This is a genomic window from Vibrio sp. Y176 (assembly GCF_033438945.1).
Genome location: NZ_JAWOQS010000004.1, coordinates 115,344 through 230,686, shown reverse-complemented (window position 1 = coordinate 230,686; position 115,343 = coordinate 115,344). Strand labels below are relative to the sequence as shown.

The window sequence follows — 115,343 nt, the reverse complement described above, 5'->3', positions numbered from 1 at the left end:
TGGTCTTGCGGTTCCAGGGCTGTTATTCTATCGCCGCAGACCAATTGTATAAGGACCTAACATGATCATTAGTATGATTGCCGCGATGGCCGACAATCGCATCATTGGCAAAGACAATCAAATGCCTTGGCATCTTCCCGCCGATTTCGCTTGGTTTAAGCGTTGTACCATGGGAAAACCGGTTGTGATGGGACGCAAAACCTATGAGTCTATTGGTCGCCCTTTACCAGGTCGCTTGAATATTGTTATTAGCCGTGATGAGACACTAAAGATCGAAGGCGTCACTACCGTAACATCGATTGAGCAAGCTTTGGACGTGGCTGGTGATGTGGAAGAAGTGATGATCATTGGTGGTGGTGCGATTTACACCACTTGTCTGCCTATGGCCAATAAACTGTATGTAACACACATTGAAGCGGCCATTGATGGTGATACTCAGTTCCCAGATTGGGGAGACGAGTTTAAGGAAACTTACTCAGAAATGTATCAAGCCGATGAGAAGAACGCCTACAACATGCGTTTTACGGTGTTAGAGAAGTAATTCGAGATTAAAACGGGGTAATGCCGTTCGTATAGCAGCGAGCGGCCATCCCAACCTACCGTCATCCTGAAAAGCGACGAAAGAGCGAGATTCAGGAGCCTCTATACGAGTACTTTGTTGTCAAAGGTATTTCTATCTATTCGCAGCGCGAGGATATTAGATTCCTAGTCTCGTTAAGGCTCGTTGGAATGACCCTACAGGAGGTGTTAAGTGACAGGTATTCTTCCTACTATGGATTATCGACTGTTATTCAGTGTTTAACTTAACGCATCCTGAGTAAAAATTTTCTTATCTTCCCAACGGATCATGGTCAGGCTTCCTCCCCAAACGCAGCCAGTATCTAGCCCGATGACTTCGTTGTTCATATAGCCTTGTAGTGCAGCCCAGTGCCCAAAGAGCACCGCTTTGTTTAAGTGGATACGTTTAGGCACATCAAACCATGGAATAAGTTCGTTACCGGAAACTTGTTGCGGTGGCAATTTACAATCCATATCCAAACGACCATCAGGGAAACAAAAGCGCATCCGCGTAAAAGCATTGATAATATAACGGTATCGGTCCAAACCCTGTAGAGAGTCATCCCAGGAATCAGGTTGATTGCTGTACATGTTTTTTAATAGCCAAGGCAGCTCTTCACTTTGGATGATGCGCTCAACTTCACGGGCACACTTTCTCGCTGTTTTTAGATTCCATTGCGGTGATATGCCAGCGTGACACATCACGAACTCGTCATGCTCGGTCAATAGAGGTTGCTGAGCTAGCCATGTCAGTAGTTCCTCTTTGTCAGGGGCCGTGAAAATAGGTGCGGTTTTATCTTTGTCTTTGACCTTTTTTATCCCGTGAGCCACTGCGAGAAGGTGAAGGTCGTGATTACCAAGCACCACGATTGCGTTTGCGCCAAGTGACTTCACAAAGCGTAACGTTTCTAGTGATTTAGGCCCTCTGGCGACCAAATCACCAGCAAGCCAAAGTTGGTCTTTTTTCGCAGAGAAAGATACTTTTTCTAGTAGTCGCTGCAATTCATCAAAACAGCCTTGGATGTCACCAACAATATAGGTAGCCACTGAATCTCCAATTTACTAATTTAAAACATTTGGAACAGCCAAGCGAAATGGTTCAATTTCGGTGATGAACTCCTGCCCTTTCTCATCCAGCATTTTGTAGTGTCCTTGCATAACGCCGACAGGGGTTTCTAACGCGGTCCCGCTACTGTACGTGTATTCATCATTGCTTGGAATAAAGGGCTGCTGGCCTACCACTCCGTCACCTTCAACCGTCATTTGCTTGCCATTCGAGTCTGTGATTAGCCAGCGGCGGCTCACTAACTGTACGGTTTGTTGGCTAAGGTTTTTGATGGTGATGATATAAGCGAAAACGTAGCGTTGTAGCTCTGGGTTGGACTGTTCTTCGATGTATTTGGTGTGAACTTGAATTTTGATGCAAGGTTGAATGACGTCCATGTGCACTCCTCAGAAACGTAATATCCCAATAATAATAAGCCAAACCTACAAGGGTTTGGCTCATTGTTTGAGTTCTTAGTGCTGCGGGTTATCCGCAAGCCAGTTCGCCATTGCGACGAATTGTTCTAGCGTCAGGTTCTCTGGACGCATGCTTGGATTAACACCTAGCTCTTCTAGTACTTCTGTGCTTAACAACGATTTGTAGCAGTTACGAACTGTTTTACGACGTTGGTTAAAGCCTTCACGACAAACGCGATCGAGCAAACGCAGATCTTTCGCCGGGCATGGCAGCTCTTCGTAAGGCACTAAACGAACAACGGCAGAATCCACTTTCGGTGGTGGAACGAATGCCGTTGGCGGTACTTCCAGTACCGGTACCACTTTACAGTAGTACTGAGCCATTACCGTTAAACGGCCGTAAGCTTTGCTGCCAGGGCCGGCGGCTAAGCGGTTTACCACTTCTTTTTGCAACATAAAGTGCATGTCTTGAATGTCTTTATGGAACTCGAAAAGGTGGAACATCAATGGTGTAGAAATGTTGTACGGCAAGTTACCAAAAATGCGCAGCTTGTTGTTTGGCTTCACTAGTTGAGTGAAGTCAAAACGCATAGCGTCACCCTCATGGATGGTCAACTTATCTGCCAGTTCAGGGTGAGTACGTAGGCGTTCCGCCAGATCGCGGTCTAATTCGATAACTGTGAACTTATCTACTTCACGACCTACTGGCTCAGTGATTGCACCAAGACCAGGACCGATTTCAACCAGGTTTTGACCTGGTTTTGGGTTAATCGCTGATACGATTCCATCAATAATGTATGGATCGTTCAGGAAGTTTTGACCAAAACGTTTACGCGCTTTGTGTCCTAAATGGACATCATTTCTCATTGTTTCTTCTCTACCAAATCTATCGCATGCGTGAGCGCTGTTCGGAAACTCCCTGTATCCGCTTGACCTGTCCCTGCCAGATCTAATGCAGTACCGTGGTCCACCGATGTTCTAATAAAAGGTAGACCAAGAGTAATGTTTACTGAACGACCAAAGCCTTTGTATTTTAATACTGGCAACACTTGATCATGGTACATGCCTAAAACAGCATCAGCATCATTTAAATATTTTTCATTGAAAATGGTATCAGCCGGCAGAGGGCCGATCAGGTTGATACCTTTTTCTTGTCGAATTTTTTCCAGTGTCGGAGTGATGGTTTCGATCTCTTCACGACCTAAGCAGCCATCTTCGCCAGCATGAGGGTTAAGCCCGCAAACGTAGATGTTTGGTTGTGCGATAGCAAACTTTTCTACAAGGTCTTTATGAAGAATATCGATGATTTTTTCTAATCGCTCTTCGGTGACAGCTTTGGACACATAAGCTAAAGGAATATGTGTTGTAACCAGCGCCACGCGTAGTCCTTCCGTTGCTAGCATCATTACGACTAGCGGCGTTTGTGACTTCTCGGCGAAAAATTCAGTATGACCACTGAATGCAACACCTGCGCGATTAATCACCCCCTTATGAACAGGGCCGGTGACAATAGCATCAAATTCATCATTCATACAGCCTAAAGCCGCTCTTTCTAGCGTTTTTAGTACATAGTGGCCATTCGCTTCATTGAGCTCGCCTGCGACCGCAGGTTCCGATATTTGGATATGGTCAACGATAAGCGTGCCCGCTTTTTGTGCTTTAGGTGCTTCTTCTGGATTGTAATCAGACAGTTGGACTTCGATGCCAAGCTGCTTGGCTCGCTCCGTCAGCATATTCTTATCGGCACAGACGACAATTTGGTGCGCCCAATCTTCTTTCGATAGGGCAAGCACTAAGTCTGGGCCGATACCCGCAGGTTCCCCTGCGGTTACGACAATTCTACGAATTGTATTAGTTGTCATTGTTGTCATCCACGATTTCAACAAACGCACTTGCGCGTAGCTCTTGCATCCATGCGCCCGCTTCTTCATTAAATTTACGGTTAAATAGAATACGGTAAGCTTTGTTCTTCATCGCTGAGTCAGTACGGTCCACTTGGCGACGATCCAACACTTCAACGATATGCCAGCCGTGAACGGTTTTGAACGGTTCGCTGATTGAGCCAACTGGCAGAGTTTCTACTTGGTGCTTGAATTCTGGCACGTAAAGATCTGGTGTTTGATAACCTAGTTCACCGTCTTGTGCTGCCGAGCCAGGATCTTGACTGTATTGTGTTGCCAATTGAGCGAACGTTGCTTCACCGGCTTTGATGCGGCGTACAAATTCATTCAGTTGCTTCTTCGCCCCTTCGTCGCTCAGAATCACGGTTGGTTTAATCAAGATATGACGCGCATTTACTTCCGTTACCGCAACCGTTTCTAGGCCTTTGACATCCTCTATTTTTAGGATGTGGAAACCAACGCCACTACGGAAAGGACCAATAATGCTGCCTTTGTTTTGCATCTTGATCTGATCAGCAAAGATGGTCGGCATCTCTTCTTTACGCATCCAGCCCCAGTCACCACCTTGTAAAGCTTTAGGACCTTTTGAGTAGGTGTAGGCCATCTCCGTAAAGTCTGCACCTTCGTTTAGCTTTTTCGCGAGCGCTTTAGCTTCTGCTTCTACAGCAGATTTTTCTTTATCGTCAGAGAAGCGCAGTTGAATGTGTCCAATTTTGTATTGAACAGTCGCATTGGTTTCTTGTGATAGTTGTTCCGCAAGGCTATCGACCTCTGCTGGAAGGATATTAATACGGCGACGAACCAGTGCATTGCGGGCTTCTGATGCGGCGATTTCCTTACGAATTTGTTCGCGGAATTCTGGGTAACTTAAACCTTCACTTTCTACAGAAGCAGCGAGTTGTTCTACCGATTGCTCATTATTACGTGCGATCTCTGCAATCGCTTGGTTTAAACGGTTGTCGTCAATACGCACACCAATACGGTCTGCTTCTTGGCCTTGCAACGTATCAATGATAAGTTTTTCAACGACTTGTTCTTTTAACACGCTGGTAGAAGGTAAGCTCTTTCCACTTTGACGTGCGTTGGCTTGCAGCGTTTTCATCGCTGTTTCGATGTCGCTTTGTAGAACTACACCGTCGTTCACGATGACCGCAACCTTATCGATCTCTACTGGTGCTGCAACCGCTCCGCAAGAGAGTAGGGTCGTGAATAAGATTGATTTCCAAATTTTCATTTAAAATTCCGTCAGTATTTTTGAATAGGCGTCTTATTCATTTAAGACGCCTATTTTGATTAATTGTTCAGATAGAATGGGCGGCCGTACTTAATTGCGTTGTCAGAACCATCCAGTTCTTTGACAGCAGTGTCTTCACGCTGGTTGGTCGCAAAGCCTTGAATACCGAAGTTAACGCTGAAGTTATTTTCGTATTCTGGTGATGCCCCGGTGCTGCCGATAGCTTGGTCTTCCCAACCAAGCAATTGGTTTGAGTAAGTGACGCCAATGTACCAACAGTCAGATTGGTAACGTAGGCTCGCTAACCATTCTAGGTCCGCATTTTCATTGAGGTCGTAGTAGTATTGACCACTCGCAGACCAGTTCGGGTTGAACTCGTAGGCCGCTACAATACCTGCTTGAGAAATACCTTTACGAGTAATTGTGTCTAGGTTTTCGAGAATGATCGTATCTTCGATGTATTCACGCGTAACGTAGCGATAGTTACCCTGAATAAAGCCGCCGTTGAATTGGTATTCCAAGGTACTGTTTGCCAACTGCATGGAGCTCAAATCAATATCGTATTGAATTCCACCGTGATAGAACAAGTAATCGTTGTAGTTGAAATCAGCTTCAATCGCCCATGATGAGTAATTGGTGGTCTCATCTGGAAGATTTGGGCTGTTGCTCAGTTTGGTCTTTTTATCGAAGTAGTAAATCTGACCAAATGAAACGTTAAGACGCTCTTTATAGTCATCATCAAAGAAGCGAGTACTCGCACCGTAGCTTAACTGGTTTGCCGAGGCGATTTTATCAATGCCACTGTACTTACGACTGCGGAATAGCCCGTAGTAGTCGGTTTGTAGCAAGGTGGTATCGTAGTTGTAGATGTTGGTTTGATCTTCTTCAGGTACGTACAAGTACTGCAGCTGAGGCTCCAGTGTTTGTGTGTAGCCCTTGATCCAGCTTGTATCTCGCTCTAAGTAAAGTTGCGCATGCGTACGGAACTCAGGAATAACACGAGAAACTTCATCATCCAACTGGTTTTGCAAGTTTACATCAGTCAAACCCGTTAAGTCTTGAGAGTAATACGTAGAGAGCACACGCGCTTCTGTTGTCCACGTTGCCCATGAGTTTGAGAGTGGTAATGTAAGCCCTGGTTCAATGTGAACACGGGTCGCATTTGGTCGCGCAGCATCGCTGGTATCGAAGCGGCTCACTTGGCTCTTCACGTCAAAGTTAAGGTAGTCTCCCCACAACGGCGTGTAGTAGTTCAAGTCTAACTGAGGAAGCAGGCGATAAGGGCGGTTCTCTTCTTTCAATAAGATTTGGAAGTCACGAACGGTTAACGAGGCATCCCAGAAGTCAGAACGGTATTGTACTTGTCCTTCTTGAACCAGTTGACCATCTTCACGGTTACCAATGTCGGAGTCGAGATCGAGGAAGTAATCAATATCACTCACTTTTGAGTAATCGACTTTGACTATCCACTGTTTATTGATGATACCGTCGTGTTTAACTTGGTAGCCCCAACGAGACTCGTCCTGGTATTTGCGATCACTATTGAGGTATTCGCCTTTGATTTCTCCATTTCCCCAACCATCTGTTAGGTAGCGGAAGTCAGTATCGAGTTTTGTACCACGTTGCTGCATATAGAGCGTGGTGAGTGTCATGTCATATTGAGGCGCGATGTTCCAATAGAATGGCACCTCGACTTCCATACCATCACTAGAACCGTACGATAAAGAAGGGAAGAGGAAACCCGTTTTACGCGTATCTCCAATTGGCATGGTTAGATACGGCACATAGAAAACAGGCACATCTAACACTTCAAATCGAGGATGGTGCAGCGTCGCTGTCTCTTCATCTTGGTCAACATCGATGCCTGACGCAACCAATCGCCATGAATTATCGCCTTGAGGGCACGATGTGATAGAGCCATCTTCGAGTTCATAAACCGACTGACCTGTGCGAGCGATATAGGTTGCAGTGCCTCGGCCTTGTTGGCAAAGGAACTGATAATCGGTGTTCTCAAGTGAAAACGTATCTTGATTAATGTCGTTAGTAACACGATCAGATCGAGCTTTGACTTGGCCGTCATTGAAAGTCACGTTGCCTTCGGCAACCACGACGTTGTCTTGTTGGTGCAGCGTTACGCTATCTGCGGTAATTTTCTTCTGGCCTTGGGTGACTTGTACATTACCTGAGTACTGAGCTTTGTCACCATTGATGGCTTGCAGGGTGTCAGCTTCTACCACTACTGGGGTATTAAGAGCGTCCTCCTCGCCACTTGTATCGACCAAACATTGATCTGTGGCGGGCATTTCCTGCACACTATCATGGATATTCGCTTCAGCTTGAGTGGTGGGTACAAACAAGGCGGTGCTGATAGAGGCCGCTAAAAATGTGCGGGAGAAATGTTGCATTGAATTGAACTTTCCTGTGTCACTACTACTCGATGGCTATAGGGCTTGTTGTACCCTAGCGTAATAGCCAAATGAATCAACTATAGTCGCATTTATCCCAGCGTATTGATTCACTGTGGCATAATGACGACAAAATAGCTGCAAAGATAAGCAGGCGAAATGGCCTAGCCGAAATAAAACTAATTCCATTATCATAAAGGAAATCGTTGCATCCGGCACTATAAGACCGCCGTCGTCGATAAAAATTCATTGATAGAGAACACATAATGCATATTTTTGGCAAAATTCTGGGTGCCTTTTTTGGCTTGTTACTTGGCGGGCCGCTAGGTTTACTCTTTGGCTTATTTATTGGCCATCAATTCGATAAAGCACGTCGCTTGAGTCAAGCCGGGTTCTCTACTGGCGGCTTTGGAAAAGGGCCAAGTCAAGCTCAGCGCCAAGAAGAGTTTTTTAAAGCGGCGTTTGCGGTAATGGGACATGTGGCAAAAGCGAAAGGCCAAGTCACCAAAGAGGAAATCCAACTGGCTTCTGCCATGATGGACCGCATGAATTTGCATGGCGAACAGCGTCGCGCAGCGCAAGACGCGTTTCGTGAAGGTAAAGACAGCGACTTTCCGTTAGAAGATGTTCTTGTTCGTGTGAAAATTTCGACAGCTGGTCGCTTTGACTTGTTGCAATTTTTCTTAGAGCTGCAAATCTCGGCGGCCTTTGCAGATGGCTCGATTCATCCTAGTGAACGAAATGTGTTACACAAAATAGCACGTGGTTTGGGTTTCTCTTCTGAGCAGCTAGAGCGTCGCTTGCAAATGCAAGAAGCCGCATTCCGTTTCCAAAGCCAGGGTGGTTTTCATGGTCAGCATCAAGGCCAATCTTCTGGTGGTAGCTGGCAACAAGCTTCACAAGCGGATCAGTTGGCCGACGCGTACAAAATTCTGGATGTGTCTTCAGATGCCGACAGTAAAACCGTTAAGCGTGCTTATCGTAAACTGATGAACGAGCATCACCCGGACAAATTGATGGCTAAAGGTTTACCACCAGAGATGATGAACGTCGCGAAAGAGAAATCTCAAGAGATTCAAAACGCTTACGATCTGATTAAGAAAGTCAAAGGCTTCAAGTAGTCGGACGTTTTCTATCAAGTATTGGATTTAAAAAGGGCACTCAGTGCCCTTTTTTATGTCTTAGTTTTTGAGTTGCCGGTGTCTTTAGCTTTTGGCCTATCATGATCCTAACGCTAATTGACCTCAAATCTCTCCAGTTTAGTTGGCTTGATTCAAGTCCCAATCGTATTCGTATTTCACTTTACCAGAGAAATTTTTGTATTGCGGTGCGTACTTTGCGATGTGGTTGAAGACTTGTTTTTCTCCACCAAAGTCCGTTGCAAACCAATCATAAATAGAAGACAGCTGTGCCGTGTTACCTTGGATAGATACGCCTTTGCTGCTGTTAATAAATGTTTTGGCGGCACTATCCAGTAGAACTTGCGTGTTGTCAGCAGTGAATGCTTGAGACTGCAGATTAGGGCATCCCAAGCTGGCACAGTTAACCGCGTAATGTGTTCTCGGGTCATTCCAAATTGGACGTAAAATGCGATGTTCAATATCGTTTAAAGTTAGATCCTTCCCGTTGACTACGACCACATCGTCTCCCCAAGGACCAAAGCTAAATAAGCCACCTAGCTTGGTGATTGATTCGACTGGATAGTTATCCAAAATAAGATCTACCGTGATGGCGTTGTAAAGGTTTACCCAATAGGCATATTGCTCTGCTTGGCTGTATTGTAGAGGGTCTAGTTTTGCCAAACGCTGGATGTATTGTTTCAGCTTGGTTTTATCGACAGAGGAGACTTGGCTGTAACGAAACAAGGTATTCTCGCCTTGTTCAACTAAATAAGTATCGAGTAGTTGTTGCCATTCTTGATGAGAAATTTGGGTTTGGTTGGCTTGATTCGATTGTTTCCAATATGGCCATAAGTCGGATTTTGGAGCGGAAAATGTCGAGAAAGAAACCAGAGTACACAACAGCAATAACAGACGCTTCATAGAGATACCTTTGAATGAGATATTGTTGATAGTGTAGACCAGTTTAGTGCTTGTTTTCTTTCAGTAATCAGTGGCCTTTATTCGCCGTCATTCCGAGGAGCATAAGCGATATCAGGAACCTAATACCCACAAACTCTTGAGTAAAGACAGTATGAATCTGCACAGTGCGCTCTGGCAGTAGATCCTGAATTACACTCCTTCGTCGCTGTTCAGGATGACGAATTTCAACAGAGGCGTTCGGTATTCTGTAAGCAAAGCGATATGAGAACGGTTACCCAAAACATTAAAAGGGCCGACAATTGCCAGCCCTTGATTTGTGTATTTACTAACGCGTCTTAACGCAAGAAGCTTGGAATATTCGCTTCGTACTCGGCAATCTTATCTTCGTGCTGAAGGGTTAGACCAATGTTGTCCAAACCGTTTAGCAAGCAATGACGACGGAACGAATCGATTTCAAAGCTGTACTCTTTGCCGTTGGCACGAACGACATTCGCTTCTAGGTCGACCTCGACTTCTGCACTTTCATTTGCCTCAACAAACTGGAAGATTTCATCCACTTCTTGTTCAGTCAAACGAACTGGCACCATTTGGTTGTTGATCGAGTTGCCGTAAAAAATATCGGCAAAGCTTGGTGCGATCATCGCTTTGATGCCGTAATCCGCTAGTGCCCACGGTGCGTGCTCACGAGATGAGCCACAGCCGAAGTTTTCACGAGCCAGCAAGATAGAAGCGCCTTGGTAGCGAGGTGCGTTCATCACGAACTCTGGGTTCGGTTGTTCGCCAGCATCGTCTAGGAAGCGCCAGTCATGGAATAGGTGCTTACCGAAGCCTAGGCGAGAGACCTTTTGTAGGAACTGCTTTGGAATGATGGCATCAGTATCAACGTTCGCTGCATCTAGAGGAACAACTAAGCCTGTGTGTTGTTTAAAGCCTGACATTGGTTTGCTCCTTAGTCTAGTTCACGAATATCTACAAAGTGACCAGCAATTGCTGCTGCCGCTGCCATCGCAGGGCTCACTAGGTGGGTACGGCCATCACGACCTTGGCGGCCTTCAAAGTTACGGTTTGAAGTAGACGCACAACGTTCATGTGGACCCAAACGGTCATTGTTCATTGCTAGACACATCGAGCAACCTGGTAGGCGCCACTCAAAGCCCGCTTCTTTAAAGATAACGTCCAAGCCTTCCGCTTCTGCTTGCGCTTTTACTTGCTCAGAGCCAGGAACGATTAGCGCTTGAACGTGAGGCGCGACTTTGCGACCTTTCGCTACTTCAGCGGCTGCGCGCATGTCTTCGATACGTGAGTTAGTACAAGAACCAACGAAGACTTTATCGACGTTGTAGTTAGATAATGACTTGCCTGCCTCTAGGCCCATGTAAGCCAATGCTTTTTCTGCCGATGCTTTTTCTACTGGGTCGGCAAAGCTTTCTGGTGCTGGGATAGGTTGATCTACCGCGATCACTTGGCCTGGGTTAGTGCCCCAAGTGACTTGTGGTTTAATGTCTGCTGCGTTGAGTGTCACGACTGCATCAAACTGAGCATCATCGTCCGTTTTTAATGTCTTCCAGTACTCTACTGCTGCATCAAAATCTGCACCTTGAGGTGAGAATTTACGGCCTTTGATGTATTCGAACGTGGTTTCATCTGGTGCAATCAAACCGGCTTTCGCTCCTAGCTCAATCGCCATGTTACATACGGTCATGCGGCCTTCCATTGAAAGGTCAGTGATCGCTTCACCACAGAATTCAACCACGTAACCTGTACCGCCAGCAGCTGTGGTTTCACCGATGATGGCTAGCACGATATCTTTAGCCGTGATACCCGGAGCCACTTTGCCTTTTACTTCGATCCTCATCGTTTTAGCGCGCGCTTGTTTTAGCGTTTGAGTTGCTAATACGTGCTCAACTTCTGATGTACCAATACCAAAAGCGAGAGAGCCGAACGCACCGTGTGTAGCAGTGTGCGAGTCACCACAAACAATGGTCATGCCTGGTAGGGTAATACCAAGCTCTGGGCCCATAACGTGCACAATACCTTGGTATTTATGGTTGATGTCGTAAAGCGTAACGCCAAATTCTTCACAGTTTTTCGATAGCGTTTCCATCTGGATACGTGCCATCTCACCGGATGCGTTGATGTCTTTGGTTGTTGTGGAGACGTTGTGGTCCATGGTGGCAAAAGTTTTGCTGACCTGACGCACTTTGCGACCTTTTTCACGCAAGCCGTCAAATGCTTGCGGAGACGTCACTTCATGTACCAAGTGACGGTCGATGTACAAGATTGGGTTTTCCCCTTCTGCTGCGACGGCAACGTGTGCGTCGTAGACTTTTTCGTATAATGTTTTGCCCATTGTTTGCTTCCTTTCCTCGTTATCCTTGTTGCTTTGTTTTAGCACCAATGACTTAGAGGTAAGTCATTGGTGGATAGAGGATTTAGTATTTATTATGAATCTGTTCTGTATTAAGAGTTTAAGATGTACTCAGCGATCTTATCGCCCATCTCAGACGTCGAAAGTGCTGGGTTGTCACCAGCAAGGTCACCCGTTAGCTCACCCGCTGATAGTGCTTTTGAAACGGCTGTTTCGATGTCTTGTGCCGCAGTTTCTTCACCTAGGCTATAACGCAGCATCAGTGCAGCTGATAGGATTTGTGCCACTGGGTTAGCGATGTTCTTACCTGCGATATCTGGAGCACTGCCGCCTGCTGGCTCGTACAGACCGAATTTGCTTTCGTTTAGGCTTGCTGATGGCAACATGCCCATAGAGCCAGTGATCATCGCGCACTCATCAGAAATGATGTCGCCGAAGATGTTTGAACATAGCATTACGTCGAACTGAGCTGGGTCTTTGATAAGCTGCATAGTCGCGTTATCAATGTACATGTGTGATAGCTCGACATCTGGGTAGTCTTTTGCGATTTCTTCGACTACTTCACGCCATAGGATAGAGCTTTGTAGAACGTTCGCTTTGTCGATAGAGCACACTTTCTTACGACGTAGGCGAGCAGACTCAAAAGCGATTTTTGCAATACGTTCGATTTCGTAACGGTGGTACACCTCAGTATCGAACGCTTTCTCTGTTGGGCCTTCACCTTCACGACCTTTTGGTTGGCCGAAGTAGATGCCGCCCGTCAGTTCACGGACAACAACGATATCAAAACCACGACCGGAGATGTCTGCGCGTAGTGGTGAGAAAGCTTCAAGACCTGAGTGGATTTGCGCTGGGCGTAGGTTACAGAACAGTTGGAAGTGTTTACGTAGCGGCAGTAGGGCACCGCGCTCAGGTTGGTCGTTTGGTGGTAAGTGTTCCCACTTAGGGCCGCCAACTGAGCCGAATAGGACTGCATCAGACTCTTCACATGCTTTTATTGTGCTCTCTGGAAGTGGGCAACCGTGATTGTCGATCGCGATACCACCGACATCATGCTCGTCACGCTCAAACGCAATACCATGTTTCTTTTCGATTGCATCCAATACTTTATGTGCCTGCGCCATTACTTCCGGGCCAATGCCGTCACCGGGTAGGACGGCAATTTTGTACGATTTGTCTGTCATGTTAATCCTTTAAGTTTTCTAATTTTGAGCTTAATTATTTCAACGAGCGTGTTCTTTCCTGAGCCGTGTAGCCCGGTTGTTATTACACAGTCGCAATCTTTTTCTGCTTCATTTCTTCGATTTTATCTGCACGATGAATGCTGTTAATAACGTGCAATAATGCTTGGCCGGAAGCCTCAACGATGTCGGTGGAAACACCCGTACCGTGGTATTTGCGACCTTTGTAGTTGGCAATGATGTCTGCTTGACCCAAACCATCTTCACCTTCACCTTTCGCGGTTAGGTCGAATTTATCCAGAACGATGTCGTAGCCTGTCACGCGGTAGATACATTGGTACAGCGCATCAACTGGGCCATTACCGACCGCTGCTTCACACATTTCTTCATCACCGCATTGCATTTTGATGCTGGTGGTAGCCATTACGCTGCCAGACTGCACGCTTAGGTAGCTCAATTTGTAGAAGTCATCTTCTTCACGCAAGTTCGAGAAGTGCATTAGGGCTTCTAGGTCGTAATCGAACACTTGGCCTTTGCGGTCAGCAAGTTTCAAGAAATCCGCATACAGTGCGTCTAGGTTGTACTCGTCTTCGTTGTAACCCATGGTGTCCATATGGCTCTTCACGGCAGCGCGACCGCTGCGGCTGGTTAGGTTCAGAGCTTGGTTTTTTAGGCCAATAGACTCAGGGGTCATGATTTCGTAGGTATTCTTATTCTTCAACATGCCATCTTGGTGGATGCCTGAAGAGTGGCTAAACGCATTTGCACCCACAATTGCTTTGTTGCTTTGAATAGGCATATTGCATAGCTGGCTAACCAACTTACTGGTGCGGTGAATTTCATCATGCTTAATGCCAGTGTGAACGCCCAAAAACTCTTGACGCGTCTTGATGATCATTGCGATCTCTTCAAGTGAACAGTTACCCGCTCGCTCTCCAATGCCATTGATCGTGCCTTCTATCTGACGTGCGCCAGCTTGAACGGCGGCAATAGAGTTGGCAACTGACATCCCCAAATCGTCGTGACAGTGAACGGAGATGATCGCTTTATCAATGTTCGGAACGCGGTTAAATAGGGTTTCAATAATCCCACCAAACTCACTTGGTACGGTGTAGCCAACGGTATCTGGAATGTTGATTGTACTCGCACCTGCATTGATGGCGGCTTCTACCATGCGACATAGGTTGTCGATTGGAGTACGACCAGCATCTTCACAAGAAAACTCGACATCATCAGTGTAGTTACGTGCATGTTTAACGGCGTTGACTGCCATTTCTAGTACATCGTCGTAGCTGCGGCGTAGTTTGTCTTCTACGTGAATGGTGGAAGTGGCTAAAAATGTGTGGATACGGAATTGGTCGGCCACTTTTAAGGCTTCAGCGGCAGCATCAATGTCTTTCGCAACGGCACGCGAAAGGGCACAAACTCGACTGTTTTTTATGTTTTTTGCGATGGTTTGTACAGACTCGAAATCACCTGGTGAAGAGATTGGGAAGCCAGCTTCGATAACATCAACGCCGAGTCTTTCCAGCGCATAGGCAATCTGCAGTTTTTCTTTAACCGTCAAGCTTGCTGACAACGCTTGCTCGCCATCACGCAATGTGGTGTCGAATATAATGACCTGATCGTTCATGTTTGCTTCCTTCCTGATTTCTGCACTTTCGCGCAAGTGAATCGTTTACTTCCAGTATTTAGATATAAAAAAACCCGCATTCTCATGCGGGTTCTTAGAAATTGGTGTGGTTATTTTTCTTCCACAGCCTACCCGCGCGAACTGGTCACGATCAGGAGGAGGCTAAGCAGGATAGAAAAATGAGCTGACATAGTTGTTAAGCTTTCCACATAATTAAGTTAACAAATTAGTACCGCACTCCATGAAGCGCGTCAACCCTAAAGTCGATTTTTTATTCATATCGGATGAGTCTTTTCGTTTGCTTGAAAAAAATGATGCACTAAGTGAAACGACATGATGCGATAGAAACGTGCTAGAAGAAGTAAGTTCTCATCAAGTTTGCGACGTTTCATTACCAAAACAAGCATCGGGATTGCGACTTGTCACACAAAGGTTCGAATTGTTTGGCAAAAGTTTTGAATGACCATTTATAGTAGTGCAGTTGCACTAGGTAAAAGAAATATAAGGGTTAGGGAAAGAATGAGGTTAACAAAACAATTTGGACGTTCAGCCATAGTATTTACTCTGGTCAGCTTGTCGGGTTGTCAGCTGTTTCAATCGCAGACCTATGTGGAAGTGGCTTCCCCCGTTGTTATGAATGATCACTCACAGAGCGTCATGGTCATCAATGATCAAATGGACCGATTTTTGAGTTATGAAGGACGCGAATCGTTCTTGAATCAGATGCTTGTTGCCCTTGAGTCTGACAGCCGAAATAAGTTTAAAGGTAAAGATCCGGAAACGTATTCTTGGTGGAAGATCCGTGTCCAGCCTAGTGAGAAACAGCAAGCGGAAGTTTTCCGACCAACCACTGAAGGTGTCGATACCTCAAACCCAGTAGAGTTTATGGATGTCTCTTACCGCTCTAAGACCACATTAAACCTACGCTCCAAACCGAGTCTTGAAGGGGCAAAGCTTGGCGTATTATCGAAAGGGGAAGTCTTTAATGTGCTAGCAAAAGTGGTTGATCAACCTTGGTTTCTCGTTGAACAGAAAGGAGTGATAAAAGGTTATGTCCATAAGGATTATGCGCGCAGCAATGTGATAAATCGTGACATTTTATCTACTCAGCCTAACCCTCTACTAGAGCCTAACTCGAGTAAAACGGAGCAAACGAGTATAGAGCATGAACTGTCGGGAAACTATACTTGCCGCTCACTGAGCTATGAGCTTACAAAAGATGGCGACATGACGACGGGCTCTTTGCGCGCCTGCCGCAAGAAGAGAAAAGTCTGGTATATAGACACCCCTCAACCGCAACTATCAAACCCTTCTTAATGTTCTATTTTTATGGTTATGCCCAATAGATAAATTGTTGGGCGCACCTTAATTTGGCCTTTGTCATTAATTGTCCAAACTCCCGTCATGCTGTTGTCACCTAAACCTCCTACTTTTCACACAAAGGCGTTGTCAAAGTAAGGAAAGGTCACATGCGAACCATAGAGACAATTACACAGCCAATTGCAACCATTGCTAAGTTTGATTTAGCGCTCTCTAGTGTTTGTCTTAAGCACCGTTTTAATCAACAAGTCGCCAATATCAGTAAAGGAGTTTCCCACAGTGGTGACGGGCATCTTTACTTGGTGTTGGGGTTATTAGCTTGGTATTTAGATAAGGAGCAAGGAGTCTGGTTTTTACTGGCGGGTTTACTTGCTTTTGCTATCGAGCTACCAATTTATTGGACGCTGAAAAATAGTTTTAAGCGTCGTCGCCCTGAAGAGCTTAATGCACTCCTTCCTGCTTTTATTACCCCCTCTGATCGCTACAGTCTTCCTTCAGGACACACTGCCGCTGCGTTTGTCATGGCGACGCTGATTGACCATTTCTATCCGAGCCTAGGCGTTGCTGCATTCTTTTGGGCAAGTTTAATTGGAACCGCGCGAATCTTATTGGGTGTGCACTTTTTTACCGATGTCATCATTGGTGCACTGCTTGGCAGTCTTTGTGGTGGATTAGCGATTGCGATGTTAGGAGGCTAATTGATGAAAATCTTGTACGGTGTTCAAGGGACAGGAAACGGACATATTGCACGCGCAAGGGCGATGAGTCATGCGTTTAAAGAGCACGATGTTGAGGTCGACTTTTTGTTTTCTGGGCGAGCGCCGGAAAAATACTTTTCAATGGAAGCATTTGGCGATTACCAGACTCGCCGAGGCTTCACCTTTATTACCGAAAAAGGCTCTGTAAACTACGCGAAAACAGCATTGAATAACAATTTGGTGCAGTTTTTCAAAGAAGTTAAGCAACTCGATCTGTCGTCCTACGATCTTATCATTAATGATTTCGAACCTGTGACTGCGTGGGCAGCGAGACAACAAAATAAGCCTTCTATTGGTATCAGCCACCAAAATGCTTTCCGTTATCCAGTGCCACTAAAGGGAGCAAGTTGGTTAGATAAATCCGTCATTGAATACTTTGCGCCTTCTCAACATCACCTTGGTTTGCATTGGCATCATTTTGATCAACCTTTGTTACCACCGATAGTGCATACCGTCGATAGCCAAGCAGAAAACGACGACTTCGTGTTGGTGTATCTACCGTTCGAATCGATTGAAGATATCTCGGACTTATTGTTCCACTTTAATCAACAAGCGTTTATCTGTTATCACCCGGATGTGATCGAATGTGAGCAGGTAGAAAACATAGAACTGCGCCCTTTATGCCACAGCAACTTCCAGCATCATTTGCATCGCTGTAGTGGTGTCATTGCTAATGGTGGGTTTGAGCTTCCTTCAGAAGCCTTGTCTTTGGGGAAAAAATTGTTACTAAAGCCACTCGCGGGTCAATTCGAGCAGCAGAGCAATGTTGCTACCTTAGAAGATTTAGGGCTTGCGATGTCGATGGAGAGCTTAGACATTTCCGCAGTACGCCAGTGGCTAAAGGAGCAACAAGCCGAAAGTGTGAAATACCCAGATGTTGCTCAGGCTATTGTTCATTGGGTACTGCAAGGTGCATGGGATTCAAAAGCAGAGTTATCCAGACAGCTGTGGGAGCAGGTTGATTTTCCAAGTTACGTGTCGAACATTTAAGTACGTTGTTCTAAGTACATTGTTCCTTCCATTTTTGACACGATTTTGTTGCAGCCTTTCTGTTTGGAAGGCTGCATTTTTATTCTTCCTCTCTCATTTCTATTCAGTGTGTATTTGCTGATAATTTGACTGATAAGTGCAAAATTCAATCAGAGATATAGCTGCTATATGTTGTTCCTATCCCAACCAATAACCGAGCTAAATGCATGCTTGTGTTAACCGCCTGTCCTATCAATTTGCTAAATACGTCCTCAAAGAATGCATTTTTACGTGTTTTATAGTTTTTTATGTTTTTATCAAGCTTTTGTTATTTAACGAATAAATACCTAATTGGCTAAAATTTACTGATTAAATATCAATCTAGTTGCGAAACCGCAATCGATTAGTTGATAGTACAGTTCGAGCCGGAAGTATCCGGACGATAAATATAATAAAAAGTTAGGTTATCTATTCGTAAAATGATTCGAATCCAGCCGCCGTCTTTTGTGCGAGATGGGATTCTATTCGTTATGAATTTAATGAACAAAGTTGACGATTACAAAAGAGGCGCACTCAATGTTAGAGAAGAAAGACGCGATGAGCGCAATTGCTAGCTACCGTATGGAAAGCACTTTGCGTGGTGTAGATTTAAACCTACTGACTGTATTTGATGCTGTAATGCAAGAGCAAAATATTACTCGTGCAGCACATAACCTAGGCATGTCTCAACCGGCGGTAAGTAACGCCGTGGCACGCTTAAAAGTGATGTTTAACGACGAGCTATTCATGCGCCAAGGTCGTGGTATTCAGCCTACGCAACGAGCACGTCAACTGTTTGGCCCTATTCGCCAAGCACTACAGCTGATTCGCAATGAACTTCCTAGCTCTGTATTCCAACCAGAATCTTCGACTCGCTTATTCAAGCTTGCGATTTGCAGCCCTTGTGACATGCGTTTTGCTCCGAAGATCATGGCAAAAGTGAATCAACAAGCACCAAACGTTCAGCTTCACCTAGATGCAGAATTTGACCGTTTGTTGTCTGAGCGTATGCGCTACCAAGAAATTGATTTCGTGATCGACTACGCTCGTTTTGATGAGCAAGGTTTCTCAAGCACTGAAATCTTCAAAGATGAATTAGTGGTTATCGCATCAAAAACACACCCACGCATTCAAGGTGGTGTGACGGCTGAGCAACTGCTTAACGAAAAGCATGCGAAGTTATCGAAAGTGCATGGCCAACGTAGTTTCTCAGAGCAAGCGTACCGTGAACTGGATTGCCAAGCGGCGTATGAAGGTTCTAGTTTAAGCAACCTACTATACGTGGTGGGTCAATCTGAGCTTGTGACTATTGCACCACGTTGGATGGCGGAAAATGCGGTAAACAGCGATCAACTGCAAATTCTTGATTTCCCATTTGCGAACAAAGAAATCAGCGGATTCTTAAGCTGGCATGAATCAAGTGAAAAAGATAAAGGCCACATTTGGCTACGCGATCAACTGATGATCACTTGTGGTGAAGTCGTTGCCGCAAAATAAGATGACGTTTGGTCTTCTCGATTAGACCATATTGGTAATCATCAATTTTTACAATTCATTGGTCCCCGAGCGATTTTTGTCTCTCGGGGCTTTTTGTTTTCGTAATCAACAATCGAAACAGTAAGTTAAATAGAGTAATCATTCAGCAATTTGAGGTACGTTCGCGACGTATAAGTGATAGTTGTCTCTTATTAGTGATAAGTTTGATACTGGTCAGTTGCGTTTTAGCAAGCCGTGAGTACACTTGTTCGCTCAATTAGCTTACGCCTGTAAGCCAAAAGGTAAGTAAAAGAATGGCCAAGTTAGATTTTCATATCGTTAAACGTATTCGTGAACAAATTGCGAACGGTGGTACACGCGTTGCACTCAAGCATAAAGTGGGTGAGGAGTGGCAAGGTATTACGTGGACGCAATTTGGTCAGCAAGTTGATGCTTTATCACTTGCACTTTTGGCTCAGGGATTAGGAGTCCAAGATAAGATCGGCATTTTCTCGAACAACATGCCGCAATGGACGATTGCTGATATCGCAGCACTGCAATTACGCAGCGTGACAGTACCTATTTACCCAACCAATACTGCCGCTCAGTCGGCGTACATCATCAACAATGCAGACGTCAAAGTTCTGTTTGTTGGTGAACAGCCTCAATTTGATGCAGCAGTGAGCATTTTTGACCAGTGCGAACAGTTAGAGCTCATTGTTGCGATGTCTGATGATATAGAACTTGGCGATCATGATTTCGTTATCTCTTGGCAAGCATTTGTTGCCAAAGGCGACACTACATATCAAGTTGAATTGGATGCGCGTTTAGATCAGGCAAAAGAAGATGATCTACTCACGCTCATCTACACCTCGGGTACAACAGGCCAGCCAAAAGGCGTTATGTTGGACTACGCAAACATTGCGGCGCAATTGGAAGGGCACGATCAGCGCTTGAGCCTTTCTCAAAGTGACGTGTCATTATGTTTCCTTCCGTTGTCACACGTATTTGAGCGCGCTTGGACCTTTTATGTATTGTACAAAGGGGCGACCAACTGCTATTTGCAAGACACCATGCAAGTACGTGATGCACTGAGCCAGGTGCGACCTACCGTGATGTGTGCCGTACCGCGTTTCTATGAGAAGATCTTCTCTGCGATTCACGAGAAAGTGTCTCGCGCGCCGATTCATCGTAAGATCATGTTTACTTGGGCAGTCAACATGGGCGCAAAAATGGCCGCTTGTCATCAAGAAAAACGTCAGCCATCGCTCTTGCTGCGTAAGTCATACGCTTTGGCGGATAAGTTGGTTCTGAGCAAACTGCGTGCGCTACTTGGCGGGCAAATCAACTTTATGCCTTGTGGTGGTGCAAAGCTGGATGAAACCATCGGTCGATTCTTCCATGCGATTGGTATCAACGTTAAGTTGGGCTACGGCATGACTGAAACCACGGCGACAGTATCGTGTTGGGATGATAAATGTTTTAACCCCGACTCTATTGGTATGTCGATGCCTGGCGCACAGGTTAAGATCGGCGAAAACAACGAGATTCTGGTTCGTGGTCCAATGGTGATGCGTGGCTATTACAAAATGCCAGAAGAGACGGAAAAGACCTTTGATGAGCACGGTTTTCTAAAAACGGGCGACGCTGGTTACATTGATGAAAATGGCAACTTGTTCATCACCGATCGTATCAAAGAGTTGATGAAAACTTCAGGTGGTAAATACATCGCTCCACAAATGATTGAAGGTGCGATTGGTAAAGACCACTTCATCGAGCAAATCGCAGTCATTGCGGATACTCGTAAGTTTGTTTCTGCGCTTATCGTGCCTTGTTATGACTCGCTAGAAGAGTACGCGAAAGAGCTGAATATCAAATATCACGATCGCGTTGAGTTGATTAAGCACCACCAGGTGGTCGAAATGCTTGAGAAGCGTGTGAACGATCTTCAAAAAGAGTTGGCAAAGTTTGAACAAGTGAAGAAGTTTAAATTGTTACCAAGAGCTTTCTCTATGGATGATGGTGAGTTAACGCCAACTCAAAAACTTCGTCGTAAAGTCATCAATGACAAATACCAAGATGAAATTGAAGAAATGTATAAGGAAAAGTCGGATAAAAAGTAACTTAAGCTGACTTAGGTTTTATATTGATGAAAAAATCCCCAGTGATGTGATCGCGCATTGCTGGGGATTTTTGTTTGCATTGATTTTTTCTGCTTTGCTCGTCAAATAACGCTATTTCGCACCCTATAGCTAAAAGCTTATGAAATAATGTTCTTTTTTTAAGCGTTAATTTTTTAGGTTGTACTGTGAAATAGGAGATGTGTGGCTGCTATTCCTACTAACATTCTAATTACTAGTATCTTGTTTAAAAAGTAGACCAATCTCTCATTAGACCCTTTGATAATAAAACGTTACATTTGTTGGGTAACCTTGCGGGATGTTATGACGAACGCAAGACATAGCCGAAAACGTGGAAGTATTTCGATTAGGCTACGAATAAGACCTAGACTATGTAAAACCAGACCAATCCGTTGACCTTACGGTGAGGAAACTGGCTAAGGAGAGCAATTATGACAGCAATGTTGTCAGGCGCAGAGATGGTGGTTCAATCTCTGATAGAAGAGCACGTAGAGCAGATCTTTGGCTACCCAGGTGGCTCTGTTTTGGATATCTACGATGCACTGCATGCCAAAACCGATCAAATCAAACACGTACTTGTAAGGCATGAGCAAGCCGCCACTCATATGGCAGATGGTTACGCTCGAGCTACCGGTAAACCGGGTGTCGTACTTGTGTGCTCGGGGCCGGGCGCGACCAATACCATTACGGGTATTGCAACAGCGTATATGGACTCTATCCCAATGATCGTTATCTCGGGTAACGTACCGAATAGCCTAATTGGTAATGATGCTTTCCAAGAGTGTGACATCGTCGGTGTCTCCCGCCCAGTGGTCAAACACAGCTTTTTAGTAAAAAAAGCGGAAGATATTCCTGAAACAATCAAAAAAGCGTTTTATATCGCGACTACAGGTCGACCTGGTCCAGTTGTGATCGATTTGCCAAAAGATGTAATGAACCCGCAAATCAAACTGCCTTATCAATATCCAGAAACGCTTTCTATGCGCTCTTACAAGCCGACAACTTCGGGCCATAAAGGCCAGATTAAAAAAGCGCTTAAATCGCTATTAGAAGCGAAAAAACCAGTGCTTTATATCGGTGGTGGTGCGGTGATTTCTGGCGCCCATGAACATATTTTAGAGCTTTCCGACAAACTGAACCTACCAGTAGTGAGTACTTTGATGGGCTTGGGGGCATTCCCGGGTACACATAAAAACTCACTGGGCATGTTGGGTATGCACGGCACTTACGAAGCTAATATGGCAATGCATGAAGCGGATCTTATTTTTGGTATCGGTGTGCGTTTTGATGACCGTACAACCAACAATCTTGAAAAGTACTGCCCAAACGCAAAAGTGATGCATATTGATATCGATCCGTCATCGATCTCGAAAAACGTGAAAGTGGATTTGCCGATCGTAGGTTCTGCGGAAAAAGTGCTGACAACCATGCTCGGGCTGCTTGCAGAGCAAGGTAGTGGAAATGATCAAGATGCTATCACCGCATGGTGGGATGACATTCAAGTATGGCGTGACCGCAACTGCTTGTCTTATGAAACGTCTCCAGAACGAATCAAGCCACAGCAAGTAATTGAAACGCTGCACAAGCTAACTAATGGCGACGCATATGTGGCGTCTGATGTGGGCCAGCATCAGATGTTTGCGGCGCTGTACTACCCATTCAATAAGCCGCGCCGTTGGATAAACTCTGGTGGTCTTGGCACCATGGGATTTGGTCTTCCGGCTGGCATGGGCGTGAAGTTTGCCATGCCACAAGAAGAGGTCGTGGTTGTGACTGGTGACGGCAGTATTCAGATGAATATTCAAGAATTGTCGACAGCCATGCAATACGACATTCCAGTGAAGATCATCAACCTGAACAACCGATTTTTAGGCATGGTAAAACAGTGGCAAGACATTATTTATCAAGGTCGTCACTCTAATTCTTACATGAGTTCTGTTCCTGACTTTGCAGCGATTGCAGAAGCTTATGGTCACGTCGGTATTCGTATCGAAACGCCTGATCAGCTCGAAGAAGGGCTACAAAAAGCGTTGGATATGAAAGATCGTCTGGTGTTTGTGGACATCAACGTAGACGAAACCGAACACGTATACCCGATGCAAATCAAAGGTGAGGGTATGGATAAAATGTGGCTAAGCAAAACGGAGAGAACTTAATATGAGACACATTATTTCATTGCTATTGGAAAACCAACCGGGTGCGTTGTCTCGTGTTGTTGGTTTGTTCTCTCAACGTGGTTACAACATTGAATCTTTGACGGTATCACCGACTGATGATGAAACCCTGTCGCGAATGAACATTACCACGACATCTGATGAGATGCAGTTGGAACAAATTCAGAAGCAGTTACACAAACTGATCGATGTGCTGAAAGTACAAGAAGTCACCGAGTATGAGCACATTGAGCGTGAACTGATGATGGTGAAAGTGAAAGCCAGTGGTTTTGCGCGAGCAGAAGTGAAGCGGACGGCAGACATCTTCCGTGGCCAGATCGTGGATGTCACGGCTTCCCAATACACCGTACAACTTGCGGGTACGAGTGAAAAGCTAGATGCCTTCATTCAAGCGATATCCGAAGTGACCGAAGTTGTCGAAGTTGCTCGTAGTGGTGTCGTTGGCATTGCGCGAGGAGAGCGAGCCCTCAAACCTTAACTCTCTGATTGCATATAGAAAAGCCACTTAATCTAAGTGGCTTTTTTGTTTAGAAAATAACAATTAATGATATAATTGTCGTTTTAGTAAGCATGATAGGCATTAGACGTGTGAAAGTACCTAAGCGAGTCGGCACCTTATTGGCGACAGCACTATTTTTTAGTGCACTCACTGCCGCTTACTACTATCAGAAATATCTGACGTTGTTAGAAAACAATGTTGAGAACACCGCTCAAGAAGCGTTACATCAATTGGCCTATACTGGCCGTGAATACAGCAATATTCAGGATCAAATCGAAACGATCAGTGACCTACTTGGTCACAGCCAAAGTCTGTATGAATATCTGCGCCAACCTAACCGGGTGAACCGTTCCATCTTAGAAGACATGTGGAGCTCGGTCGCAATCAATCAAAAGTTGTATAAGCAAATTCGCTTTCTTGATGTTTCTGGTCGAGAAAAAGTGAGGATTAATTATGATATTGAAACAGGCGCTGCGTTGCCCGCGATCAAATTGCAAAATAAGTCAGAGCGAGATTACTTTCAATTCGCTAAGAACTTAGACGATGGCGAAATCGCTTCGTGGGGGATAGGTTTAGAACGAGAGTATGGCGAGTTAGTCTATCCCTATAGTCCGTCACTGCGTATTTTGATGCCTATTTCGCTTAACGGAAAGCGCGAAGGGTATCTTGTGCTTAATGTTGATATTGACTATTTATCCTCTCGACTCAACTATTCGTCAGTGCTTGATTTCCATATTGAGCTGATTAAGAGTGACGGATTTTACATTGATAGCCCTAAATCAGCTCGTTTGTATGGCCATATAATTCCCGCTCGCTCTCAATTTAATTTTGGCCGGATGTACCCAAACATTTGGCGTAGTTTAAATTAAAAAGAATCGGGCTATGCTTACAATGGTTCGAATTTGGTCGCGTATCGCACCATCCAGTTTGTTTCTAGCGAACCTCTTCATCTGGTTATTGATCTTACCAATGAGCAGTTATTATCCCGAGCTCAGAGGGACATTGATGACTTAATCCAAGAAGCATTTTTTGTTCTAAGTTTGGTGCTCGGCTTCACTTTGCCGACGGCAGCCCTTGCTCTGCATTATCGGCGTCATAGTATGGAATCGAAGTTGGCTCGAGCTGCTCTTGATGGTATGACTGCGGTGATGATCTCGGATGCTTCACATAGAATCATCATGGTTAATCAAGAGTTTGAAAACATGATGGGTTACTCAACCAAGCATGCCCAAGGTTGGAGTGCACATCATTTAATTCTCTTACCTGAAGATCTCGAAGCAAACCTGAGTATCTGGAAAACACTGAAGAGTGAACACGTATGGGAAGGGGAGATTCGTTGTCGAACTAAGTTTAATCAAGTCTTTACTGCAATAATGCGTATTCAGGCGAATTTAACCAAATCAGGTAAAGTGAGTTATTACATTACGTCGCTGGTGGATATCTCTGGGCAAAAAGAGTTAGAAGAAAAATTACGAAACCTAAGCGAAAAAGATGGCTTGACGGGGTTGTGGAACCGCCGAAAATTTGAAGAGCAATTGGCGCAATATGCGGGGATTATTGAACGCTATCCTGATAGCCCTCCTGCTTGTTTGGCGTTGTTTGATATTGACCACTTTAAACGTATTAATGACGAGCTTGGCCACGACGAAGGAGACAAGGTGATTTGTAGTGTCGCAGAAACCCTCCTAGAAGAAGTCCGCAGCACAGACTTTGTATCTCGTGTCGGTGGTGAGGAATTTGCAGTGATTATGCCGCATACAACACTAGAAGAGGCTGAAATTGTATTGAACAGGCTACGTGTCGCGGTTCAAATGCGTAGTGATAGAGGCATTACTGTCAGTGCTGGGTATAGTGATTTAACCTCTGATCGTACAAGAACGTATAAATGTGCTGATATTGCTTTGTATGAGTCAAAAAGTGCAGGGCGTAACTGCGTATCGCTATGTCATAGTTATGATGATATTGCTTAGTGCTTTTACAAAAACGAAAAAACGGGGATAGACCCCCGCTTTTTAGTCTCAGCGTTATTCGTTAGCCAGTATGCGACATTGGCTGTCGATGGCGGCTTCGATACACTGTATTGACTGTCTCAAATAACGCTCTAGATAACCTAAAGCATCCTGACTCTTTTTGTCTAGCGATGCCTTCATCAGTATTTCTTGCTCATCGAGATTACAGTGCCCAGGGTTCCCTGTGCCTAAAATCTGCATCGCGAAGTATTGGTAGCGTTTAATTTGCGTGAGTAGATCGCGGAAAAAACCAAACATATTGACAGAGCCAGCACCTTCAAACAGCGCAGTAAGAAACTGATTTTGGCGCTCTTCCCATTCCCTCCAACAAAAGCTTTCGCCAGGTTTTACTCGGGATAACTTGTGATAAGCAGTTAGTACATCCAGTTCCCATTTTTCATCGCCAATCATAATTGCCTTACTGAGTAAGCATGCGGAGACCATTTGCAGGCTTTCGTACAAGTCATGTAACTCATCTTTACATACAGGTGCAACCCAGCAGCCTTTTTGCGGCTCGAGTTTGACGTATTTGCTCCAAGATAATTGCACCAATGCTTCTCGAATGGGTGACGCTCCTACGTTGTACTTCTCTTTGAGTTCGGCAACCACGAGTTTTTGACCTGGTTTAAGCTCGCCATCGAGAATATCCTGACGGATCATTCTTAATACTTTGTCGGTAAGAGTGGGACTAGACACATACACCTCATAGAAACTTTAATCGTGACGATAAAATTAAACAGTACGAAATTCTGATAGAGGTAAATAATACAATTAGCCTATTATGAGAGCAAGAAAGCCATATAAAAAAGGAGGGCATAAGCCCTCCTTCTCAAGAAACTGAAGTGTTAAAAGTTCAGTCTTATAGCACGTGTACAGAAGCTGTGTTCGTAGTACCTGAAGCAACTAGAGCGCCAGAAACCATAACAACGATATCGCCTTTGTTACCTAGACCTGATTCTAGAGCAAGTTCTTTACCCGCTACGTAGAATGCGTCAGTGCTTTCGATTGAATCAACAACTACAGGAGTAACACCTTTAGTTAGAACTAGCTGTGCAGCAGTTTTCTTGTTAGTTGTTAGCGCTAGAATGTTTGCAGTTGGGAAGTACTTACGTACTGAACGTGCAGACTTACCGCCTTCAGTTGCAACAACGATAAGTGGAGCAGCTAGTTTCTCAGCTGTGTCTACAGCGCCTTTACATACTGCTTCAGTGATGCGAAGACGTGGGCTGTCTAGACGAGAACCTAGTTCAGCTTTTAACGCTGAGTCAGTACGGTTCGCGATTTGAGCCATGATAGTTACCGCTTCAACAGGGTATTTACCTTTCGCCGTTTCACCAGAAAGCATTACTGCGTCAGTACCGTCCATTACTGCGTTAGCAACGTCGCCTGCTTCCGCACGAGTAGGACGTGGGTTGTTGATCATAGAATCAAGCATTTGAGTTGCAGTGATAACCATCTTACGTGCACGGTTACACTTCTCGATCATCATTTTCTGAGCGAAGATTACTTCTTCAGCTGGGATTTCAACACCTAGGTCACCACGAGCAACCATGATGCCGTCAGAAAGCTCTAGGATCTCGTCGAAGTTATCAACACCTTCTTGGTTTTCGATCTTAGAGATGATGTGGATGTTCTCGCCGCCGTTTGCAGCAAGTACTTCACGGATTTCTTGAACGTCAGACGCTTTACGGATGAAAGAAGCTGCTACGAAGTCAACGCCTTGCTCACAACCAAATTTAAGGTCGTTCTTATCTTTTTCAGATAGTGCAGGTAGGTTTACAGAAACGCCAGGAAGGTTAACACCTTTGTTTTCGCCTAGTGCACCGTTGTTAAGAACTTTACATTTAACTTCAGTTTCAGTCTTAGAGATAACTTCCATCTCGATTAGACCGTCGTCTACTAGGATAGTGTTACCTACGTTTAGGTCTGCTGCGAAACCAGCGTAAGTTACTGCAACTTTATCTTTGTTACCTACAACTGAAGTGTCAGTTGTGAAAGTGAATTCTTGACCTGCTACTAGATCAACATCGTTACCGCCTTCTAGCTTGATAGTGCGGATTTCTGGACCTTTAGTATCTAGAAGAATTGCTAGTGGTTTGCCAGTAGCTTCCATTACTTTACGGAAGTTCGCGATACGAGTGCCGTGTTCTTCGTAGTCACCGTGAGAGAAGTTAAGGCGCATTACGTTCATGCCTGCGTTAACTAGTTCAGTTAGCTTCTCTACAGATTCTGTTTTAGGGCCAATCGTACATACGATTTTGGTCTTTTTCATGGAAGATACTCTCCGGTAAGTATAGTTACAATTTGAAAGTCGGTTATTTACTCTGAAGTCAGGACGTTTTTGATGACATTTAGTACCTGTCACCCACCGATTTTTCGTCTCATTATTAGAACTTCAGATTCTGAAAGTCTTTCACCAAGTTTAGTCATTTTATGACTAAAAGATCGGCGATTTTGGTTACCTTTTTGTGACTAATCCCACTTTATATGCAGAAAGTTGCAAAAAAATAGCCTTCAATTCTGTAATTTTTTTTCTTTTCGGTGGCGAATTCTACCACTGAATGAATCCAATATCACTGTTTAAGAATTGTCTTAGGACAAGGTTTTATCGAGAAATATTAATTTTCTGGATCGAAATAAATGGACTTAAAAGTTTCGGTTTGACTATAATAAGTTTCACATCGAAACTTAAAATCAAAACTTAAATGTCGAAACGAAATACTCAATTAAGAAGACACGCCATTTCTAACTTGGTTTCTGAACTAGGAGAAGTCAGCGTTGATGAACTTGCTCAGAAATTCGAAACCTCAGAGGTCACGATTAGAAAGGATTTAGCTTCTTTAGAGAAAAACGGCCAACTTCTACGCCGCTATGGCGGTGCGATTGCTATCCCAAAGGAAGTCATTCACGAAGAATTGGGCGCTAATGTTTCGACTCGAAAGTTAAGCTTAGCAAAAGCAGCAGCATCATTGATTCGCGATCATAATCGCATCGTGATCGACAGTGGCAGCACGACTGCCGCGCTGATTCAACAGTTGAATGATAAACGTGGCTTAGTGGTCATGACCAACTCGTTGCATGTTGCTAACGCCCTAAATGAATTAGAGAGCGAACCGACACTGCTGATGACTGGCGGTACTTGGGATACGCACTCAGAGTCCTTTCAAGGCAAAGTAGCCGAATCTGTATTACGAGCTTACGATTTTGACCAACTATTCATCGGTGCGGATGGCATCGATCTCGAGCGTGGAACCACGACATTTAATGAGTTGGTTGGCTTAAGTAAGGTAATGGCAGAAGCGTCACGTGAAGTGATCGTAATGATCGAGTCCGAAAAAATCGGCCGTAAGATCCCAAACTTAGAGCTCGCTTGGCATCAAGTTGATGTGTTGGTGACCGATGCAGATATCCAAGCAGAGCATAAAGTACAGATTGAACAACATGGCGTGAAAGTCATTTGCGCCTAATAATGTAATCAGTTTCATATTTCACTTCCCTCTGGATAAAGGCCTTTGCTTGCTGCCTCTATTTGAAATCATGGCTAGGGAAGAACAAAACTACAAACGGAGATAAACATATGTGTGGAATCGTAGGTGCAGTAGCACAACGAGATGTTGCAGAAATTTTGGTTGAAGGTCTACGCCGCTTAGAGTACCGCGGTTACGACTCTGCTGGCGTTGCGGTTGTTGATGGCGAATCAAACCTAACGCGCGTTCGTCGCTTGGGTAAAGTACAAGAATTGGCTGATGCAGTAGAAGAAGCAAAAGTGATCGGCGGAACTGGTATTGCGCACACTCGTTGGGCGACGCACGGTGAACCTTCTGAAATCAATGCTCACCCACACATGTCTGGTGATATCGCAGTTGTCCATAACGGCATCATCGAAAACCATGAAGAGCTGCGTGAGCTGCTTCAATCTCGTGGCTACGTGTTTGAATCGCAAACGGATACAGAAGTTATCGCACACATGGTTGAGTGGGAACTTCGTACTTCAGAAACGCTATTAGAAGCGGTACAAAAAACAGCAAAACAACTTGAAGGCGCATACGGCACGGTAGCGTTGGATCGCAAAGACCCATCTCGCATCGTAGTAGCACGTTCAGGCAGCCCGATCGTGATCGGTTTTGGTGTAGGTGAAAACTTCCTAGCGTCTGACCAACTTGCATTACTTAACGTTACGCGCCGTTTCATGTACTTAGAAGAAGGTGACGTAGCAGAAATTACTCGCCGTGAAGTCACTGTGTTTGATGCAACGGGTGAGCCAGTTGAGCGTGAAATAGTTGAATCTAATGCAGAGCATGATGCAGGTGATAAAGGTCAATACCGTCACTTCATGCAAAAAGAAATCTATGAGCAACCTAAAGCGTTGATCAACACAATGGAAGGTCGTATCACGTCAGATTCTGTTGTGACAGACGCGATCGGTGTGCACGCGGCAGACATTCTAAGCAAAGTAGAACACGTACAAATCGTCGCGTGTGGTACGTCTTACAACGCAGGTATGACGGCACGTTACTGGTTTGAAGACATTGCTGGCGTTAGCTGTGATGTAGAAATCGCGTCTGAGTTCCGTTACCGCAAGTTTGTGACTCGTCCAAACAGCCTATTGATCACGTTGTCTCAGTCTGGTGAAACCGCTGATACCCTAGCAGCACTTCGCCTAGCAAAAGAGAAAGGTTACATGGCGGCGATGACCATCTGTAACGTAGCGGGTTCCTCTTTGGTTCGTGAATCAGATTTTGCATTCATGACTCGCGCTGGTGTTGAAATCGGTGTGGCTTCAACCAAAGCGTTCACGACTCAACTTTCTGCACTACTTATGTTGGTAACGGCACTGGGTAAAGAGCAAGGTCGCATCAGCAAAGAGAAAGAAAAAGAGATTGTTGAAGCGCTACACGCACTTCCTAAGCAAATCAACGCGGCACTTTCTTTCGAGAAAGAAATTGAAGCACTAGCAACGGATTTTGCAGACAAGCACCACACATTGTTCCTAGGCCGTGGCGAGTTCTACCCAATCGCGATGGAAGCGTCTCTAAAACTGAAAGAGATCTCGTACATCCACGCAGAAGCGTACGCGGCGGGTGAACTGAAACACGGTCCTCTGGCCCTAATTGATGCTGACATGCCAGTTGTTGTGGTTGCACCAAGCAACGACCTACTTGAAAAGCTAAAATCAAACGTTGAAGAAGTGCGTGCGCGTGGCGGCCTTCTATACGTATTCGCAGATGCAGACGCAGGCTTCGAAGGCGATGAGACAATGAAGATCATCACAATGCCTCACGTTAGTGAAATCACGGCGGCGATCTACTACACCATCCCTATGCAGTTGCTGTCTTACTACGTAGCACTGATCAAAGGTACGGACGTAGACCAACCACGTAACCTGGCGAAAGCGGTAACGGTTGAGTAATTACGCTTAACAGCAAAAATCCAAGCGGCACATGCGAGAGTATGTGCCGCTTTTTTATTTAAGCCCACTTTAAGGGGGTGAGTTATTGACCCAACTGGTGAGCGGTTAGAATTGCAGAGTAGACATTTTCTGCCGTCACTGGGAATGGCATATTGTGGATGGTTTCTCCCTCGGCCGTTGAGGCTTCGGCGACCTCGCGCAACTTAGCGTGGTTAAGATCTTTAACGCCCATATCAAATAAGTTGGTTGGTAGACCTACAGAGCGGCAGAATGCAAGAACCGTATTAATCTCTTGCATCGCTGCGTTTTCTAGTACCAGCTGAACAAGTGTGCCGAACGCGACTTTCTCACCATGATAGAGATGATGACACTCTTCAAGCTTAGTTAGGCCGTTATGAATAGCGTGAGCACCCGCTAGACCACTGCTTTCAAAACCGATACCGCTTAGGTATGTATTGGCTTCAATAATGTTTTCTACCGCTTTGGTGCTCACACCATTTTCTACCGCAGCTTTTGCTTTTACACCATCTTCAAGCAAGGTTTCATAGCAAAGTTTCGCAAGCGCTTGTGCTGAACGCGTCGCTAACCCACCAGCCATTGTTGCCTTACCAGAAGTCATGTTGGCACGAGCTTCAAAGTAGGTGGAAAGCGCGTCGCCCATCCCCGATACAAGTAAGCGAACAGGGGCTTTGGCGATGACTGACGTATCCATGATGACCATGTCTGGGTTTTTAGGGATCATCAAATATTCTGCAAATTCACCTTCAGGTGTGTATATCACCGCAAGCGCTGAGGTTGGCGCATCAGTCGAGGCAATCGTAGGAACCACCACGACAGGAATTTTGGTGTAAAACGCAACAGCCTTTGCTGTATCTAACGTTTTACCACCACCAATACCGACAATGACATCATGTTTTTGAGTCGCACAAATGTCCGTGATGCGTTCAATCTCAACGCGCGAACATTCGCCACCAAAAATGTTCATAGTGAGTGGAAGCTTCTCGTCAGCAAAGCTTTGTTTGACGTCATCACCAACCAGGTTAGTCACGAACTCATCAGCAATTACTAACGGACGTTCACCTAATGTTTTCACATAGTGAGCGATAGATGTAAGTACTTGTTCACCTTGGACGTATTTGCTTGGGCTGATAATAATTTTATCCATAATTCAAACCTTTAACCTTTTTTATGTGTGTTTTTGACTGCAATGAAAATCCATTGTAGCGATAAGGTTTATATTAGGTTTGGTGTGGTAAGTGGTTAAGGATATCTCTGATTTTGTTCCATGCTTTTATGACCTCTGTGTCAAACCGACTGTCAGAAGTAATAAGCATCAGCATGCTTTATGGCGACGATCACTATTCAGGAAAATTTGTCGTTTTTTGTTTCATATTGAAACGAGAATGTCGAAGATTTTGTTTCAATATGAAACAGATTGATTTTTGTTGAGTACGCTTTTTCTCTGTTTAAGATGAATTCATACCCTACATAAAAATATAAATGGAATGAGATAGAACGATGAAAAAGTTAATTAACCAAGTCGATGATGTTGTATTGCAGCAAATGGAAGGCCTGGCATTGTCCCGCCCTGAGCTAAAAGCTAACTACGAACCTCGTTACATGTGGCATGAGGAAACGCCGGGGCAAGTGGCATTGGTTTCTGGTGGTGGCTGTGGTCATGAACCTTTACACGCAGGTTTTATTGGTAAAGGCATGCTGACAGGCGCCTGCCCAGGAGAGGTATTTACTTCACCTACGCCAGATCAAATGTACGAATGTGGTAACCAAGTGAATACTGGTGAAGGCGTGCTGTTTATCATTAAAAACTACACCGGTGATGTGTTGAACTTTGAAACGGCCGTGGAGCTGCTTCATACCGATGGTATCAAAGTTGGGGCGGTGTTGGTGGATGACGATGTTGCGGTCAAAGACAGCCTGTACACCGCTGGTCGTCGTGGTGTTGCTGGAACGGTATTAGTTGAGAAGTTAGTTGGTGCTGCCGCGAACAAAGGTTATTCGCTGGAGCAATGTGAAGCACTGGCTCGTCGCGTTAATAACCACTGTCGTTCATTTGGCGTGGCGCTTAATGCTTGTGTTGTGCCAGCTGCGGGTAAACCATCTTTTGTTCTGGAAGATGATGAAGTGGAGTTTGGTGTTGGTATCCATGGTGAACCAGGTATCAAGCGAGTGAAATACACCGACGCCGATACGTTAGTGGATGAGATGTTTGCTGAAGTTGCTGAAAACACGCCTTATCAGCGCACATTGCGTATTTGGAATCGTGACGAAGGTGAATGGGATGAAGTGGAATCCAGCATTGAGCCTTTCGCCGCTGAACACGACTATATTGTGATGGTGAATGGTATGGGCGGAACGCCAATTTCTGAGCTTTACGGAGTGTACCGCCGTCTTGCCCATAACTGCGAGCAAGCGGGGTTCCGTATCGTGCGTAATATGGTCGGTAACTTTTGTACGTCACTTGATATGGAAGGCGTTTCAATTACGTTGCTGAAAGCAGATAAAGAGATGTTGGAGCTGTTTGATGCTCCTGTCGATACGGCTGCGATCAAGTGGTAACAGGGGGGAGCAAACATGCAAATTGAAAAACAACATATCGTTCACTGGTTAGAGTTATGTGCAAAAACGTATCAAGAGAATCAAGATTTTCTGACCGACCTTGATCGTGATATTGGTGACGCAGACCATGGTCTCAATATGAACCGAGGCTTTAAAAAAGTTGCTGAAAAACTGCCGCAATTTGCGGACCAAAATATCGGCAGCATTCTCAAGAATACGGGCATGACCTTGCTTTCTAGTGTCGGTGGGGCAAGTGGCCCGCTGTATGGCACGCTGTTTATTCGCACGGCTGCCGCTGTCGGAACTCGAGAGCAATTAACGTTTGAAGAGTTAGTGGATGCACTAAAAAGCGGTGTGGATGGCGTGGTGTCTCGTGGTAAAGCAGAGCTGGGTGATAAAACCATGTGTGATGTTTGGTTACCCGTCTTAGTTAGCGTGAAGGCGTCGTTAGAAAATGGCATGAGCGCCGATCACTTACTGAATGAAATGGTTGAGCTAGCAGAAACGAACGCGGTTGCCACGATTGAAATGTTGGCGAAAAAAGGGCGAGCAAGCTATCTGGGGGAACGTAGTATTGGTCACCAAGATCCCGGTGCAACCTCTTCTTTGTTAATGATTAAAGGACTCCAGCAGGCAATAGCAGGTAATTAAGATGGTGGGAATTGTAGTTGTATCTCATAGTCGTCGACTTGCAGAAGGGGTGGCAGAACTTGCCACCCAAATGACGCAAGGCAAAGCCAAGCTTGCGATTGCTGCTGGGATTGATGATCCAGAGAACCCGATCGGAACCGATGCCATTGCCGTGATGGAAGCGATTGAGCAGGTACAAGATCAACAAGGGGTTGTTGTGTTGATGGATCTTGGCAGCGCGTTGCTTAGCACGGAAATGGCTCTGGACCTGATTGATGATCATGTGAGGGAAAATGTCACCCTTATCTCGGCACCTATTGTTGAAGGAACCATGGCGGCGTCGGTGGCTGCTGCTGCCGGACTACCTTTATCGACGGTAGTCGAAGAGGCACAGAATGCGTTAAGCGTAAAACAAGAGCATCTTGGTGATCAGCCACTAACATCCGCTGAGATAGCGCCAGTATCAGAAAACTTTGAGCAAGAACGGACATTTGATTGGGTAGTGCAAAATCCGCATGGATTACATGCTCGTCCCGCTGCGGCCATTGTTGGTGCACTCGCGCCTTTCGACTGCCAATTATGGTTGAAAAAAGGCGAGCGCCGTGTGAACGCGAAAAGCTTGAACAGCATTGCGAAACTTGGCGTTCGTAGTCAAGAGACGATCACCTTATGCGCACTTGGACCTCAATCCAGTGAAGCAATCAAGGCATTTGAAGCCTTAGCTAGTGAGCACTTCGGAGAAAAAGAGGCGGTTGAGCAAGGCATTATCGAACCTGAAGAAAGCTCGGATACTCTGCTCGATGGCATGGCCTCAAATCAGATTGAAGGTGCTGTTGTTGGTATTCGAGTCAATGACGGTATCGCTACTGCTCCTGCTGTCCTTTTTACTCATGAAATGCCAGCAGTGCCTGAACGTAATTTCCAAAGTGAACAAGATGAAATTGAACGGGTTAAGCGTGCGATAGGCGTGGTTGTTCAACATTTGCAGGAGCAAGCGAAGCAGCCGAAAGGGGAAATATTTTCTGCTCATAGCATGATGCTCAGTGACCCAGAATTATGGGCATCGGTCGAGTCGCGAATTCAAACGGGCATGATAGCCGAGCAAGCTTGGGTAGAATCACTGCAAACGTTGGCCGAAGAGTTTCGCCAGGCAGAAAGTCAGTACATGCGGGAACGCGAAGCAGATGTACATGATATCGCACGCCAAGTTATGGTCGAAATGACAGGCGTAACGCCTAATGCCATCGACATTCAGGAACCGAGTATTTTGTTGGCCCGCGACCTGATGCCTTCTGATGTGGCCGGGCTTGATAAATCGAAAGTGCTTGGTATCTGTTTGAGTGAGGGAGGGAAAACCTCTCACAGTGCGATTCTTGCTCGTGCGATGGGGATTCCTGCCATCGTTAAAGCTCAGGGCTGCCTTGATGCTGTGCGTGCTGGTCAAGTGGTGACTATTGATGGCCTCCGAGGGCATTTATGGTTCTCTCCTTCAGATGCCGTACAGCAGGAATTAGAAGCTCAGCAAATTGAGTGGCAAAGCATCCGACAACGTGCATTAGCGAGTGCTCAGCAAGCCGCAGTCACCTGTGATGGTGTCCATATTCAAGTATTCGCCAATATTGGTGGACCGAAAGATATTGATGATGCACTAACATCGGGGGCTGAGGGCGTTGGTCTATTTCGGACTGAGTTTCTATTTCAAAACAGTGATGAGTTGCCGACTGAGGAAGCGCAATATCAAGTGTATCGTGATATTGCTGCCGCACTTGGTGATAAGCCACTTACGATTCGTAGTCTAGATGTTGGCGGTGACAAGCCTTTAGCCGCTTATCCTATGCCAGCAGAAGATAATCCATTTTTAGGTTTGAGAGGGGTGCGGTTGTGTCTTCAGCATGAGTCATTGTTTACCGCTCAACTTCGAGCCATTCTGAGAGCCTTTCACGAGCAACCGAATATTCAATTGATGATACCGATGGTGGCTCAGGTTGAAGAAGTGAGAAAAGTAAAAGCGCTGTTGGCGCATCAAGCAAACCAACTCGGCTTGGATGCGACTCATTTGCCCGTTGGTATTATGATTGAGGTGCCAGCCGCGGTATTAAATGCTGATGCGTTAGCCCAAGAAGTCGACTTTTTCTCTATCGGCACCAATGATTTGACTCAATATGTTATGGCCGCCGATCGAGGTAACGCCGCTGTTGCTGAATTGGTGAACTACTTTGAACCATCGGTACTAAAAGCCATTGAGCTCACGTGTGCAGCAGGCGATCGCGCGGGTATACCGGTTAGTATGTGTGGTGAGATGGCTGGCGATCCAAATGCCACAGAAACATTGCTTCGCGTGGGGTTGCGAAAATTCAGCGCCAGTGCGAGTCTGCTACCGGGACTAAAAGCGCAGATTCGTCAGTTGTCTGTCGATGTTTAGTTGATATCTTATCGTTAGTACATCTGTACCGGCGTGCTTACGCCGGTTTTACTTTTTGTAGGAACGCCACTTCTTGGCTTAATACAGCTTCATTTGCTCCTGCAGCCCAAACTTATTAATTTTTCTCCATAAGGTAGTGCGGCCAATTTGCAATGCTTTCGCCATATCATGCATTTTGCCATCACACTGATTCCAAGCCTGAACGATAGCTCTTCTCTCGGCTTCTTCTAACGTGATTACTGGCGTATTTTCTGCGGTATGGCAAGAATTCAGTTTAATGTCTTCAGGAATATCGTTCAGCTTGATTAAGTTGGAACTGCGGTTAAGCAAAATTCGCTCAGTTCGATTTCTTAATTCAGAGTTGTTGCCTGACCAACGAAAATTCATCAACGCTTCCAGTGCGACTGGCTCTATCGAGATCGTCACATTGTGGCGGCGTTCATAATGGCTGATAAGCTGCTGGACGAGAAATTCAATGTCTTCTTTACGCTTTCGTAGTGGCGGAATATGCAGCTCGTTCGAGGAGATTTCATAATAAAGTTGCCGACCAAATGAGCGTTGAGTGACATACTCGCTGATCTCTGAAGCGGTGCTCGTGATAAGTTGAAAGTCTACGGGGATCAATCGCAAACTGTCGCTGCGGCTGACGAGCCCAGTTTTTAACAACTTAAGTAGCACGGCTTGTAAATCGGGCGACAGATATTCCACCTTTTCTAAAAAGAGCGTACCGCCATGGGCGAGCTCAAACTTTGAAGGCATGCCTTGCCCTTCGTCATACCCCAGGGTTTCTTTGACCAGTTGCTCTGTATTGATGGAGCGGCAGTTGAGCGTAATGAACGGCCCTTCTTTGTAGGTGCTTTCGTTATGAATCGCCATGGCGAGAGTGGCTTTTCCTACACCTTCTTCACCCGTAATTAGAATCGGTGATTTGGACTTTATGGCCCGTTTTGCCACGGTAATGACATGCTTCATTTTTCGTGAAATGACGGGCAAAGTGCTGAACGTATAGCGCGCACTGCCACCTATTTGTTGTTGAGCAAGTTCGCGAATTTTATCGATAGGGTGCAAGAACAATAAGTGTGTGCCGTCGTTGAGTGGACGCAAGGTGATGATCGCTTCAACAAACTCGCCACGAACCTCTACCGTTGTGAGTTTACGGTTTATGCTCGCACCTGACTCAATACTATTGAGGACATTTGGCGGGAAGCGCAAAACAGAAAAGACTTCTTTATCCAAGACCTGACTGGCTTCAATGTTTAACAAGCGCTCGGACTGGTGATTTACCATGGTTATACGGCTTTCTTCATCCCAGGCCAGAAGGCCGTCATCCATGCACTCTAACGTTGCGTTGTGCGCACAAGTGAGGCGGTTCATATTTTCTTGTTCCGACTGAATATGGATTTGCAAGCTGACTTCTTTCGCGCTCGACGCGATGATGACTAAGTCTTCTTTCTTATAGCTTTCCGCTTTTCTGAAAAGGCATGTTGTACCGCGTAATTTGCCAAATTGGTCGAAAACAGGCGCCGCTACAGAGGCATAAGAGTGCAAGTGGCGATTGAAATGTTCGGCAGCAAAAACGTCACACGGGATATGAGTGTTGATACAGAGATTGACTGCATTTGTGCCTATCTTTCCTTCGGAGAGAAAACAGCCTTGTTTTATGCCGAGCGCTTGCATCTCTTGTCGCATAGAGTCGTGCCCGACGGTAGAGAGAATACAGCCGTTGCCATCGGTTACCATCAATACCAGGTCTTCGTCACCAAGCATATCGTATGTATCTTCAAGTACGGTCGTGGCGCATTCGATGAGATGTTCGTTGCGCTTCATTAGAGATGAGAAGGTAAATCCAGAGGCAATATGTGGTTTTGACCAGGTGTAAGGGCTGCATTGCTTTATGCAACGCTCCCACGACTCGAGGACGGGAGTGCGGGAAAATTCTGGAGATACCCAGTGGTGTTTCTGGAAAAACTCCCACTTAGTTTTAGTGTCTTCGATTGAAAGCATGCGATACCGTTTCAATACTAGCGATAGATTGGTCTGATGTTACAGAGACATCGGAATATGGACTGTGATGGCTTTCACGCACGTTGTATAGAAGAATGTGCAAAAAGAGGGGCGAGTTGAGGAGGCTTCCGTGCCAGTTTTTCGATTAAAAAGGGCTGTCTTTGCCGAGCTCATTGCAAATCTCGACAATGGCAAGTGAGAGCCCTGACTTAATGATTTGTTGTTGACGTTGCAGTTGTAGCTGATAAAACTCAAGGTCGATGTCGTCATCTGGTTCGCTGACTTCCAGTTGTACCATGCCCATTTTCTTCACCAAGTGCAGTTTCTTAATTGGTTCTAGAATATTCGGGTCAGTGAATTCGTAATCTGAAGCGTCACTATTGAGTTGGTTTTTGAGTTTGATGATGTCTTCGATGTCGTGGTAAATGTCATCGGGGAGCACTCCCAAGCCAAACAATAACTTCAAACGAACAGACAGATCGCCCAGCGGTCCAGAGTCTTGTAACAGCGGACCGACAACCGATTGAACAGCGAAGTTATCTTTACGAAAGATTCTTTGCACCAACCCGTCGATCGAATCGTTAAAAACGTCGACTGCTGCAATGAAAAAGCCTCGTACCGATGGTGCGCTGTTTAATCGCTCAATGATCTCGGTTTCGTTGATGTTATCTGCCATATACTGAATACATTTCTAATTATTAGCTATCCCAACTCTTCAAGCAGAGAAGGACATAGAAGGGGAGCCGAGCTCCCCTAGGTAAATCAAAGTTGGTTGTAAAGTGTCTCGATTTGAGCCACTTCATCACTGTCTTCTGCAAGACCTGTGTATGTCGCTAGCGTCTTCTTCACACCCACTTCTTTTAATGAGGTTTGCAGTTCTACTGCTTGTGGGTCGGTGTCGTTAGTGTACTTCAACGCAGCGGCAATGCCTTTCAAAAGAGTTTTATTTTCAGTGCCATACTCAATTGTACCGAGTAAAGGCTTCACTAATCTATCGTTCGCCCCCAATTTACGAATTGGTTGGCGACCAACACGATCAACTTCATCAACTAAATAAGGGTTGGCAAAGCGTCCTAAAATCTTCTCGATGTAGGCGTTGTGCATGTCACGGTCGAAGCCGTAACGTTTGATCAGCACTTCACCACTCTCTTGCATCGCCTGTTTTACTTCAGCGTGAATGCTTGGGTCTTCAATTGCTTCACGAATGGTGCGATGGCCTTTCAAGCAACCTAGGTAAGCGGTAATGCAGTGGCCTGTATTGAGAGTGAATAGCTTGCGTTCTACGAAAGCCATTAGGTTGTTGGTTCTTTCCATGCCAGCTATGTCAGGGATTTCGCCCTTGAATTGCTGCTCATCCACAATCCATTCGCTAAAGCTCTCTACCGTCACTTCTAGTGGGTCATCGTTCGCTGCTTCTGCTGGTGGCACGATGCGGTCTACCGCTGAATCGACAAAGCCAACCAATTCGTCTGCTTTCGCGTGCAATGATTCATCCAAGTGTTTGTACACTTCACCTTTTAGGTGTGTGGTGCCACGAACCATGTTTTCACACGCGATGATGTTCAATGGCTTATCGTTACCTGCTGCAAAGCGCTTAGCAATGCCGGTAGCGATGGTTTTTGCAATGATGTCCAGTACGTTAGGGCCAACCGCTGTTGTGACCAAGTCGGTTTTTACAATGCGGTCAATGACATCTTCACTGGCTGAGTTTACCGCGGTGACGTGAGTTACTGTGTCGATTTGGCACTCAGTACCGACCACTTTTACTTTGTATTCTTGCTTGTGACTCAGTTGGTCGACGAGTGGAGCGTCAACGTCTGCAAATGTGACCTCGACTTCTGCATCTGCTAAGAGTTTTCCGATGAAGCCACGACCAATGTTACCTGCGCCAAAATGAACTGCGTTTTTCATAATTCTTACCTACCAATGTCTAAAATGTTGACTTACGAAACTAGGGGGAGGCCAACCGCATAGGGGGTGACAGCTGACCTCATTTGCCTCAGGAGCAAATTAAAGGGGTAATTAAGCCGCTTGTTGACCGCCAAGGATGTTTAGAATCTCTTCCACATCGTTGGTGCTGGTTAGCTTCTCAATTGCCTCCGGCTCATCGAGCGCGTTCGTAATGGTGGTAATCACCTGGATGTGCTCATCGTTCTTAGCGGCAATGCCGATAACCAGTTTCGCAACATCGTCGTCGTCTTCAGTAAATTGGATACCCGATGGGTATTGGCAGATTACAATGCCGGTTTTCTTCACGCGGTCTTTCGCTTCCACCGTACCGTGAGGCACTGCGATAGATTCGCCTAGGTAAGTTGGAACCAATGCTTCACGCTCAAACATCGCGTCTACGTATTCTGGTTCTGCGTAGCCAAGTTCGACCAACTTGTTGCCCGCGAAGCGAATCGCTTCTTCTTTGTTGGCAGCTTTCAAACCTAGGTGAATGTTTTCACGCTGGATTTGGAACACCGACGTTTGCTGTGGCTCGAAGTTGTCGTCGTTTGCTGCCACGAGCGAAACTTTTACCATTTGGTCGTCATTGGCTGCGGATTGGTTTTGCGCTGCTAGTAGTTTGGTGACTAGCTGGTTGTACATCTCGCTGTCTAGGAAGTTAGTCAATGAAATGTGGTGTGCGTTTGGAGCATGCTTACGTGCACGATCCGTTAAGTCTTTATGAGTAATCACGATATCTGCACTCTCTGGTAAGCTGTTAATGGCAAGGTTGGTTACGTGGATGTTCAGACCTGCGTCTTGAACCTTTTTGCGTAGCATGCTCGCGCCCATTGCACTCGAGCCCATGCCCGCATCACAAGCGACAATGATGCTTTGTACTGTCGCTAGGTCTACGTCACCTTTGCTTTGGCTGTTTACCACCGCATCGTTTTTAGATGCAGATTTCATGTCTTTCATTTGTGATGTTGCTTTTTCTAGTGCTGCTTCATCACCGTCTTCTTCTGTTGACGTTTGAGTCTTCATTAGCAGTGCTGCTACGGCGAATGACACGCCTGTTGCTGCTGCGATAGACGCTAGAACACCAACGATTGAGCCTTTCTGAGTCATCAACAAGATTGCAAAGATTGAACCTGGTGATGCTGGAGAAACGATACCTGCGTTAAAGATAGTTAGAACGAATACGCCAGTCATACCACCTGCGATAGCCGCAAGGATTAGGCGAGGGTTCATTAGGATGTATGGGAAGTAAATCTCGTGGATACCGCCGAAGAAGTGGATGATTGATGCACCACCTGCAGTTTGACGAGCCGTACCTTTACCAAACACCATGTAAGCTAGCAGGATACCTAGACCAGGACCTGGGTTTGCTTCGATTAGGAAGAAGATCGACTGACCTGTTTCAGACGCTTGCTGGATACCCAGTGGAGAGAAAATACCGTGGTTGATCGCATTGTTTAGGAAAAGGATCTTCGCAGGTTCAACGAAGATTGAAGTCAGTGGTAGTAGGTGAGCAGAAACTAGGAAGTTAACGCCGGCCGCCAAGCCACCAGAAAGAATTTTTACGAATGGACCGATAAAGATGAAAGCAAGGATCGCACATAGCATGCCGATGATGCCCGCAGAGAAGTTGTTAACCAACATCTCGAAGCCACTTTTTACTTTACCATCGATGTAGTTATCGAATTTCTTGATAGCCCAGCCGCCCATTGGGCCGACCATCATTGCCCCCATAAACATTGGGATGTCTGTGCCGACAATCACACCCATTGTTGTGATTGCACCGACTACCGCACCACGATCGCCACCAACTAATTTACCACCGGTGTAACCGATAAGTAGTGGCAGCAAGTAGGTAATCATTGGGCCAACCATAGAGGCTAACGTTTCGTTTGGTAGCCATCCAGTTGGGATAAATAGAGCAGTGATAAAGCCCCACGCGATAAACGCGCCGATGTTTGGCATTACCATGTTTGACAGAAAACGACCAAAATTTTGTATCTTGATCTTGGCATCTGGTGATATCATAACAATTCCCCGTTCGATGTTCTGATGAATCTTGTTGTAGTAAACGGTTCGCCAAAACCGTTTGTTTGATTGCTTAGTACCCAATCAATTTACCACACATTTTCCAATTGGAACTGACAACGGGTTTTTCGTGATCTACGCCCGCATTTCTTAGGCTGAGAAACGGTTTTTAAGTGACCAAGTTCAACTTATTAACTTGTAACTTAATAACAAAAAGCCACTTTTAAATCTGTCAATAAAAATATTAGTGATCAATCCGATCTTCTGACAAATTTAAAATCAAAATACTTTGTGACTTTGATCACTTTTGATTTTTTTTGAAATTCGAATTAAATACTTGCGATGATCAATATCACGTTTTGTGTTGAGTTGTGGTGGATTTAAAGTGTGACTTGGGTCTGCTTTTGTTTTTTGTGAAAGTTTGTGACGGAATTGGTGAGATAAATGCTATCTAGATCTTTCGATAGATTGTATCTATAAGAGTCTTTTCGGCGCACTTCACGGAGCACGCCTAATTAGTTGATTAAAGGGTAAATAAAGAGAGTCGCCACACGGTTCTTCTTGTGATTCCCAACTCTCTACTTAATCACTGTTCTTAATCATCGTTGCTATTAGTATGATAGACGAGGTAGTCATGAGCTTGCTCGCGTCCCATATACCTTGCCAACGTCTTTTCTTGAACATCGCGCAAATCCACCATAATCAATCCATCTAGAGCGTTATTGAATGCAGGGTCGACGTTGAAGCATACCAGCTTGCCATTGAGGCTTAAGTACTGACGCAGCAAAACGGGCACTCCTTTCCCTTCATCGATTCTGGCAATGACACGTGACAATAGCTGTAAATCACCCAGAGCAGTGAGCATGCTGGTGTTCCAGTCACGGTGGTGCTCAGGAAGTGGGTTAGAAGGTGTGACGTACTCTGCGCAATTGTTGTCGTAGTGGTGCAGTGTCATTGATTGAGCCAGTAATTGACGTGCAGTATCGCTATAATCGTTGCTAATGCTTACCGGACCAAATAGGTGCGTGTAATCTGGGTTTTGATGAACGAACGTTGCGATGCCTTTCCACAGTAGCAGTAGCGCGCTCATGCTCTTTTGATATTGCTGTGCAATCACAGAGCGCCCCATCTCAATGGATTTACCCATTTGGTCGATAAAGCGTTGGTCATAGTTAAACAACGTTCGTGAATACAGACCTGCTACGCCGCGCTTTTCAATCAGTTGATCAACCAGACCTAAACGATACGCGCCCACCAAGCATTGGTTCTCTCTGTCCCACACAAACAGATGCAGGTAATCATGATCGAAATGGTCAATGTCTATTGCTAGTCCAGTCCCTTCGCCAACTTGTCGGAAATTGAGCTCACGTAGGCGACCAATTTCATGCAGTAGGGAAGGGATACTCTGCGACTCCGTGCAGTAAACATCGAACTCACCACTTGTTAGCAGCTTGGACTCTTTTGGTAAGTTGTTCAGCTCTTCAAGCAATTCGCCTACGGGTAACCCTGCCGCTATTGGAGAGAGCAGTTCTGATGAAGAAGAAGGCTTAACTGATTGGGTTTCACGATTGAGCAAGTAAGTGTTGAGCCGCAAATAGTTCACCACTTGATCATCGTTAAGTGTGTTGAGCTCTTTGAATTTAATCGCTTGGCCAAAAGACAAGTTGATGGTTTGTGCATGTTTGTTCAGTAGCTCCCGCCCGAGCATTAGGGTACGCAAAAGTGGATGGATTTTCCCTGCCATATAGAAGCGTTTCGAGTTCTGACCACTGATGAATACTGGAACTGTCGTTGCTTTGTTTTTGCGGATCAGGCTACTTACGCTTCGACTCCACGCTTTGTCTTCCAAGCGTTGCTGTTTGGCATCGACTAACTGGGAAACCTCACCGGCAGGAAAGACAAGCAATAAGCCGCCACTTGCGAGGTGTTTATTAGCCGCTCTGAGGGCCTTCATATTTGATTTGACGGCGTCTTTGCCTTCAAACACATCGACACCAATGAAGAGCTGATCTAACTCTGGTACGGTTTTCAGGTATTGATTGGCTAGAATTTGGATATCGTCTCGTACCATCAACAAGAGTTCGGCCAAGATGACGCCTTCCACACAACCAAGCGGGTGGTTCGCCACAATGACGGTAGCACCTTGTTTAGGCACTGAGTCGAGTGAACCATGAGCAATGCGATAATCGATACCTAAGATATCTAGCGTGAAGCGGAGAAAAGTTTTGGTATCGGCATTAACGGGGCGTTGGGCGTAGAACTTATCAAGTTGGTTTAAACCGGTTGCCCATTCAGCAACGTTTTCACCAATGCCAAACGGCGTTTTACGAGGGAGACGAAAAGGGGTTGAACTATCCATATTTACCTCAGCGTACAAGTTGCTGATTGGATAGTAGAAATTACAGATGACAGTTCAGAGGCAAAAGCATGAGCCTTTGGTGACAAACCAATGAAGCTTTATTGACTAAAGAAAACGGTATATCACTGTGCTATGAATCAAAACTCGCGTTATGTCTCCCTCTTAAAACAATAGATAGGCTATCTTATCTAGAACAAAGATTAAGCTAAGTTGATATTTATCAGGGGGAAATAATGGAACGAGTTTCCAATAAAGCAGCACTTTGGATTGGGCTAAGTTTGATACTTGGTCTTGGCATCCTTGGCTATTTTATGCAGCAGACGGCGGTGAAATACCGAGCCTATGAAAGAGTCGTGACAGTAAAAGGTTTGTCGGAGCGTGAGTATCCTGCTGATACGGTGATTTGGCCGATTCAATTTACTCTAGCGAGTAATGATATGGGGGCCATGTTTGATGAAATTGACCAGCAAACCCGTTTGATTTTGGACTTTCTAAGTGCCAAAGGGCTTCCTGAAACCAGCGTTTCCCTTTCTTCCCCAGCGGTCATTGACAGAAAAGCACAGCAATATGGGAGCGAGCAAGACATTGAGTATCGTTATTTGGCCTCGCGAACCGTTACGGTTTATAGCCAGAGTGTTGATGTTGTTCGAGCGGCAATCAATGAAATAGGTGAGCTAGGAAAGCAAGGCGTTTTGCTTAACCAAGATCCTTATGCAAATCGTGTTGAGTACAGCTTTACTAAGCTGAATGATGTGAAGCCAGACATGATCGAAGAAGCGACTAAGAATGCGCGTGAAGTGGCTGAGAAATTTGCGAAAGACTCACAGAGTTCACTGGGTAAGATCAAACGTGCAACTCAAGGGCAGTTCTCGATTTATGACCGAGACAGCAACACGCCTTACATTAAGAAAGTACGAGTGGTATCGACGGTTCAATATTACTTATCTGATTAAAGTTGCGCTCATATAGTCAATAGTTGGTCGTTCCATCACCTTCTATTTGTAGAGGTATCTATGCTCTGTGATAGGGAAATCAGTCTTCGATGACGCTATATACAAGTACTTTTTTATAAAACTAAGTTCTTAACTGTGATGAGGGGAGTTTGATGATAGTCAAGCTGGCTTCTTTCTTATGAGCGTAAGTTAGTATGACTTATTGCTAGAAGGAATTAGTATCATGGCATACAAGCACTTTATTAGAGAACTACTGGGTTTAGCGATTGTTGTCTCTGTCGTCTTTGGCGTATTAGGCGTGATGTTAGAGCTCTTCGCACTGACGGCACTTTGGGAGCATCAGCAAACGATAGCCGATGTTTTCTTCCATGAATCTCTCTACTTCATCGTATTTTTAATCCCACCATACTTCCTCTGGAAGTTGATTAACCGTCCTGAATTGGTTTCTGCTGACCAAGCTTATTTGGCAATGAAGTTAGAGGCTGAAAGTCGACAATGAGTCGATTTAGTGAGTAATGAAAAGAAGAGGCTATGAGAAAACATTAGCCTCTTTTCTATCTGATTCGTGGGGCAAAGTATTCGCTGCTTTATTGATTAAAAAGCTGCTTCGATTGTGCCTTTGAAAGTGCGATCGAGATAATCACGAATCGCTTGAGATTGATAAATAGAAACGAATTTTTTATACGCTTCATTATTTTTGTCTGCGTCACGAGTGGCGATGACCATGACTGCTAATGGGGCGTCTTTTGCTTCAAGATAGATACTTTGTTTCTTAGGATCTAAACCAGAAGACATTACGTAGTTCATTGTAATCGCAGCCGCGTCCACATCATCTAATGTTCTGGGTAGCTGAGCGGCATCTACCTCGACAAATTCAAATGATTTTGCGTTTTTTGTGATATCAGTTAGGGCGGCTTTATGGCCAACACCCTGTTTCAGCTCAATTAAACCTGCATCGGCGAGTAGCAACAGACCACGACCACCGTTGGTAGGGTCATTTGGAAGCGCTATACGTGCATTGTTTGGAAGCTCTTGCAGTGAGCGATACTTATTGGAATAAAGCCCCATACGCATAAGAATGGACTGACCAATTGATACTAATTGGGCGTTATGGCTACTGTTGAAGTTGTCTAAAAATGGCTGGTGCTGATAGCTATTAATATCGATGCTACCATCGCTAAGAGCGGCATTAGGTGTCACGTAGTCAGAAAACTCAATGACTTCGACATTCAAACCTTGCTTCGCTGCCTCCTTCGCTACCGCCTCGACTACTTGTGCATGTGGTCCAACTGTCGCGCCCACTTTAATGACAGAGTCATCTTTTTCTCCACAAGCGCTTAAGCCGACTACTGCCGTGAGAATCAAAGCTAGTTTCTTTAAGTGACCAATACTTTTCATTGTAGCTCCATTTTTGCTTTAGACGTCCATACGTTTATATGTCCATACTATCAGAAGTTGTCTGAGGGTCAATGGTTTAAATCACGAGCAGACATTTTGTTTCATTGCTACAAAAATTTGTATGATGTTTTGGGGCTTAATTTTTGATCAAGCTGAGTGGAAGGTCAAAAAGTGTTACTGACGGGAAGTGTAGAGCCTCGAGAAGCTGCATTAGGCGTAGATATCATTACTCATTCGATAGTTGCTGCAGAGCTGAGCTTTTCGAATGTCATATCACCAACGCAGAAGTTCTCCTTAACTTGCTTAAGTAACCCAACAAGTGAAATTACACCGCCTCATCAATGAAATCTAAACCTGTTAGATCTTCTGAGAAACCGATACCTGTCAACTTATGTTCGGTCACTAATTCTCGAAGTATATCTGTACAGAATAGGTTTACGGGGCCTTCCTCTACTGACTTGAAGATATATTTATCTTGAGTATCTTCTTCGTCGAAGACTAGTGTCTCCAATCCTATCAATTCACCGTATTCAACTTTGGGAATCGTTAACTGTTTGTTCTCTCTTGCGAATGTCAGTGCTGTATAGAAATACCAAGTTTCACTACCTACATTGATCGGCAAAAACTCTCCACATGTCGACAACTTGTTATGTAAGTAATTGAATGCTTTGGGTGAAAATATGAGGAATGTATTACACCAAATACTTATATCTGGAGTTTCCGAATCTTTCTTGAGAACATCTGCAAACTCCGAATTAACCTTACCCCATATCGGTTGGAGTGATGAATTGTGCGAAGGTTGATGCAGTATGTCTCTTACAAGCTCAAAGTCACCTAATTGTTCAGCTAGGTCACTAGGCAATAATGAAAGAGTTTTAAACTTAGCAGGATCTTCTGTGATTCTATAAACAGTCATGAGCCATTCCAACTTACATCTTTTTTCTGAGTAATCTTTGAAGGGTATTCTCCATCCTTCAAGCTCATTTTAATCCTATTTAATCGAGCTATTACCATCTGTTTTGTCATACCACCAGTCACAAATATTCTTGCGATCCAGTTCTCATAGTTAAATCGATGTATTGAACGGTGTGCCGGTGATTTTGGGTCAACCCAATTCAAGTCGTTGTTCTTTTTGAAGTTAATCATCCAGACCCCATTTCTTGGATCATTTATACCTATTTGGTGCATGTGCAGCTCAAGTCGAGCTGCCTGAATTGCTGTTTGTTTGAACCGACCTTTTCCTGGAATAATGTGGTGGGCTTACGAATATTCTGGACCGGGTTAATTGCCAGGCCGATCCCCCACTCTTTAATCGCAATGTTGTACAGGTGACTGAGCAGGGCCAGGTCAATGCGTACGGTGTTAGGTGAGCGTGGCTTAGGGGCCGGGTTACCTCTGGCGTCGCAACGATCCAGGCCAGCTAACCGGTCGTCTCGATACTTGGCAATGATTTCGGGCGTCAGGCGGCCAGGGAGTATTTTCCCAGGGCCTTGATGAGCGGTTTGGAATGTCTCGCGTCACAGGCAGCGGTCGCCGGTCGTTTGGTAGGTGAGATTTCTGCCAGGTAGCGTTTTAATGCTTCTTCAATGGTGAGGCGTTCAGACGAGGAACGTTTGATGTAGACGCCACGTACAATTTCATCTTCGGTACGTCTTGCCCAATCCTCTGCATCGCGTTTGAGACGAAAAGTTTTAGACGTCGTCGGCCAGCCAGTTTTTCGAATAACGGCTTTCCAGGTACCAGAAGAGGTTTTAACTAAAGTTGCCATGTGAGTACTCCCGAATGCGTACTGTACTGATTTTGTACCTCGGGACGGAATAAAAGGCAACATTCAAAGAAGGGTAAGCGAAGTGCTTGATTTGAATGGTGGCCCCTCGCAGACTTGAACTGCGGACCAATCGATTATGAGTCGACTGCTCTAACCACTGAGCTAAGGGGCCTTAATAGGACAACGATTATAGGGGAAGCGTTGCAAGGTGTCTAGATACCAACTAGGGCAATTACGCTTAGTTTTTATCCACTTAGAACAGTAGATAATAAAAAAGGTGACCTAAAGTCACCTTTTTTGATTTCTAAAAGCTTGTATGCGCTGCGATTATTCGTCTAGGAAGCTGCGCAGAGTCTCTGAGCGGCTTGGGTGACGAAGTTTACGTAGTGCTTTTGCTTCGATCTGACGGATACGCTCACGAGTAACGTCGAACTGCTTACCAACTTCTTCTAGAGTATGGTCAGTGTTCATGTCAATACCAAAACGCATACGAAGTACTTTCGCTTCACGTGGCGTTAGACCTGCAAGCACGTCTTTTGTTGCCACCTTAAGGCTAGTTGCAGTTGCAGAATCTAGCGGAAGTTCTAGCGTTGTATCTTCGATAAAATCACCTAGATGCGAATCTTCGTCGTCACCGATTGGTGTCTCCATTGAGATAGGCTCTTTAGCGATTTTTAGAACTTTACGAATCTTGTCTTCTGGCATTTGCATGCGCTCTGCCAGTTCTTCCGGTAGTGGCTCGCGACCCATCTCTTGCAACATTTGACGAGAAATACGGTTTAGCTTGTTGATCGTTTCGATCATGTGTACCGGGATACGAATCGTACGTGCTTGGTCCGCGATTGAACGAGTGATTGCCTGACGGATCCACCACGTTGCGTAAGTCGAGAACTTGTAACCACGACGATATTCGAACTTATCTACCGCTTTCATCAGACCGATGTTACCTTCCTGGATCAGATCCAAGAACTGTAGGCCACGGTTGGTGTATTTCTTCGCGATAGAAATTACAAGACGCAAGTTCGCTTCAACCATCTCTTTCTTCGCACGGCGAGCTTTTGCTTCACCGATAGACATACGACGGCTGATGTCTTTAATGTTCTGTACGTTTAGAGAAGTCTCTTCTTCAATCATTTTTAGCTTAGCGATTGAACGACGGATTTCTTCTTCGTTACGTTTGATCTTTTCAGCGTATGGCTTGTCTGAAGCAAGAACTTCATCCAACCAAGCTTCACTTGATTCATTACCAGTGAACAGCGCGATGAATGATTTCTTCGGCATTTTGCCGTATTCAACGACAGACTTCATGATCAGGCGCTCTTGAGTACGAACGCGATCCATAGCAGTACGCAGTTCATTCACTAGGTGATCAAACTGTTTAGGCGTTAGACGAAACTCGCGGAATACGTCTAGCATCATTTCATTAGCAACGGTTGCTTTCGGGCTGTTATAGCCGTACTCGTTGATTGCTAATTGAAGATTTTGATAGGTGCTGCGTAGTTGGTTGAATTTCTCTAGCGCTAATTCTGGATCGATACCTACATCTTCTTCAGAATCATCTGAATCGTCATCGCTATCTTCGTCGTCATCAACGTCTTCATCGTCTTCTTCTTCTAACTGAGATTCAGTCAGTTCAGAACCGATGTGTGTTGCCGTTGGTGCAGCGGTGTCGTCAGCATCTGGATCTACAAAACCTGAAATTAGGTCTGTAAGACGTAGTTCTTCAGCTTGAACTTTGTCAAATTGCTCAAGAATGTACGGAATTGTGCCTGGGTATTCAGCAACAGACGATTGAACTTGGTTAATACCTTCTTCAATACGTTTTGCGATGTCGATTTCGCCTTCGCGAGTTAGAAGTTCGACAGTACCCATCTCACGCATGTACATACGTACTGGGTCTGTTGTACGACCAATCTCACTCTCTACGCTAGAAAGTGCAGCGGCTGCAGCTTCGGCTGCATCTTCATCGGTAATATTTGTGTCATCGTTCAGTGCTAAATCATCAGCATCAGGAGCAGTTTCTACTACCTTAATGCCCATGTCGTTGATCATCTGAATGATGTCTTCTACCTGTTCTGAATCTACGATTTCAGCAGGTAGGTGGTCATTTACTTCGGCGTAGGTCAGATAGCCTTGTTCCTTGCCTTTAATAACAAGTGACTTTAGCTGTGACTGCGGATTGTGATCCATAGACGGTATCCAACTTCGTAATCTGGTGAAGGAATCAGTATGCGAAATGCAAACCACTTACTATAACAAATTAAATCGTTGCTGACTAATTAAACAGGGTTACGCTTTTAAATCTAGCATAAGTGCTAGCAGCTCCCTTTTCTCTTCGGCTGATAAACCGACACTTCTTGCTTTGGCCTGCAGGTTTTCAATTTGTTTTTCTACGCACTGGGCAATAATTTTATCCAGTGAGTCTAAAAAGATTTCTTCTTGGTTGTCCTCATCGAGTGGAATGTCCCAACTCGCGAGACGAGACAGAAGGGTCTCATTTTGGCTGTTTCGCCAATGCTCTAATAATTGGCCTGTGTTGATATGGGGATGCGCTTGGCATTTATCAAGTACATCAACAAATAAACTTAGACCAGGAATGGGCAAATCTCTAACGCTAGTTAGATCTGGCACCATACTTACGTATTGTGGGTTTTGAATCAGTAACGCGATCACTTCTCGCATCGGCGTTCGCTTGATTTCTTTATGAGGTTGAGGCCTTTTATCCTCTTTACCTTGTTTTGAAATTAGCTGCTGTAGTTGGCGTTCATCAACCAAACCCAAACGGCGGCCAAGCAATTCTCTCAAGTATAGTCTTAAAGTGCCGCCAGGGACTTTATCAATGAGAGGAACCGCAAGAGTACTCAGTTTTGCCATGCCTTCTTTCGTGCTCATATCGACCTGCTGAGTCAATGAGCTGAACATGAATTCAGACAAGGGCATGGCATTAGACACTTGCTGCTCAAATGCTTGTTTTCCGTTTTGTCGGATATAAGAGTCGGGATCTTCTCCATCCGGCAAAAACATGAATTTTAACTGGCGACCATCCGTTAGGTAAGGCAATGCATTTTCCATGGCACGCCACGCGGCTTCACGGCCTGCGCGGTCACCGTCATAACAACACACGACGGTGCTTGTTTGCCTGAATAACACCTGCAAGTGATCGCCCGTTGTCGAGGTTCCCAATGAGGCAACGGAATAATCTACGCCATATTGAGCAAGCGCGACAACATCCATATAGCCTTCAACCACTAAAATTTGTGGTGGCTCACGATACGCTTGTAGTACTTCATAAAGGCCATACAACTCTTTACCTTTATGAAATATCGGGGTTTCGGGTGAGTTGAGATATTTTGGTGTCCCATCACCTAATACTCGACCACCAAAGCCTATTACTCGGCCGCGTCTGTCTCGAATAGGAAACATCACTCGACCACGGAATCGGTCGTAGCGGTTGCCTTTATCGTTTTCAATCAACATGCCGCCAGTGACGAGCATGTCTTGGTTTTCTTTATTCTGGCCAAAGTTCTTACGAACTAAATCCCATTCATCAGCCACATAGCCGATGCCAAACTTCTGGACGATTTCACCAGACAGGCCGCGATCTTTTAGATACTCAATCGCCACCTTACTTGCTGGCTGTTTGAGTTGGTTACGATAAAATTGAGCAATGCTGCCCATTAAGTCGTATAGGTTACGTTTTTCACTGCTGCTTGCTTGTGGGCCTGATTGAAACGAACCATTACCGCCGCTACGTTGTTCGCGAGGAACATCTAAACCCAAGTATGAAGCGAGTTCTTCAATGGCTTCGACGAATTCTAGTCGGTCGAACTCCATCAAAAAATCGATGGCATTTCCATGCGCGCCACAACCAAAACAATGGTAGAACTGCTTTTCTTGACTGACACTGAATGAGGGTGTCTTTTCGTTGTGGAAAGGGCAGCATGCGCCGTAGTTTTTGCCTTTTTTCTTAAGTTTCACACGTGCGTCGATGATATCGACAATATCAAGTCGAGCTAGAAGGTCATCGATAAAACTGCGAGGGATGTGTCCAGCCATAAAACCTAACAAAAAAAGAAGATGATGAGTGGAGTGAATGCCTTAAAAGAATGAGCGTATTGCCCATTGATTTCATTCCATCCATCCAGATACAAACAAGCCGTGCGCTCCAAAGGATAGCACGGCTTGCTGCAATTGGGTGGGGTACCTTAAGCCAATTTAGCGCGAACTAAACCGCTTACTTTACCCATATCTGCACGCCCTTGAATTTGCGGTTTCAGAACGCCCATTACTTTGCCCATGTCTTGCATGCCAGCTGCGCCAGATTCAGCAATCGCGTTCTCGATGAGAGCCGCTACTTCTTCGTCTGTCAGTGGTTGAGGCATAAAGTCCTCAAGAACGGTAATTTCTGCTTGTTCCGCATCAGCAAGATCTTGACGACCCGCTGCTTCAAACTGCGCTACAGAGTCGCGACGTTGTTTAACCATCTTGGTCAATACTGCAAGAATGTCGTCATCGTTCAGAGTAATCTGTTCGTCAACTTCACGTTGCTTGATTGCTGATAGGGCTAAACGAATAGTACCAAGGCGCAATTTGTCCTTGGCTTTCATCGCTAATTTTTGCTCTTCTTTGAGTTGATCAATCAGAGCCATAACTAAATTCCTTTTGGAGCTCAGTTATTAGTACAGGCGAACGCGACGAGCGTTTTCGCGAGCTAGCTTCTTAGCGTGACGCTTTTGAGCTGCTGCTTTAGCGCGTTTGCGAACTGTAGTTGGTTTTTCGTAGTGCTCACGACGACGCACTTCAGAAAGGATACCTGCTTTTTCGCAAGAGCGCTTAAAACGACGTAGAGCAACGTCGAACGGTTCGTTTTCACGTACTTTAACTACTGGCATATGCCTTTCACCTCAGGGGTTATTCGTTAACGCTGGTATTCAACAGACCAAATCACAATTGTTAGGTCTCTTACCAGCTTGATCAAAAATGGTGCGGAATTTTAATCCGATCACAACTACTTTGTAAAGCCTTTTGTCGATTATTGTCTGTACAAAATTTGTTTGCAGCACCAAGGCAAGGTAATATGACGCCCAAATTTCCTCTATACAGAAAGCATACTGAGAAAACCATGCGCATTATTGGTATTGAAACCTCTTGTGACGAGACTGGCATCGCAATTTATGACGATGAAAACGGTCTCTTGTCACACAAGCTATACAGCCAAGTAAAACTGCACGCAGATTACGGCGGTGTGGTGCCTGAGTTGGCTTCACGTGACCACGTAAAGAAAACCATTCCTCTTATTAAAGAGGCACTAAAAGAAGCGAACTTAACTTCAAAAGACATCGATGGTGTCGCGTATACCGCGGGGCCTGGTCTTGTTGGGGCGCTATTAGTGGGTGCGACTATCGGTCGCAGTATTGCTTATGCTTGGGGAGTGCCAGCGGTACCTGTTCATCATATGGAAGGTCACCTATTGGCCCCAATGTTGGAAGATAACCCTCCACCGTTCCCGTTTGTGGCGGTATTAGTATCGGGCGGCCACTCTATGATGGTGGAAGTGAGAGGCATCGGTGAGTACAAAATTCTAGGTGAGTCGATTGATGATGCGGCGGGCGAAGCGTTTGATAAAACAGCGAAGCTAATGGGTTTGGATTACCCAGGCGGTCCACTATTATCTAAACTGGCGGAAAAAGGTACACCGGGCCGCTTTAAGTTCCCGCGTCCAATGACGAATGTGCCAGGTTTGGACATGAGTTTCTCTGGTCTAAAAACCTTTACGGCTAACACGATTGCTGCAAACGGTGATGACGAGCAAACTCGCGCGGACATCGCATTAGCATTTGAAGAAGCTGTGTGTGCTACGTTGGCTATTAAATGTAAGCGCGCGCTTGAGCAAACAGGCATGAAACGTATTGTTATTGCTGGTGGTGTGAGTGCTAACCGTCGTTTGCGAGCTGAGTTAGAGAAGTTAGCGAAGAAAGTTGGCGGCGAAGTTTACTACCCACGTACTGAGTTCTGTACAGATAACGGTGCGATGATCGCTTACGCAGGCATGCAGCGCTTGAAGAATGGCGAAGTGGCTGACATGTCAGTAGAGGCTCGTCCACGTTGGCCAATTGATCAACTAACACCTGTCGCTTAGTCAAATTTATGCGGTAGGTTTGAAACCGGTTCTGTGTAATAAAGGTCTCTGCTCCTCAGAGGCCTTTATTTTTAATTATTCAATGAACCGCCTCGTTTTACATTCTGACTGATGCGATCAGTTCGCGATTGTTTCAGTGCTAGGATGACGTGGAAAAATAAGAAATGGATATAACAATGAATAAGTTTGAAATTGAAGGTCAGCAACTTGCTTATCTAGATAAAGGTGAGGGCCCTGTGCTTCTATTTGGTCATAGTTACCTTTGGGATAGCCAAATGTGGGCGCCGCAAGTTGAGGTTTTAAGCCAGTCATTCCGTTGTATTGTGCCAGATCTTTGGGCACATGGTGAATCGGACGCTGCACCTGCATCGACACAGTCATTGGCCGACTATGCACAACATATGTTGGCATTGATGGATCATTTAGATATCGAAGAGTTCTCGATAGTGGGCTTATCTGTTGGCGGCATGTGGGGAGCAGAGCTAACGGCTCAAGCGCCGCAACGTGTTAAGTCACTGGTATTGATGGATACCTTCATTGGCTGGGAGCCAGAAGTTACGTATAAAAAGTATTTTGCAATGCTTGATACCATCAGCCAAGTCCAAGCAGTGCCTGCGCCAATTATTGAAGCCGTTGTGCCGCTGTTCTTTGCCAACAACGTCAATCAGGATAACCCTAAACTTGTCGCTTCATTCAAACGCAGTTTAGAAGACCTGAATGGTGAGCGTGCGGTGGAAGTAGCTCGCATAGGGCGCATGGTGTTTGGTCGCCGGGATGTGATTGAGGATTCGGAAAAATTTGCTCTGCCGACGTTAATTGCAGTGGGCTGTGAAGATAAACCACGTCCAGTTTTTGAATCTTATTTAATGAAAGACTGTATCACAGGCAGTGAGTTGGTGGAGATTCCCCAAGCGGGACACATCAGTTGTTTAGAGCAGCCTGAGTTCGTCAACCAGATGTTGTTGAACTTCCTGAATCGAGTTCATGCGTAACCAATGCATCCTTCTTTAAACGAAAAACTCGGCATTAAGCCGAGTTTTTTTGTGTCAGTTTTTTCTCGCCGATTTTTGGCTCGTCGCCAGACAAAAGCCGACGAATATTTTGATGATGCTTAAATACGATTAAGCAGCACAGCATAGCAACAGGTAACGTGTATTGCGGTTTAAACATCCAAGTATAAAACGGAGTGACCAAAACCGTGACGAGAGCCGCTAAGGATGAATAGCGGAATAGCGCGGCTACTGACAGCCAAGTTAACATTACCAATCCTGTTAAGTCCAAACCAATCGGAGCGATAGCGCCAAGCGCGGTTGCGACACCTTTTCCGCCTTTAAAGTGGAAAAAGATGGGGTACATGTGGCCAAGACAGGCAGCAATGGCGATGACGCCAAGAATGATAGGGTCGATACCAAGAAAGTATCCGCCCCACACGGGGATAGTGCCTTTGAGCATATCGCACAACAAGACTGAAACAGCGGCTCCTCGTCCGCCAATACGCAATACGTTCGTTGCTCCAGGATTGTTAGATCCCACACTGCGTGGGTCTGGCAGTTTTAAGAGTCGACAGATCAAAACCGCACTGGAAACCGAACCTAATAAATAGGCGGCCATTGTCATTATCAGTGCCAGTGCGTCCATAGAAGTCCTTGATGGATTGGAATTTAATGCTCGGTTCCCGCGTAGTTGCTATCATACCCCGAATTTACATAATGCAGAAATCCTCACTGTGATAGAGCTTGCATTATGTGATTTCTTGTATATAAAGATGCTTTCGCAGTTTATACCTAAGTAACATTGTGATGACCAAAGTAAATGTTACTTAGGTATAGAATACTACGATCAAATTACCCCTCACGGGTATCCGACCTCTGTAATAGAAGGACATAAGATGGCTCTGGATAAAGTTTTTATTGAACAGTTAGAAGTAATCACCACCATTGGCGTGTACGACTGGGAACAACAAATCAAACAAAAGTTGGTTCTAGATATTGAAATGGCACACGATAATAAACCTGCGGGCAAAAGTGATGATGTGCAAGATGCACTGGATTATTCGCAGGTGAGTGAGGCGGTACTTAACCACATTGAAAATGGTCGTTTCTTACTGGTCGAGCGCGTGGCTGAAGAAGTAGCAGAGCTTATCATGCAGCGTTTCTCTGTGCCTTGGGTGAAAATCCGCCTAGCGAAGCCTGGCGCCGTGCCGCAAACACGTGCTGTTGGTGTGGTGATTGAGCGAGGCCGAGCATGATCACCACTTATATCGGTGTTGGGACGAACGTAGAAAGAGAGCAACATGTGCTTGCTGCGTATCAGGAGCTGCAACGGCTTGGAGAAAATCTCCTCGTATCACCGATATATGAATGCGAACCTATTGGTTTTAGCAGCAAGAATTTCTACAACTTTGTCGTTGCAATGCGTACCGAGTTGTCATTAGAAGAGTTGAGCCATCAACTACGCGAGATTGAATTTAAGTGGGGACGCGAAGAAAACGCGCAAAAGTATCAGGATCGAACACTGGATCTCGATATAGTGTTGTTCGGTGAGCGCGTCTCCAAGAAAAAACCTGAGCTACCTCGCAGTGATATCTACAAATATCCTTTTGTCACAAAGCCGCTGTATGATCTCGAACCGCAATTAGTGATCCCAGGCGATGGACGCACAGTCGCAGACATTTGGCATGCTATGCAGCCAGTCGATTCGCTCAAACCCGTTTCCTTTCATTTTTAATTTGAGTTGTTTACATGAGTTATTTTGAAGCCTTTATTTTGGCTCTGATTCAGGGACTGACAGAGTTTTTGCCTATCTCAAGCTCTGCCCATTTGATCCTGCCTTCCGCTATTTTAGGGTGGGAAGACCAAGGTCTAGCCTTTGATGTTGCTGTTCACGTCGGTACATTAATGGCTGTCGTGATCTATTTTCGTCATGAAGTAATCACTTTGTTTCAAGCGTTATTTGCTTCGATCTTTAAAGGAGATCGCAGTAAAGAAGCTAAATTGGCTTGGATGATCGTGATTGCGACGATTCCAGCTTGTGTGTTCGGCTTATTGATGAAAGACATCATTGAAGTGTATCTACGTAGCGCTTACGTTATCGCGACTACTACGATCGTATTTGGCCTGTTGCTATGGTGGGTAGACAAAAACGCTAAACTCGTTGCCGATGAATACCAAACGGGTTGGAAGAAAGCTGTATTTATCGGTATTGCTCAAGCCTTAGCGATGATTCCTGGAACTTCACGTTCAGGGGCGACCATCACAGCAGCGCTTTACCTTGGCTTTACTCGAGAAGCGGCTGCGCGCTTTTCATTTTTAATGTCGATCCCAATCATTACATTAGCTGGTAGCTACTTAGGCATGAAGTTAGTGACCAGTGGTGAACCTGTCCATGTTGGTTTCTTAATGACTGGCATTATCACATCGTTTATCAGTGCGTACATCTGTATCCACTTCTTCTTGAAGATGATTTCACGCATGGGCATGACACCGTTTGTGATTTACCGTCTGATTTTGGGCATCGGTTTGTTCGCTTTTCTATTAAGTTCATAATTGATGTTAACGAAAAACGCCCGCGAAATCCGCGGGCGTTTTTGTTTGTTCGTTACTTCTTAAGTGCTGCTTTCACTGCTTCAATACGTCGTTTTTCTTGCTCGTCACGAATCGCAGGGCCTTTAAAGCCCTCTTTGATTATGATTTGAACGTCAACTGCCGCTGCTGCTTGGTAGGCTTGCCTAAAAATATCCGCCTGTGGATATGGTTGCGTTTCCAGTCCTTTACGACCAGCGTGATCCGCTTGGCAGCAAAGCAAGATATCTTGCAGACGTTCGGACTTACGCCACACATCGAGCTTATTGAGTATTTTAATTATGGTTTGTGGTTTAAGTTCAGCCGCGCGATGAATATTGGAGTGCTGTTCGCACACCATCAAGGCTAAATCACGAAACTCATTTGGTACCCGGACACGTTCGCACAGCTTTTTGATCAGTTTTAATCCTGTATGGCAATGCATTTTGTGGCTTGGCCATTCGCTCTCTGGCGTCACGCCCTTACCCAAGTCATGCACTTGGGCGGCAAACCTGACGGGGAGTGAGTTACTCAATTTTGCGGCTTGCTCTGCCACCATCAAAGTATGGATGCCAGTATCGATTTCTGGATGCCACTTCTCAGGTTGAGGTACGCCAAATAGTGCATCAATTTCAGGTAACACCACGGTTAATGCACCACAGTCTCGTAGAACCGATAAGAAAATATCAGGGCGAGGAGTAGAGAGAGATTTATGCCATTCTTGCCAAACACGCTCGGGAGTCAGTGTGCTCAGCTCTCCGGACTCTGCCATGTGACGCATTAACCGCATAGTTTCGTCGGCAACCGTAAAGTCTAGATCAGCCAGCTTTGCAGCGAAGCGAGCGACACGTAAAACGCGTAGAGGGTCTTCAATAAAGGCGTCTGATACATGGCGTAGCAGTTTATCGTTGAGATCTTGCTGGCCACCATATGGGTCATGGATCGTGCCATCACTCTCCATTGCCATCGCGTTAATGGTTAAATCACGACGTATCAAATCTTCTTCTAAGGTGACGTTTTGATCGAAGAAACATTCAAAACCAGTGTAACCAGAACCTGACTTTCTCTCTGTTCGTGCAAGGGCATGTTCTTCTTTACTTTTGGGATGCAGAAATACAGGAAAGTCTTTACCAACGGCGGTGTACCCTTGGGACAACATCATCTCAGGCGTCGCACCTACGACCACCCAATCATTGTCATAACTATCAATTCCGAGCAATTTATCTCGAACTGCGCCACCTACTAAATAAACTTGCACGAATTACCTCTTAATTTATGGATATGCCGTTGGACATTGTAGCAAGCAATGGTACTTTTCTTTACTCCCGAGAGTAGATGCGGCTATGTTTATATTATATCTGACTATTCTCAGGTGGTTTTTTAGCTGGAGAGCCTAATGTATAAGGACTTTTTTGGGTTTGTCGAACAACCATTTTCGATTGTTCCAAACTCACGTTATTTGTATTTAAGCCAACGTCACAAAGAGGCAATCACACATCTCCAAGCCGGGCTAGGCGATGGCGGTGGTTTTGCTATGCTTACTGGCGAAGTAGGTACAGGCAAAACGACTGTCGCAAAAGCGATGCTGGCGAATTTGGGTGATAACACCAAAGCGGGTCTTATCCTCAATCCCACGTTTTCGAGTAGAGACTTGCTCGAAGCCATTTGTGATGAGTTCAAAATCACCTATCCGCCAGACGCAAACCTCAAACAGCTAAACCAGGTTATCCATCAATATTTGCTGCGTAATTATCGTTCAGGTTGGCAGACATTACTGGTCATTGATGAGGCTCAACACCTTGCTGCCGACGTTCTAGAGCAGTTGCGCTTGTTGACCAACTTGGAAACCGATACCAGAAAATTGCTCAAAGTGTTGTTGGTCGGGCAGCCTGAATTGCAGCGGTTATTACAAACAACACAACTACGCCAACTTGCCCAGCGTATTACCGGGCGTTATCACCTGTTGCCGTTGGATGAAAAAGAGACAGAAGATTACATCGCATTTCGACTACATACAGCAGGTGGCGACCAGCAACTGTTTAATCGTGCTTCTTGTAAACTTATAGCCAAATACAGTCACGGTATACCGCGGCTCATCAACCTTATCTGTGACAAATCCCTCAACATTAGTTATCACCAGGGTAATGTGGTGGTGGATAAGCAAACCGTTCAGCAGGCCTGTGAAGAGGTGATGCAGTTTCAGGCAGATATTTATCAGCAAGATAAAAAAGAGCGCCGGACTTTCCGTTGGCCTGCTTGGGGCTCTGTCACGGTAGGCCTTATTGCTGCATTAAGTACGGGGTGGGCGGTCGTGAATTATATGCCAGCTCAAGCGACGTCAGTGTTGACACAAGTGACGGAGCCAAGAGTAGAGCCAACACCAACCGTCGTCAGCCAACAGTTAACGGATGAGCAGCGTGCTTTATTGTTAACACAAAAACAGTCGAACCTCGCTGTAAATGATTTGTATCGTTTGTGGGGGTATCAAGCATCGGTTCGCGATAACCTTTGTTTGTCAGAACCGCAGTCGACTATGCGTTGTGAGCGTAAAATGGCGACTTGGCCGCTGTTGATGCAACAAAATCGCCCTGTGATCTTGGAGTTGAATTATCAAGGTGATGTTGGGTATGTCATTCTATATGCCGTCGGTAATGACCAAGCTGAAGTGCTCAATGGTAAGCAGCGTCTTCGTCTGCCAGTTTCGTGGCTAAAGCCGTTGTGGCAGGGCAATATTATCGAACTGTGGCATGCTCCGCTGAATGAAACATTACGTTTAGACATGGAAGGCCCTGCGATTGAAGTATTAGACCGATTATTAGCAGAAGCGGTGAGTGAGCCACTGCTTGAAACGTCTATTTTTGATGGTGCGATGAAAGAGCGAGTCGAATTATTTCAACGTTGGCAAGGAATTGGTGTCGATGGTATTGCAGGTAAGCGAACGCTAGACCGACTTCAGCAAAATGTTCAGCCAGATGCGCCTCAACTGGCGAGAATCGAGAAGGAGGACGCATAATGTCAGCTGTGAAACATATAGGTCTGTTCTTGCTGCCAATCACTGCTTCTGCTATCGGAGTCGCTTGGTACTTAGATCTCTTTGCACCGAGTGTTGAAGTAGATACAACGTCCCCGATAGAAAAGGTCGAAGTGGTATCACCTTTCAAAGTATTGGACTATCCAGAGAACACCCAGTTGGCCCAATTGCCAAGAGAGTGGCCAAGTGCAGAGCTATCGCGTGATTTTGGTACATTTACCACCCCCGATGAATACACGAGCCATACACCAAGCAGAGATGAAACACGCAACTCAGCATCAACCCAAACGACTTCTGCTGCTGAAGAGGACCTCGGGTTGTCTTTGGATGATCTGGATTTATCCTCATTATCTCCTGATTTAGCTAGGAAGGTCGAAAATGCCTTATCCCGAGATGATGACAATTCGTCATCACAAACGGCACGCGTGAACGATTTAGAGCGCAACGCTCACCAGTGGCAAGGGCGTCTACCTGCGCTTAATTTGCAAACCCATATGTACGCTAGTGATGAAAATCGCCGTTGGGTGAAAATTAACAATGTTGAGTATCATCAAGGGGATGTCGTTGATGATCAGGTCACTCTAAGAGAAATACAACCGCAAGCTGTGATTGTTGAGTTCCAAGGGGAGAAAATTCGTATACCAGCGTTGTATGAGTGGAAAGGGTAACTCTTGTAGAAACACATCAAGCCAGCGAAATCACATCGCTGGCTTTTTATTTTTCAGAGCATCTTTTGCATCTATTCTGGTGATGATTTTTAGATACTCAAACAAGCAAAATATAGCTTTTCTCAGTCGTTTAAATAGCACCAATATCATTCATCTATTGATAGCGCGATTCCAGTCAGCGTTGTGTAAAAAGACACCATCTTCACGAACTTCGGAGTAATGACTTGGTCCACGTTAGACCCCATCACATAATAGGAGTCTAAACAGAGACACATGCGTATTCTGATTTTTTCTTTAAGTATTGTTGCATCGACAAGCTATGCAGCAAAGCCAGACCCATTCCCAGTTACACCAGATAGTCGCGGGCAAGATTTCATGGTCAGTGCGACGAATCCTTACGTGAGCAGTACCGGTTACTCAATATTGAAAGAAGGCGGTAACGCTGTTGATGCTATGGTCGCGATGCAGATGGTGATGTCTGTCGTTGAGCCAGATATGACCGGAATTGGCGGCGGGACTTTCGCGCTGTTTTATCAACATGACGAGAAAAAATTTCTGGCCCTTGATGGTCGAGATGAAGCGCCCTCTAGCGCGAACCCTGAAATGTTTGTTGAGAATGGGGAAGTACTCAGTCGCAACGAAATATTAGGCCCTCGTTCTGTTGCGGTTCCGGGCACATTGCGGTTGCTTTACACCACTCATGAACAATACGGCAAGTTGCCATGGGCAGAGCTGATTAAGCCGGCGATTACATTGGCGAGCAATGGGTACGCGATGAACAGCTACACCTACGACATCGTAGTAAGAGAGCAAAGCCGACTTGAGCAAGATCCGGAAGTGAAAGCCTTGTATTGGCAAGGGGACGATATTAAGCCGACGGGAACCTTGATGAAGAACCCTAAGATGGCTGAGACGCTGAGGAAGATCGCGCAACAAGGCGATCGTTACCTTTATGGTGGTGAGCTTGGTCAGCACATCGTAGAGACGGTTAATAGTCGTATTGATGACCAACACGAGAAGTTGTCTTTAGAAGATTTTAAACATTACCAAGTGAAGCAGCGTGACATCATTGAGAGCGACTACCGTGGGAATAAAATCGTCTCTTTTGGTTACCCAGCTTCGGGCGGTGTGATGGTCGCTCAGAGTCTTGAACTGCTCGCACCCTATGACATTGCCCATATGGCGAAAACGGATGTGGAACCTTGGCGTCTCATGACTGAAGCGATGCGAATTGCAAAAGCCGATCGTATTGCGTATGCCGGAGATCCGGATTATGTGGAAACGCCAGTTGAACAGTTGTTGTCTAAAGCCTATCTAGATCAGAGACGTGATTTAATCCCTGATAATGGCACTTTAAAAGAGGATCCAAAAGCAGGACAGATAACGCAAACTCAGTATGCGCAATATCAAGGCTTCGAGAGCAAAGATACAGGGCATATTTCTATCGTCGATAGAGATGGAAATGCAATTGCGATGACCAGCACGGTAGGAACGGGTATGGGCTCGGGTGTGATGGTCGATGGCGTTATCTTGAATGCGCAGATGGCTAACTTCTCACCTCAGCCAACGGTTAACGGCAAGCCTACGCAAAACTCAATTGAAGCGGGCAAGCGTCCACGTTCGGCTATTACGCCATTAATGGTGATGGACAGTGATGATAACTTGCGTTTGGTGGTTGGGTCACCAGGTAGTTCACAAATCCCGGGGTATGTACTCAAAACCGTGGTTGGGGTGCTGGATTGGAATTTATCAGCGCAAGAGGCTATTGACTTACCAAACATCCAGTATGGCACTAAGATAGACCGCACCAAGTCTTATGACCCGACTGGTTTGCTGGTGGAAAAGAAAACGTTCGCAGAAATGTTGGTGCCTGAGTTTATGGAGCTTGGCTACCCAGTGCACGTTATTCCAGTGGTAAGCGGTTTGAATGCAATTGAGCTAAAAGATGGCAAGCTTTATGGCGCAACGGATCGTCGTCGAGCCTCTAGTTCAATGGGGGAGTAGTACTCACTTCTATCAAACGAAGCAAACTAAAAAGCCAGTCAATATCGACTGGCTTTTGCGTTCTTTTTAAAGATAAAAGCGTAAGGGTTTATGCCCAACCCGCAGGAGAGCGCTTTCTACGAGGCATGACATGCGGAAGAATCAAACCAAATAGTAAACCTAAACCTGCAACACCGCCGCCATAAGTGAAGTACTTAAGCAGCATGTCATCTTTTTGTGTATCCAGCTTTGCGCGTAGCTCGCGGTTTTCTGTTTCAACAGAAGTAAGCTGATCACTGATCTCAGAGTATTTATTTTCTAGATCTGAAATTTGTTGGTTACGTGTTTCGAGAGAGGTAACAAGACCTGCTTTCTCTGCATCAGAAGTTTGACGAGCATTAGCAAGCTGCTCTTTTACTTCGGCTAGCTCTTTCTCAATGCGAGGAAGGCGAATTGCCATGCTCTCTTGGTTTGTCACAAACTTGCTTTGTACCCAACCAGTGCGACCACGGTCATCACGAACTTGCGTGTAGCCAGTATCTCGGTTGGTTTTAATCAGTTGTACTTTAGAACCGGCGTTAACACTACCAATAATACGGTAGGTGTTATTTGGACCTGAGTGCATAAAAGTGAAGAGGTCATCAGAAATATAACGGTCTGCTGCTAGGGCCGCTGGCGCTGCTAGCAAAGTAAACAAAACCGTGATGATTAGTTTTTTCACAGTAAATCCCTTAACGATTTTTCTTGGAGACAGCGTTGGCACCGAATGATTGGAGCCGGAAATAGACGAATAGTATGCAGTTTCAAACTTCGGTGCAACAAAGAAGGGAGGCAAAGCCTCCCTTTCTGTGCGTTTGAGTCAATAATGACAAAGCGCTTACATTCTATTGACGAGTGTCTTAAGCGAACATCGCTTGAAGTCCGTAGAAGAATACTACGGCCAATAACGCACCCGCTGGTAGTGTAACGATCCATGATGCCACGATGTTACGAACTACGCCTAGGTTCAGTGCTGCGATACCACGAGCAAAGCCAACACCGAGAACCGCACCAACCAATGTTTGAGTGGTTGAAATTGGCAGGCCTGTACCAGACGCTAGAACTACCGTACATGCTGTTGCTAGCTGTGCTGCAAAACCGCGGCTAGGCGTTAGCTCAGTGATGCCTGTACCAACGGTTGCCATTACTTTGTGACCTAGTGTTGCAAGACCGACCACGATACCAATACCACCAAGAGGTAGAATCCACCAAGCGATGGTGCTTTTCGTGCTGATTTCGCCCATGTGTTCAACAGTCGATACGACAGCAGACAGTGGACCAATGGCGTTTGCAACGTCGTTTGAACCGTGTGCAAATGCCATCGCACAAGCGGTGATAACCATCAGAACGCTGAAGATACCTTCCACGCCAGAAAAGCTGCGGTCTTCTTCGCGATTAGCGAATTTTTTCTGGATGTATACGTAGCCGCCAATCATCACAAGTGCTGAAACTGCTGCTGCCCACATCCAGGCTTCACCATTGGTCAGGTGAAGACCAACGTGTTTTAGACCTTTTTTGATGGTTACAAGTGCAATCACCATTGTTGTGATGAACATGTAAACAGGTACAAAACGTTTTGCGTTAAACAGAGGGTTCTCAGTATCAAAAATCAGGCGCTGTGCGCTGACAAAGATAACGTAAGCAAAGAAACCTGAAATCACTGGCGTAATAATCCAGCTACCAACAATGCCTTGAACGCTGCCCCAGTCAACCGCTTCAGTACCTACTGATACGCATGCAAAACCAATGATTGCACCGATGATTGAGTGAGTCGTTGATACTGGCCAGCCCATGTAAGAAGCAAGAAGCAGCCATGTACCTGCTGCTAAAAGCGCAGACATCATGCCGTAGACAAGAACATCTGGTTGACTAGCAAATAAAGAAGTTTCGATTACACCTTTACGGATAGTGTCGGTTACTTCACCGCCTGCAAGGTAAGCACCTGCAAATTCGAAGATCATCGCAATGATGATAGCTTGTTTTACAGTTAGCGCTTTTGAACCTACAGATGTACCCATCGCATTAGCAACGTCGTTCGCGCCAATACCAATCGCCATCATGAAACCAAAAATCGCTGCAACAATAATCAGGACAGTGCCGTAGTTCGCAAGGATATCCATCGTAATACCTAGTTGTTTTATAACAAGCGGAACAAAATTTTACGCGCGCCAAACCATAAGACGATGAAAATAGTCATCGTCCCTATGACACGTGTTAATTATGCTCTTCGTTATGTCGTTAACTTTATGTTTTAAGATCGAGATAGCATGACTTCCAAACGAGCACCTACGCGCTGCGCTTGGTCGGCAATACCACCTACCCATTCAAGAATCTTGTATAGGAACATGACATCGATAGGGTTCATGTCAGCTTCAATCACCATCAACTGTTGGCGAAGTTCAATCTGCATGGCATCGGTATCATCTTCGATAACGTCTAATTGATGAATCATTTCAGCGACGAGCGTCACTTCACGGCCTTTGAAGCCGGTTTCTAGCAATTCATCAAGTTCATTGATTACCTTTTGCGCCTGATCGGCAGCATCAAGACAACGTTGAACGTAAGCGAGGAAGTTTGGTTGGAGAGCCTCAGGGATGACAAGTTGACGACCATATACACGGCCAGCAATGTCTTTTGCCAGGTTTGCAAGTTTGTCCTGTTGAGTCAAAAGCTCAAGCATGTCAGTACGGTCGACTGGCATGAACAAACCGCGAGGCAGTTTTAGACGGATTTCACGTTTCAGCACATCCGCTTCTTTCTCTAGGTGAGAAATTTGTGCACGGATTTCTGCTGCTTTTTCCCAATCACCCTTTGAAGATACTTCAAAGAATTTCACCAAGTGTGAACAACATTCGTTGACACACACAACGTGGCGTTGCAAAGGCTTAATTGGGGACTTTGCAAATAACCCCATAATTGTATTTACTGGCATGGTCATTCAACCTAATAACTATAACCTTAAAAAAACATACACCATTTCTGAGTGCTTGGCGAAATGTTGAACGATGGCTATAAAGGCGCGCATGGTAACGCATTAAATCGCTCATTAAAACTGTTTTAGATCATCAATCCGGCGATATTTCTCTCTTGCCGTGTGAGAAATTACGCAATATCCTGTTTCTATCTGCTTTGAAAGGTATAGCTATGGAAACCGAAATAGAACTGAAGTTTTTTGTTTCTCCTGAATTTTCAGAAACTTTAAAAGAAAAAATTTCTGAGACAAAAGTACTTCAGCATAGTTGTCGTGACTTGGGTAACACCTATTTTGATACTGCCGATAAATGGCTTCGAAAGCACGACATTGGTTTAAGAATTCGCCGTTTTGATGATGTATTCGTCCAAACCGTAAAGACAGCAGGACGCGTCGTCGCAGGCTTACATCAAAGACCAGAATACAATGCTGAGCACACTAGCGACGAGCCTAATCTGTCGCTTCATCCTCTAGATATTTGGCCTCCAGGTAAAGATGCAGAAACGCTGCAATCCGAGCTTATGCCATTATTCTCGACCAACTTCACACGTGAACAATGGCTGATTGGCATGCCCGATGGCAGTCAGATTGAAGTTGCTTTTGACCAAGGCTTAGTTGTAGCCAAAGGTGAAGACGAAGAAGAGAAGCAAGAGCCAATTTGCGAAGTTGAACTGGAACTTAAGTCTGGCCAAACCGAAGCTTTATTCACACTGGCACGCAGCTTTTGCGAGCAAGGTGGTATGCGCTTGGGTAACTTGAGCAAAGCGGCGAAAGGTTATCGACTTGCAAGCGGTTATGCGGGTGATGAAGTAAAATCATTGGCACTTGTGGACAGTAGTCCGACGGATACCGTTGAATTTTGCTTGATCAACTCTTTAGAGCACGCTTTGTCTCATTGGCATTATCACGAGCAAATTTATGCTGAGCGTGACAGCGTGGAAGCACTGCGTGAAATCAGTAATGCCATTCGTTTCATTCGTCAAACATTGACCATTTTTGGCGGGATTGTCCCTCGTCGCGCGAGCGCGATTCTGCGCCAAGAGCTTAAATGGTTGGAAGAAGAACTGAGTTGGTTAGATGAGCATGCACACCTTGAAGAGCTCTTAGATGACAAAGGCAATGTGCTGCGTAAGTTGGATGCGCGTAAGTTCTTAGTATCTGAGCTGACTCAGCAGTTACAAGAGTTGCCAAGCCGTGAAGAAGTGCTAGGGTTGCTCAATTCCGCGCGTTACACAGGGTTACTGCTGGATCTAAGCCGCTGGATCTTGGCGCGCGGTTGGCAGCCATTTCTTGATGAAAAAGCACGTGAAAAAATGGCAAGTAACATCATGCCGTTTTCAGTTACTCAGCTCGATCGCACTTGGGCTGAGCTAATGGAAGCTTTCCCAGCAGAGCGCGATTTGACGGCGCAAGAGTACGTTGATCAGCGTTATCGCTTATTGCGTAATCTCTATACCGGCATTGGTTTCGCGAGTTTGTATAACTCGGATGAGCGTAACAGCTTCCGTTTACCATGGGCGGATCTGGTGCATGGTATCGATGATCTGCTAATGCTGAACCACTTGCTCCCGTTGGTTGATATGCTGGAAGACGCAGAAAAAGAGCAGTTAGAACGCTGGTTGCACCGTCAAGAGCGCTCAATTTTGCATGCAATGGATCAAACCCGAGCGATCAGTGTGGAAGTACAGCCTTATTGGCGTGAATGATCGTTCTGGTGGTAACGACAAAAAAATAGGACCGCATGGTCCTATTTTTTTGTCTCTGTTTTACGTTGTTGTAGCTCTTTTTCCATGAAATCGAGTCGTTCTAGTATTTGCGCTTGTTGGCTTAGGAGCCGCTCGAGCATACGTTCTTTATTGATTGAACTGTGCGTCTGTTGTTTCGTTGGGGCAGTAAGGATAGAGGTGATAAGACCCGAGATCATACCAAAGATACCCACCCCGCAAACAATGATGATGACAGCCAAAAACTTTCCTATGGAGGTCACTGGATAATGATCGCCGTAACCAACCGTTGAGATTGTTACAAATACCCACCACAAAGCATCGGCGCCAGTACGAATATTCGCTTCTGGGTTTTTCGCTTCGATAAACAGCATTGCACTAGAACCGAGTGTTATGAGGATAACCATCAATAGCAGTATAGAGGCGACCGTGGTTTCGCGGCGGTTTTCTTTGAGCTGATGCAAAATGAACTTTGACGAACGCAGTACTAATACCACTCGCATAATATGAAAAATACGAGCAAAGCGCAGGGGCTCTATCAATGGGATACTCGCCACGAAATCTATCCAATGACGTTTAAGGAATAACCAGCGATCTGTGGACCGGATCAAATCAATGGTGAGCTGTAGTAGAAAAATACTACAGATTATGAAATCCAGACCGATAAGAACTTGACGGGTTTCGTGATCGATCGGGAAAAACAACAAGCCAGAGATCACAAATAGTGCCATAAAAGACAATATTAGTGACAACAGGCCCATCGGTCGTGTGCTGTCTTTGATATCATTGTTTTTCATACGAAGCTCAAAATAAATCGCGTAACCACGCAAAGCGCGAACATAACTATAAGTAATATAAAGATTATAGATAAAGACTATATAAGACTCGGTGGAGAACTGACAATGGAAAAGCTGGCATTTAAGCCATGGGAAAGGGTCATATCCGACATTCGACTGGTGCCTAAAATGGTCATGCTGATGGTCTTCAGTACTGTCCTGATCGTGGCAAAACAACTGTGGGACGCAAACACTTTTTACGACTCACTTTTAGCGGCGACACAAAACGCGCAAGTTGCCCAACAGCATTATGAAGCATACTTAACGCAAGTTGCTTGGCAAACCGCCTTATTGATAGTGGTTTTTGTCGTGCTCTTATTAGCGGCGGCTAGAGTGATGTTGCGTCAAACACAGTATCTGAGCGACGCGATCAAACTGATGGCGAGCAAGAATCTCTCTGTTCCATTTGGTATGGATTGTAAAGATGAATACGGAGACGTGGCACGTGAATTAGAAAAGACACGTCGACAATTGCACGATGTGATTCAAATGCAAATTAATGCGTCTGATGAATTATCAACGCTCACCGAAGTCATGACACTGAGCATGTCGGAAACGAAGGAATCGGCGCAAGAAGAGTTTAACGAAATTGATCAACTTGCTACGGCGATGAGTGAAATGTCGTCGACGGTCCAAACGGTTGCGGAACATGCCCAGACGGCATCTTCTCTAACAGAGCAAGCTTCCGCACAAGCAATTTCTGGTCAGCAGTTCTTGCAAAGTACAATGGCGAAAATGAGTGAACTTTCGTCGGATATCGCTTCATCGGCACAAGCGGTTAACCAAGTTGAAGAACGTGTTGAAGCCATTGGTAGCGTTGTAGGGACGATTCAAGGCATTTCTGAACAAACCAACCTGCTTGCACTGAATGCGGCGATTGAAGCGGCGCGAGCTGGCGAGGCTGGGCGGGGTTTTGCTGTGGTTGCAGATGAAGTTCGTAACCTTGCCCAACGTACACAACAAGCGACGGTAGAAATTCAAGAGATGATCGCACAGCTGCAAACCAGTGCTGAATCTGCGGTAGAACTCATGGAAAAAAGCGTTGTGGAAGCGGCAGATGGAAACGAGCTGGTTTCTAATGCTGGATCTGAGCTCGATGGTATTGTTGGGCAAGTGACGCAAATCAATGACATGAACTTCCAGATCGCGACGGCGTCTGGTCAGCAAAGCAGTGTTGCAGAAGAGATGAGCCAAAACCTCACCAATGTACGTGAGTTGGTGGAAGCCTCAGTTGTTGTTGTTACCGAGCTGCTAGAAACCTCTGAAATGATGCAAAATAATGCAGGTGAGCTAGACAAGAAGATTAAATCTTTCCAAGTTTAATATTCGATCCCGAACTTTTGATAAAACGCCCACAAACCTTTTGTGGGCGTTTTTATTTGCTTTCAGTCTGGTATAAAGAATGAGTTACCGTGCTTTTCAAACAAGGAAGAAAAATGCAGCTGCCTTCGCCACTGATTTCTATCGCTGAATCTGCCGTACAAAACGCCCAAGACGCAGGTTATTTTCCCCTTTGGCCCGATGAGGTTGCGCAGCAATTTCGTTATGTGGCGGGCTTAAGCCAATTTATAACCGAAGCCATTCATCGCGATGAAGTCCTAGCCCGTGAGTTGCCAAGTATGTTAGCGCAGCCAAGTCGTCAGGAGTCTTACCGCTCACGCCTTGCTGAACTGTTGGAACAATGTCCTGATGAGATGTCTGGTCATCGCGTATTGCGTCAGTTTCGCAATCGAGAAATGGTGTACATTGCGTGGAAGGATTTCACGCATGCATGGTCTCTAGAGACGTCTTTAAGCCACTTATCTGAGTTGGCAGAAGCGATGATTTTTGAAACCTATCAATGGCAATATCAAGTGTGTTGTCAGGAGTGGGGCACGCCAACAAGTGAGGACGGTGAAGTGCAGCCGATGTTAATTATCGGCATGGGGAAACTGGGTGGTGGCGAGCTAAACTTTTCTTCCGATATTGATCTAATTTTCACGTACCCAGAGAATGGCGAAACCCAAGGCGCACGCCGAAGCATTGCCAATGCCCAGTTCTTTACTCGTCTTGGTCAACGCATCATCAAAGCGCTCGACCAACAAACCTTCGATGGTTTTTGCTACCGCGTCGACATGCGACTTCGCCCATTTGGAGAAAGTGGCCCCTTGGTAATGAGCTATGCCGCACTTGAAGATTATTACCAAGAACAGGGGCGAGATTGGGAACGTTACGCGATGATCAAAGCTCGGGTGATGGGATGTGAGATGTACCCGCAGTATCAAGAGCTACGCCAAATGCTGCGCCCTTTTGTTTTTCGTCGTTATATTGATTTCAGTGCGATTCAATCTTTGCGACGAATGAAGTCGATGATCAGTAGCGAGGTTCGCCGCCGAGGTTTGAATAACAACATTAAGCTAGGTGCGGGCGGCATCCGAGAAATTGAATTTATCGCTCAAGTTTTTCAATTGATTCGAGGTGGTCGAGAACCTTCTTTGCGTAATCGAGGGCTATTGGAAACACTGCAAGGCATTGAAGAACTGGCATTGCTTACTCCACAAGAAGTCAGCGATCTAGAATCTGCATACAAGTACTTGCGTCAATTAGAAAACTTGTTGCAAGCAATGGCGGATAAGCAAACCCAGACACTGCCTGATTGCGAAACCGAACGCTTAAAGCTCGCCACTGCGATGAAAATGAGCTGTTGGGAGCAATTGATTGAGCAAACCCAGCAGCATATGGCAAATGTTCACCAAGTTTTTGAATCACTAATTGGTGATGATGAAGAAGACGAGGGGACTACTGTTGCTCGTCATTTTCATGAGCTATGGGATATGGCCGACAAACAAGACGTTCTTGAGCATATCTTGCAGCAGGATATTCAGATTGAAGACTTTGCTTCATGCGCGAAAACCATCATCAACTTTAAAACCGATCTGGCCAAAAAAACGTTAGGCCCACGTGGACGCGAAGTGCTCAATCGTTTGATGCCGAAAGTGTTTGATGCGGTCTTTGCCCATCCTGATGCACAGTTTGGTTTATCTCGTGTACTTCATTTGCTACACAACATCTGCACTCGCACAACTTACTTGGAATTATTGGATGAGCATCCAGCGGCTCTGGTGCAGCTCGTACGTTTGTGTACCGCAAGCCCAATGATTTCAGAGCAGCTGTCTCGTTATCCTATCTTGCTTGATGAGTTAATCGACCCTGCGCAGCTGTACAATCCCATTCCATTAGACAGTTACCGTACAGAGCTGCGTGATTATTTGGCGCGTATTCCTGAAGATGATATGGAACAGCAAATGGAAGCGTTGCGTCAGTTTAAGCAAATTTGTATTTTGCGTATTGCAGCGGCAGATATTGCTGGCGCATTGCCAGTGATGAAAGTGAGTGACCATTTAACTTATTTAGCGGAAGCTATCGTGGATGCGGTGATCTGTCAGGCTTGGTTGCAAGTATCTGAAAAGTATGGCGAGCCAACGCATGTGAAAGATCGTGAAGGCAAAGGCTTTGCTGTAATTGGCTATGGTAAAGTCGGAGGGTGGGAGCTCGGCTATAACTCCGACTTAGATATTGTCTTCATGCATGACTGCCCAGTCAATGTCTACACTGACGGCAAAAAAGAGATTGATGGTCGTCAGTTCTACCTTCGTTTAGCACAGCGTATCATTCATATTTTCTCCACTCGCACCGCTTCCGGTATTTTATACGAGGTCGATACCCGATTGCGTCCGTCCGGTGCATCGGGTTTGTTGGTTAGCCCAACGGACGCGTTCGACGACTATCAACATCAAGACGCGTGGACATGGGAGCATCAAGCACTTGTCCGCGCGCGCATGATTTATGGTGATGAACCACTGGCGATTGCATTTCACAATACGCGGCATGATGTGTTGTGCAAAGCACGCGATCAAGCTGAACTGAAAAAAGACGTTGTCGAAATGAGAGAAAAAATGCGCGGTCATCTTGGGGGGAAAAAGCCAGGCCGCTTTATGCTCAAGCAAGATGTAGGTGGGATTACCGATATCGAATTTCTCGCTCAGTACCTAGTGCTCAACTATAGTCACGATAAGCCGAAATTGACGCGTTGGTGTGATAATGTACGCATCTTTGAAACGCTCATTGCGCAAAATGTCATGGACGAAGACCAAGCAATGCAGTTGATACGTGCTTACACGACAATGCGCAACGAAATACACCGCCGAAATCTACTCAATTTGGACGCTGATGTGGTGGAAGATAAGTTTGTTGCCGAAAGGGAGTGGGTAAAACAGGCTTGGAATCAGTGGTTCAGTTAAGACCATATATTTAGCCTCGATAAGGGCTGTGATAAACTCACTTCGATTTAATTTTTGGAGACCAACAATGAAACCAATTCTACCTGATTACAACAGCGCTGGTGTGCTCATCATCGGTGATGTCATGCTAGATCGTTACTGGTATGGCCCAACCGGGCGCATTTCTCCTGAAGCGCCGGTTCCTGTTGTAAAAGTAGAAAACAATGAAGAGCGTCCTGGTGGTGCTGCGAACGTTGCGATGAACATCGCATCACTAGGTGGCCATGCTCACATTGTTGGTCTAACTGGGGAAGATGAGCCTGCAAAAGTGCTGACGGAGACGCTGAGCTCACTCAATGTGAAGTGCGATTTCGTTGCACTGCCTGATTACCCAACGATTACGAAGCTTCGTGTAATGAGCCGTGGACAACAGCTTATTCGTCTCGACTTCGAAGACAAGTTTGAAAACACAGATTCTGCGCCAGTGTTATCTCGAATGGATGCCGCACTGCCAAACGTTAAAGCCGTGATTATGTCTGATTACGCAAAAGGTTCGTTAGAGCATGTTCAGGCATACATTCAAAAAGCGCGCGCAGCAAATATTCCGGTTTTCATTGACCCGAAAGGTGCGGATTTTGAACGCTACCGTGGCGCAACACTTCTTACGCCAAACATGAAAGAGTTCGAAGACGTTGTAGGTAAAGTGAAATCTGACCAAGAGCTAGTAGAGAAAGCACTGGCTTTGGTTGAAGAGTTTGAATTTGAAGCGCTTTTAGTGACACGCAGCGAAAACGGAATGACCTTGATTCGTCGTGGTCAGGAACCGTTCCACCTTCCAACTCAAGCGAAAGAAGTGTACGACGTGACAGGTGCGGGCGACACGGTTATCTCTGTATTGGCAGCGTCTGTTGCCGCAGGCAAATCATTTGAAGAAGCGTGTGCACTAGCAAACGCAGCGGCAGGTGTTGTAGTTGGTAAACTAGGCACGTCAACGCTTTCTGAGATTGAATTAGCAGAAGCGGTACATGGCAGCCAAGACACGGATTACGGTGTGATTTCAGAAAAAGCACTGATCGAAGCGGTGAAAAAAGCACGAGCTCGTGGCGAGAAAGTCGTTATGACAAATGGCTGCTTTGATATTCTGCACGCTGGGCATGTGTCTTACTTAAACCATGCTGCTGAACTGGGCGATCGCCTAATCGTTGCGGTAAATACCGATGAGTCAGTAAAACGCCTTAAAGGCCCTGGTCGTCCGGTAAACCCAACCGATCGCCGCATGGCGGTGTTGGCAGGTTTGGGCGCTGTGGATTGGGTTGTACCATTTAGTGAAGATACGCCGCAGCGTTTGATCTCAGAAGTTCTACCAAGCTTGCTAGTAAAAGGCGGTGACTACAAACCAGAAGAGATTGCTGGTGGTAAAGAAGTCATTGCGGCGGGTGGTGAAGTTCGTGTATTGAACTTTGAAGATGGCTGCTCGACCAGTGAAATCATTAATGCAATCAAAGGCGGTAAGGGCTAAGCCTGCTGTTTGTTAGCATTGAAATGCTATTTGCTCATAAAGGTCGCTAAGTGCGGCCTTTTTGATACTTGATGCTCAGAGACACTTTTAGGCTCTGAACTACAAGTAATAAAAAACGCCAGCTGATAACTCAACTGGCGTTTTTTATTTATTAAGACCTGAAGTATTCAGTTAGCGGTTATTTTGCCGCTTTCAAACCTGCATCAACGTCCAAGATGTCTTGTTCGCTTAGCGTACCAACTGCTTGGCGTAGCTGAAGAACACTTAAAATGTAGTCGTAACGAGCGTTCGATAGGTTTTTGTTCGCATCGTATAGACGACGAGTCGCGTCCAGTACATCAACGATAGTACGAGTACCTACATCAAAGCCAGCTTCTGTTGCTTCTAGTGCAGAGCGTGCAGAAATAACCGCTTGCTCATACGCACGTAATGCGCCGATAGAGGCGTTAATGTTGTTGTTTTGTGCGCGAACATCTTTGACTACGCTACGGTACTGTGCTTCAAGATCTTCGCTTGCTGCCACGTACGCGTATTCAGCTTGTTTGGTTTGAGAGGTTACGTTACCACCTGTGTATAGCGGTACAGCAAGGTTCACACCAATATTGAAGTTGTCTGTCGTGTTGTCACGAGAGCTATGAGAAGTATCACCGTAGTTGTAACCACCGTCTAGAGAGAGCGTTGGTAGGTGGCCAGAGCTTGCTAGTGAAATATTGTCACGCGCAATGTCTTGAAGAATACGTGATGATAGCAAGGTCAGGTTTTTGTTTTTTGCTTCATCAATGAGCGATTCAGCTGGTACGGTCGATGGGCTAGCAGTGAAGCGGCCAGTGTCCAAAATGTTGAGATCTTTGTGCTCTTGGCCTGTAATTTCACGCAGTGACTCGTAGCTATTAGTTAGCGCGTTTTCTGCCAACACTTCGTCCGCTAGCACTTGGTCGTACTGAGCTTGTGCGTCATGCACGTCAGTGATTGCAGACAAACCTACTTCAAAACGTTGTTTAGTTTGCTCAAGTTGACGGCCAACCGCGGCTTTTTCTGCACGTACGAAAACAAGATTATCTTGTGCGCGTAGAACTTCAAAATACGCTTGTGACACGCGAAGAATCAGTGCCTGTTGCGTCGCTGCGTAAGTTGCGTCTGCTTGGCGAGCACTTTTCTCAGCAGTATCTAGAGAGATCCAAGATGCGCGGTTGTAAAGTGCTTGTGAAAAGCTAACGCCAGCGGTTAGCGCGTTGCCATCGTTTGATACGTCACTAATTAGATTTGAATCGTATTCAGTATCACCACGAGTTAAATTGTAACCCGCAGTAAGGTTGATCTGTGGTAATAGAGCACTACGGCTTGAGGTGATTGCTTCGAAAGCTTGGTCACGTTGTGCTGCTACACTGAGCAATTGTGGATCATTTTGTTTTGCCAAGTCGTAGATTTCAGCCAAAGAGTCTGCGAACGCAGACGTACTCATGCTACCTAGCGCTGCACTGATAAATAGTGGAAGCAATTTTTTCATTTTCTATTCCCGCGGTCCATAGATTGGTTAATTCTCAGTAGTTTAACTCAATTTGCACGATATTTACTCTAAAGTTTGCACTTTTTTACACGTAATTATCCACTTGTGCAATAAATTTTTAGCGAAGACTTAAATTAATTTGTAACTATTATACAAAAAGTTGAGCCAAGTCCTTTGAGCAAGCGAATAACAATGAGTAAACTACAGGATTCACTCAGAGAGGTGTTGAATGCAACAGCGTGACAAACAACAACAAGATTTTACTTCGCGAGATGTAAAAGTCATCTCGAAAGAAACCTTATTTGAAGGTTTTTTCAAAATGGTGAAATACCGCTTTCAGCATAGGCTATTTGCTGGTGGTTGGAGTGGAGTTGTTGAACGAGAAATGTTCGAGCGTGGTCACGCAGCAGCGATGCTTCCTTATGATCCAAAGACGGACCAGGTCGTAATCATTGAGCAGATTCGTATTGGCGCGTTGGAACATGAACACCCTTGGCAGCTAGAAATTGTCGCCGGTATGATTGACCGCGATGAATCTGCTGAAGCCGTAATTCGTCGAGAGGCTGTCGAAGAAGCGGGGATTCAGGTGGGGCGCGTTATACCTGTCACTTCTTATTATCCTTCGGCTGGTGGTTGCTCGGAAAAGCTAGACGTCTTTGTTGGTGAAGTGGATGCGTCTAAAGCGCACGGCATTCATGGTTTAGACTATGAGAATGAAGATATCCGAGTTCATGTCATGAGTCGTGAAACGGCGTATCAATGGGTGAAGGACGGAAAATTTGAAAATGGTGCGTCGATTATTGCGTTGCAATGGCTGCAATTACACCATCAAGAGTTAAAGTCAGAATGGGGACTATCCCAAACGGTGGAGAGTGAGTAATGGCACAATTGGCTGAAAAACAGAGATATCATGTTGATTTAGCTGGTCTTATGAGAACGTATGAGACCAACTACGCTAAGTTGAACGCCTTATTGCCTGCTTCTGCCGAAGTTGGGGATGTACGTTGCTACCAAGCGGCGAACATGGTTTACCAATTGACCGTGAATGAAATCACAAAATACACCACAGTTGTTGAGATATGTCAGAGTGATGAAACGCCAGTGTTTCCTTTACCGACGATGTCTGTCAGGCTTTATCATGATGCGAGAGTAGCCGAAGTATGCTCAAGCGGAGAGTTCTCTCGCATAAAAGCTAAGTATGATTATCCCAATGACCAACTGATGCAGAAAGATGAAAAGCATCAATTAAACACATTCCTCGGTGAATGGCTGACGTTTTGTTTACGAAGTGGTATCAGTAGAACACCACTTGCCTTCAATTGATCGTCACGTCACTAAAGGAAAATAACAAATAACGATATAGTGGACGAATCAGGTTTTCATTTTGCAATCATCTAGTGACAGCATCAAACTTTTACAAATTACGGATACTCATCTGTTTGCTGCCGATGAGGGAAGTTTGCTAAGCGTAAAAACAGTCGATAGCTTCAATGCTGTTGTTGCTGATGTTTTACGCCGCAACGTGGCGTTTGATTACATCTTGGCGACGGGCGATATTTCCCAAGACCATACTGCAGAATCTTATCAGCGCTTTGCCAACGGCATTGAACCGCTAGAGAAAGACTGTTTTTGGCTACCTGGTAATCATGATTACAAGCCTAATATGGGCAGTGTTTTGCCTTCGCCACAAATCAAAGCCGCAGAGCATGTGTTGCTTGGCGAGCATTGGCAGTTAATTCTTTTAGACTCGCAAGTGGTTGGCGTTCCTCATGGGCGCTTGAGCGATCAGCAATTAACGCTACTCGAAGAAAAGCTAGCCGAACACCCAGAAAGACACACACTTGTTTTGTTGCATCATCACCCGTTACTGGTGGGAAGCGCGTGGCTTGATCAACATACTTTAAAAGATGCCGAAGCGTTTTGGCAGGTTGTCGAGCGTTTTGATAACGTGAAAGGCATTCTCTGTGGTCATGTTCATCAAGATATGAATGTGCTTCACAAGGGCATTCGAGTGATGGCAACACCCTCAACTTGTGTTCAGTTTAAGCCTAACTCGGATGATTTTGCCCTTGATACCACTTCGCCTGGTTGGCGGGAGCTGCAACTACACGCTTGTGGCGATATTACGACCCAAGTAGGTCGGCTTCCTGATGGCCAGTTCCAACCAGACTTCTCTTCTAACGGCTACTAACGCGCCCGAGCTCTCTGTTCGGGCTCGCTTTTTTGTGCGAGATATCTATGAGTAAACCTTCACTTCTTCTCTATATTCATGGCTTTAATAGCTCTCCACTCTCCATTAAAGCGAATGTGATGAGAGCCTACTGCGAGCAACATAGGTCTGATATCAAGGTGATTGTTCCCCAGTTACCTTGTTATCCTCAGCAAGCGGCGAAAATGTTGTTGGATATTATCGAGCAATATAAAGACGACTATAAAATTGGTCTAGTGGGCAGTTCATTAGGCGGTTTTATGTCAACGTGGCTAAATGACAAGTTTGGGTTTAAAGCGGTAGTGGTCAACCCCGCAGTCAAGCCTTATGAGTTGCTAGTAGATTATTTGGGTAAGCAAACTAACCCATATACGCATGAAACCTATACACTTGAAGCTTGTCATATTGACGAGTTAAAAGCTCTTGATGTACAAAGCATCGCGTCGCCACATTCTTTTTGGTTATTGCAACAAACAGAAGATGAGGTTTTAGACTATCGACAAGCGGTAGATAAGTTTGCAGACGCTAAGCAAACAGTAGAACAAGGCGGTGATCACAGTTTTGTAGGCTTTGAGCGTTATCCTGCACAGATTATCGAATTTCTAGAACTGTAATTCGAAAGCGATTGGAAAAGGCTCATAGTTTTTATTGATATATCCAACCGTTTCTTGACATGGGCGGTATGCTTTCCGACTATGTTTTGCCAAAAGATCTTAAGGGTCGAGGACCCTGGCTACTTTGTTATGCATCATGTTTACAAACTCTTAGTGGTGTGAACAGGGTGGCTTTTTCGTTTCCTGAGTATGGGTACGCCCATTGGTGATACTCAGGCAACAAGTAAACTTTGAGAATAATTCCGTATTATGACTGAACAATATAATGCTGGTGCCATTGAAGTACTGAATGGCTTAGAGCCAGTACGTCGCCGACCAGGGATGTATACGGATACAGCGCGCCCAAACCATTTGGGCCAAGAAGTTATCGACAACAGTGTCGATGAAGCGCTAGCCGGACATGCCTCAAAAGTACAAGTCATCCTACATGCTGACCAATCACTCGAAGTGATCGATGATGGTCGAGGCATGCCTGTTGATATCCACCCAGAAGAGAAAGTATCAGGCGTAGAGCTAATTCTATGTAAGCTACATGCGGGTGGTAAGTTCTCTAACAAAAACTACCAATTCTCTGGTGGTTTGCACGGGGTAGGTATATCTGTAGTAAACGCGTTGTCAAAACGCGTTGAAGTAACAGTTCGTCGTGATGGTCAAGTGTATGAAATTGCATTTGAACACGGCGAGAAAGTGTCTGATCTGACCGTAACTGGCACATGTGGTCGTCGCAATCGCGGTACCAGCGTGCATTTCTGGCCTGATGCGAAGTACTTCGATTCGGCTAACTTCTCTGTGACACGCCTAGTCAACAACCTGCGCGCAAAAGCGGTTTTGTGTCCGGGCTTAGAAATCACATTAACCGACAAAGTTAATGGCAAAGACTATAAGTGGTACTACGAAGATGGTTTGAAAGACTATCTTGCGGAAGGTGTAAAAGGCTATCCAGTTATTCCTGAAGAACCATTTACTGGTGAGTTCTTGGCGGATACTGAAGCGGCAAACTGGGCGGTAATTTGGCAGCCAGAAGGCGGTGAGATGATCACCGAAAGCTACGTTAACCTAATCCCAACCGCTCAAGGTGGTACGCACGTTAATGGTTTACGCCAAGGCTTGTTGGAAGCGATGCGCGAATTCTGTGAGTTCCGTAATCTATTACCTCGTGGTGTGAAGCTAACGGGTGATGACGTTTTCGACCGCTGTTCTTACGTGCTGTCGGTTAAAATTCAAGATCCACAATTTGCAGGCCAGACCAAGGAACGTCTCTCTTCTCGTCAAACCGCGGCATTTGTCTCTGGCGTTGTAAAAGATGCGTTCAGTCTTTGGTTGAACGAAAAGCCTCAGCTCGCAGAGCAATTGGCAGAAGTCTGTATCGCTAACGCGCATCGTCGTATGCGAGCGGCGAAAAAAGTCGTACGTAAGAAAGTGGCGTCCGGCCCAGCACTGCCAGGTAAGTTGACCGACTGTTCAGCACAGGACTTAAGTCGCACTGAAATCTTCTTTGTGGAGGGTGACTCTGCGGGTGGCTCGGCAAAACAGGCACGTGACCGTGAATTCCAAGCTGTGATGCCACTGCGTGGTAAGATCTTGAACACGTGGGAAGTCTCTGCCGATCAAGTTCTTGCGTCTCAAGAAGTACACGATATCTCAGTTGCTTTGGGTATTGACCCAGATAGCGACAACCTCGAGAGTCTTCGTTACGGTAAGATCTGTATCCTTGCCGATGCGGACTCGGATGGTCTTCACATCGCAACGCTGCTTTGTGCTCTATTTACTCGTCACTTCCGCGCACTAGTGGAAGCGGGTCATATCTATGTGGCGATGCCGCCTCTGTATCGAATCGACTGCGGGAAAGAAGTGTTCTACGCCCTCGATGATGATGAAAAAGATGGCATTTTAGAGCGCTTGTCGAAGAAGAAAGCCAAAATCAACGTGCAACGATTCAAAGGTCTGGGTGAGATGAACCCACTTCAGTTGCGTGAAACCACCATGGATCCGAACACGCGTCGCTTAGTGCAGTTAACCATTGACGACTCTACGGCGACCATGGAAATGATGGACATGCTGCTAGGTAAAAAGCGTGCAGATGACCGTCGTTCTTGGCTACAAAACAACGGCGACTTGGCAGAGGTGTAACGGATGTCTACAGAAATTACCTACGATGGCGTCGAACAATTGCCAATGCGCAAGTTCACTGAAGACGCTTATCTGAACTACTCGATGTACGTAATCATGGACCGCGCCTTGCCATACATTGGTGATGGCTTAAAGCCGGTTCAACGACGCATCATTTATGCGATGTCAGAGCTTGGTCTCTCTGCATCAGCAAAATACAAAAAATCTGCACGTACCGTTGGTGACGTGCTAGGTAAATACCATCCGCACGGTGATTCAGCGTGTTACGAAGCGATGGTATTGATGGCTCAGCCATTCTCTTACCGCTATCCATTAGTGGATGGTCAAGGTAACTGGGGTGCGCCAGATGATCCGAAATCATTTGCGGCAATGCGTTATACCGAAGCAAAACTGTCTAAGTTTGCTGAAGTATTGCTTGGCGAACTTGGCCAGGGCACGGTTGAATGGCAACCTAACTTTGATGGCACAATGAAAGAGCCACAAATGTTGCCAGCACGTCTGCCTCACATCCTGCTTAACGGTGTAACCGGCATTGCCGTTGGTATGGCAACAGACATCCCACCGCACAACGTTCGTGAAATCGCAGATGCGACTATTCATTTGATCGACAACCCGAAAGCAGAACTGCCGGACGTGATGCAGTATGTCAAAGGTCCAGATTACCCAACAGAAGCAGAAATTATCTCGCCGCAAGCGGATATCGAGAAGATTTACCGCAACGGTCGTGGCAGCATCAAAATGCGCGCGGTTTGGCATAAAGAAGGTTCTGATATTGTTATCACTTCTTTGCCTCACCAAGTATCGGGTGCCAAACTGCTTGAGCAAATCGCTAACCAGATGCGTGCGAAGAAGCTGCCAATGGTTGACGATCTTCGTGACGAATCGGATCACGAGAACCCAACGCGTATCGTTGTGGTGCCTAAGTCAAACCGCGTCGATTGTGACTTGTTGATGAACCACTTGTTCGCATCAACGGATCTTGAGCGCAGTTACCGCGTTAACTTGAACATGATTGGTTTGGATAACCGTCCTCAAGTTAAAGGTCTGGTGCAAATTCTGTCTGAGTGGATCGAGTTCCGTCGTACGACTGTGCGTCGTCGTCTACAACATCGCCTAGACAAAGTAATGGCTCGTCTACACATCTTGGAAGGTTTGTTGGTTGCTTACCTCAACCTAGATGAAGTGATTGAGATCATCCGTACTGAAGACGATCCAAAAGCGGTGCTGATGGAACGCTTTGGTATTACCGATATCCAAGCGGATGCAATTTTAGATACCAAACTTCGTCATCTAGCAAAACTAGAAGAGATGAAGATCCGTGGTGAGCAAGACGAGCTAGAGAAAGAGCGTGAGAAGCTAGAACAGCTACTCGGTTCTGAGCGTCGTCTGAACACACTACTGAAAAAAGAAATCAAAGCAGACGCAGAGAAATACGGTGATGACCGTCGCTCTCCAATGGTTGAGCGTGCAGAAGCAAAAGCGCTGACTGAACGTGACCTCGTACCAAGTGAGCCAATCACGGTTGTGCTTTCTGAGAAAGGTTGGATTCGTCACGCGAAAGGCCATGACGTGGATGCCGAAGGCTTAAACTATAAGTCGGGTGATAAGTATTTAGCGCATGCTCGAGGTAAGAGTAATCAGCCTGCGGTATTCCTAGGTAGTGACGGTCGAAGTTACTCTCTGGAATCGCACTCACTGCCTTCTGCTCGTAGTCAAGGTGAGCCGATTACCGGTCGCTTGAATATTACGGCTGGTAGCAGTATTCGCCAAGTCATCATGAGTGAAGAAGAGCAGCTGTGGCTGGTGGGCTCAGATGCAGGTTACGGCTTTGTATGTAAAGGCGCGGACTTGCTGTCTAAAAACCGCAGTGGTAAAGCGCTCGTCACTTTACCTGCCAACTCTGAGATCATGACGCCAAAAGAGATTGAAGATTTAGACTCTGATGAAATCTTAGCAATCACTAACCAAGGTCGCATGCTGCTGTTCCCAATCAAAGACTTGCCACAACTGGCGAAAGGTAAAGGGAATAAGATCATCAACATTCCTGCTGCTAAAGCAAAAGAGCGAGAAGAAGTACTATCTCACTTAATGTCTTTACCAAAAGGTGCATCGTTAACGCTGTACGCGGGTAAGCGAAAGTTGGGTCTTAAACCGTCTGATCTTGATAACTTCCGTGGCGAACGTGGTCGCCGAGGTGGGTTATTACCGAGAGGTTTGCAGCGAGTCACTCGCATTGAAGTTGAGCTAGATGATTCCGATACGACGGAAACACCGAGCGATAGCGAGTAACGCACAAATAAAAATCCCAGCCAATGGCTGGGATTTTTTATGCTTCTTGCTTGTCTTCGGCAATGGTGACTTTCAAGGTCATCTCTTTTCCTTTGCGAATGATACCGACGTCCACGGTGGTGCCAGGACGTAAATCGGTGACGATATCCATAACGCTCTGACGCCCTTGCACTTTATTGCCATCAATACTGATAATGATGTCCTGCTTTTGGAAGCCTGCCGCATTGGCTGGACCATTTGGATCAATACCAAGTACGACAATACCACCTATGTGTTCATTTCCAAGTAAGCGAGCAGTGACCGCATTAATGTCTTGGCCGTCGATTCCAATGTAACCACGAATCACGCGGCCATCAGCGATGATTTTCTGCATGATCTTACTCGCTAGCGGCGCAGGGATCGCAAAAGAAATACCGTAAGTTTCTAAGTCTGTCGCTTGCTGAAAAGAGGCGGTGTTAATGCCGACGAGCTCGCCTTGTGTGTTTACTAGGGCTCCACCAGAGTTACCTTCATTGATGGCGGCATCGGTTTGAATGAATGCTTGACGACCGTCGCTAATAGATGAACGACCTGTGGCTGAAATAATGCCGAACGTTGTGGTTTGTCCAAGGTTGTATGGGTTACCGATGGCTAGTACTACATCGCCCACTTGTGGTTTGTAATTAGAGTTCAGAGGGATTACGGGCAAATTCGAACCTTCGACACGCAGCACGGCTATATCAGTACGTTTATCTGTCCCTACGAGCTGAGCCGCTGCGGCTCTGCCGTCTTGTAATGCCACAACAATTTGATCAGCTTGAGCAACCACATGATAGTTAGTAATGATGTAGCCTTTCTCACTAACAATGACACCTGACCCCAGACCTTGAGTCGAGAGTTTATTGCGATCATTCTCAACATACTTACGGCTGTAGATGTTTACCACTGCAGGCGCTGCTCTTCGGACCGCTTGATTAAACGTCAACTCGACTGATGCGATATTAACAGGTTGAGGATCAAGCGCGGCAGGAATTACGTTGTTGCGCAAAGATGGAACCGCCAGTAATACCACTGCGGCAGTAGCCAAGCCTAAAAAGACAGAACGTAATAAAAAGCTGAGCATATCCTCTCCATGCGTGAGCGCCAAAATGGCATCGAAGATGAAGAATAGCATTACATTGAAAAATAACAAAAGGGCAGCACGTCATCGCGCTGCCCTTTTCATTAGTTATTGAGCGATAAGGAAAAGTGATCGAGCCTTATCACTCAGCACTATGCATCGAAAACCTTATTTTCTATCACTTTGAAAGTGGTTAACGAATGACAAGATAAATAGTACGTTCACCACGTTGAATATTAAGAGCCAGTACACCTTTGTGTTTCTCTACGATTGTACGAAGCTCGGCAAGGTTTTTCACTCGTTGACGGTTCACACCGATAATAATGTCACCTTGTTGTAATTGATATTGAGCAGCCGGAGAGTTATCTGCAACGCTCGATACTTTAACACCTTGGATTACATCACTTGGTGTTGTATTGCTTAACTCCGCACCTTTGAGTCCCTCATGTAATGTCTCCGCTTTAGCTTTCATGTTCGTAGATTCGCCAAGCGTTACATCAAAGGTTTTATTCTTACCATCTCGAACCACACCTAATGTGATTTCTTTACCTGCGCCCAGTGTTGCCACTTTTGCGCGGAGCTCTGAGAAAGTATTAATCGCTTTGCCGTTTACCGATACAATTACGTCACCGGCTTTTAACCCTGCTTTATCGGCTGCGCTGTCCGGTACGACTTGACCAATAAAGGCCCCTTTACTCGACTCGTAACCCAGTGCATCAGCTAGCTCAGAGGTTACTTCGCCACCTTGCACACCCAACATGCCGCGTTTGACTTCACCAAACTCTAGAATTTGATCGGTGAGGTTTTTCATCATGTTTGATGGAATCGCAAAACCAATACCCACGTTACCGCCGTTAGGACCTAAAATTGCAGTATTAATACCGATCAGCTCACCATTAAGGTTGACCAATGCACCACCAGAGTTACCGCTGTTAATTGCGGCATCGGTTTGGATGAAGTTTTCAAAGTTTTCAACGTTTAAGCCACTACGACCAAGGGCTGAAACAATACCCGAAGTTACGGTTTGACCGAGTCCAAATGGGTTACCAATTGCAACCGTAAAGTCACCGACACGCAGTTTGTCGGAATCCGCGACTTTAATCTGCGTTAAGTTTTTCGCTTTCTCTAATTTAAGTAACGCAACATCGGCCATTTCATCACCGCCAACGAGAGTAGCGTCATACTCGCGCCCGTCAAAGAGGCGAACTCGAATCTCATCTGCCCCCTTGATCACGTGGTAGTTAGTGACAATATGGCCTTTCTTCGCATCAATAATGACACCAGACCCTAAACCTCTGAACGGGCGCTCTCGCCTTTGTTCCATAGGAAAGTCTGGGCCAAAGAAAAATTGAAATTGCTCGGGAATGCGGCTGGTTTGTACTTGTTTACCTTCTACAGCAATACTCACAACAGCTGGGGTCACCTTCTCAAGCATTGGTGCCAAGCTAGGTAACTGTTGGCCATCCACATTCAAAGGTAATGCGGCAGTGGCTTGAACTGGGGCAATAATCGAACCCAAACTCAGAGATAGAACGGTGAGCGCAAGCAGTGGTTTTTTCATCCAATAACTCCTCTTGAAACATGTCTGCCAAAAAGAAATATCCGAACGGTTAGTTCACTTTGTTAATAACTAATATAGGGTCTAGTTCGGACAATCAAAAGGGGAGGCAGTGCACATCCAAGTTAGAGCGAAGGTGAGGTGAAAAAGTTCAAAAAAGGGCCGATACAAATGTATCGGCCCTAGATAGAAGTAAGAGAGGATTATGATGCTTTTGCGGTTACCGCTTCGGGAGCATTAATGATTTCTTTCTCTTGATCCTTCAAAAGACCGGTGGCGCCATTAGCGTAGTCTTTTGGTTGTTCGTTAAACTCTGGTTGATCTTCTGCAATAGTTTCAGACGACATTGCCGTTTTCTTATCAAACGGGTTGTCTTGTTCTGGTAAGTTTGGCAAAAGCTCAGAAGAGGTCTTGGCCATATGTTGGTATAGCTTGGTGTAATCTTTACCTAGGGTGTCCAACATTTCTGCGGTTTGTGCAAAATGATCGACGAGCTCTTGACGTTGTTGCTCTAATTCAAACTTGGCCGCTTCAAGTTCTTTCTGCACAGACTTTTGTTTCTTGTATTCAGGGGTGGTTAGTCTACTAATGACTACGCCTACGATTGTACCGACCAGCAAACCCACAATGGCATAAATCCAAGGCATAACTGCTCCTTATAGTTGTTTTAACAAGTCTTTTACTACTTAGTTACACGCGGTGCTCGTCCATGTTACTATGGCTTGAACAGCCGATAAAGAAAAATAGCAGTATGTCTTCGGGGACTGATAACTACTTCTCTCTATTCTCAAAGTTGACCCCGAGGTAACCCTTTTCTCTATACCTCTATACGACTTAATACGATGACACCACTACAACAATATCAAAAAGACATAGCAGAACACGGGTTTCAGCGTGATGAAGCTCAGTATCAAGCGGTCGTTGCATTAGACAAGCTTTACCATGCTATCGTTGAATTTCAGTCAGCGCCTGTGCCTCAGCTTTCCAAATGGCAAAAGCTAATAGGGAAAAAAATCGACAAGCCTGAACCACCAAAAGGCCTTTACTTTTGGGGTGGCGTAGGTCGCGGTAAAACCTACCTTATGGATGCATTTTTTGATGCTTTACCGACCCAAAGAAAAATGCGCGTCCACTTCCATCGATTTATGTATCGAGTACATGATGAGTTGAAGCTGTTAGGTGATGTCGAAAATCCTCTATCAAAAGTGGCGGATAAATTTAAAGAAGAAGCCGATGTGGTTTGCTTTGATGAATTTTTTGTTTCCGACATTACTGATGCGATGATCCTTGCAACGCTACTTCAAGAAATGTTCAAGCGGCAGATGATCCTAGTCGCGACTTCAAACATTGAGCCGCAGAACTTATATCGTAACGGTTTGCAAAGAGCGCGCTTTTTGCCCGCGATCGATATGATTTTGGCGCGTTGTGAAGTGTTGAATGTCGATAGTGGCGTTGATTATCGCTTAAGAACGTTAGAACAGGCTGAAATATACCATTACCCGCTTGATGAGCAGGCTAGCATAAACCTTAACAAATATTATCAGCAGCTGACTGGAGAGCGTAAGTTTGTTGCTCATCAAATCGAAGTTAACCACCGTCAACTGGTGGTGATTGAGGCAAGCGACGGGGTGCTGCATGCGTCGTTTGCTCAGTTGTGTCAAACTGCTCGCAGTCAAAATGACTACATTGAATTGTCTCGTATTTACCACACGGTATTACTGGCAGATGTTCAACAAATGAACCGAAAAATAGATGATGCGGCGAGACGCTTTATCGCGCTGGTCGATGAGTTTTACGAGCGCAATGTTAAGTTGATTATTTCTGCTGAAGTGCCAATGGCCGACTTATATACTGACGGGCAGTTAGAGTTCGAATTTAAGCGCTGTTTGTCTCGGCTTACTGAGATGCAAAGTCATGAGTATCTCGCGCGTGAACATTTGGCCTAGATCCAATGGATTCTTAAAAAAGTGAAGAAAAAATTAGTGATTTGGCGCAAAAAAAGGTGATTTTTTCTTCGCTCTTCTCTATAATCCTGCGACCCACCGTTACTGCAGACCTGATTATCGAAGTTATTTCGAAATTGAAGGTCGAGAGTACCAACGACTCGAAGGGGTGATGACTGGGCTCTTAGACAGTGTGGGAGCACTATTGGGTGTTCCTTTAAAGTTTAAAATTTAATTAACGGGTTATTGTTAGCATGAAAACTTTCGTTGCTAAACCAGAAACTGTAAAACGCGACTGGTACGTTGTAGACGCTGAAGGTAAAACTCTTGGCCGTCTAGCAAGTGAAATTGCATCTCGCCTACGTGGCAAACATAAAGCTGAATACACTCCTCACGTTGACACTGGTGATTACATCATCGTTATCAACGCTGAGAAAGTTGCTGTAACTGGTAACAAAGCTAAGAACAAAGTGTACTACCGTCACTCTGAATTCCCAGGTGGTCTAAAATCTATCACTTTTGAAAAGTTGATCGATCGTAAACCTGAGATGGCTCTTGAGCTTGCAGTTAAAGGCATGCTTCCACGTGGTCCTCTAGGCCGTGCTATGTACCGTAAGCTAAAAGTTTACGCGGGCGCTGAGCACAACCATGTTGCTCAACAACCACAAGTACTAGACATCTAATTGGGGATTTCGAAAATGGCAGAGAATCAATACTACGGCACTGGCCGTCGCAAAAGCTCAGCTGCACGTGTTTTCATTAAACCAGGCAGCGGTAACATTGTAGTAAACAAGCGTAACCTTGACGAATACTTCGGTCGTCCAACAGCACGTATGGTTGTACAACAACCTCTAGAGCTAGTTGAACTAACTGAAAAGCTAGACCTTTACGTAACAGTTAAAGGCGGCGGTATTTCTGGTCAAGCTGGTGCTATCCGTCACGGTATCACTCGCGCGCTTATGGAATACGATGAGTCTCTACGTCCTGCTCTACGCGCAGCTGGCTACGTTACTCGTGACGCTCGTTGCGTTGAACGTAAGAAAGTTGGTCTACGTAAAGCACGTCGTCGTCCACAGTTCTCTAAGCGTTAATTTCCTCTTATCGGGAATTATGCTTTTCAGAGTTACTCTGGAAACTGTGTACCAGAAGCTCGGCTCTATGCCGGGCTTTTTTGTATTTAAAGACATCATACTTGTCTTCAAGCAACGAACAGTCTTCATTTATCATCACATTCCGAGTAGGCCTTCTTATTCGTCCTCTTCGTCGAAAGGTTGCCAGTGCCGTTTTATATGTGTGCCTTATTTAATCGCGACTCACCACGCTTTCTCTTGCGATGCAGCATAGATGTATTCATCAGCAAGAATGTCTTTGTATCTTATTCTCCCTGTAACATGTTTTAAAATGACTTACGCTCCTTTTTGAGCATTCTGCGTGCTACAAAATTGAAAATATAAACACAGCAAGCTGAACGCGTAATACGAAATATTTCTCTGTGTAATTAACTGAAAACTACCAAGATAAAAGGTTTTATCCGCTTTCAGCGGGGCTTCTATGTGGTGCTTTCTTGTTACAAATCACATCAATTTTTTATAATTCTGCCGCTTTTGTGACGACGCGAGCGATTTGCCTCACAAATGTTACAAAAAGGTAGCTTTATCTTGTCAAAAAGTAGGGTTTTCTTTATCATTTCCCTCCAATAAATAGAACTAAATTCATTATTTGTTAGCCATGCTCTTATAAGCGGAATAATAACGATCCAAAGGGAGCAAATGGGAGAATGTTTGGATGAGCAACGCGCCTTTAAATAACGGTCGCAGGCGTTTTCTAACCGCTACAACGGCAGTTGTTGGTGGGTTAGGGGCAGTCGCCGTCGCCGTGCCTTTTATCAAATCATGGAATCCGAGTGCTAAAGCCAAAGCGGCGGGCGCACCGGTGGAAGTGGATATAAGTAAAATTGAACCAGGTCAGCTGGTTCGTGTTGAGTGGCAGGGAAAACCTGTATGGATTGTTCGCCGCACTCAAAGCGTTCTGGATAACTTAAAATCGATCGGTGATAAGCTTCGCGATCCACAATCTGAAATGGAGCAGCAGCCTGAGTACGCTCAGAATGAGTTTCGTTCGATTAAGGAAGAGTTTTTCGTCGCAGTTGGTTTCTGTACCCACTTAGGTTGTTCACCAACCTATCTACCTGACTCTTTCTCAGAGCAGGTGCAGGGCGTAAGATCTGGCTTCTTCTGTCCTTGTCATGGTTCTAAGTTCGACATGGCTGGTCGAGTGTTCCAAGGAGTACCTGCTCCGTTGAACCTTGTCGTTCCTAAGCACATGTATTTGAGCGATACCAAGCTCATTGTGGGTGTTGATGAGGGAGATGCATAATGCAAGCAATGTTAGATTGGGTTGAAAAGCGTATTCCTGCAATGAATGCTTATAAAAAGCATTTGTCTGAATACCCAATGCCTAAGAACTTCAACTTTTGGTACCTTTTCGGTTCTCTGGCGATGCTGGTTCTTGTTAACCAAATCCTAACGGGTATTTGGCTAACGATGAACTATGTTCCTTCAGGCGACGGTGCATTTGCGTCCATCGAATACATTATGCGTGATGTAGAGTACGGTTGGCTTCTGCGTTACATGCATTCCACTGGCGCGTCAGCGTTTTTCGTTGTTGTGTATCTTCACATGTTCCGTGGTTTGATCTACGGTTCATACCAAAAACCTCGTGAACTGTTGTGGATCTTCGGTATGTTGATCTTCTTAGTTCTCATGGCTGAAGCGTTCATGGGTTACCTACTTCCATGGGGTCAGATGTCATACTGGGGTGCGCAGGTAATCATTTCCCTGTTTGGTGCTATTCCTGTTATCGGTGATGACCTAACGCTTTGGATTCGTGGTGACTACATCATCTCTGGTGCAACGCTAAACCGTTTCTTCGCACTACACGTTATTGCCTTGCCTATTGTTTTGCTTCTTCTTGTTGTTCTGCACGTATTGGCGCTGCACGAAGTAGGCTCAAACAACCCGGATGGTATCGAAACTAAGCTGCCAAAAGGCTCAATGGGCGACGATTACAAAACGCAATTCAAGTTCCACGATTACTACACGAAGAAATATGACATCATTGATTCGATTCCTTTCCATCCGTACGGCACGGTTAAGGACTTGGTCGGTGTTGCTGGTTTCTTGTTCTTCTTCTGTTACGTGCTGTTCTTTAACCCAGAAATGGGTGGGTACTTCCTTGAGCCGCCTAACTTTGAAGCTGCAAACCCATTGAAGACACCAGAGCATATTGCTCCGGTATGGTACTTCACGCCGTTCTACGCAATCCTACGTGCGGTTCCAGACAAACTATTAGGTGTTATCCTAATGGGTGCGTCAATTGCAGTGCTGTTCGTTCTACCTTGGTTGGATCGTTGTAAAGTTCGTTCATACCGTTACCGTAGCAAACTTCATCTATTGAATATTGTACAGTTCACTATCGCCTTTATCGCTCTAGGTATTTTAGGTGCGTTACCAGCGACACCAACGTACACACTACTATCTCAGATCTTTAGCTTGTGTTACTTCATGTTCTTTGTGTTGCTGTTCTTCTACAGCAAAAATGAAGCAACCAAACCATTACCAGAGAGGGTGACATTCAAATGAAGAAGTGGATTGTAATTCTATTTGCTATGTTGCCATCACTAGCGATGGCAGCTGGGGCCAATGTTCCGCTGGATAAAGCGAATGTTGACCTTACGGATAAAGCTTCGCTACAAAACGGCGCGAAGTTGTTCATGAACTACTGTTTTGCTTGTCACTCTACGCAATACCAGCGTTACGAGCGTGTAGCAACAGACTTGGAAATTCCAACAGACTTAATGAAAGAAAACCTGATTTTCAATCCTGAAGCGAAAATCGGTGATCTAATGGTCAATGCTATGCCACCGAAGCAAGCGGCAAACTGGTTTGGTGCTCCACCACCAGATCTTACGTTGGTTGCACGAGTTCGTGGTGCTGATTGGTTATACACTTACTTACGCTCTTTCTATGTTGATCCATCTCGTCCATTCGGCGTGAACAACATCGTCTTCCCGAGTGTTGGTATGCCGCATGTGCTTGAAGAGCTACAGGGCATCCCGACGCCGATTTACGATACGAAAATCGTAGATGGCGAAGAAGTACAAGTTGTTGTTGGTACTGAAACCGATGGCACGGGTGAGCTGAGTGAAGGCGAATATGACAAAGCGGTTGGCGATCTCGTTAACTTCTTAGTTTATTCAGGTGACCCAGTGCAGCTTGAGCGTCATGCTCTAGGCTGGTGGGTAATGGGCTTCTTAGTGCTTCTAACCATCGTTGTTGTGATGCTCAAGAAAGAGTATTGGCGCGATGTGCATTAATTGTGCTAAAATACCGTGCTAATTCCCAATTTTAATTGATGTACAATGGAGGCTTAGCCTCCATTGTTTTTATTTGTAAGTGTACTGGAGGGCTCCATGGCTGTAGCTGCCAATAAACGTTCTGTGATGACTCTTTTCTCAAGTGCATCAGATTTGTATAGCCATCAGGTTCGCATTGTACTAGCTGAAAAAGGCGTAAGTGTTGAAGTTGAGCTTGTTGACGAAGCAAACCTTCCTGCTGAGCTTGTTGAGCTAAACCCATATAAATCAGTGCCAACTCTTGTTGACCGTGAGCTAGCTCTTTACGATTCAAAAATCATCATGGAGTACTTGGACGAGCGCTTCCCTCATCCACCTCTAATGCCGGTTTACCCTGTTGCTCGTGGCAACAGCCGCTTGATGATGTACCGTATCGAACGCAACTGGTATTCACTCGCTGAAAAAGTGATGAAAGGTAATGCGGAAGAATCAGAAAAAGCACGCACAAAGCTGCGTAATGATCTTCTGACGTTAGCGCCAATTTTTGCTGAATATGAGTACTTCATGAGCGAAGAATTCAGCTTGATCGATTGTTACCTAGCACCACTATTGTGGCGTTTGCCTCAACTTGGTATCGATCTTGTTGGCCCTGGTTCAAAAGAAATCAAGGTATACATGAACCGCGTATTTGAACGTGATTCGTTCCTTGCTTCTTTGACTGAAGCTGAGCGTGAAATGCGCCTAGTTCGCTAAGCGATTTAAAACACGTTATGGATATTGCAAAAATGACTGCTCGCCGCCCGTACATGCTTCGCGCATTTTACGAGTGGTTAGTAGACAATGACTTGACTCCTCACTTGGTTGTGGATGCAACAATGCCAGGGGTGCGTGTCCCGGTTGAATTTATTCAAGATGGTCAAATTATTTTGAATATTGCGCCACGTGCAGTGGGTAATCTTGAGTTAGGTAATGATGCGATTACCTTCCATGCTCGCTTTAGCGGTCGTCCGCACTCAGTGATCGTGCCTGTGTATGCTGTTCAAGCTATTTATGCACGTGAGAATGGTGCTGGTACTATGTTTGAACCAGAAGAAGCGTACACTCACATCGAAGAAGAAGCGATGACCGAGGAAGAATCATCCCCATCGTTCACAACGGTTAGTGATGAGCCTTCTGAGTTAGTTTCTGATTCAGATGCCGAAGAGGACGATGCTCCTCGACCAAAAGGCAAACCAAGCTTAAGAGTGATTAAATAATAAAAAAGCAGCGTAACGCTGCTTTTTTCTTTTTAACTTGTTGAAGATGATTTCAAGCCAGACTTTGGAAATTACTCACTAATCGTAAAGACTTCGACGTTCTCTTCACTTTCTGTGCTTGCCTCACTTTCTATTGTTTGTACACCGTCACTCGGTAAGTCTACTTCAACAGGCTCCATTTCGCCGTATTGGAACCCTTTAATGACTTGTTTTACGCCTGAGATATTACGCGCGATTTCTGTCGCTCGATCGCCTTGCTCTGGCGTGACATAACCAAACAGAAAAACGTCGCCATCTTCGGTGATCACTTTAACCTTAACACCATTAAGCTCAGAATCAGTAAGCAAAGCTGACTTTACTTTGGTTGTGATCCAGCTGTCATTGCTAATCTGGGTAACAGTGAGTGGCTCTTTTTGTTTGATTTGATTGTGTATGACTTTTACACCACTAACTTCTCGAGCCCTTCGCTCTAAAGCAAGGATAAGGTCTTGTGTCGGAGCTTGTCCCATAAGGACTACAGTCCCATTATATGAACTGGCAACGACACGAACTTCACCTTTAAACGGTGCTTTATTGCCGATCGCCGCAACTTCGAATTCGATGTTATTGTCCTGCCAGATTTGTTTTGTCGTGCGTGTGTCCGTGACAATATTCGCTGTGGTTGCTGCACCTGCGATAAACAAACCTGCGCAACCACTTAAACTCAATGCTGTTAATAAGATAACGAGGCTACGTATCATAATTCTGATTCTCAGTCTTGGTTACTCTTCGTGAGCAGGGAAAAGCACCTGGTCAATAAGATCACAAAGACAATGGAGTGTTACCATATGTACTTCGTGAATACGTGCAGTGCGGTGTGATGGAATACGAATTTCGACGTCGTTCTCACCGAGCAGTCCTGCCATCTCTCCGCCATCTTTTCCTGTTAGCGCGATAATCGTCATGTCTCGAGTTACGGCTGCTTCCATCGCTTTGATAATATTTTTACTGTTACCGCTAGTTGACATGGCAAGCAAAATGTCGCCTGGTTGACCAAACGCTCGTACCTGTTTTGAGAAGATTTCCTGGTAGTGGTAATCGTTGGCCACTGCGGTTAGGGTGGTATTATCGGCGGTTAAGGCCATTGCTGGTAGGCTAGGACGCTCAGTTTCAAAACGGTTTAAAAGACAAGAAACAAATTGTTGAGCGTTTGAAGCACTGCCGCCATTACCACAACATAAAATTTTATTGCCATTAAGCAGGCTCGACACCATCGCTTGAGCTGCATGAGTAATGGCATCAGGCAGCGCCTCTGCTGCTGCGATTTGAATTTGAATACTTTCTGTAAAGCTGTCTTTAATGCTATCTAGCATCGCTTATCCTTCAGAGATTGCGTTTTCTATCCAGTTGATATCTCGCCCATTATCATGAATGGCGATGACATCAAATCGATAATCGATATTGTGTTTTAAGCGCTTTTGTTGGCTAAGCCAAACTTGTGCGGTTTTGACTAGCTTGCGCATTTTAGCGTGCGTCACCATTTCTGCTGCCGAGCCAAAGTGATTGTTCTTACGGTATTTGACTTCAACAAACACAATAGTTTCACCTTGTTGGAAGATTAAATCAATCTCACCGACCTTAGTCAGAAAATTTTGTTCAATAAAGTTTAAGCCCTGGCGTTGTAAATACTGCTTCGCCAGAGCTTCATATTGATTTCCGATTTGGCGCTTACTAAAGAGCCCCACGCTCAGCCCAGCTTAGCTCACGCTGTACAACACAATTATTGTCGATACTTAAAATACCGGTTTGGCCGCCAACTGAGTAGCCCGGAACGACCTTCATTTGTGGCAGCTCCCCAATCAATTTATACGCATCCATACCCAGTGCTTTCAAACGTTTTTCCATGTTAGATTGCTCTGACCACAGCTCGTTCATTTCAGCGGTCACGCTAGGGTCTGGGTCAATCAGTAATGGAATATCGCTGTAGATGATGCCTGTTAGATCTTCGTAAGTCGCGCCGCCACTGTTGCTACGCGAGCTAGAGAAAATTTGTGGCGCTTTGGCGTCTGGGTTAATCGCTACCTCAATAAACGGCTTGATCAAAGTCAGTTCCGTGCTTCTAGCAACAATATAAACCGCATCGACATCACGACGGCTACGTGGCTGTGTTTCAAGCTTGATACGCATTAATGATTGCATCTGAGCAATACGTTGTTTGCTTTCTTGCAGACCAAATACTTCATTGATGTCTTTTTGAAGTTGGCGCTTGTCGCCAAAATAACTTGCTGCGACTTTATTAGAGCTGTACTTGCGCCATTCTTTGTTGAACGCTTCAGTTACGCGCTCACCAAAGCTGCCCTTTGGTGCCAGAATCAGAGGGAAGTTATAGCCTTCGCTGAACAAGTGTTTCGCTGCCTGTGCGGCTTCTTGTTCCGGTGATAATGCCAAGTAGCAAATATTGCTATCTGGTTGCACATCTTCGGGAATATTTAGCGCAAGGGCTGGAATCGTAGGACCATTTTCTGAGCCATCCATGGTTGTGTGCAATAGCTCAACGTTTTCTTTTTCTAGGGGACCAACAACAAAGTCGATGTTTTCATTGATCAAACGTTGTTTAATTTGGTCGGCGTTATACGCATTAGTGTCGATTACCGTGAGGGTAGCGCTTGGATCACGGTTACGATCATTCATCATCGCAAACACAAAACCATCACGAATTAATTGCGCTTGTGGCGAGAACTTACCAGTAAGTGGCAGTAACAAAGCGGTGTTGTTTGGTTTAACGATGTCTAGAGAGAGAATGTTTTGAATCTCTTCTGGTGTGTAGATAGCGGCTGGGTGCGATGGGTTCTCGTTTAACCAGCGTTCTAGGGTATTTTTTAGTTGGGATAAGTTGCCCGACAGCGTTTTCGCATAAATAGCGAGTTGTAGCCAACCATCCAAAACATCTTCATTTGGCTCTGTTTCTAATGAGGTCAGTTCGTACTCGGAGTAGCTGCCAAAGTTCATCCAAATACGGCTAGAAATCTCTCTCTGCTCCGCGGACGATGCATATTGGCCAAATGCAACCAGTTGGCGGTTTGCCTCAAACGCTTGGTTAAGACCTTGATAAGCGTCGGCACGCATCAAGTAATAGTCTTTCCATTGCTCATTTGGCAACTTCCACCAAGGTTTAAAATTCAACAATTGCAGCAACTGAGAGTAATTACCCTGTTTTTGCTGTATGGTCGCACGCGCTAGTTGCCACTCTGCTTGCTGAACTTCGGTTAACTGTTGACGAGCCAGGCGCTTGATCAACATTTCTGCTTGATCAAACTGGTTTGCTTGAATCGCGGCTTTGGTTGCCATGATCAACCAGTCATTTTGTAAACTGCCTTCCGTGCTATCAGCTTGGATCATATAGTTCTGAACAGACTGAGTAGGCTCAAGTGTTACATCAACGCCATCAGGCTGTCTTGGACCTGAAGAACAGGCGGCGAGCGTAATTGCTAGTGCAACAGGAGTAAGTATGCGTGGTACACTGAGTCTCTTATGGTTAATCATTGCCGTGAGTTCTCTATAATTTTGTACAAAATTGTCTCTATATTAATCGTTGAAGTGATGGTAAACAAATGACAGATAAAAATAAGTTGCCGAATGAGGGGCCAACTCTCTATATCGTACCGACTCCAATCGGAAATTTAGCGGATATCACCCAACGTGCTATCGAAATTCTGTCGACTGTGGACATCATTGCCGCTGAGGATACTCGACATACGGGCAAATTACTGTCTCACTTCAATATTCAAACCAAAACTTTTGCTCTACATGACCACAATGAGCAGCAAAAAGCACAAGTTTTGGTAGAAAAGCTGCTTTCCGGTCAGTCTATCGCATTAGTTTCTGACGCTGGTACGCCACTTATCAGCGACCCAGGATACCATTTGGTGACAAAATGTCGTCAAGCGGGCGTTAGAGTTGTGCCTCTTCCAGGTGCCTGTGCGGTCATTACGGCGTTAAGTGCCTCTGGCTTGCCATCTGATCGCTTTAGCTTCGAAGGTTTTTTACCACCGAAAAGCAAAGGTCGTAAGGATAAATTCCTAGAGATTGCTTCGGTAGAGCGTACGTGTATTTTTTACGAGTCACCGCACCGTATTTTAGACTCTCTACAAGACATGTTAGACGTTCTTGGCCCAGATAGAGAAGTTGTGTTGGCAAGAGAGCTAACAAAAACCTTTGAAACCATTCAAGGCATGCCGTTAGGTGAGCTGATTGAATGGGTGAAAAGTGACGATAACCAACAGCGTGGTGAAATGGTATTGTTGGTACATGGCCATCGTGAAACAACAGACGACTCACTACCTGAAGATGCTTTACGCACGTTAGGGATTTTGACCAAAGAGCTGCCTTTGAAAAAAGCAGCTGCTTTGGTGGCAGAAATACATAACTTGAAGAAGAATGCGCTATATAAATGGGGCTTAGAAAACTTAGACTAAGTGCCGCTAGCGAGATAAATGGTCAATGAGGGCTGATGTTTAGGAATCGGCCTTTTTATTATCTATTTTTGGCGCGCTGACTAAAAAGTCATCACTTAGTGCATTCATTTCATCATATCTGTGATCTAACTAGACTCTGAAGTGAGAACTCTATACAATCCGCCCTCGGAGCTGACTGGGTAGTCGCTGCTTTGTTGATGTCCTTCGGGAGACTGACGTCGAAGTCCCTTTGGGAGACTGACGTTGACGTCCTTCGGGAGACTGACAAAGGGGAGGAAAGTCCGGGCTTCATAGAGCAAGGTGCCAGGTAACGCCTGGGGGGCGCAAGCCTACGACAAGTGCAGCAGAGAGAAGACCGCCGATGGCCCGTAAGGGTACAGGTAAGGGTGAAAGGGTGCGGTAAGAGCGCACCGGACGACTAGCAATAGTTCGTAGCAGGGTAAACTCCACCTGAAGCAAGACCAAATAGGCCTCCACATTGCGTTGCTCGCGTAAGGAGGCGGGTAGGTTGCTCGAGCCAGTGAGTGATTGCTGGCCTAGACGAATGGCTACCGCCGCGCAAGCGGAACAGAACCCGGCTTATGTGTCGGCTCCACCTATTCGAGACCCATCTCTACTTCGGTAGTGATGGGTTTTTTGCATTTAATTGACGCAAACTATGTCATTACCAATAAACTTGGCGTAAATCACGTCTAACTTTAGACTTGTGGTGGCGATGATGTAGGAAATCAGTACACTAAAGAATCGCTTCAAGATCATTCAACGAGAAAGCTATGACCGAAACCTTCCAACATATTTCCGTGTTATTAAATGAATCCATTGATGGCTTAGCTATCAAACCAGACGGCGTCTATATTGATGGAACATTTGGCCGTGGCGGTCACAGCCGGACAATTCTATCTAAACTCGGTGAAAATGGCCGACTGTACAGTATCGACCGTGACCCTCAAGCGATCGCTGAGGCAGGCAAAATCAATGACCCTCGCTTCACCATTATTCATGGTCCATTTTCTGGTATTGCTGAGTATGCTGAAGAGTATGGACTAGTTGGAAAAGTGGATGGTGTTCTGCTGGATTTAGGCGTTTCTTCTCCTCAGTTAGACGACGCAGAGCGTGGCTTTAGCTTTATGAAAGACGGTCCGCTAGATATGCGTATGGACCCGACATCAGGTGTTCCAGTATCTCAATGGTTGATGGAAGCAGACCTCGATGATATCACTTGGGTCATTCGCGAGTTTGGGGAAGATAAACATGCGCGCCGTATTGCAAAAGCGATTGTTGCCTACCGTGAAGACGAAGAAAATGAGCCAATGGTTCGCACTGGTCAGCTGGCAAAATTGATTTCAGATGCCGCACCGAAAAGTTTTAAAGAGAAAAAACACCCTGCGACTCGTGCTTTCCAGGCTTTTCGTATTTACATCAACAGTGAGTTAGAAGAAATTGATACGGCACTTAAAGGCGCGGCGAGCATTCTGGCTCCTGAAGGCCGTTTATCTGTGATTAGCTTCCACTCTCTGGAAGACCGTATGGTCAAACGTTTTATCCGTAAAGAGAGCAAAGGGCCTGAAGTGCCACACGGTATTCCAATGACGGAAGAGCAAATTCGTGCTCTTGGTAGTGCGAATATGAAAGCGGTGAGCAAAGCGATTAAGCCAAGCAAACAAGAAATTGAAATGAACCCTCGCTCGCGCAGCTCTGTGTTAAGAATTGCGGAAAAGCTTTAATTATTATGACGAAATCCACTCCTAATCTTGCTAAGTTGATTGCAACAGATCTCCTCACTGTTGGTCGCTGGCCATTACTGTTGTTGCTATTGATCGTGGCATCGGCAATGGGAGTGGTATTTGCTACCCACCATGCGCGTCAAGCGATCACCGAGAAAGACCATACGTTGGTTGAACGAGAACGATTAGATAGCGAATGGCGTAACTTAATGTTGGAAGAAACTGCCCTCGCGGAACACAGTCGTGTTCAAGACCTTGCCAAAAAAGAACTTGAAATGAAACGACCTGATGGCGATAAAGAAGTGGTTGTCACGCTCAAATGATTAGAAAAAAATCCAACACGAAACAAGCCAATAAGCGTAAACCTGTAGCAAAAGAGAAAGCGGCTACGGGGGATAAGAAAACCGATAATAAAGCAGTGAAAGTGGCGGTCGAAGAATCTTTCTTGATTCGTTGGCGCTTCCATCTATTACTGTTTTTTGTTTTTTGTGCATTTGCCCTTTTGGTGGCACGCGTAGCCTACATCCAAATCATTGAGCCAGATAACCTGATTAAACAAGGTGACCTACGTTCGGTTCGTGTTAAATCCATTCCTTCTGCTCGCGGTATTATTTCGGATCGAAATGGTGAGCCGCTTGCTGTCAGTGTACCGGTTGAGGCTGTTTGGGCAGATCCTGCCACGATATTTAAAGAAAACGCGTTAAGCCAGACCAAAAGTTGGCATGCATTAGCGGATGTTCTTGGTATTGACCGACAAGGGTTAATAGACAAAATCAAGCGCAATGAAAAACGCCGCTTTATCTACTTGCAGCGCCAGGTCAGTCCGGCCATGGCGAACTATATTCGTGAGTTAAAGCTGCCAGGTGTTGGCCTTAAGTCGGAATCTCGTCGTTATTATCCTGCAGGTGAGGTTAGTGCTCACTTAGTCGGTGTGACAGGCATTGACGGGCATGGCCTAGAAGGTGTGGAGCGTAGCTACGATGAGTGGCTCACTGGCGCGGCGGGTAAGAAAACTATTCGTAAAGACCGTTATGGTCGTGTTGTGGAAAACATTGCTTGGCAAGACAAGCAAGAAGGTAAATCACTTCAGTTAACCATCGATCAGCGCCTACAGGCGATTGCGTATCGTGCGATTAAGCAAGCCGTTGCGGACCACCGCGCCACTTCAGGTTCCGTTGTCATGTTGGATGTCAAAACGGGCGCCGTATTGGCCATGGTTAATGCTCCTTCTTACAACCCTAATAATCGTAGCGATTGGCAAAGCTATCAAATGCGTAACCGAGTGATCACGGACTCAATGGAGCCCGGTTCGACCATTAAGCCTTTCGTTATTTTAGCCGCCTTAGAAAATGGGATAGCCGATAAAGATACCATCGTAGATACCGGTAATGGTGTCCTACGTTTAGGTGGTAGTCGAGTCAGAGATGTCTCTCGCGTAGGCAAAGCGAGCTTGACCACGATCCTTAAAAAGTCGAGTAATATCGGTGTGACGAAGCTAGCAATGCAAATGCCGGTAGAGGCGCTTCTTGGGCTGTACAGTTCAGTGGGTTTTGGTGAGCTTTCTGGCCTAAACCTAGTTGGGGAAGTGACGGGTATTTTTCCTACACGAACTCGTTGGTCGCCAATTGAGCGCGCCACGATTGCGTTTGGTTATGGTCTATCAATTACACCAATCCAGCTAGCCCATGCTTATGCGACGCTTGGAAACCTTGGCAAATACGAGCCTATTCATATTATCGAAAGCAATGATCATGACATGTCACGTCAAGTGGTGAGTGCGAAGTATGCGCGTCAAGTATTAGACATGTTGGAAACCGTAACTCAAAAAGGGGGCTCGGCTCGCAGAGCGGCAGTTCCTGGTTATCGAGTGGGAGCGAAAACGGGTACATCACGTAAAGCTTCTGCCGGTGGGTACAGCGACGAGTACATCACCTACACGGCTGGGCTTGCTCCGGTTAGCGATCCGCGAATTGCTTTAGTAGTGATCGTAAACGAGCCTCAAGGTGATGACTACTATGGTGGTTCGGTAGCGTCTCCTGTTTTCTCTGAAATCATGAAAGGCGCGCTACAAATACTCAATGTTGCACCTGACGAAAACAAATTCCAACAGTAAGCCCTGTGGTTTACTGAGCAAACAAAATTAAGAAAACCTGAGCCAAAGCTCGGAGAACAAATATGACTAAAGCCATCAGTATGGACGTGCTGCTTTCCCCTTGGGTGGATTGCCCTAGCTTATCGTCCGTTCTTGTTTCTGAATTGGAGCTCGACAGCCGAAGAGTTCAACCTGGAACCACGTTTGTAGCAGTGATTGGCCATGTTGTGGATGGGCGTAAATTCATTGCCTCTGCAATTGAGCAAGGTGCAAATGCAGCCCTGGCGCAAGCCTGCGATGTCAAAACACATGGTACGGTGGAAATCATTGATGATGTTCCCGTCATTTACATCGATAGGTTGGACCAACGTTTATCCGCAATTGCTGGAAAGCTCTATGCTTACCCTAATATGGATTTGATTGGTGTCACCGGCACCAACGGCAAAACCACCATTACCCAGTTAATAGCGCAATGGCTAGAACTGCTTGACCATAAAGCGGCGGTAATGGGAACAACAGGAAATGGCTTCCTCAATAACTTGCAACAAGCTGCGAATACAACGGGGAATGCCGTTGAAATTCAGAAAACGCTCTCCTCTCTCGCAAATCAACAAGCCACATACACCGCGCTAGAAGTATCTTCCCATGGCCTGACGCAAGGTCGTGTCAAAGCACTATCATTTGCGGCGGGCGTGTTTACTAACTTAAGTCGTGACCATCTTGATTACCATGGCACGATGGAAGAGTATGCCAATGCAAAGCTTGGGTTGTTCACGCAACACCTATGTGAACGTGCCATTATCAATGTTGATGATGAAGTAGGTCATCAATGGGCGTCGCAGTTAAGTAATGCGGTCGCTGTTTCGCTCAAGGCGAACACTGAATTTGAAAGCGCAATTTGGGCGACGGAAGTCAGTTACGCGGAGTCAGGGATTACTATTAAGTTCCATGGTAAGTTTGGCTCAGGTGAATTGCGCGCGCCATTGATTGGTGAGTTTAATGCAACCAACTTAATGCTCGCTTTTGCGACCTTATTAAGCTTAGGTAAAGAGAAACAAGCGTTACTCGAAACCGCAGGTCAACTGCAACCTGTACTCGGCCGAATGGAGTTATTCCAAACTGAGGATCGTGCCAAAGTCGTGGTCGATTATGCCCATACTCCTGATGCTTTAGAAAAAGCGCTGCAAGCTTTACGAGTTCATTGTGAAGGCCAGCTGTGGGCTATTTTTGGCTGCGGTGGCGATCGCGATGCAGGTAAGCGTCCAATGATGGCGGAAATTGCAGAGCGTCTGGGCGACAGAGTGGTGTTGACTGACGATAACCCACGCAGCGAAGATCCGGTTCAGATTGTGAAAGATATGTTAGCTGGGCTGTCAAAACCTGCTGAAGCGATTGTTCAGCATGACCGCTTCAAAGCGCTGTCTTATGCCATTGAAAATGCTTCGCCAAACGACATTATCTTGTTAGCTGGAAAGGGCCATGAAGATTATCAGATTCGTAATGGCGAAACGATTCATTACTCCGACCGCGAGTCCGCAATGCAACTTTTAGGATTGACCTCATGATCAAAGTAACGTTATCTCAAATTGCAGACATCACTCGTGGTGAGCGATTCGGCGACGAGCTACTTATCGACGCGGTTTCTACTGATACACGAACGATTGAGCGTGGGGCTTTATTCGTCGCGTTAGTTGGGGAGCGCTTTGATGCGCACAACTTTTGCCAACAAGCGGTAGATGCAGGTGCCGGTGCTTTACTCGTAGAAAAACGCTTAGATGTGAATGTGCCGCAAATTGTGGTGTCGGATACCAAACTTGCATTGGGTGAGTTTGCTTCTTGGGTGCATCAAGCATGCAAAACACCTACCGTTGCCATCACCGGAAGTTGCGGTAAAACGACCGTAAAAGAAATGGTTGCGAGTATCCTGCAATTGAAAGGCAAAGTGTTATTCACGGCGGGTAACTTCAATAATGATATTGGTGTTCCGTTGACATTATTGCGCTCACAGCAGGATGATGATTATGCCGTGATTGAGCTTGGTGCTAATCATATCGGTGAAATTGCTTACACGACTCAGTTAGTAAAACCAGATATCGCGTTAGTGAACAATGTAGCCGCCGCTCACCTTGAAGGCTTTGGTTCTATCGATGGCGTGAAACAAGCCAAAGGTGAAATCTACCAAGGCCTTTCAGCTGGTGGTATTGCGATTGTTAACCTAGACAGCAATGGTGAAGCCAAGTGGGATGAAGTGTTAGCAGATAAGAAAGTCATTACTTTTTCACAAAGTAATACTGATGCAGACTTCTTCGCTTCTAACATCGTATTGAACGCCGCAGGTGAAGCAAGCTTTGACTTACATATCGCAGCAAGCTCACAAGAAATTGAACTGTCTCTGGGTATTATAGGTCAACACAACGTTGCGAATGCGATCGCTGCTTCTATTATTGCGTTACAAATGGGCGCCACATTAGAAGAGGTTCGCGCTGGCCTTAAACATTTGAACAAAGTGAAAGGTCGCGTCGAGGTTGAAGCGCTGAGCGAAAAGATAAAATTGATTGACGACAGCTACAACGCGAGCGTGCCAGCCATGAAAGCGGCAGTTGATTTATTGGCCGCTTTCCCAGGTCAACGCTGGCTGATTTTAGGTAATATGGCGGAATTGGGCGAGGAAAGTCTTGCACTTCATCGTCAAGTCGGGGAACATGCTGCCCCACAAAAATTTGAACATGTTCTCACATATGGTGCAGACGCCAAGGTGATCAGTGATCTTTGCCAAGGCATTCATTTTGAGACGCACCAAGAGATGATTGAATACATCAAGCAGCATCTAGACCAAGCCGTTCCTGAAAACCATACGATATTGGTGAAAGGAGCGAATGGTGCACGTATGTTTGAAGTCGCTGCTGCTTTGAAGGAGTATTATTAATGATTATTTGGCTTGCCGAGCTGCTACAGCCATACCTGTCTTTTTTCCGATTGTTTGAATACTTGTCTTTTCGAGCAATCCTAAGCGTATTAACCGCTCTAGGTCTGTCATTATGGATGGGACCAATCATGATCAAGCGTTTGCAAATGCTGCAAATTGGTCAGGTAGTGCGTAACGAAGGTCCGGAATCTCACTTTAGTAAGCGTGGTACCCCAACAATGGGCGGTATCATGATCTTAGCGGCCATCTCAATCACGATTTTGCTATGGACAGACTTATCCAACCCTTACGTATGGGCGGTACTGACAGTCTTACTTGGCTACGGTGCGGTCGGATTTGTTGATGATTATCGTAAAGTGGTACGCAAAAATACCGATGGCTTGATCGCGCGTTGGAAGTACTTCTGGCAGTCGTTGATCGCGTTTGTCGTCGCTTTCGCATTGTATGCTTACGGTAAAGACACAGCAGCAACTCAGCTAGTGGTGCCATTCTTTAAAGACATCATGCCGCAGCTTGGTTTGATGTATATCATTCTGACTTACTTTGTCATTGTAGGTACAAGTAACGCGGTTAACCTGACTGATGGTCTAGACGGTTTGGCAATCATGCCAACGGTTCTTGTTGCAGCAGGCTTCGCGGTTATTGCATGGGCGACCGGTAACGTTAACTTCTCTGAATACCTTCATATTCCATACTTACCACATGCTTCTGAGTTGGTTGTCGTATGTACAGCAATCGTCGGTGCAGGCCTTGGTTTCTTGTGGTTTAACACTTACCCAGCACAAGTGTTCATGGGTGATGTCGGCTCACTAGCGCTTGGCGGTGCATTGGGCACCATTGCTGTTCTAGTTCGTCAAGAGTTGGTGTTGGTGATCATGGGTGGCGTATTTGTGATGGAAACGCTATCAGTCATCCTACAGGTAGGTTCTTACAAATTACGTGGTCAGCGCATTTTCCGTATGGCACCAATTCACCACCACTACGAATTGAAAGGTTGGCCAGAACCTCGCGTAATCGTGCGCTTCTGGATTATTTCTATGGTTCTTGTTCTGATTGGTCTTGCGACATTGAAAGTGCGTTAATCGCACTTTCCAAGAATAAGATTTACAGTGTGATCAAATATGGAACGTTGGCAAAACATACATAGTGTTGTCGTCGTAGGGCTCGGTATTACCGGGCTCTCTGTCGTTAAACACCTAAGAAAAAATCAGCCACAACTTGTGGTCAAAGTCATTGATACTCGTGTAAACCCTCCAGGTGCAGAGCGCTTGCCGGAAAGTGTTCAACTGCATAGTGGTGGTTGGAATACAGACTGGCTTTCTGACGCGGATCTTATCGTGACCAACCCTGGTATTGCGCTAGCGACACCAGAGATCCAAGCCGTATTAGCAAAAGGTACGGCAGTAGTAGGTGATATCGAGTTATTCGCTTGGGCGGTGCAGAAACCGGTGATTGCGATTACGGGCTCAAACGGTAAGAGCACAGTAACCGACCTCACAGGTGTGATGGCTAAGGCTGCAGGTTTGGATGTTGGCGTTGGTGGTAACATCGGTGTGCCTGCACTGGATTTGTTAGAACAAGACGCAGACCTATATGTACTCGAACTCTCGAGCTTCCAGTTAGAAACGACGTCAAGCTTAAAGCTCAAAGCCGCTGCGTTTCTGAATCTTTCTGAAGATCATATGGATCGTTATCAAGGCATGTCTGACTATCGACAAGCTAAGTTGCGTATTTTTAACCATGCTGCTCTTGCAGTCGTGAACCGTGATGATCAAGAAACCTTCCCAGACGCAGAGATGCCATTGGTGACATTTGGCAGCGACAATCAGGACTTTGGTCTCGAGGTGGATGGCAACCGTACTTGGCTGCTCGATCACGGTCAACGAGTTGTCGCAAGTGATGAGCTTAAGTTGGTTGGTAAGCACAACTTATCTAACGCTCTGGTTGCTTTAGCGCTATTAAAAGCTGCGGACGTAAACTATCACAAAGCATTGAATGCACTTAAAAATTACACGGGACTGACACACCGATGCCAGGTGGTTGCGGATAATCAAGGCGTCAAATGGGTGAATGACTCTAAAGCAACTAATATTGCCAGCACTATGGCTGCGCTATCTGGTTTGGAATCGACAGGCAAGCTCTACTTACTCGTTGGTGGTGTTGGCAAAGGTGCTGACTTCTCGCCATTAAAACCGATCTTCGCGACGCTTAACTTGCAACTGTGTTGCTTTGGCGCTGATGGCGATGAATTTATGCCACTGCATGAATCTGCAATACGTTTCGACACTATGGAAGATGTGATTCAACAAGTATCTTCGCAGTTAAAACCAGGTGATATGGTGATGCTGTCTCCTGCATGTGCTAGCTTTGATCAATTCGACAACTTTATGGCAAGAGGTGATGCTTTCGCTGCTCTTGCTCAGAAATATGCATAATTAAAGGTTACACACTTCGTGGGTTTAGGTAACGTTAAACGCAGTATTGGCAATTGGCTCAAGCATCCAGCCCCAGAGGCGATGTTTGATCGTCAGTTAGTGTGGATTGCACTGGGTTTGATGTTGACTGGTTTGGTCATGGTAACCTCTGCATCATTTCCAATCAGCTCTCGATTAACGGAACAGCCGTTCCACTTTATGTTTCGTCATGCGACGTTTCTCGTGCTGGCGTTAGGGACCTCCGCTGTTATTTTGCAAGTGCCTTTGCAAGAGTGGTTTAAGAAGAGCCATTACTTACTTTGGGCTTCTTTCGCACTGTTGATCATCGTGCTCTTGGCGGGTAAGTCGGTTAATGGTGCGTCTCGTTGGATTCCCCTTGGGCTGTTTAACCTTCAGCCAGCGGAAGTCGCGAAGCTATCGCTGTTTATCTTCATGTCTGGTTACTTAGTTCGAAAGCAAGACGAAGTACGACAAACGTTCTTTGGTGGCTTTATGAAGCCTATCATGGTGTTTGCCTTCTTCGCAGTATTACTACTTGGTCAGCCAGACTTGGGGACGGTCGTCGTGATGCTGGTCACGCTGTTTGGCATGCTTTTTATCGCAGGTGCAAAACTAACCCAGTTTCTCGCCTTGATGGTGGCAGGTATCGGCGCTGTGGTAGGTTTGATTCTCGTCGAGCCATACCGTATGCGACGAGTAACCTCCTTCCTTGACCCGTGGGAAGACCCATTTGGCAGTGGCTATCAGTTGACTCAATCTTTGATGGCGTTTGGTCGTGGTGAATGGTTCGGTCAAGGTCTCGGTAATTCAATTCAAAAACTGGAATATCTACCGGAAGCGCATACCGACTTTGTGTTTGCCGTACTTGCTGAAGAGCTTGGTTTCGTAGGCGTAGTGCTGGTCTTAATGCTGATTTTTAGCTTGGTGCTAAAAGCGGTTTACATCGGCAAGCGTGCATTTGAAGAAGGCGAAATGTTCGGAGGTTATCTGGCTTTCGGAATTGGTATTTGGTTTGCGTTTCAAACCTTGGTTAATGTTGGAGCTGCCGCCGGTATTGTTCCAACAAAAGGTTTAACACTTCCACTCATCAGTTATGGTGGTTCTAGTCTAATAATTATGTCCGTCGCAGTGTCCATATTACTGCGTATCGATTACGAATGCCGCTTGAAACGCGAGCAACAACAATCAGAACAACAAGCTAATGAAACAAAATAAACGTTTGATGGTGATGGCTGGTGGTACTGGCGGTCACGTATTCCCAGGTTTGGCGGTAGCAAAACAGCTTCAAGAGCAAGGTTGGGAGATCCGTTGGTTAGGTACGGCGGATCGAATGGAAGCGGATTTGGTGCCAAAACATGGCATTGAAATCGACTTTATCAAAGTGAAAGGGTTACGAGGTCAAGGCGTTAAACGTCTTCTTGCAGCACCATTTCAAATTATCAATGCCATTATGCAGGCTCGTGCTCACATGAAACGCTGGCAGCCAGACGCAGTGCTTGGTATGGGCGGTTATGTTAGCGGCCCGGGCGGTATTGCCGCTTGGATGAGTGGCATTCCTGTTGTTCTGCATGAACAAAATGCAGTAGCAGGTTTAACGAACCAATGGTTATCGAAAATCGCTAAGAAGGTTTTTCAGGCTTTCCCAGGCGCTTTTCCAAATGCCGAAGTGGTTGGGAACCCAGTTCGTGAAGACGTGACTCAATTAGCAGCGCCAACTGAGCGCATGCAAGAGCGCCAAGGTCCAATTCGCATTTTGGTGATGGGTGGCAGCCAAGGCGCACGTATTCTTAACCAAACTCTGCCAGAAGTGATGTCGAAATTGGGCGAAGATTACTGTATTCGTCATCAAGCGGGCAAAGGTGCCGCCGAAGAAGTGAATGCAGCATACCAAGCTAATGGTGTGGTAAATACAGAAGTAATGGAATTCATTGATGACGTTGCAGAAGCTTACGCATGGGCTGACCTTTTAGTTTGTCGCTCTGGAGCGTTAACCGTTTCTGAAGTCTCGGCGGCAGGTGTAGGCGCTATTTTTGTTCCATTCATGCACAAAGACCGCCAGCAAGCACTTAATGCAGACCACTTGGTGGATTGCGGCGCGGCGAAAATGATTGAACAACCAGATTTAACCGTTGAGTCTCTGACTCAGCAGATCCAACAATTGGATCGCCAAGCTTTACTTACAATGGCTGAGCAAGCGCGTGGCGCTGCAAAATTGAATGCTGACCGAGTTGTCGCACAAGCCATTGTCGCTTTGACCGAAAAGCGTTAACCGAATTATTGAGAATAGAATTGATGACAATCCAACATACACAAGACTTAGCTCAGATTCGCGCAATGGTGCCAGAGATGCGCCGCGTGAAATCCATCCACTTCATCGGTATTGGTGGTGCGGGCATGAGCGGCATTGCAGAAGTGCTGTTGAACGAAGGCTACCAAATCACAGGTTCTGATCTATCAGAGAACGCTGTGACAGAGCGTTTGGTATCAAAAGGTGCGACGGTATTTATCGGTCATCAAGCCAGTAATGTAGAAAAAGCCAGTGTGGTTGTTGTATCAACGGCGATCAACGAAGAAAACCCAGAAGTGATGGCGGCACGTGAATTACGCATCCCTATTGTACGCCGCGCAGAGATGTTGGCTGAATTGATGCGATTCCGTCACGGTATTGCCGTTGCGGGTACACACGGTAAAACCACGACGACCGCTCTTGTTACTCAAATCTATTCTGAAGCCGGTCTTGATCCAACGTTTGTGAATGGCGGTTTGGTGAAAAGCGCAGGTACAAATGCGCGTCTAGGCTCGAGTCGTATTCTAATTGCAGAGGCAGATGAAAGTGACGCGTCATTCCTGCACTTGCAACCAATGGTGAGCATTGTTACCAATATCGAAGCCGATCATATGGATACCTATGGTGGTGACTTTGAAACCTTAAAGCAAACCTTCATCGACTTCCTTCATAATCTACCGTTTTACGGCCAAGCAATTGTTTGCATTGACGATCCTGTGGTTCGAGAGTTAATCCCACGTATTAGTCGTCAAGTGATAACTTACGGTTTTTCTGAAGATGCCGACGTACGTATTGAAGATTATCGTCAAGAGGGGCAGCAAGGCAAATTTACGGTAGTACGTAAAGGGCGAGCTAACTTAGATATCACGCTGAATATTCCAGGTCGTCACAATGCATTGAATGCGTCTGCTGCGATTGCGGTTGCTACTGAAGATGACATTGAAGACGATGCGATCCTAAAGGCAATGGCTGGTACGCAAGGTACGGGAAGACGTTTTGATCACCTTGGCGAGTTTGATACTGGCAACGGCCATGCAATGCTTGTTGATGATTACGGCCATCATCCCACAGAAGTGGATGTAACCATTAATGCAGCACGCAGTGGTTGGCAAGACAAGCGTTTGGTGATGATTTTCCAACCGCACCGTTATAGCCGTACTCGTGATTTATACGATGATTTCGCGAATGTGCTTGAACAGGTAGATGTATTGATCATGCTGGATGTTTACGCAGCGGGTGAAAAGCCGATTGCAGGGGCTGATGGGCGCGCTTTATGTCGCACAATTCGCAGCCGAGGCAAGGTAGATCCGATTTTTGTTCCAGAAATCGAGCAATTACCTTCAGTTTTAGCTAACGTTATACAAGACGGCGACCTAATCTTAACGCAAGGTGCGGGTGATATTGGTAAAGTGGCGAAACAGCTGGCAGGTCTTAAATTGAATATAAACAAGATGCTTGGCTGACACATATTGTTGACGCGAAGGACAGATAAAGACTCAGATCTCGATTTTGCGTCAATATCATTGTGATTTATTGCTATCAGTGTTTGATAGTTTACAAGAGCTCAGTATAATCCCAAGGTTAAAGTCAAGACTTTTACCTCTGCGTAATTATATGGGTAAAAAGTACACGACAAAAGTCAGGAAACGAAGACGTTGTTGAATATTGCACTGAATGACGAGCGACCAAACACGGGTAACAACCGTGGTCGCCAAGAAAAAATCTTGGGTGCGTTATTTTTCGTTGTGGTTGTGACTTTAATTAGTTCTGTTTTGTACGCGGCGATCAGTTGGATGTGGGATGACCAAAGGTTACCTCTCTCCAAAATAGTACTTCAGGGGAAACTGGAGTATGTCCAAGCTGACGATGTGCAGGCTGCATTTAGTCGAATTGATCACATCGGTACATTTATGTCTCAGGATATTGATGTATTACAGCAAAGTGTCGAAGCTCTGCCATGGGTAGCGCATGCCGCAATCCGAAAGCAGTGGCCGGATACAGTAAAAGTTTTTTTGACGGAGCATCAACCAGAAGCCATTTGGAATGGCAACGAACTGTTAGATAAAAACGGGTTCGTTTTTGATGGAGATGTTGCTCTGTTGCAAGAAGAAAAAGTGAAGCTGTACGGACCCAAAGATAGCGGACCGGAAGTCTTACAGACTTACCGTGATTTGAGTCCTAAGTTTCAGCAATTGGGTTTAGCGATATCGTCTCTGGTATTAAACGAGCGACGAGCTTGGCAAATCATCCTTGATAACGGTATTCGATTAGAGCTCGGTAAAGAGTCTCTTCTTGAGCGTATAGAGCGCTTTTTTAAGCTCTATAACAAGCTTGGCAGTGACACGCAAAGAATCAGTTATATCGATCTTAGGTACGATACAGGAGCCGCAGTTGGTTGGTTTCCTGAACAAGAGTTAGAAGAGAGTACAGATGACTAAGGCCGCTGATGACAACATTATTGTTGGTCTTGATATAGGCACTGCAACCGTATCGGCTCTAGTGGGTGAGGTTTTACCAGACGGTCAAATTAATATTATTGGCGCAGGTAGTAGCCCCTCACGCGGCATGGATAAAGGTGGCGTGAATGATTTGGAGTCGGTTGTAAAATCAGTACAACGTGCAATTGATCAAGCTGAATTAATGGCAGAGTGCCAGATCAGCCGAGTCTTCATTTCGTTGTCTGGTAAGCATATCGCAAGCCGAATTGAAAAAGGTATGGGCACGATTTCTGATGAAGAGGTGTCTCAAGAAGACATGGATCGCGCTATCCATACCGCAAAATCGATTAAAATCGGTGATGAACAGCGAATTCTTCATGTGATCCCGCAAGAGTTCACCATTGATTACCAAGAAGGAATCAAAAATCCGCTTGGTTTATCTGGGGTAAGAATGGAAGTGAGTGTCCACCTTATCTCATGCCATAATGACATGGCACGCAACATTATTAAGGCGGTAGAACGCTGCGGCCTTAAAGTAGAACAACTCGTATTTTCTGGGCTTGCTGCTAGTAATGCAGTAATCACCGAGGATGAAAGAGAGCTTGGAGTTTGTGTGGTTGATATTGGCGCCGGCACGATGGATGTGGCCATCTGGACTGGCGGTGCGTTACGTCACACAGAAGTATTTTCGTACGCAGGAAATGCTGTAACCAGTGATATTGCTTTTGCTTTTGGCACGCCAGTGAGCGATGCTGAAGAAATAAAAGTCAAATATGGCTGTGCTTTGAGTGAACTGGTCAGTAAGGATGACACGGTTAATGTACCAAGCGTAGGTGGACGACCATCACGTAGCCTGCAACGTCAAACGTTGTCAGAAGTGATTGAGCCACGCTACTCTGAGCTTATGGGACTGGTTAACCAAACTATCGACTCTGTACAAGCAAAATTGCGCGAAGAGGGTATCAAGCACCATCTGGCTGCGGGAGTTGTACTCACCGGCGGTGCTGCGCAAATGGACGGAGTGGTAGAATGTGCGGAACGCGTATTCCGCAATCAAGTAAGGGTCGGCAAACCGCTCGAAGTCAGCGGATTAACTGACTATGTAAAAGAGCCGTACCATTCTACGGCAGTTGGATTACTTCATTACGCAAGAGACATGCAGTCTAGCGACGATAGCGATTATAATGAACCTAAACGCTCATCTGTAACTGGCTTTTTCGATAAATTGCGTAACTGGATACAAAAAGAGTTTTAACCTGAGTTGCAGGATAAACGGAGACAACACATGTTTGAACCGATGATGGAAATGTCTGACGATGCAGTAATCAAGGTCGTTGGGGTTGGTGGCGGCGGTGGTAACGCCGTTGAACACATGGTGCGTGAATCCATCGAAGGTGTGGAATTCATCAGCGTCAACACTGATGCGCAAGCACTTCGTAAGACAAGCGTTGGCAATGTAATTCAGATCGGTGGTGATATCACTAAAGGTCTGGGTGCAGGTGCTAATCCACAGGTTGGCCGTGACGCAGCTCTCGAAGACAGAGATCGAATTAAAGATTCCCTGACTGGCGCCGATATGGTGTTTATCGCAGCTGGTATGGGTGGTGGTACCGGTACTGGTGCAGCGCCTGTTAT

General features: G+C 45.6%; 98 protein-coding genes, 1 tRNA gene, 1 other RNA gene and 1 pseudogene (2 of these 101 cut by a window edge). 59 read left to right on the top strand and 42 right to left on the bottom strand.

What is annotated here, in order from left to right; all coding sequences use genetic code 11:
* Both R7O13_RS12190 and folA read left to right on the top strand, forming a co-directional pair.
* A protein-coding gene (locus R7O13_RS12190) for a threonine/serine exporter family protein (RefSeq protein WP_005379665.1) crosses the window boundary here: on the top strand, window positions 1-52 show its final stretch. 422 nt of this gene lie to the left of the window's left edge; only the last 52 of its 474 coding nucleotides appear in the window; the start codon falls outside the window, past its left edge; the stop codon is at window positions 50-52.
* Window positions 53-61: 9 nt separating this feature from the next.
* On the top strand, window positions 62-541 hold the full coding sequence (folA, locus tag R7O13_RS12185; protein ID WP_086046508.1) for a type 3 dihydrofolate reductase: 480 nt from the start codon (window positions 62-64) through the stop codon (window positions 539-541).
* Between the two features lie 257 nt (window positions 542-798).
* Here the strand turns inward: folA and apaH are convergent, their stop codons facing one another.
* From apaH to lptD, 6 genes are all read right to left on the bottom strand, one after another.
* Window positions 799-1,605: a bis(5'-nucleosyl)-tetraphosphatase (symmetrical) ApaH gene (gene apaH / locus R7O13_RS12180; RefSeq protein ID WP_054728446.1), complete on the bottom strand. Its 807-nt coding sequence runs from the start codon at window positions 1,603-1,605 to the stop codon at window positions 799-801.
* 15 nt (window positions 1,606-1,620) lie between these two features.
* Window positions 1,621-2,001, bottom strand: coding sequence for a Co2+/Mg2+ efflux protein ApaG (gene apaG, locus R7O13_RS12175; RefSeq protein ID WP_005379668.1), 381 nt, complete (start codon window positions 1,999-2,001; stop codon window positions 1,621-1,623).
* Window positions 2,002-2,076: 75 nt separating this feature from the next.
* Window positions 2,077-2,886, bottom strand: a complete 810-nt coding sequence (gene rsmA / locus R7O13_RS12170; RefSeq protein WP_005379669.1) for a 16S rRNA (adenine(1518)-N(6)/adenine(1519)-N(6))-dimethyltransferase RsmA — start codon at window positions 2,884-2,886, stop codon at window positions 2,077-2,079.
* Entirely contained in the window at window positions 2,883-3,881 is a 999-nt protein-coding gene (gene pdxA, locus R7O13_RS12165; protein WP_005383085.1) for a 4-hydroxythreonine-4-phosphate dehydrogenase PdxA, read from the bottom strand. Before pdxA ends, rsmA begins: the two co-directional genes overlap by 4 nt.
* Window positions 3,871-5,154 carry a peptidylprolyl isomerase SurA gene (gene surA, locus R7O13_RS12160; protein ID WP_005379672.1) on the bottom strand — a complete coding sequence of 428 codons (1,284 nt, stop codon included), beginning with the start codon at window positions 5,152-5,154 and terminating at the stop codon, window positions 3,871-3,873. Before surA ends, pdxA begins: the two co-directional genes overlap by 11 nt.
* Window positions 5,155-5,213: 59 nt before the next feature.
* The gene (gene lptD / locus R7O13_RS12155) at window positions 5,214-7,559 is read right to left on the bottom strand and encodes an LPS assembly protein LptD (protein WP_213960817.1); all 2,346 of its coding nucleotides are present in this window, start codon (window positions 7,557-7,559) and stop codon (window positions 5,214-5,216) included.
* Window positions 7,560-7,825: 266 nt separating this feature from the next.
* Here lptD and djlA point away from each other — a divergent pair, with 266 nt between their 5' ends.
* Complete coding sequence (gene djlA / locus R7O13_RS12150; protein WP_005383076.1) at window positions 7,826-8,680, top strand: co-chaperone DjlA; 855 nt, start codon at window positions 7,826-7,828, stop codon at window positions 8,678-8,680.
* 138 nt (window positions 8,681-8,818) lie between these two features.
* Here the strand turns inward: djlA and R7O13_RS12145 are convergent, their stop codons facing one another.
* The 5 genes from R7O13_RS12145 to leuA form a co-directional block, all read right to left on the bottom strand.
* Entirely contained in the window at window positions 8,819-9,601 is a 783-nt protein-coding gene (locus R7O13_RS12145) for a DUF547 domain-containing protein (protein WP_213960818.1), read from the bottom strand.
* A gap of 335 nt (window positions 9,602-9,936) precedes the next feature.
* Window positions 9,937-10,539, bottom strand: coding sequence for a 3-isopropylmalate dehydratase small subunit (leuD, locus tag R7O13_RS12140; protein WP_318303937.1), 603 nt, complete (start codon window positions 10,537-10,539; stop codon window positions 9,937-9,939).
* A gap of 11 nt (window positions 10,540-10,550) precedes the next feature.
* Window positions 10,551-11,951: a 3-isopropylmalate dehydratase large subunit gene (leuC, locus tag R7O13_RS12135; protein WP_318303935.1), complete on the bottom strand. Its 1,401-nt coding sequence runs from the start codon at window positions 11,949-11,951 to the stop codon at window positions 10,551-10,553.
* A 110-nt stretch (window positions 11,952-12,061) separates the two neighbouring features.
* Window positions 12,062-13,153: a 3-isopropylmalate dehydrogenase gene (gene leuB / locus R7O13_RS12130; RefSeq protein ID WP_115385710.1), complete on the bottom strand. Its 1,092-nt coding sequence runs from the start codon at window positions 13,151-13,153 to the stop codon at window positions 12,062-12,064.
* An 82-nt stretch (window positions 13,154-13,235) separates the two neighbouring features.
* Window positions 13,236-14,783, bottom strand: a complete 1,548-nt coding sequence (gene leuA, locus R7O13_RS12125) for a 2-isopropylmalate synthase (RefSeq protein WP_005379685.1) — start codon at window positions 14,781-14,783, stop codon at window positions 13,236-13,238.
* Between the two features lie 519 nt (window positions 14,784-15,302).
* On the opposite strand from leuA, the gene R7O13_RS12120 reads away from it, so the two are divergent.
* The 8 genes and pseudogenes from R7O13_RS12120 (at window position 15,303) to R7O13_RS12085 (ending at window position 26,129) form a co-directional block, all read left to right on the top strand.
* On the top strand, window positions 15,303-16,100 hold the full coding sequence (locus R7O13_RS12120) for an SH3 domain-containing protein (protein ID WP_203345701.1): 798 nt from the start codon (window positions 15,303-15,305) through the stop codon (window positions 16,098-16,100).
* 152 nt (window positions 16,101-16,252) lie between these two features.
* Window positions 16,253-16,801: a phosphatase PAP2 family protein gene (locus R7O13_RS12115; protein WP_033906038.1), complete on the top strand. Its 549-nt coding sequence runs from the start codon at window positions 16,253-16,255 to the stop codon at window positions 16,799-16,801.
* Window positions 16,802-16,804: 3 nt separating this feature from the next.
* Window positions 16,805-17,851, top strand: a complete 1,047-nt coding sequence (locus R7O13_RS12110) for an MJ1255/VC2487 family glycosyltransferase (RefSeq protein ID WP_005379691.1) — start codon at window positions 16,805-16,807, stop codon at window positions 17,849-17,851.
* Window positions 17,852-18,406: 555 nt separating this feature from the next.
* Window positions 18,407-19,366 (top strand): LysR family transcriptional regulator CalR, encoded by a 960-nt coding sequence (gene calR / locus R7O13_RS12105; RefSeq protein ID WP_005379693.1) that lies wholly within the window; start codon window positions 18,407-18,409, stop codon window positions 19,364-19,366.
* 293 nt (window positions 19,367-19,659) lie between these two features.
* Complete coding sequence (locus R7O13_RS12100) at window positions 19,660-21,468, top strand: AMP-dependent synthetase/ligase (protein WP_033906039.1); 1,809 nt, start codon at window positions 19,660-19,662, stop codon at window positions 21,466-21,468.
* A 449-nt stretch (window positions 21,469-21,917) separates the two neighbouring features.
* Window positions 21,918-23,642, top strand: a complete 1,725-nt coding sequence (locus tag R7O13_RS12095) for an acetolactate synthase 3 large subunit (protein ID WP_005379695.1) — start codon at window positions 21,918-21,920, stop codon at window positions 23,640-23,642.
* Between the two features lies 1 nt (window position 23,643).
* Window positions 23,644-24,138: an acetolactate synthase small subunit gene (ilvN, locus tag R7O13_RS12090; RefSeq protein ID WP_005379697.1), complete on the top strand. Its 495-nt coding sequence runs from the start codon at window positions 23,644-23,646 to the stop codon at window positions 24,136-24,138.
* Between the two features lie 110 nt (window positions 24,139-24,248).
* A pseudogene (locus R7O13_RS12085) lies at window positions 24,249-26,129 on the top strand (GGDEF domain-containing protein).
* A 54-nt stretch (window positions 26,130-26,183) separates the two neighbouring features.
* On the opposite strand, the gene R7O13_RS12080 reads toward R7O13_RS12085, so the two are convergent.
* Entirely contained in the window at window positions 26,184-26,870 is a 687-nt protein-coding gene (locus R7O13_RS12080; RefSeq protein ID WP_262630241.1) for a GntR family transcriptional regulator, read from the bottom strand.
* Between the two features lie 157 nt (window positions 26,871-27,027).
* On the bottom strand, window positions 27,028-28,440 hold the full coding sequence (pykF, locus tag R7O13_RS12075; protein WP_005392243.1) for a pyruvate kinase PykF: 1,413 nt from the start codon (window positions 28,438-28,440) through the stop codon (window positions 27,028-27,030).
* Window positions 28,441-28,873: 433 nt separating this feature from the next.
* Between pykF and R7O13_RS12070 the strand changes: the two genes are divergently transcribed.
* Entirely contained in the window at window positions 28,874-29,635 is a 762-nt protein-coding gene (locus tag R7O13_RS12070) for a DeoR/GlpR family DNA-binding transcription regulator (protein ID WP_005379701.1), read from the top strand.
* Between the two features lie 110 nt (window positions 29,636-29,745).
* Complete coding sequence (gene glmS / locus R7O13_RS12065; RefSeq protein WP_005379702.1) at window positions 29,746-31,578, top strand: glutamine--fructose-6-phosphate transaminase (isomerizing); 1,833 nt, start codon at window positions 29,746-29,748, stop codon at window positions 31,576-31,578.
* Window positions 31,579-31,660: 82 nt separating this feature from the next.
* On the opposite strand, the gene R7O13_RS12060 is transcribed toward glmS, so the two are convergent.
* On the bottom strand, window positions 31,661-32,743 hold the full coding sequence (locus R7O13_RS12060) for a glycerol dehydrogenase (protein WP_318303929.1): 1,083 nt from the start codon (window positions 32,741-32,743) through the stop codon (window positions 31,661-31,663).
* Window positions 32,744-33,096: 353 nt separating this feature from the next.
* Between R7O13_RS12060 and dhaK the strand changes: the two genes are divergently transcribed.
* The 3 genes from dhaK to ptsP are packed head-to-tail and all read left to right on the top strand — an operon-like array spanning window position 33,097 to window position 37,207.
* Window positions 33,097-34,155 carry a dihydroxyacetone kinase subunit DhaK gene (gene dhaK, locus R7O13_RS12055; RefSeq protein WP_020904270.1) on the top strand — a complete coding sequence of 353 codons (1,059 nt, stop codon included), beginning with the start codon at window positions 33,097-33,099 and terminating at the stop codon, window positions 34,153-34,155.
* A 15-nt stretch (window positions 34,156-34,170) separates the two neighbouring features.
* A complete protein-coding gene (dhaL, locus tag R7O13_RS12050) occupies window positions 34,171-34,806 on the top strand; it encodes a dihydroxyacetone kinase subunit DhaL (RefSeq protein ID WP_213912270.1) in 636 nt (211 codons plus the stop codon).
* Window position 34,807: 1 nt separating this feature from the next.
* On the top strand, window positions 34,808-37,207 hold the full coding sequence (ptsP, locus tag R7O13_RS12045; RefSeq protein WP_239932136.1) for a phosphoenolpyruvate--protein phosphotransferase: 2,400 nt from the start codon (window positions 34,808-34,810) through the stop codon (window positions 37,205-37,207).
* Between the two features lie 78 nt (window positions 37,208-37,285).
* On the opposite strand, the gene dhaR is transcribed toward ptsP, so the two are convergent.
* From dhaR to R7O13_RS12020, 5 genes are all read right to left on the bottom strand, one after another.
* Window positions 37,286-39,211, bottom strand: coding sequence for a dihydroxyacetone kinase operon transcriptional regulator DhaR (gene dhaR / locus R7O13_RS12040; RefSeq protein ID WP_239932135.1), 1,926 nt, complete (start codon window positions 39,209-39,211; stop codon window positions 37,286-37,288).
* Between the two features lie 145 nt (window positions 39,212-39,356).
* Complete coding sequence (locus tag R7O13_RS12035) at window positions 39,357-39,887, bottom strand: MltR family transcriptional regulator (protein ID WP_005379708.1); 531 nt, start codon at window positions 39,885-39,887, stop codon at window positions 39,357-39,359.
* An 86-nt stretch (window positions 39,888-39,973) separates the two neighbouring features.
* Window positions 39,974-41,122 carry a mannitol-1-phosphate 5-dehydrogenase gene (locus R7O13_RS12030; protein WP_053306863.1) on the bottom strand — a complete coding sequence of 383 codons (1,149 nt, stop codon included), beginning with the start codon at window positions 41,120-41,122 and terminating at the stop codon, window positions 39,974-39,976.
* Between the two features lie 111 nt (window positions 41,123-41,233).
* The gene (locus R7O13_RS12025) at window positions 41,234-43,186 is read right to left on the bottom strand and encodes a PTS mannitol transporter subunit IICBA (protein WP_005379710.1); all 1,953 of its coding nucleotides are present in this window, start codon (window positions 43,184-43,186) and stop codon (window positions 41,234-41,236) included.
* Window positions 43,187-43,781: 595 nt separating this feature from the next.
* Complete coding sequence (locus tag R7O13_RS12020) at window positions 43,782-45,545, bottom strand: lysophospholipid acyltransferase family protein (RefSeq protein ID WP_213972401.1); 1,764 nt, start codon at window positions 45,543-45,545, stop codon at window positions 43,782-43,784.
* Window positions 45,546-45,778: 233 nt separating this feature from the next.
* Here R7O13_RS12020 and R7O13_RS12015 point away from each other — a divergent pair, with 233 nt between their 5' ends.
* Both R7O13_RS12015 and R7O13_RS12010 read left to right on the top strand, forming a co-directional pair.
* The gene (locus tag R7O13_RS12015) at window positions 45,779-46,498 is read left to right on the top strand and encodes an SIMPL domain-containing protein (RefSeq protein ID WP_005379714.1); all 720 of its coding nucleotides are present in this window, start codon (window positions 45,779-45,781) and stop codon (window positions 46,496-46,498) included.
* 223 nt (window positions 46,499-46,721) lie between these two features.
* The gene (locus R7O13_RS12010; RefSeq protein WP_005383040.1) at window positions 46,722-46,997 is read left to right on the top strand and encodes a hypothetical protein; all 276 of its coding nucleotides are present in this window, start codon (window positions 46,722-46,724) and stop codon (window positions 46,995-46,997) included.
* A 95-nt stretch (window positions 46,998-47,092) separates the two neighbouring features.
* Here the strand turns inward: R7O13_RS12010 and R7O13_RS12005 are convergent, their stop codons facing one another.
* The 9 genes from R7O13_RS12005 to rpsU all read right to left on the bottom strand — a co-directional run bounded on the left by R7O13_RS12005 (window position 47,093) and on the right by rpsU (window position 54,556).
* Window positions 47,093-47,896 carry a MetQ/NlpA family ABC transporter substrate-binding protein gene (locus R7O13_RS12005; protein WP_017633488.1) on the bottom strand — a complete coding sequence of 268 codons (804 nt, stop codon included), beginning with the start codon at window positions 47,894-47,896 and terminating at the stop codon, window positions 47,093-47,095.
* A 325-nt stretch (window positions 47,897-48,221) separates the two neighbouring features.
* Window positions 48,222-48,518, bottom strand: a complete 297-nt coding sequence (locus tag R7O13_RS12000) for an imm11 family protein (protein ID WP_151514445.1) — start codon at window positions 48,516-48,518, stop codon at window positions 48,222-48,224.
* A gap of 290 nt (window positions 48,519-48,808) precedes the next feature.
* Window positions 48,809-49,111: an AHH domain-containing protein gene (locus R7O13_RS31525; RefSeq protein ID WP_350338174.1), complete on the bottom strand. Its 303-nt coding sequence runs from the start codon at window positions 49,109-49,111 to the stop codon at window positions 48,809-48,811.
* Window positions 49,112-49,355: 244 nt separating this feature from the next.
* Window positions 49,356-49,664 (bottom strand): hypothetical protein, encoded by a 309-nt coding sequence (locus R7O13_RS11995; protein ID WP_236716964.1) that lies wholly within the window; start codon window positions 49,662-49,664, stop codon window positions 49,356-49,358.
* Window positions 49,665-49,760: 96 nt separating this feature from the next.
* Window positions 49,761-49,836, bottom strand: a tRNA-Ile gene (locus tag R7O13_RS11990).
* Between the two features lie 155 nt (window positions 49,837-49,991).
* Window positions 49,992-51,854, bottom strand: coding sequence for an RNA polymerase sigma factor RpoD (gene rpoD / locus R7O13_RS11985; RefSeq protein WP_005395986.1), 1,863 nt, complete (start codon window positions 51,852-51,854; stop codon window positions 49,992-49,994).
* Window positions 51,855-51,953: 99 nt separating this feature from the next.
* Entirely contained in the window at window positions 51,954-53,720 is a 1,767-nt protein-coding gene (dnaG, locus tag R7O13_RS11980; protein WP_005379719.1) for a DNA primase, read from the bottom strand.
* Window positions 53,721-53,869: 149 nt separating this feature from the next.
* Window positions 53,870-54,313, bottom strand: a complete 444-nt coding sequence (locus R7O13_RS11975; RefSeq protein WP_005379720.1) for a GatB/YqeY domain-containing protein — start codon at window positions 54,311-54,313, stop codon at window positions 53,870-53,872.
* 27 nt (window positions 54,314-54,340) lie between these two features.
* Window positions 54,341-54,556 (bottom strand): 30S ribosomal protein S21, encoded by a 216-nt coding sequence (gene rpsU / locus R7O13_RS11970; RefSeq protein WP_001145625.1) that lies wholly within the window; start codon window positions 54,554-54,556, stop codon window positions 54,341-54,343.
* A 230-nt stretch (window positions 54,557-54,786) separates the two neighbouring features.
* Between rpsU and tsaD the strand changes: the two genes are divergently transcribed.
* Together tsaD and R7O13_RS11960 are read left to right on the top strand one after the other, a co-directional pair.
* Entirely contained in the window at window positions 54,787-55,803 is a 1,017-nt protein-coding gene (gene tsaD / locus R7O13_RS11965) for a tRNA (adenosine(37)-N6)-threonylcarbamoyltransferase complex transferase subunit TsaD (protein WP_005379854.1), read from the top strand.
* 176 nt (window positions 55,804-55,979) lie between these two features.
* On the top strand, window positions 55,980-56,795 hold the full coding sequence (locus R7O13_RS11960; RefSeq protein WP_065274166.1) for an alpha/beta fold hydrolase: 816 nt from the start codon (window positions 55,980-55,982) through the stop codon (window positions 56,793-56,795).
* A 34-nt stretch (window positions 56,796-56,829) separates the two neighbouring features.
* Here R7O13_RS11960 and plsY read toward each other — a convergent pair whose 3' ends face one another.
* Window positions 56,830-57,441 carry a glycerol-3-phosphate 1-O-acyltransferase PlsY gene (gene plsY / locus R7O13_RS11955; RefSeq protein WP_005379857.1) on the bottom strand — a complete coding sequence of 204 codons (612 nt, stop codon included), beginning with the start codon at window positions 57,439-57,441 and terminating at the stop codon, window positions 56,830-56,832.
* A 250-nt stretch (window positions 57,442-57,691) separates the two neighbouring features.
* On the opposite strand from plsY, the gene folB reads away from it, so the two are divergent.
* Genes folB through R7O13_RS11940 form a run of 3 tightly spaced genes read left to right on the top strand, consistent with a single transcriptional unit; the run spans window position 57,692 to window position 59,348 of the window.
* Window positions 57,692-58,051, top strand: coding sequence for a bifunctional dihydroneopterin aldolase/7,8-dihydroneopterin epimerase (folB, locus tag R7O13_RS11950; RefSeq protein ID WP_086046518.1), 360 nt, complete (start codon window positions 57,692-57,694; stop codon window positions 58,049-58,051).
* Window positions 58,048-58,530 carry a 2-amino-4-hydroxy-6-hydroxymethyldihydropteridine diphosphokinase gene (gene folK, locus R7O13_RS11945; RefSeq protein ID WP_005387457.1) on the top strand — a complete coding sequence of 161 codons (483 nt, stop codon included), beginning with the start codon at window positions 58,048-58,050 and terminating at the stop codon, window positions 58,528-58,530. The genes folB and folK overlap by 4 nt, the downstream gene beginning before the upstream one ends.
* 14 nt (window positions 58,531-58,544) lie before the next feature.
* Entirely contained in the window at window positions 58,545-59,348 is an 804-nt protein-coding gene (locus tag R7O13_RS11940; RefSeq protein WP_033906080.1) for an undecaprenyl-diphosphate phosphatase, read from the top strand.
* A 52-nt stretch (window positions 59,349-59,400) separates the two neighbouring features.
* Here R7O13_RS11940 and R7O13_RS11935 read toward each other — a convergent pair whose 3' ends face one another.
* The gene (locus R7O13_RS11935) at window positions 59,401-60,621 is read right to left on the bottom strand and encodes a multifunctional CCA addition/repair protein (RefSeq protein ID WP_318303921.1); all 1,221 of its coding nucleotides are present in this window, start codon (window positions 60,619-60,621) and stop codon (window positions 59,401-59,403) included.
* A gap of 138 nt (window positions 60,622-60,759) precedes the next feature.
* On the opposite strand from R7O13_RS11935, the gene R7O13_RS11930 reads away from it, so the two are divergent.
* The 3 genes from R7O13_RS11930 to ggt all read left to right on the top strand — a co-directional run bounded on the left by R7O13_RS11930 (window position 60,760) and on the right by ggt (window position 65,066).
* The gene (locus tag R7O13_RS11930; RefSeq protein ID WP_104975840.1) at window positions 60,760-62,376 is read left to right on the top strand and encodes an ExeA family protein; all 1,617 of its coding nucleotides are present in this window, start codon (window positions 60,760-60,762) and stop codon (window positions 62,374-62,376) included.
* Window positions 62,376-63,062: a general secretion pathway protein GspB gene (locus R7O13_RS11925; RefSeq protein ID WP_104975841.1), complete on the top strand. Its 687-nt coding sequence runs from the start codon at window positions 62,376-62,378 to the stop codon at window positions 63,060-63,062. Before R7O13_RS11930 ends, R7O13_RS11925 begins: the two co-directional genes overlap by 1 nt.
* 273 nt (window positions 63,063-63,335) lie before the next feature.
* Window positions 63,336-65,066 (top strand): gamma-glutamyltransferase, encoded by a 1,731-nt coding sequence (gene ggt, locus R7O13_RS11920; RefSeq protein ID WP_025768393.1) that lies wholly within the window; start codon window positions 63,336-63,338, stop codon window positions 65,064-65,066.
* A gap of 88 nt (window positions 65,067-65,154) precedes the next feature.
* Here ggt and R7O13_RS11915 read toward each other — a convergent pair whose 3' ends face one another.
* The 3 genes from R7O13_RS11915 to R7O13_RS11905 form a co-directional block, all read right to left on the bottom strand.
* Complete coding sequence (locus R7O13_RS11915) at window positions 65,155-65,766, bottom strand: TIGR04211 family SH3 domain-containing protein (RefSeq protein ID WP_005379900.1); 612 nt, start codon at window positions 65,764-65,766, stop codon at window positions 65,155-65,157.
* Between the two features lie 178 nt (window positions 65,767-65,944).
* The gene (locus tag R7O13_RS11910; RefSeq protein ID WP_005379898.1) at window positions 65,945-67,204 is read right to left on the bottom strand and encodes an inorganic phosphate transporter; all 1,260 of its coding nucleotides are present in this window, start codon (window positions 67,202-67,204) and stop codon (window positions 65,945-65,947) included.
* 131 nt (window positions 67,205-67,335) lie between these two features.
* Window positions 67,336-68,016, bottom strand: a complete 681-nt coding sequence (locus R7O13_RS11905) for a TIGR00153 family protein (protein WP_005379896.1) — start codon at window positions 68,014-68,016, stop codon at window positions 67,336-67,338.
* 212 nt (window positions 68,017-68,228) lie between these two features.
* Here R7O13_RS11905 and R7O13_RS11900 point away from each other — a divergent pair, with 212 nt between their 5' ends.
* Entirely contained in the window at window positions 68,229-69,761 is a 1,533-nt protein-coding gene (locus R7O13_RS11900; RefSeq protein ID WP_005379894.1) for an inorganic triphosphatase, read from the top strand.
* 41 nt (window positions 69,762-69,802) lie between these two features.
* On the opposite strand, the gene R7O13_RS11895 is transcribed toward R7O13_RS11900, so the two are convergent.
* Window positions 69,803-70,576 (bottom strand): potassium channel family protein, encoded by a 774-nt coding sequence (locus tag R7O13_RS11895; protein ID WP_171342780.1) that lies wholly within the window; start codon window positions 70,574-70,576, stop codon window positions 69,803-69,805.
* A 105-nt stretch (window positions 70,577-70,681) separates the two neighbouring features.
* On the opposite strand from R7O13_RS11895, the gene R7O13_RS11890 reads away from it, so the two are divergent.
* From R7O13_RS11890 to hldE, 3 genes are all read left to right on the top strand, one after another.
* On the top strand, window positions 70,682-71,938 hold the full coding sequence (locus R7O13_RS11890) for a methyl-accepting chemotaxis protein (protein WP_005379890.1): 1,257 nt from the start codon (window positions 70,682-70,684) through the stop codon (window positions 71,936-71,938).
* A 113-nt stretch (window positions 71,939-72,051) separates the two neighbouring features.
* Window positions 72,052-74,895, top strand: a complete 2,844-nt coding sequence (glnE, locus tag R7O13_RS11885; protein WP_318303917.1) for a bifunctional [glutamate--ammonia ligase]-adenylyl-L-tyrosine phosphorylase/[glutamate--ammonia-ligase] adenylyltransferase — start codon at window positions 72,052-72,054, stop codon at window positions 74,893-74,895.
* 67 nt (window positions 74,896-74,962) lie between these two features.
* The gene (gene hldE / locus R7O13_RS11880; RefSeq protein ID WP_017633601.1) at window positions 74,963-76,393 is read left to right on the top strand and encodes a bifunctional D-glycero-beta-D-manno-heptose-7-phosphate kinase/D-glycero-beta-D-manno-heptose 1-phosphate adenylyltransferase HldE; all 1,431 of its coding nucleotides are present in this window, start codon (window positions 74,963-74,965) and stop codon (window positions 76,391-76,393) included.
* Window positions 76,394-76,571: 178 nt separating this feature from the next.
* Here the strand turns inward: hldE and tolC are convergent, their stop codons facing one another.
* Window positions 76,572-77,900: an outer membrane channel protein TolC gene (gene tolC, locus R7O13_RS11875; RefSeq protein ID WP_318303915.1), complete on the bottom strand. Its 1,329-nt coding sequence runs from the start codon at window positions 77,898-77,900 to the stop codon at window positions 76,572-76,574.
* 229 nt (window positions 77,901-78,129) lie between these two features.
* Here tolC and nudF point away from each other — a divergent pair, with 229 nt between their 5' ends.
* The 6 genes from nudF (at window position 78,130) to parC (ending at window position 85,142) form a co-directional block, all read left to right on the top strand.
* Window positions 78,130-78,780, top strand: coding sequence for an ADP-ribose diphosphatase (gene nudF, locus R7O13_RS11870; protein ID WP_005379881.1), 651 nt, complete (start codon window positions 78,130-78,132; stop codon window positions 78,778-78,780).
* Window positions 78,780-79,223 carry a DUF1249 family protein gene (locus tag R7O13_RS11865; RefSeq protein WP_005379879.1) on the top strand — a complete coding sequence of 148 codons (444 nt, stop codon included), beginning with the start codon at window positions 78,780-78,782 and terminating at the stop codon, window positions 79,221-79,223. Before nudF ends, R7O13_RS11865 begins: the two co-directional genes overlap by 1 nt.
* Before the next feature lie 61 nt (window positions 79,224-79,284).
* Window positions 79,285-80,091, top strand: a complete 807-nt coding sequence (gene cpdA / locus R7O13_RS11860) for a 3',5'-cyclic-AMP phosphodiesterase (protein ID WP_318303913.1) — start codon at window positions 79,285-79,287, stop codon at window positions 80,089-80,091.
* Window positions 80,092-80,138: 47 nt separating this feature from the next.
* Window positions 80,139-80,723, top strand: coding sequence for an esterase YqiA (gene yqiA / locus R7O13_RS11855; RefSeq protein WP_318303911.1), 585 nt, complete (start codon window positions 80,139-80,141; stop codon window positions 80,721-80,723).
* A gap of 249 nt (window positions 80,724-80,972) precedes the next feature.
* Entirely contained in the window at window positions 80,973-82,853 is a 1,881-nt protein-coding gene (gene parE / locus R7O13_RS11850) for a DNA topoisomerase IV subunit B (RefSeq protein WP_005387417.1), read from the top strand.
* 3 nt (window positions 82,854-82,856) lie between these two features.
* Window positions 82,857-85,142, top strand: a complete 2,286-nt coding sequence (gene parC / locus R7O13_RS11845) for a DNA topoisomerase IV subunit A (protein ID WP_005379870.1) — start codon at window positions 82,857-82,859, stop codon at window positions 85,140-85,142.
* Between the two features lie 37 nt (window positions 85,143-85,179).
* Here parC and degS read toward each other — a convergent pair whose 3' ends face one another.
* The 3 genes from degS to zapG all read right to left on the bottom strand — a co-directional run bounded on the left by degS (window position 85,180) and on the right by zapG (window position 88,446).
* Window positions 85,180-86,244 (bottom strand): outer membrane-stress sensor serine endopeptidase DegS, encoded by a 1,065-nt coding sequence (degS, locus tag R7O13_RS11840; protein WP_213877071.1) that lies wholly within the window; start codon window positions 86,242-86,244, stop codon window positions 85,180-85,182.
* Window positions 86,245-86,434: 190 nt separating this feature from the next.
* Window positions 86,435-87,802: a Do family serine endopeptidase gene (locus R7O13_RS11835; protein WP_025768400.1), complete on the bottom strand. Its 1,368-nt coding sequence runs from the start codon at window positions 87,800-87,802 to the stop codon at window positions 86,435-86,437.
* Window positions 87,803-88,002: 200 nt separating this feature from the next.
* Complete coding sequence (gene zapG, locus R7O13_RS11830; protein ID WP_005379861.1) at window positions 88,003-88,446, bottom strand: Z-ring associated protein ZapG; 444 nt, start codon at window positions 88,444-88,446, stop codon at window positions 88,003-88,005.
* A gap of 195 nt (window positions 88,447-88,641) precedes the next feature.
* On the opposite strand from zapG, the gene zapE reads away from it, so the two are divergent.
* The 8 genes from zapE to sspB all read left to right on the top strand — a co-directional run bounded on the left by zapE (window position 88,642) and on the right by sspB (window position 95,352).
* Window positions 88,642-89,745 carry a cell division protein ZapE gene (zapE, locus tag R7O13_RS11825; RefSeq protein ID WP_064376559.1) on the top strand — a complete coding sequence of 368 codons (1,104 nt, stop codon included), beginning with the start codon at window positions 88,642-88,644 and terminating at the stop codon, window positions 89,743-89,745.
* Window positions 89,746-89,996: 251 nt separating this feature from the next.
* Entirely contained in the window at window positions 89,997-90,425 is a 429-nt protein-coding gene (gene rplM / locus R7O13_RS11820; RefSeq protein ID WP_005372872.1) for a 50S ribosomal protein L13, read from the top strand.
* Between the two features lie 15 nt (window positions 90,426-90,440).
* The gene (gene rpsI, locus R7O13_RS11815) at window positions 90,441-90,833 is read left to right on the top strand and encodes a 30S ribosomal protein S9 (RefSeq protein ID WP_005372876.1); all 393 of its coding nucleotides are present in this window, start codon (window positions 90,441-90,443) and stop codon (window positions 90,831-90,833) included.
* 694 nt (window positions 90,834-91,527) lie between these two features.
* Entirely contained in the window at window positions 91,528-92,118 is a 591-nt protein-coding gene (gene petA / locus R7O13_RS11810; protein ID WP_005372877.1) for a ubiquinol-cytochrome c reductase iron-sulfur subunit, read from the top strand.
* On the top strand, window positions 92,118-93,383 hold the full coding sequence (locus R7O13_RS11805; protein WP_005372880.1) for a cytochrome b: 1,266 nt from the start codon (window positions 92,118-92,120) through the stop codon (window positions 93,381-93,383). The genes petA and R7O13_RS11805 overlap by 1 nt, the downstream gene beginning before the upstream one ends.
* Complete coding sequence (locus R7O13_RS11800) at window positions 93,380-94,117, top strand: cytochrome c1 (protein WP_005372881.1); 738 nt, start codon at window positions 93,380-93,382, stop codon at window positions 94,115-94,117. The genes R7O13_RS11805 and R7O13_RS11800 overlap by 4 nt, the downstream gene beginning before the upstream one ends.
* A 96-nt stretch (window positions 94,118-94,213) precedes the next feature.
* Window positions 94,214-94,849 carry a stringent starvation protein SspA gene (gene sspA / locus R7O13_RS11795; RefSeq protein WP_005372897.1) on the top strand — a complete coding sequence of 212 codons (636 nt, stop codon included), beginning with the start codon at window positions 94,214-94,216 and terminating at the stop codon, window positions 94,847-94,849.
* 17 nt (window positions 94,850-94,866) lie between these two features.
* A complete protein-coding gene (gene sspB / locus R7O13_RS11790) occupies window positions 94,867-95,352 on the top strand; it encodes a ClpXP protease specificity-enhancing factor (protein WP_005372898.1) in 486 nt (161 codons plus the stop codon).
* 71 nt (window positions 95,353-95,423) lie between these two features.
* On the opposite strand, the gene R7O13_RS11785 is transcribed toward sspB, so the two are convergent.
* The 4 genes from R7O13_RS11785 to R7O13_RS11770 are packed head-to-tail and all read right to left on the bottom strand — an operon-like array spanning window position 95,424 to window position 98,874.
* Window positions 95,424-96,092, bottom strand: coding sequence for a BON domain-containing protein (locus tag R7O13_RS11785; RefSeq protein ID WP_017633609.1), 669 nt, complete (start codon window positions 96,090-96,092; stop codon window positions 95,424-95,426).
* Between the two features lie 21 nt (window positions 96,093-96,113).
* Entirely contained in the window at window positions 96,114-96,704 is a 591-nt protein-coding gene (locus R7O13_RS11780; RefSeq protein ID WP_005372901.1) for a phosphoheptose isomerase, read from the bottom strand.
* A gap of 3 nt (window positions 96,705-96,707) precedes the next feature.
* The gene (locus tag R7O13_RS11775) at window positions 96,708-97,076 is read right to left on the bottom strand and encodes a YraN family protein (protein WP_005372903.1); all 369 of its coding nucleotides are present in this window, start codon (window positions 97,074-97,076) and stop codon (window positions 96,708-96,710) included.
* Window positions 97,063-98,874 carry a penicillin-binding protein activator gene (locus R7O13_RS11770; RefSeq protein ID WP_005372905.1) on the bottom strand — a complete coding sequence of 604 codons (1,812 nt, stop codon included), beginning with the start codon at window positions 98,872-98,874 and terminating at the stop codon, window positions 97,063-97,065. The genes R7O13_RS11775 and R7O13_RS11770 overlap by 14 nt, the downstream gene beginning before the upstream one ends.
* Window positions 98,875-98,942: 68 nt before the next feature.
* Here R7O13_RS11770 and rsmI point away from each other — a divergent pair, with 68 nt between their 5' ends.
* From rsmI to ftsZ, 15 genes are all read left to right on the top strand, one after another.
* Window positions 98,943-99,806 (top strand): 16S rRNA (cytidine(1402)-2'-O)-methyltransferase, encoded by an 864-nt coding sequence (gene rsmI, locus R7O13_RS11765; protein WP_005372907.1) that lies wholly within the window; start codon window positions 98,943-98,945, stop codon window positions 99,804-99,806.
* Window positions 99,807-99,973: 167 nt separating this feature from the next.
* An RNA gene (gene rnpB, locus R7O13_RS11760) (RNase P RNA component class A) lies at window positions 99,974-100,404 on the top strand.
* 175 nt (window positions 100,405-100,579) lie between these two features.
* Window positions 100,580-101,530, top strand: a complete 951-nt coding sequence (gene rsmH / locus R7O13_RS11755; RefSeq protein WP_005372918.1) for a 16S rRNA (cytosine(1402)-N(4))-methyltransferase RsmH — start codon at window positions 100,580-100,582, stop codon at window positions 101,528-101,530.
* Between the two features lie 5 nt (window positions 101,531-101,535).
* The gene (gene ftsL, locus R7O13_RS11750) at window positions 101,536-101,853 is read left to right on the top strand and encodes a cell division protein FtsL (protein ID WP_005372920.1); all 318 of its coding nucleotides are present in this window, start codon (window positions 101,536-101,538) and stop codon (window positions 101,851-101,853) included.
* Window positions 101,850-103,643 (top strand): penicillin-binding transpeptidase domain-containing protein, encoded by a 1,794-nt coding sequence (locus R7O13_RS11745; RefSeq protein WP_086046525.1) that lies wholly within the window; start codon window positions 101,850-101,852, stop codon window positions 103,641-103,643. Before ftsL ends, R7O13_RS11745 begins: the two co-directional genes overlap by 4 nt.
* Window positions 103,644-103,705: 62 nt before the next feature.
* Window positions 103,706-105,187 carry a UDP-N-acetylmuramoyl-L-alanyl-D-glutamate--2,6-diaminopimelate ligase gene (gene murE / locus R7O13_RS11740; protein ID WP_318303907.1) on the top strand — a complete coding sequence of 494 codons (1,482 nt, stop codon included), beginning with the start codon at window positions 103,706-103,708 and terminating at the stop codon, window positions 105,185-105,187.
* Complete coding sequence (locus R7O13_RS11735; RefSeq protein WP_005372928.1) at window positions 105,184-106,548, top strand: UDP-N-acetylmuramoyl-tripeptide--D-alanyl-D-alanine ligase; 1,365 nt, start codon at window positions 105,184-105,186, stop codon at window positions 106,546-106,548. The genes murE and R7O13_RS11735 overlap by 4 nt, the downstream gene beginning before the upstream one ends.
* A complete protein-coding gene (mraY, locus tag R7O13_RS11730; RefSeq protein ID WP_005372931.1) occupies window positions 106,548-107,630 on the top strand; it encodes a phospho-N-acetylmuramoyl-pentapeptide-transferase in 1,083 nt (360 codons plus the stop codon). Before R7O13_RS11735 ends, mraY begins: the two co-directional genes overlap by 1 nt.
* Window positions 107,631-107,669: 39 nt before the next feature.
* Window positions 107,670-108,983, top strand: a complete 1,314-nt coding sequence (murD, locus tag R7O13_RS11725) for a UDP-N-acetylmuramoyl-L-alanine--D-glutamate ligase (RefSeq protein ID WP_017821485.1) — start codon at window positions 107,670-107,672, stop codon at window positions 108,981-108,983.
* Window positions 108,984-109,001: 18 nt separating this feature from the next.
* Complete coding sequence (gene ftsW / locus R7O13_RS11720) at window positions 109,002-110,198, top strand: cell division protein FtsW (protein WP_005372933.1); 1,197 nt, start codon at window positions 109,002-109,004, stop codon at window positions 110,196-110,198.
* Window positions 110,185-111,252: an undecaprenyldiphospho-muramoylpentapeptide beta-N-acetylglucosaminyltransferase gene (murG, locus tag R7O13_RS11715; RefSeq protein ID WP_054728485.1), complete on the top strand. Its 1,068-nt coding sequence runs from the start codon at window positions 110,185-110,187 to the stop codon at window positions 111,250-111,252. Before ftsW ends, murG begins: the two co-directional genes overlap by 14 nt.
* A gap of 23 nt (window positions 111,253-111,275) precedes the next feature.
* Window positions 111,276-112,733 (top strand): UDP-N-acetylmuramate--L-alanine ligase, encoded by a 1,458-nt coding sequence (murC, locus tag R7O13_RS11710; RefSeq protein WP_005387395.1) that lies wholly within the window; start codon window positions 111,276-111,278, stop codon window positions 112,731-112,733.
* Window positions 112,734-112,925: 192 nt separating this feature from the next.
* Complete coding sequence (locus tag R7O13_RS11705) at window positions 112,926-113,708, top strand: cell division protein FtsQ/DivIB (RefSeq protein ID WP_005387393.1); 783 nt, start codon at window positions 112,926-112,928, stop codon at window positions 113,706-113,708.
* Window positions 113,701-114,963: a cell division protein FtsA gene (ftsA, locus tag R7O13_RS11700; protein ID WP_005372946.1), complete on the top strand. Its 1,263-nt coding sequence runs from the start codon at window positions 113,701-113,703 to the stop codon at window positions 114,961-114,963. Before R7O13_RS11705 ends, ftsA begins: the two co-directional genes overlap by 8 nt.
* A 30-nt stretch (window positions 114,964-114,993) precedes the next feature.
* Window positions 114,994-115,343 carry the 5' end (the start) of a cell division protein FtsZ gene (ftsZ, locus tag R7O13_RS11695; protein WP_017633617.1) on the top strand. 889 nt of this gene lie beyond the right edge of the window, so 350 of the gene's 1,239 nt are visible here — the first part of the coding sequence; its start codon is at window positions 114,994-114,996; its stop codon lies beyond the right edge, outside the window.

Bases quoted from the DNA above. Each gene is read 5' to 3' on its own strand.
- folA (WP_086046508.1), top strand. From the start codon at position 62: ATGATCATTAGTATGATTGCCGCGATGGCCGACAATCGCATCATTGGC.
- apaG (WP_005379668.1), bottom strand. From the start codon at position 2,001: ATGGACGTCATTCAACCTTGCATCAAAATTCAAGTTCACACCAAATAC.
- rsmA (WP_005379669.1), bottom strand. From the start codon at position 2,886: ATGAGAAATGATGTCCATTTAGGACACAAAGCGCGTAAACGTTTTGGT.
- pdxA (WP_005383085.1), bottom strand. From the start codon at position 3,881: ATGACAACTAATACAATTCGTAGAATTGTCGTAACCGCAGGGGAACCT.
- surA (WP_005379672.1), bottom strand. From the start codon at position 5,154: ATGAAAATTTGGAAATCAATCTTATTCACGACCCTACTCTCTTGCGGA.
- lptD (WP_213960817.1), bottom strand. From the start codon at position 7,559: ATGCAACATTTCTCCCGCACATTTTTAGCGGCCTCTATCAGCACCGCC.
- djlA (WP_005383076.1), top strand. From the start codon at position 7,826: ATGCATATTTTTGGCAAAATTCTGGGTGCCTTTTTTGGCTTGTTACTT.
- R7O13_RS12145 (WP_213960818.1), bottom strand. From the start codon at position 9,601: ATGAAGCGTCTGTTATTGCTGTTGTGTACTCTGGTTTCTTTCTCGACA.
- leuD (WP_318303937.1), bottom strand. From the start codon at position 10,539: ATGTCAGGCTTTAAACAACACACAGGCTTAGTTGTTCCTCTAGATGCA.
- leuC (WP_318303935.1), bottom strand. From the start codon at position 11,951: ATGGGCAAAACATTATACGAAAAAGTCTACGACGCACACGTTGCCGTC.
- leuB (WP_115385710.1), bottom strand. From the start codon at position 13,153: ATGACAGACAAATCGTACAAAATTGCCGTCCTACCCGGTGACGGCATT.
- leuA (WP_005379685.1), bottom strand. From the start codon at position 14,783: ATGAACGATCAGGTCATTATATTCGACACCACATTGCGTGATGGCGAG.
- R7O13_RS12120 (WP_203345701.1), top strand. From the start codon at position 15,303: ATGAGGTTAACAAAACAATTTGGACGTTCAGCCATAGTATTTACTCTG.
- R7O13_RS12115 (WP_033906038.1), top strand. From the start codon at position 16,253: ATGCGAACCATAGAGACAATTACACAGCCAATTGCAACCATTGCTAAG.
- R7O13_RS12110 (WP_005379691.1), top strand. From the start codon at position 16,805: ATGAAAATCTTGTACGGTGTTCAAGGGACAGGAAACGGACATATTGCA.
- calR (WP_005379693.1), top strand. From the start codon at position 18,407: ATGTTAGAGAAGAAAGACGCGATGAGCGCAATTGCTAGCTACCGTATG.
- R7O13_RS12100 (WP_033906039.1), top strand. From the start codon at position 19,660: ATGGCCAAGTTAGATTTTCATATCGTTAAACGTATTCGTGAACAAATT.
- R7O13_RS12095 (WP_005379695.1), top strand. From the start codon at position 21,918: ATGACAGCAATGTTGTCAGGCGCAGAGATGGTGGTTCAATCTCTGATA.
- ilvN (WP_005379697.1), top strand. From the start codon at position 23,644: ATGAGACACATTATTTCATTGCTATTGGAAAACCAACCGGGTGCGTTG.
- pykF (WP_005392243.1), bottom strand. From the start codon at position 28,440: ATGAAAAAGACCAAAATCGTATGTACGATTGGCCCTAAAACAGAATCT.
- R7O13_RS12070 (WP_005379701.1), top strand. From the start codon at position 28,874: ATGTCGAAACGAAATACTCAATTAAGAAGACACGCCATTTCTAACTTG.
- glmS (WP_005379702.1), top strand. From the start codon at position 29,746: ATGTGTGGAATCGTAGGTGCAGTAGCACAACGAGATGTTGCAGAAATT.
- R7O13_RS12060 (WP_318303929.1), bottom strand. From the start codon at position 32,743: ATGGATAAAATTATTATCAGCCCAAGCAAATACGTCCAAGGTGAACAA.
- dhaK (WP_020904270.1), top strand. From the start codon at position 33,097: ATGAAAAAGTTAATTAACCAAGTCGATGATGTTGTATTGCAGCAAATG.
- dhaL (WP_213912270.1), top strand. From the start codon at position 34,171: ATGCAAATTGAAAAACAACATATCGTTCACTGGTTAGAGTTATGTGCA.
- ptsP (WP_239932136.1), top strand. From the start codon at position 34,808: ATGGTGGGAATTGTAGTTGTATCTCATAGTCGTCGACTTGCAGAAGGG.
- dhaR (WP_239932135.1), bottom strand. From the start codon at position 39,211: ATGCTTTCAATCGAAGACACTAAAACTAAGTGGGAGTTTTTCCAGAAA.
- R7O13_RS12035 (WP_005379708.1), bottom strand. From the start codon at position 39,887: ATGGCAGATAACATCAACGAAACCGAGATCATTGAGCGATTAAACAGC.
- R7O13_RS12030 (WP_053306863.1), bottom strand. From the start codon at position 41,122: ATGAAAAACGCAGTTCATTTTGGCGCAGGTAACATTGGTCGTGGCTTC.
- R7O13_RS12025 (WP_005379710.1), bottom strand. From the start codon at position 43,186: ATGATATCACCAGATGCCAAGATCAAGATACAAAATTTTGGTCGTTTT.
- R7O13_RS12020 (WP_213972401.1), bottom strand. From the start codon at position 45,545: ATGGATAGTTCAACCCCTTTTCGTCTCCCTCGTAAAACGCCGTTTGGC.
- R7O13_RS12015 (WP_005379714.1), top strand. From the start codon at position 45,779: ATGGAACGAGTTTCCAATAAAGCAGCACTTTGGATTGGGCTAAGTTTG.
- R7O13_RS12010 (WP_005383040.1), top strand. From the start codon at position 46,722: ATGGCATACAAGCACTTTATTAGAGAACTACTGGGTTTAGCGATTGTT.
- R7O13_RS12005 (WP_017633488.1), bottom strand. From the start codon at position 47,896: ATGAAAAGTATTGGTCACTTAAAGAAACTAGCTTTGATTCTCACGGCA.
- R7O13_RS11995 (WP_236716964.1), bottom strand. From the start codon at position 49,664: ATGGCAACTTTAGTTAAAACCTCTTCTGGTACCTGGAAAGCCGTTATT.
- rpoD (WP_005395986.1), bottom strand. From the start codon at position 51,854: ATGGATCACAATCCGCAGTCACAGCTAAAGTCACTTGTTATTAAAGGC.
- dnaG (WP_005379719.1), bottom strand. From the start codon at position 53,720: ATGGCTGGACACATCCCTCGCAGTTTTATCGATGACCTTCTAGCTCGA.
- R7O13_RS11975 (WP_005379720.1), bottom strand. From the start codon at position 54,313: ATGGCTCTGATTGATCAACTCAAAGAAGAGCAAAAATTAGCGATGAAA.
- rpsU (WP_001145625.1), bottom strand. From the start codon at position 54,556: ATGCCAGTAGTTAAAGTACGTGAAAACGAACCGTTCGACGTTGCTCTA.
- tsaD (WP_005379854.1), top strand. From the start codon at position 54,787: ATGCGCATTATTGGTATTGAAACCTCTTGTGACGAGACTGGCATCGCA.
- R7O13_RS11960 (WP_065274166.1), top strand. From the start codon at position 55,980: ATGAATAAGTTTGAAATTGAAGGTCAGCAACTTGCTTATCTAGATAAA.
- plsY (WP_005379857.1), bottom strand. From the start codon at position 57,441: ATGGACGCACTGGCACTGATAATGACAATGGCCGCCTATTTATTAGGT.
- folB (WP_086046518.1), top strand. From the start codon at position 57,692: ATGGCTCTGGATAAAGTTTTTATTGAACAGTTAGAAGTAATCACCACC.
- folK (WP_005387457.1), top strand. From the start codon at position 58,048: ATGATCACCACTTATATCGGTGTTGGGACGAACGTAGAAAGAGAGCAA.
- R7O13_RS11940 (WP_033906080.1), top strand. From the start codon at position 58,545: ATGAGTTATTTTGAAGCCTTTATTTTGGCTCTGATTCAGGGACTGACA.
- R7O13_RS11930 (WP_104975840.1), top strand. From the start codon at position 60,760: ATGTATAAGGACTTTTTTGGGTTTGTCGAACAACCATTTTCGATTGTT.
- R7O13_RS11925 (WP_104975841.1), top strand. From the start codon at position 62,376: ATGTCAGCTGTGAAACATATAGGTCTGTTCTTGCTGCCAATCACTGCT.
- ggt (WP_025768393.1), top strand. From the start codon at position 63,336: ATGCGTATTCTGATTTTTTCTTTAAGTATTGTTGCATCGACAAGCTAT.
- R7O13_RS11910 (WP_005379898.1), bottom strand. From the start codon at position 67,204: ATGGATATCCTTGCGAACTACGGCACTGTCCTGATTATTGTTGCAGCG.
- R7O13_RS11905 (WP_005379896.1), bottom strand. From the start codon at position 68,016: ATGCCAGTAAATACAATTATGGGGTTATTTGCAAAGTCCCCAATTAAG.
- R7O13_RS11900 (WP_005379894.1), top strand. From the start codon at position 68,229: ATGGAAACCGAAATAGAACTGAAGTTTTTTGTTTCTCCTGAATTTTCA.
- R7O13_RS11895 (WP_171342780.1), bottom strand. From the start codon at position 70,576: ATGAAAAACAATGATATCAAAGACAGCACACGACCGATGGGCCTGTTG.
- R7O13_RS11890 (WP_005379890.1), top strand. From the start codon at position 70,682: ATGGAAAAGCTGGCATTTAAGCCATGGGAAAGGGTCATATCCGACATT.
- glnE (WP_318303917.1), top strand. From the start codon at position 72,052: ATGCAGCTGCCTTCGCCACTGATTTCTATCGCTGAATCTGCCGTACAA.
- hldE (WP_017633601.1), top strand. From the start codon at position 74,963: ATGAAACCAATTCTACCTGATTACAACAGCGCTGGTGTGCTCATCATC.
- tolC (WP_318303915.1), bottom strand. From the start codon at position 77,900: ATGAAAAAATTGCTTCCACTATTTATCAGTGCAGCGCTAGGTAGCATG.
- nudF (WP_005379881.1), top strand. From the start codon at position 78,130: ATGCAACAGCGTGACAAACAACAACAAGATTTTACTTCGCGAGATGTA.
- R7O13_RS11865 (WP_005379879.1), top strand. From the start codon at position 78,780: ATGGCACAATTGGCTGAAAAACAGAGATATCATGTTGATTTAGCTGGT.
- yqiA (WP_318303911.1), top strand. From the start codon at position 80,139: ATGAGTAAACCTTCACTTCTTCTCTATATTCATGGCTTTAATAGCTCT.
- parE (WP_005387417.1), top strand. From the start codon at position 80,973: ATGACTGAACAATATAATGCTGGTGCCATTGAAGTACTGAATGGCTTA.
- parC (WP_005379870.1), top strand. From the start codon at position 82,857: ATGTCTACAGAAATTACCTACGATGGCGTCGAACAATTGCCAATGCGC.
- degS (WP_213877071.1), bottom strand. From the start codon at position 86,244: ATGCTCAGCTTTTTATTACGTTCTGTCTTTTTAGGCTTGGCTACTGCC.
- R7O13_RS11835 (WP_025768400.1), bottom strand. From the start codon at position 87,802: ATGAAAAAACCACTGCTTGCGCTCACCGTTCTATCTCTGAGTTTGGGT.
- zapG (WP_005379861.1), bottom strand. From the start codon at position 88,446: ATGCCTTGGATTTATGCCATTGTGGGTTTGCTGGTCGGTACAATCGTA.
- zapE (WP_064376559.1), top strand. From the start codon at position 88,642: ATGACACCACTACAACAATATCAAAAAGACATAGCAGAACACGGGTTT.
- rplM (WP_005372872.1), top strand. From the start codon at position 89,997: ATGAAAACTTTCGTTGCTAAACCAGAAACTGTAAAACGCGACTGGTAC.
- rpsI (WP_005372876.1), top strand. From the start codon at position 90,441: ATGGCAGAGAATCAATACTACGGCACTGGCCGTCGCAAAAGCTCAGCT.
- petA (WP_005372877.1), top strand. From the start codon at position 91,528: ATGAGCAACGCGCCTTTAAATAACGGTCGCAGGCGTTTTCTAACCGCT.
- R7O13_RS11805 (WP_005372880.1), top strand. From the start codon at position 92,118: ATGCAAGCAATGTTAGATTGGGTTGAAAAGCGTATTCCTGCAATGAAT.
- R7O13_RS11800 (WP_005372881.1), top strand. From the start codon at position 93,380: ATGAAGAAGTGGATTGTAATTCTATTTGCTATGTTGCCATCACTAGCG.
- sspA (WP_005372897.1), top strand. From the start codon at position 94,214: ATGGCTGTAGCTGCCAATAAACGTTCTGTGATGACTCTTTTCTCAAGT.
- sspB (WP_005372898.1), top strand. From the start codon at position 94,867: ATGGATATTGCAAAAATGACTGCTCGCCGCCCGTACATGCTTCGCGCA.
- R7O13_RS11785 (WP_017633609.1), bottom strand. From the start codon at position 96,092: ATGATACGTAGCCTCGTTATCTTATTAACAGCATTGAGTTTAAGTGGT.
- R7O13_RS11780 (WP_005372901.1), bottom strand. From the start codon at position 96,704: ATGCTAGATAGCATTAAAGACAGCTTTACAGAAAGTATTCAAATTCAA.
- R7O13_RS11770 (WP_005372905.1), bottom strand. From the start codon at position 98,874: ATGATTAACCATAAGAGACTCAGTGTACCACGCATACTTACTCCTGTT.
- rsmI (WP_005372907.1), top strand. From the start codon at position 98,943: ATGACAGATAAAAATAAGTTGCCGAATGAGGGGCCAACTCTCTATATC.
- rsmH (WP_005372918.1), top strand. From the start codon at position 100,580: ATGACCGAAACCTTCCAACATATTTCCGTGTTATTAAATGAATCCATT.
- ftsL (WP_005372920.1), top strand. From the start codon at position 101,536: ATGACGAAATCCACTCCTAATCTTGCTAAGTTGATTGCAACAGATCTC.
- R7O13_RS11745 (WP_086046525.1), top strand. From the start codon at position 101,850: ATGATTAGAAAAAAATCCAACACGAAACAAGCCAATAAGCGTAAACCT.
- murE (WP_318303907.1), top strand. From the start codon at position 103,706: ATGACTAAAGCCATCAGTATGGACGTGCTGCTTTCCCCTTGGGTGGAT.
- R7O13_RS11735 (WP_005372928.1), top strand. From the start codon at position 105,184: ATGATCAAAGTAACGTTATCTCAAATTGCAGACATCACTCGTGGTGAG.
- mraY (WP_005372931.1), top strand. From the start codon at position 106,548: ATGATTATTTGGCTTGCCGAGCTGCTACAGCCATACCTGTCTTTTTTC.
- murD (WP_017821485.1), top strand. From the start codon at position 107,670: ATGGAACGTTGGCAAAACATACATAGTGTTGTCGTCGTAGGGCTCGGT.
- murG (WP_054728485.1), top strand. From the start codon at position 110,185: ATGAAACAAAATAAACGTTTGATGGTGATGGCTGGTGGTACTGGCGGT.
- murC (WP_005387395.1), top strand. From the start codon at position 111,276: ATGACAATCCAACATACACAAGACTTAGCTCAGATTCGCGCAATGGTG.
- ftsA (WP_005372946.1), top strand. From the start codon at position 113,701: ATGACTAAGGCCGCTGATGACAACATTATTGTTGGTCTTGATATAGGC.